Annotated in this window: 96 protein-coding genes, 1 pseudogene and 2 riboswitches (2 of these 99 cut by a window edge); of the genes and pseudogenes, 82 read left to right on the top strand and 15 right to left on the bottom strand. The window is 45.0% G+C overall.

Going from position 1 to position 115,343, the window contains the following annotated elements; all coding sequences use genetic code 11:
* Together BMW94_RS19775 and BMW94_RS19770 are read left to right on the top strand one after the other, a co-directional pair.
* Positions 1-96: the end of a glycosyltransferase family protein gene (locus BMW94_RS19775; protein ID WP_175480772.1), read on the top strand. It extends 1,014 nt beyond the left edge of the window; 96 of the gene's 1,110 nt are visible here — the last part of the coding sequence; the start codon falls outside the window, past its left edge; its stop codon occupies positions 94-96.
* Between the two features lie 28 nt (positions 97-124).
* Positions 125-1,195, top strand: a complete 1,071-nt coding sequence (locus BMW94_RS19770) for a glycosyltransferase WbsX family protein (protein ID WP_091000658.1) — start codon at positions 125-127, stop codon at positions 1,193-1,195.
* A gap of 69 nt (positions 1,196-1,264) precedes the next feature.
* Here BMW94_RS19770 and BMW94_RS19765 read toward each other — a convergent pair whose 3' ends face one another.
* Positions 1,265-2,095 carry an AraC family transcriptional regulator gene (locus BMW94_RS19765; protein ID WP_254790308.1) on the bottom strand — a complete coding sequence of 277 codons (831 nt, stop codon included), beginning with the start codon at positions 2,093-2,095 and terminating at the stop codon, positions 1,265-1,267.
* 130 nt (positions 2,096-2,225) lie between these two features.
* On the opposite strand from BMW94_RS19765, the gene BMW94_RS19760 reads away from it, so the two are divergent.
* A complete protein-coding gene (locus tag BMW94_RS19760; RefSeq protein WP_368086927.1) occupies positions 2,226-3,686 on the top strand; it encodes an alpha-L-fucosidase in 1,461 nt (486 codons plus the stop codon).
* A 78-nt stretch (positions 3,687-3,764) separates the two neighbouring features.
* Here the strand turns inward: BMW94_RS19760 and BMW94_RS19755 are convergent, their stop codons facing one another.
* On the bottom strand, positions 3,765-4,700 hold the full coding sequence (locus BMW94_RS19755; RefSeq protein WP_175480771.1) for a carbohydrate deacetylase: 936 nt from the start codon (positions 4,698-4,700) through the stop codon (positions 3,765-3,767).
* Positions 4,701-4,958: 258 nt separating this feature from the next.
* Between BMW94_RS19755 and BMW94_RS19750 the strand changes: the two genes are divergently transcribed.
* The 5 genes from BMW94_RS19750 (at position 4,959) to BMW94_RS19730 (ending at position 11,097) form a co-directional block, all read left to right on the top strand.
* Positions 4,959-6,197: an RICIN domain-containing protein gene (locus BMW94_RS19750; protein ID WP_091000656.1), complete on the top strand. Its 1,239-nt coding sequence runs from the start codon at positions 4,959-4,961 to the stop codon at positions 6,195-6,197.
* A gap of 211 nt (positions 6,198-6,408) precedes the next feature.
* Positions 6,409-8,250, top strand: coding sequence for an exosporium glycoprotein BclB-related protein (locus BMW94_RS19745; RefSeq protein ID WP_091000655.1), 1,842 nt, complete (start codon positions 6,409-6,411; stop codon positions 8,248-8,250).
* A 145-nt stretch (positions 8,251-8,395) separates the two neighbouring features.
* Positions 8,396-9,226, top strand: a complete 831-nt coding sequence (locus BMW94_RS19740; protein ID WP_091000654.1) for an AraC family transcriptional regulator — start codon at positions 8,396-8,398, stop codon at positions 9,224-9,226.
* A gap of 76 nt (positions 9,227-9,302) precedes the next feature.
* Complete coding sequence (locus BMW94_RS19735; RefSeq protein WP_091000653.1) at positions 9,303-10,532, top strand: multidrug efflux MFS transporter; 1,230 nt, start codon at positions 9,303-9,305, stop codon at positions 10,530-10,532.
* Entirely contained in the window at positions 10,504-11,097 is a 594-nt protein-coding gene (locus BMW94_RS19730) for a hydrolase (protein ID WP_091000652.1), read from the top strand. Before BMW94_RS19735 ends, BMW94_RS19730 begins: the two co-directional genes overlap by 29 nt.
* Before the next feature lie 121 nt (positions 11,098-11,218).
* Here BMW94_RS19730 and ytaF read toward each other — a convergent pair whose 3' ends face one another.
* Positions 11,219-11,842, bottom strand: a complete 624-nt coding sequence (gene ytaF / locus BMW94_RS19725; protein ID WP_091000651.1) for a sporulation membrane protein YtaF — start codon at positions 11,840-11,842, stop codon at positions 11,219-11,221.
* A 171-nt stretch (positions 11,843-12,013) separates the two neighbouring features.
* Between ytaF and BMW94_RS19720 the strand changes: the two genes are divergently transcribed.
* The 24 genes from BMW94_RS19720 to BMW94_RS19605 all read left to right on the top strand — a co-directional run bounded on the left by BMW94_RS19720 (position 12,014) and on the right by BMW94_RS19605 (position 42,541).
* The gene (locus tag BMW94_RS19720) at positions 12,014-12,667 is read left to right on the top strand and encodes a DUF1232 domain-containing protein (RefSeq protein ID WP_254790306.1); all 654 of its coding nucleotides are present in this window, start codon (positions 12,014-12,016) and stop codon (positions 12,665-12,667) included.
* 666 nt (positions 12,668-13,333) lie between these two features.
* Complete coding sequence (locus tag BMW94_RS19715; protein WP_254790311.1) at positions 13,334-18,523, top strand: S8 family serine peptidase; 5,190 nt, start codon at positions 13,334-13,336, stop codon at positions 18,521-18,523.
* 213 nt (positions 18,524-18,736) lie between these two features.
* The gene (locus tag BMW94_RS19710; RefSeq protein WP_091000648.1) at positions 18,737-19,510 is read left to right on the top strand and encodes a YheC/YheD family protein; all 774 of its coding nucleotides are present in this window, start codon (positions 18,737-18,739) and stop codon (positions 19,508-19,510) included.
* A 239-nt stretch (positions 19,511-19,749) separates the two neighbouring features.
* The gene (locus BMW94_RS19705) at positions 19,750-20,754 is read left to right on the top strand and encodes a Gfo/Idh/MocA family protein (protein ID WP_091000647.1); all 1,005 of its coding nucleotides are present in this window, start codon (positions 19,750-19,752) and stop codon (positions 20,752-20,754) included.
* Between the two features lie 19 nt (positions 20,755-20,773).
* Positions 20,774-21,697: an AraC family transcriptional regulator gene (locus BMW94_RS19700; RefSeq protein WP_254790304.1), complete on the top strand. Its 924-nt coding sequence runs from the start codon at positions 20,774-20,776 to the stop codon at positions 21,695-21,697.
* Positions 21,698-21,709: 12 nt separating this feature from the next.
* Positions 21,710-22,807: a Gfo/Idh/MocA family protein gene (locus BMW94_RS19695; protein WP_091000646.1), complete on the top strand. Its 1,098-nt coding sequence runs from the start codon at positions 21,710-21,712 to the stop codon at positions 22,805-22,807.
* Positions 22,808-23,095: 288 nt separating this feature from the next.
* Positions 23,096-23,845 carry a FadR/GntR family transcriptional regulator gene (locus BMW94_RS19690; RefSeq protein WP_091000645.1) on the top strand — a complete coding sequence of 250 codons (750 nt, stop codon included), beginning with the start codon at positions 23,096-23,098 and terminating at the stop codon, positions 23,843-23,845.
* Positions 23,845-25,038: a M20 metallopeptidase family protein gene (locus BMW94_RS19685; protein WP_091000644.1), complete on the top strand. Its 1,194-nt coding sequence runs from the start codon at positions 23,845-23,847 to the stop codon at positions 25,036-25,038. Before BMW94_RS19690 ends, BMW94_RS19685 begins: the two co-directional genes overlap by 1 nt.
* A gap of 14 nt (positions 25,039-25,052) precedes the next feature.
* Positions 25,053-26,618 carry an ABC transporter substrate-binding protein gene (locus tag BMW94_RS19680; RefSeq protein ID WP_091000643.1) on the top strand — a complete coding sequence of 522 codons (1,566 nt, stop codon included), beginning with the start codon at positions 25,053-25,055 and terminating at the stop codon, positions 26,616-26,618.
* A gap of 98 nt (positions 26,619-26,716) precedes the next feature.
* Complete coding sequence (locus BMW94_RS19675) at positions 26,717-27,634, top strand: ABC transporter permease (protein WP_091000642.1); 918 nt, start codon at positions 26,717-26,719, stop codon at positions 27,632-27,634.
* A 39-nt stretch (positions 27,635-27,673) separates the two neighbouring features.
* Positions 27,674-28,579 carry an ABC transporter permease gene (locus tag BMW94_RS19670; RefSeq protein WP_254790310.1) on the top strand — a complete coding sequence of 302 codons (906 nt, stop codon included), beginning with the start codon at positions 27,674-27,676 and terminating at the stop codon, positions 28,577-28,579.
* 26 nt (positions 28,580-28,605) lie between these two features.
* Positions 28,606-30,657: a S9 family peptidase gene (locus BMW94_RS19665; RefSeq protein WP_091000699.1), complete on the top strand. Its 2,052-nt coding sequence runs from the start codon at positions 28,606-28,608 to the stop codon at positions 30,655-30,657.
* Between the two features lie 82 nt (positions 30,658-30,739).
* Positions 30,740-31,003: a hypothetical protein gene (locus BMW94_RS19660; protein ID WP_139209373.1), complete on the top strand. Its 264-nt coding sequence runs from the start codon at positions 30,740-30,742 to the stop codon at positions 31,001-31,003.
* A 191-nt stretch (positions 31,004-31,194) separates the two neighbouring features.
* Complete coding sequence (locus tag BMW94_RS19655) at positions 31,195-31,800, top strand: pentapeptide repeat-containing protein (RefSeq protein WP_091000640.1); 606 nt, start codon at positions 31,195-31,197, stop codon at positions 31,798-31,800.
* Positions 31,801-31,994: 194 nt separating this feature from the next.
* Positions 31,995-32,378, top strand: a complete 384-nt coding sequence (locus tag BMW94_RS19650; protein WP_091000639.1) for a hypothetical protein — start codon at positions 31,995-31,997, stop codon at positions 32,376-32,378.
* A 157-nt stretch (positions 32,379-32,535) separates the two neighbouring features.
* The gene (locus tag BMW94_RS19645) at positions 32,536-32,931 is read left to right on the top strand and encodes a VOC family protein (RefSeq protein ID WP_063565201.1); all 396 of its coding nucleotides are present in this window, start codon (positions 32,536-32,538) and stop codon (positions 32,929-32,931) included.
* A 284-nt stretch (positions 32,932-33,215) separates the two neighbouring features.
* Positions 33,216-34,916 carry an NAD-dependent malic enzyme gene (locus BMW94_RS19640; protein ID WP_091000638.1) on the top strand — a complete coding sequence of 567 codons (1,701 nt, stop codon included), beginning with the start codon at positions 33,216-33,218 and terminating at the stop codon, positions 34,914-34,916.
* 248 nt (positions 34,917-35,164) lie between these two features.
* A complete protein-coding gene (locus tag BMW94_RS19635; RefSeq protein WP_091000637.1) occupies positions 35,165-35,731 on the top strand; it encodes a TetR/AcrR family transcriptional regulator in 567 nt (188 codons plus the stop codon).
* A 345-nt stretch (positions 35,732-36,076) separates the two neighbouring features.
* On the top strand, positions 36,077-37,231 hold the full coding sequence (locus tag BMW94_RS19630; RefSeq protein WP_091000636.1) for a glycosyltransferase family 2 protein: 1,155 nt from the start codon (positions 36,077-36,079) through the stop codon (positions 37,229-37,231).
* A gap of 33 nt (positions 37,232-37,264) precedes the next feature.
* Positions 37,265-38,545, top strand: a complete 1,281-nt coding sequence (locus tag BMW94_RS19625) for an aminotransferase class III-fold pyridoxal phosphate-dependent enzyme (protein WP_091000635.1) — start codon at positions 37,265-37,267, stop codon at positions 38,543-38,545.
* Positions 38,546-38,831: 286 nt separating this feature from the next.
* Positions 38,832-39,863 carry a zinc-dependent alcohol dehydrogenase gene (locus BMW94_RS19620; protein ID WP_091000634.1) on the top strand — a complete coding sequence of 344 codons (1,032 nt, stop codon included), beginning with the start codon at positions 38,832-38,834 and terminating at the stop codon, positions 39,861-39,863.
* 85 nt (positions 39,864-39,948) lie between these two features.
* Positions 39,949-41,193: an MFS transporter gene (locus tag BMW94_RS19615; RefSeq protein ID WP_091000633.1), complete on the top strand. Its 1,245-nt coding sequence runs from the start codon at positions 39,949-39,951 to the stop codon at positions 41,191-41,193.
* A gap of 65 nt (positions 41,194-41,258) precedes the next feature.
* The gene (locus BMW94_RS19610) at positions 41,259-41,852 is read left to right on the top strand and encodes a DUF1349 domain-containing protein (protein ID WP_091000632.1); all 594 of its coding nucleotides are present in this window, start codon (positions 41,259-41,261) and stop codon (positions 41,850-41,852) included.
* 47 nt (positions 41,853-41,899) lie between these two features.
* Positions 41,900-42,541 carry an HAD family hydrolase gene (locus tag BMW94_RS19605; protein WP_175480770.1) on the top strand — a complete coding sequence of 214 codons (642 nt, stop codon included), beginning with the start codon at positions 41,900-41,902 and terminating at the stop codon, positions 42,539-42,541.
* On the opposite strand, the gene BMW94_RS19600 is transcribed toward BMW94_RS19605, so the two are convergent.
* Complete coding sequence (locus BMW94_RS19600) at positions 42,538-43,353, bottom strand: AraC family transcriptional regulator (protein ID WP_175480769.1); 816 nt, start codon at positions 43,351-43,353, stop codon at positions 42,538-42,540. The two genes, BMW94_RS19605 and BMW94_RS19600, sit on opposite strands and share 4 nt — an antisense overlap.
* 242 nt (positions 43,354-43,595) lie before the next feature.
* Here BMW94_RS19600 and BMW94_RS19595 point away from each other — a divergent pair, with 242 nt between their 5' ends.
* From BMW94_RS19595 to BMW94_RS19575, 5 genes are all read left to right on the top strand, one after another.
* Positions 43,596-44,726 (top strand): NAD(P)/FAD-dependent oxidoreductase, encoded by a 1,131-nt coding sequence (locus BMW94_RS19595; RefSeq protein WP_091000629.1) that lies wholly within the window; start codon positions 43,596-43,598, stop codon positions 44,724-44,726.
* 8 nt (positions 44,727-44,734) lie between these two features.
* On the top strand, positions 44,735-45,025 hold the full coding sequence (locus tag BMW94_RS19590; RefSeq protein ID WP_091000628.1) for a hypothetical protein: 291 nt from the start codon (positions 44,735-44,737) through the stop codon (positions 45,023-45,025).
* A 46-nt stretch (positions 45,026-45,071) separates the two neighbouring features.
* Positions 45,072-45,170, top strand: a riboswitch (TPP riboswitch).
* Positions 45,171-45,291: 121 nt separating this feature from the next.
* Positions 45,292-45,963, top strand: a complete 672-nt coding sequence (gene tenA / locus BMW94_RS19585) for a thiaminase II (protein WP_091000627.1) — start codon at positions 45,292-45,294, stop codon at positions 45,961-45,963.
* A gap of 43 nt (positions 45,964-46,006) precedes the next feature.
* The gene (locus BMW94_RS19580) at positions 46,007-46,540 is read left to right on the top strand and encodes a GNAT family N-acetyltransferase (protein ID WP_091000626.1); all 534 of its coding nucleotides are present in this window, start codon (positions 46,007-46,009) and stop codon (positions 46,538-46,540) included.
* A 49-nt stretch (positions 46,541-46,589) separates the two neighbouring features.
* Positions 46,590-47,489 carry a TetR/AcrR family transcriptional regulator gene (locus BMW94_RS19575; RefSeq protein ID WP_091000625.1) on the top strand — a complete coding sequence of 300 codons (900 nt, stop codon included), beginning with the start codon at positions 46,590-46,592 and terminating at the stop codon, positions 47,487-47,489.
* 163 nt (positions 47,490-47,652) lie between these two features.
* On the opposite strand, the gene BMW94_RS19570 is transcribed toward BMW94_RS19575, so the two are convergent.
* Positions 47,653-49,092, bottom strand: a complete 1,440-nt coding sequence (locus BMW94_RS19570) for a DHA2 family efflux MFS transporter permease subunit (RefSeq protein ID WP_091000698.1) — start codon at positions 49,090-49,092, stop codon at positions 47,653-47,655.
* A 281-nt stretch (positions 49,093-49,373) separates the two neighbouring features.
* On the opposite strand from BMW94_RS19570, the gene BMW94_RS19565 reads away from it, so the two are divergent.
* Complete coding sequence (locus BMW94_RS19565) at positions 49,374-49,979, top strand: TetR/AcrR family transcriptional regulator (RefSeq protein ID WP_091000624.1); 606 nt, start codon at positions 49,374-49,376, stop codon at positions 49,977-49,979.
* 67 nt (positions 49,980-50,046) lie between these two features.
* Here the strand turns inward: BMW94_RS19565 and BMW94_RS19560 are convergent, their stop codons facing one another.
* Positions 50,047-50,706, bottom strand: a complete 660-nt coding sequence (locus tag BMW94_RS19560) for a hypothetical protein (protein ID WP_091000623.1) — start codon at positions 50,704-50,706, stop codon at positions 50,047-50,049.
* 570 nt (positions 50,707-51,276) lie between these two features.
* Between BMW94_RS19560 and BMW94_RS19555 the strand changes: the two genes are divergently transcribed.
* A complete protein-coding gene (locus BMW94_RS19555; protein ID WP_091000622.1) occupies positions 51,277-52,509 on the top strand; it encodes a cytochrome P450 in 1,233 nt (410 codons plus the stop codon).
* Positions 52,510-52,672: 163 nt separating this feature from the next.
* Here the strand turns inward: BMW94_RS19555 and BMW94_RS19550 are convergent, their stop codons facing one another.
* Positions 52,673-52,948 (bottom strand): hypothetical protein, encoded by a 276-nt coding sequence (locus BMW94_RS19550; RefSeq protein ID WP_091000621.1) that lies wholly within the window; start codon positions 52,946-52,948, stop codon positions 52,673-52,675.
* 189 nt (positions 52,949-53,137) lie between these two features.
* Here BMW94_RS19550 and BMW94_RS19545 point away from each other — a divergent pair, with 189 nt between their 5' ends.
* The 14 genes and pseudogenes from BMW94_RS19545 (at position 53,138) to BMW94_RS19485 (ending at position 68,923) form a co-directional block, all read left to right on the top strand.
* The gene (locus tag BMW94_RS19545; RefSeq protein WP_091000620.1) at positions 53,138-54,097 is read left to right on the top strand and encodes an ArsR/SmtB family transcription factor; all 960 of its coding nucleotides are present in this window, start codon (positions 53,138-53,140) and stop codon (positions 54,095-54,097) included.
* 76 nt (positions 54,098-54,173) lie between these two features.
* A pseudogene (locus BMW94_RS30240) lies at positions 54,174-54,311 on the top strand (alpha-N-arabinofuranosidase); the annotation flags it as partial.
* A 314-nt stretch (positions 54,312-54,625) separates the two neighbouring features.
* Entirely contained in the window at positions 54,626-55,648 is a 1,023-nt protein-coding gene (locus tag BMW94_RS19535; protein WP_091000697.1) for an ATP-binding cassette domain-containing protein, read from the top strand.
* Positions 55,645-56,460 (top strand): ABC transporter permease, encoded by an 816-nt coding sequence (locus BMW94_RS19530; RefSeq protein WP_091000618.1) that lies wholly within the window; start codon positions 55,645-55,647, stop codon positions 56,458-56,460. The genes BMW94_RS19535 and BMW94_RS19530 overlap by 4 nt, the downstream gene beginning before the upstream one ends.
* Positions 56,461-56,592: 132 nt before the next feature.
* A complete protein-coding gene (locus BMW94_RS19525; RefSeq protein WP_091000617.1) occupies positions 56,593-57,267 on the top strand; it encodes a response regulator transcription factor in 675 nt (224 codons plus the stop codon).
* Positions 57,264-58,334 carry a sensor histidine kinase gene (locus tag BMW94_RS19520; RefSeq protein WP_091000616.1) on the top strand — a complete coding sequence of 357 codons (1,071 nt, stop codon included), beginning with the start codon at positions 57,264-57,266 and terminating at the stop codon, positions 58,332-58,334. The genes BMW94_RS19525 and BMW94_RS19520 overlap by 4 nt, the downstream gene beginning before the upstream one ends.
* A 291-nt stretch (positions 58,335-58,625) precedes the next feature.
* Positions 58,626-59,300 carry a response regulator transcription factor gene (locus tag BMW94_RS19515; RefSeq protein ID WP_091000615.1) on the top strand — a complete coding sequence of 225 codons (675 nt, stop codon included), beginning with the start codon at positions 58,626-58,628 and terminating at the stop codon, positions 59,298-59,300.
* A complete protein-coding gene (locus tag BMW94_RS19510; RefSeq protein WP_091000614.1) occupies positions 59,297-60,664 on the top strand; it encodes a sensor histidine kinase in 1,368 nt (455 codons plus the stop codon). Before BMW94_RS19515 ends, BMW94_RS19510 begins: the two co-directional genes overlap by 4 nt.
* Positions 60,665-60,893: 229 nt before the next feature.
* Entirely contained in the window at positions 60,894-61,874 is a 981-nt protein-coding gene (locus BMW94_RS19505) for an alpha/beta fold hydrolase (RefSeq protein WP_091000613.1), read from the top strand.
* A 44-nt stretch (positions 61,875-61,918) separates the two neighbouring features.
* The gene (locus tag BMW94_RS19500; protein WP_254790303.1) at positions 61,919-63,460 is read left to right on the top strand and encodes an alpha/beta hydrolase family protein; all 1,542 of its coding nucleotides are present in this window, start codon (positions 61,919-61,921) and stop codon (positions 63,458-63,460) included.
* Between the two features lie 34 nt (positions 63,461-63,494).
* Positions 63,495-64,025 (top strand): serine hydrolase domain-containing protein, encoded by a 531-nt coding sequence (locus tag BMW94_RS31350; RefSeq protein ID WP_368086925.1) that lies wholly within the window; start codon positions 63,495-63,497, stop codon positions 64,023-64,025.
* Positions 64,026-64,030: 5 nt separating this feature from the next.
* On the top strand, positions 64,031-65,512 hold the full coding sequence (locus tag BMW94_RS19495; RefSeq protein ID WP_368086924.1) for a serine hydrolase domain-containing protein: 1,482 nt from the start codon (positions 64,031-64,033) through the stop codon (positions 65,510-65,512).
* A 292-nt stretch (positions 65,513-65,804) separates the two neighbouring features.
* The gene (locus BMW94_RS19490; protein ID WP_091000612.1) at positions 65,805-67,985 is read left to right on the top strand and encodes a serine hydrolase domain-containing protein; all 2,181 of its coding nucleotides are present in this window, start codon (positions 65,805-65,807) and stop codon (positions 67,983-67,985) included.
* Positions 67,982-68,923 (top strand): alpha/beta hydrolase, encoded by a 942-nt coding sequence (locus BMW94_RS19485; protein WP_091000611.1) that lies wholly within the window; start codon positions 67,982-67,984, stop codon positions 68,921-68,923. The genes BMW94_RS19490 and BMW94_RS19485 overlap by 4 nt, the downstream gene beginning before the upstream one ends.
* A 103-nt stretch (positions 68,924-69,026) precedes the next feature.
* Here BMW94_RS19485 and BMW94_RS19480 read toward each other — a convergent pair whose 3' ends face one another.
* Positions 69,027-71,126: a serine hydrolase domain-containing protein gene (locus tag BMW94_RS19480; RefSeq protein WP_175480768.1), complete on the bottom strand. Its 2,100-nt coding sequence runs from the start codon at positions 71,124-71,126 to the stop codon at positions 69,027-69,029.
* A gap of 196 nt (positions 71,127-71,322) precedes the next feature.
* Between BMW94_RS19480 and BMW94_RS19475 the strand changes: the two genes are divergently transcribed.
* The 12 genes from BMW94_RS19475 to BMW94_RS19420 all read left to right on the top strand — a co-directional run bounded on the left by BMW94_RS19475 (position 71,323) and on the right by BMW94_RS19420 (position 85,986).
* Positions 71,323-71,691, top strand: a complete 369-nt coding sequence (locus BMW94_RS19475) for a hypothetical protein (RefSeq protein ID WP_091000610.1) — start codon at positions 71,323-71,325, stop codon at positions 71,689-71,691.
* Between the two features lie 2 nt (positions 71,692-71,693).
* Positions 71,694-73,412 carry an ABC transporter ATP-binding protein gene (locus BMW94_RS19470; protein ID WP_091000609.1) on the top strand — a complete coding sequence of 573 codons (1,719 nt, stop codon included), beginning with the start codon at positions 71,694-71,696 and terminating at the stop codon, positions 73,410-73,412.
* A 192-nt stretch (positions 73,413-73,604) separates the two neighbouring features.
* Positions 73,605-74,039, top strand: a complete 435-nt coding sequence (locus BMW94_RS19465; protein WP_231952523.1) for a MarR family winged helix-turn-helix transcriptional regulator — start codon at positions 73,605-73,607, stop codon at positions 74,037-74,039.
* A complete protein-coding gene (locus BMW94_RS19460; protein ID WP_091000608.1) occupies positions 74,036-75,094 on the top strand; it encodes a threonine aldolase family protein in 1,059 nt (352 codons plus the stop codon). The genes BMW94_RS19465 and BMW94_RS19460 overlap by 4 nt, the downstream gene beginning before the upstream one ends.
* Before the next feature lie 149 nt (positions 75,095-75,243).
* Complete coding sequence (locus BMW94_RS19455; RefSeq protein ID WP_079697598.1) at positions 75,244-75,366, top strand: sporulation protein YjcZ; 123 nt, start codon at positions 75,244-75,246, stop codon at positions 75,364-75,366.
* Positions 75,367-75,523: 157 nt separating this feature from the next.
* Positions 75,524-77,236: a sensor histidine kinase gene (locus tag BMW94_RS19450; RefSeq protein WP_091000607.1), complete on the top strand. Its 1,713-nt coding sequence runs from the start codon at positions 75,524-75,526 to the stop codon at positions 77,234-77,236.
* The gene (locus BMW94_RS19445) at positions 77,233-78,639 is read left to right on the top strand and encodes a response regulator transcription factor (RefSeq protein ID WP_091000606.1); all 1,407 of its coding nucleotides are present in this window, start codon (positions 77,233-77,235) and stop codon (positions 78,637-78,639) included. The genes BMW94_RS19450 and BMW94_RS19445 overlap by 4 nt, the downstream gene beginning before the upstream one ends.
* A gap of 49 nt (positions 78,640-78,688) precedes the next feature.
* Positions 78,689-80,347 (top strand): extracellular solute-binding protein, encoded by a 1,659-nt coding sequence (locus tag BMW94_RS19440; protein ID WP_254790302.1) that lies wholly within the window; start codon positions 78,689-78,691, stop codon positions 80,345-80,347.
* 337 nt (positions 80,348-80,684) lie between these two features.
* Entirely contained in the window at positions 80,685-82,421 is a 1,737-nt protein-coding gene (locus BMW94_RS19435; protein ID WP_091000605.1) for an extracellular solute-binding protein, read from the top strand.
* A 61-nt stretch (positions 82,422-82,482) separates the two neighbouring features.
* The gene (locus BMW94_RS19430) at positions 82,483-83,397 is read left to right on the top strand and encodes an ABC transporter permease (RefSeq protein WP_063565144.1); all 915 of its coding nucleotides are present in this window, start codon (positions 82,483-82,485) and stop codon (positions 83,395-83,397) included.
* A gap of 13 nt (positions 83,398-83,410) precedes the next feature.
* Complete coding sequence (locus BMW94_RS19425; protein ID WP_082935096.1) at positions 83,411-84,304, top strand: carbohydrate ABC transporter permease; 894 nt, start codon at positions 83,411-83,413, stop codon at positions 84,302-84,304.
* Between the two features lie 59 nt (positions 84,305-84,363).
* Entirely contained in the window at positions 84,364-85,986 is a 1,623-nt protein-coding gene (locus BMW94_RS19420; RefSeq protein WP_091000604.1) for a glycoside hydrolase family 13 protein, read from the top strand.
* Between the two features lie 30 nt (positions 85,987-86,016).
* Here BMW94_RS19420 and BMW94_RS19415 read toward each other — a convergent pair whose 3' ends face one another.
* Positions 86,017-86,910, bottom strand: a complete 894-nt coding sequence (locus BMW94_RS19415; protein ID WP_091000603.1) for a LysR family transcriptional regulator — start codon at positions 86,908-86,910, stop codon at positions 86,017-86,019.
* A 182-nt stretch (positions 86,911-87,092) separates the two neighbouring features.
* On the opposite strand from BMW94_RS19415, the gene BMW94_RS19410 reads away from it, so the two are divergent.
* On the top strand, positions 87,093-88,148 hold the full coding sequence (locus BMW94_RS19410; RefSeq protein WP_091000602.1) for a YeiH family protein: 1,056 nt from the start codon (positions 87,093-87,095) through the stop codon (positions 88,146-88,148).
* A 558-nt stretch (positions 88,149-88,706) separates the two neighbouring features.
* Complete coding sequence (locus BMW94_RS19405; protein WP_091000601.1) at positions 88,707-92,087, top strand: galactose-binding domain-containing protein; 3,381 nt, start codon at positions 88,707-88,709, stop codon at positions 92,085-92,087.
* A 125-nt stretch (positions 92,088-92,212) separates the two neighbouring features.
* Here the strand turns inward: BMW94_RS19405 and shc are convergent, their stop codons facing one another.
* A complete protein-coding gene (shc, locus tag BMW94_RS19400; protein ID WP_091000600.1) occupies positions 92,213-94,108 on the bottom strand; it encodes a squalene--hopene cyclase in 1,896 nt (631 codons plus the stop codon).
* A gap of 354 nt (positions 94,109-94,462) precedes the next feature.
* On the opposite strand from shc, the gene BMW94_RS19395 reads away from it, so the two are divergent.
* Both BMW94_RS19395 and BMW94_RS19390 read left to right on the top strand, forming a co-directional pair.
* Positions 94,463-95,974 carry a glycoside hydrolase family 30 protein gene (locus BMW94_RS19395; protein WP_091000599.1) on the top strand — a complete coding sequence of 504 codons (1,512 nt, stop codon included), beginning with the start codon at positions 94,463-94,465 and terminating at the stop codon, positions 95,972-95,974.
* 229 nt (positions 95,975-96,203) lie between these two features.
* Positions 96,204-100,307, top strand: coding sequence for a DUF2252 family protein (locus BMW94_RS19390; protein ID WP_175480767.1), 4,104 nt, complete (start codon positions 96,204-96,206; stop codon positions 100,305-100,307).
* Between the two features lie 106 nt (positions 100,308-100,413).
* Here BMW94_RS19390 and BMW94_RS19385 read toward each other — a convergent pair whose 3' ends face one another.
* Positions 100,414-100,872 carry an OsmC family protein gene (locus BMW94_RS19385; RefSeq protein WP_091000597.1) on the bottom strand — a complete coding sequence of 153 codons (459 nt, stop codon included), beginning with the start codon at positions 100,870-100,872 and terminating at the stop codon, positions 100,414-100,416.
* 181 nt (positions 100,873-101,053) lie between these two features.
* The gene (locus tag BMW94_RS19380) at positions 101,054-101,971 is read right to left on the bottom strand and encodes an AraC family transcriptional regulator (protein ID WP_091000596.1); all 918 of its coding nucleotides are present in this window, start codon (positions 101,969-101,971) and stop codon (positions 101,054-101,056) included.
* Positions 101,972-102,379: 408 nt separating this feature from the next.
* On the opposite strand from BMW94_RS19380, the gene BMW94_RS19375 reads away from it, so the two are divergent.
* From BMW94_RS19375 to BMW94_RS19350, 6 genes are all read left to right on the top strand, one after another.
* Positions 102,380-103,357, top strand: a complete 978-nt coding sequence (locus BMW94_RS19375; RefSeq protein WP_091000595.1) for an aldo/keto reductase — start codon at positions 102,380-102,382, stop codon at positions 103,355-103,357.
* Positions 103,358-103,433: 76 nt separating this feature from the next.
* Positions 103,434-103,534, top strand: a riboswitch (guanidine-I (ykkC/yxkD leader).
* Positions 103,535-103,629: 95 nt separating this feature from the next.
* Complete coding sequence (locus BMW94_RS19370; protein ID WP_091000594.1) at positions 103,630-103,971, top strand: DMT family transporter; 342 nt, start codon at positions 103,630-103,632, stop codon at positions 103,969-103,971.
* Complete coding sequence (locus BMW94_RS19365; RefSeq protein ID WP_091000593.1) at positions 103,968-104,282, top strand: DMT family transporter; 315 nt, start codon at positions 103,968-103,970, stop codon at positions 104,280-104,282. Before BMW94_RS19370 ends, BMW94_RS19365 begins: the two co-directional genes overlap by 4 nt.
* Positions 104,283-104,411: 129 nt before the next feature.
* The gene (locus BMW94_RS19360; protein WP_091000592.1) at positions 104,412-105,791 is read left to right on the top strand and encodes a DEAD/DEAH box helicase; all 1,380 of its coding nucleotides are present in this window, start codon (positions 104,412-104,414) and stop codon (positions 105,789-105,791) included.
* A gap of 175 nt (positions 105,792-105,966) precedes the next feature.
* A complete protein-coding gene (locus BMW94_RS19355; protein ID WP_063565129.1) occupies positions 105,967-106,296 on the top strand; it encodes an antibiotic biosynthesis monooxygenase in 330 nt (109 codons plus the stop codon).
* 230 nt (positions 106,297-106,526) lie between these two features.
* The gene (locus BMW94_RS19350; RefSeq protein ID WP_091000591.1) at positions 106,527-106,877 is read left to right on the top strand and encodes an MmcQ/YjbR family DNA-binding protein; all 351 of its coding nucleotides are present in this window, start codon (positions 106,527-106,529) and stop codon (positions 106,875-106,877) included.
* 150 nt (positions 106,878-107,027) lie between these two features.
* Here BMW94_RS19350 and BMW94_RS19345 read toward each other — a convergent pair whose 3' ends face one another.
* Complete coding sequence (locus tag BMW94_RS19345; RefSeq protein WP_091000590.1) at positions 107,028-107,576, bottom strand: TetR/AcrR family transcriptional regulator; 549 nt, start codon at positions 107,574-107,576, stop codon at positions 107,028-107,030.
* Positions 107,577-107,775: 199 nt separating this feature from the next.
* Between BMW94_RS19345 and BMW94_RS19340 the strand changes: the two genes are divergently transcribed.
* Together BMW94_RS19340 and BMW94_RS19335 are read left to right on the top strand one after the other, a co-directional pair.
* Positions 107,776-108,429, top strand: a complete 654-nt coding sequence (locus BMW94_RS19340; RefSeq protein ID WP_254790301.1) for an MFS transporter — start codon at positions 107,776-107,778, stop codon at positions 108,427-108,429.
* Between the two features lie 103 nt (positions 108,430-108,532).
* A complete protein-coding gene (locus BMW94_RS19335; RefSeq protein WP_091000588.1) occupies positions 108,533-109,003 on the top strand; it encodes a GNAT family N-acetyltransferase in 471 nt (156 codons plus the stop codon).
* Between the two features lie 91 nt (positions 109,004-109,094).
* Here the strand turns inward: BMW94_RS19335 and BMW94_RS19330 are convergent, their stop codons facing one another.
* Positions 109,095-109,691, bottom strand: a complete 597-nt coding sequence (locus BMW94_RS19330) for a TetR/AcrR family transcriptional regulator (RefSeq protein WP_091000587.1) — start codon at positions 109,689-109,691, stop codon at positions 109,095-109,097.
* Positions 109,692-109,820: 129 nt separating this feature from the next.
* On the opposite strand from BMW94_RS19330, the gene BMW94_RS19325 reads away from it, so the two are divergent.
* Positions 109,821-110,402, top strand: a complete 582-nt coding sequence (locus BMW94_RS19325; protein WP_091000586.1) for a cysteine hydrolase family protein — start codon at positions 109,821-109,823, stop codon at positions 110,400-110,402.
* Between the two features lie 32 nt (positions 110,403-110,434).
* Complete coding sequence (locus BMW94_RS19320; RefSeq protein ID WP_254790300.1) at positions 110,435-111,700, top strand: cytochrome P450 family protein; 1,266 nt, start codon at positions 110,435-110,437, stop codon at positions 111,698-111,700.
* A gap of 138 nt (positions 111,701-111,838) precedes the next feature.
* Here BMW94_RS19320 and BMW94_RS19315 read toward each other — a convergent pair whose 3' ends face one another.
* Positions 111,839-112,858 carry a zinc-dependent alcohol dehydrogenase gene (locus tag BMW94_RS19315; protein WP_254790299.1) on the bottom strand — a complete coding sequence of 340 codons (1,020 nt, stop codon included), beginning with the start codon at positions 112,856-112,858 and terminating at the stop codon, positions 111,839-111,841.
* 233 nt (positions 112,859-113,091) lie between these two features.
* Between BMW94_RS19315 and BMW94_RS19310 the strand changes: the two genes are divergently transcribed.
* From BMW94_RS19310 to BMW94_RS19300, 3 genes are all read left to right on the top strand, one after another.
* Positions 113,092-113,763, top strand: coding sequence for a response regulator transcription factor (locus BMW94_RS19310; RefSeq protein ID WP_091000584.1), 672 nt, complete (start codon positions 113,092-113,094; stop codon positions 113,761-113,763).
* On the top strand, positions 113,760-114,827 hold the full coding sequence (locus tag BMW94_RS19305) for a HAMP domain-containing sensor histidine kinase (protein ID WP_079696152.1): 1,068 nt from the start codon (positions 113,760-113,762) through the stop codon (positions 114,825-114,827). The genes BMW94_RS19310 and BMW94_RS19305 overlap by 4 nt, the downstream gene beginning before the upstream one ends.
* A 164-nt stretch (positions 114,828-114,991) precedes the next feature.
* A protein-coding gene (locus tag BMW94_RS19300) for a hypothetical protein (RefSeq protein ID WP_091000583.1) crosses the window boundary here: on the top strand, positions 114,992-115,343 show its 5' portion. 182 nt of this gene lie beyond the right edge of the window; the window shows 352 of its 534 coding nt (coding positions 1-352); it begins with the start codon at positions 114,992-114,994; its stop codon lies beyond the right edge, outside the window.

Below are 115,343 nucleotides of genomic sequence, written 5' to 3'. Positions count from 1 at the left end.
CGAAGACTGGCTGCCTCCCGGGCACTTTCTTATATGAAGTACAATCAATCCTATCTTCATAAAAGTTTGCAACTTATGGATATTATTTTCCAATGAATATGTCTGTTAATTGGAGGAGTCCTGCTTGAAGCTTATTGCATTACACTTACCTCAATTTCATCGAATTGCGGAGAATGACAAGTGGTGGGGGGATGGCTTTACAGAATGGACCAATGTAAAAAAAACAATTCCCCTTTATCCAGGCCATCTGCAACCCAAAAAGCCATTGCATCAGAACTACTATGATTTAACGGACCCCAAGGTACGCAAATGGCAGGCTGACACGGCCAAAAATTACGGAATATACGGATTCTGTTATTATCACTACTGGTTTAAAGGAAAACGATTGCTTGAAAAGCCGTTTGATGAAATTTTGGATAGTGGGGAACCGGATTTCCCTTTTTGTTTATCATGGGCCAATGAAACGTGGACACGCAAATGGGATGGACGCGAATCGGATATTCTTATTTCGCAGGACTACGGAGAAGAGAGTGACTGGAAACAACATTTCGATTATCTGATCAGAGCGTTTAAGGACAAACGATACATTCGTGTAGAGGGAAAACCGCTATTTCTGATTTATCGTCCTGCAAGCATACCTCGATGTCAGGAAATGATTCATTATTGGCGTAGGCTTGCGATAGAACACGGGCTGGAGGGTATTCATTTTGTGCAGACGATCGGTGGATTTCCTACCTTTAATCGACCTGCCTTTGACGCAAGCATGGAATTTGAGCCCCACTATACGTTTGCACATGGTCATATGAATGGAATCTGGATTGAACTGGACATCAAGGGGAAGAAGCACATTGTGGTCGACTACGATAAAGTATGGTCATCCATTCTCGAAAGAACACCTCACCGAAACGGGGAAGTCGTATATCCTGGTGCATTTGTGAATTGGGACAATACACCGCGTCGGTCGGTTGAAGGACAGAGTACTGTAGGCGCAACACCTGAAAAATTCGGCTTGTATCTATCGCGACAGATGGAGAAAGCTCAGGAATTGAACGGCAGTGGCTTCCTGTTCGTTAACGCATGGAATGAGTGGGCGGAAGGAGCGTACCTTGAACCGGATGACGATTATGGGTACGCCTATTTGAGAGAGGTCAAAAGAGTGGTTGTGCAAGGCGCGGGAAACCGCAGCAAGATATGACAATGGAGTTCCCTTTGTGGGGCTCCATTTGCTTTTGGGCGAGTGAAATGATGTCATCTTTGTCGATGTTCAGACCATGATTTGTTTGCGGTACTCCGTTGGATTAAGACCTGTATGCTTTTTAAATTGCCTGGAGAAGTAATATAAGTCACTAAACCCAAGGTGCTCGGCAATTGCAGTGACTGTTTTTGGCGTACAGGTCAGAAGTTCTTTTGCCTTTTCCATTTTTTTGCTGGCAATGTAGTGCATGGGTGGAACACCGATGTGCTGTTTGAAGAAACGGATGAAATAATTGGGATGCATGTAGGCAATCTGAGCCAGATCGCGGACAGAAATACTTTCTTCAATATTGGAATCGATATAGGCCAGTATTGCAGATATTTTCTCCATAACAGGCACATTGTTATAACTAATCTGTTCCTGATCCAGATGCATAATGTAGTGGGACAACAACTCTATTAATTTGCTTTTTGCCATCATATGCGCATACACTTCACCGGATCGGGCGTAATTAAGAATGCTGTTGAATATTTCCTGGATCAGCTCGGGCCGATCCGATGAACAGAAGTGGGGGAAATTCAAAATTTGAAATAGGTTGATGCCTCCAACCTTCGCACTGAAATGACACCAGTATTTGAGAAAAGGACGATCACTGATGGCAGAGTAAGACTGCGTGACCCCCTCTGGCATCAAAAAAAGCTGTCCAGGTGCAGGATAATACTCTTGATCGCCGATCTTGAGCCAGCCCTCGCCCTCACAGATCAAATAAAATTTGCTGTAATCGGGTGTGTAATCGAGGTCCCGCCAATCCGTATCGCAGCGATTGAAGTTGACCATGAACAAATCAACCTGCAGATTGGACAGGTAGTTTGTGAGCAGTGTCTGATGATTCATGATCATGATCCTCATCTCCCTTACAAGGTTAGTATTGTCCAAGCAAAAGTTAATGTTCTGCATGTTTATCTGTTCAACCAGCTACTACAATACAAGTGCAGCCGATAACGGAAGGGATGAGAACCGAATGAGAACAATGCTGGACAAAAATGAATATTTGCAGCAGATCGACAAAACGATTGCCGAAGGTAAGTATAAGGACAACTGGAATTCACTTAGCGCATTCGAGGTTCCCGAGTGGTACAAGAACGCCAAGTTCGGTATTTTCATTCATTGGGGCCTTTACTCGATTCCTGCTTATGACAGTGAATGGTATTCACGAAATATGTATATCGAAGGCTCCAAAGCGTATGAACATCACCTTAGCGTTTATGGTCATCCCAAGGAGTTTGGCTATAAGGATTTCATTCCAATGTTCCGCGCCGAGAAGTTTGACGCAGACGAGTGGGCAACACTTTTCAAACAAGCCGGAGCCCGATATGTGATGCCTGTAGCCGAGCACCATGATGGCTTTCAAATGTACAAAAGCTCCATCTCTCACTATAACACAGTTGAAATGGGTCCAAAACGAGATCTGCTGGGGGAGATGAAGGTCGCGTACGAGAAGCAGGGACTTACCTTATGTGTCTCTTCACACCGTGCTGAACATTGGTTTTTTATGTCCCATGGGAAAAAATTTGATTCAGACGTTAAGGAGCCGCTCAGACGCGGTGATTTCTACTGGCCTGCCATGCCAGAACCAGATCATCAGGACTTATACGGCTCACCTCCAACGGATGAATATCTGGAAGATTGGCTGCTTCGTTGCTGTGAACTGGTGGATCAATACCAGCCGAGCGTTTTTTATTTTGACTGGTGGATCCAGACGGCAGCGTTCAAACCTTACTTGAAAAAGTTCAGCGCCTACTACTATAACAAAGGTGAAGAGTGGGGCATTCCGGTAGCGATTAACTACAAACATGATGCCTTTATGCTCGGCTGTGCCGTTCCCGATGTGGAGCGCGGACAATTCGCCGATCTGAAACCGTATTTCTGGCAAACGGATACGGCTGTCGCCAAAAATTCCTGGTGTTATACAGAAAACAACAACTATAAAACAGCGGATGAGATCATCAGGGACCTCGTGGATATTGTAAGCAAAAATGGCAGCCTGCTCCTGAATATTGGTCCAAAAGCAGATGGCAGCATCCCGGATGAAGACAGAGATATTTTGCTTGCCATAGGTCAATGGCTCGAAGTGAATGGCGAGGCAATTTATGACACGACCTTCTGGCGGACGTATGGGGAAGGGCCAACCGAGGTGAAGGAAGGACAGTTTACAGATGGCGAGACCAAGATTTTTACAAGTGAGGACATTCGTTTCACTGTCAAAGAAAGCTGCCTTTATGCCACGGTTATGGCCTACCCGGAGAACGGGATCGTTCATATTCGTTCGCTGAAGGAAAACTCTCATCATTTCCATGGACTGATCAGGGACATTCAGGTATTGGGCTTCGAGGAACAACCGGAATGGAGCAGGACGGAAGAGTCCTTGACGATAACGACAAGGAACGTGCAGAGTGGCTCACCCGTCGTATTTAAAATAGAGCTGGATTAAGAGACGAGATCAAAGGGCTATAACCAACAGCGATATGTACTGGTTATAGTCCTATTTTTTGTGCGATTCTGCAATGGATTACACTCGTTTGCGGGTTGAAGAAGATCGACGGAGCGTTCTTCGCTTTTTGGATAAACGATGTACCTTCGCCATACGCTGCCGCTTCAATAAGCGCTGTCGCAAATGACGAGGCCGTCTTTTTCCTACTGGTTTGAGAGGGGATGTCATTTGTATTGGTGGCAGTTCGCATGGTTCATTGGTAGTATCCATCACCGCTCTGTAGTTTATTGGCACAATGCCAAGCGCCTGGATCGTTCGGGCAACATCTTGATTAACAAACACGGCAAGCTCATGCTCGCGGATGTCCAGCCAGTTGGAAATTTCACGCAGGGCATCATCGACATATCCCGGATGACATACAATCTCGGTAATGCCATCGGGGAGTGTAGATACATGTTGAAGCAATCGCTGCAAACCCTCATGATCTCCATAAGTATCCAGCAGAATCGTATCTGTCATCCGGGGGGCTGGCATATCAGGGCTTGAATGCCGGACCTGAGATCTCCGAAGCGGGATGTTTTCCCGAACAGCTTTCTCGGCCATGATTTTGTATATGATGGAATCGTTTTGATGCAGCAGCTGATGGGAATCGAGATGTGTAGGGGAAATTGACGCTTGAGCCAAAACGTTCCATTGAGCATCGAGTTCTTTGGCAATATCAGCGAAGTCTCGTATGAATCCAGACTGGCCTTGATGAAAAGCACCGTCAGGATTCACCAAAGAAGGCACGATGGCCGGATCGGATACGGGTCTCCCGTAAGTCAGGTTAAAATGCAATCCGATTCCGAGGTCCGGCAGCGATCGGGCTAAACTCAGTGCATGATCAAAGCCCGGCATATTCACCATCATCGAAGTACTCGTAATTCCACCAGCCTGATATGCTTGAATAATCCCCTGATTAACGCCGGGCGACAGCCCGAAATCATCCGCATTAATGATTACTTGCTTGCTCATACCGCTTACTCCTTCCTCACGTTGAGAACAAACCATTTGCCATGTCCTTAATATATTAAAGGTCACAAGGTATGGACCGTTCATTCGCACAGGCCTGATAAAATACTTCAAATGCCGTCTTGTCCATGGAATATCCTGTTCGCTGTTAGAAATAATCCAGTTGCATACAGAATACATTTAATGTAAACGTTGTTACGGATTGAGAAAAATGGGGTATCCCCGTTCAGAATCAGTCCGTTAATATGGGGAGGGAAAAGATTGTTGAGAAAAAGAAAAATCGTAAGTACGCTGGTGCTGTTCAGTTTCCTAATCGCTTTACTGCCTGGCACGACGACAAACGCAGCGACCAATTGGAATCTGGTGTGGAGTGACGAATTCAATGGAAGTTCTCTGAATACGTCGAATTGGTCTGCAGAGATTGGTACCGGCAGCGGCGGATGGGGAAATAATGAATTGCAGTATTATACGAATCGCACCGAGAACCTGCAAGTTACAGGTGGCAATCTGGTCATCACTGCACGCAAAGAAAATTACAATGGCAGCAGCTATACCTCCGCACGAATCAAAACCCAAGGCTTGAAGGATTTTACTTACGGGAAAGTTGAAGCACGCATCAAGCTGCCGTCCGGTCAGGGGCTGTGGCCTGCTTTTTGGATGTTGGGAAGCAACATTAATTCCGTTGGCTGGCCTAAGAGCGGAGAGATCGACATTATGGAGCGGGTCAACAACAATGCTTTTGTAAACGGAACCGTGCACTGGGATGCTAACGGGCATGCCGATTATGGAAAGATATCGGAGAATCTTGATTTTTCCCAATTTCATGTATACAGCATCGAATGGGATTCCAAATATATAAGATGGTTTGTGGATGGCAAACAGTTCAATGAGTTTTACATCGAAAATGGAACAGGGAATACCGAGGAGTTCCAGCGTCCGTTTTTCCTCCTGTTGAATATGGCTGTGGGTGGGAATTGGCCTGGCAGCCCTAATAATGCGACACCTTTCCCGTCACAAATGCTGGTGGATTATGTGCGGGTATATCAAGCAGCGAGTACACCGAACATCGTCAGCGGGGGTCTTTATACGATCGGTTCCAAAGCCAGTGGTAAAGTGTTGGATATCGTGGATGTATCTACGGCAAGCGGAGCCAAAGTACAACAATGGACCAACTACACTGCGAGCAACCAAACGTTCAGGGTCGACAGCACAGGAGATGGTTTCTATAAACTCACGGCGGTTCACAGCGGAAAAGTTCTGGATGTGCCTAACTCAACAGCATCACCCGGCGTACAGCTCCAGCAATGGGACGATAACGGCTCTAACGCCCAAAGGTGGAGCATCCAGGATGCGGGTAACGGTTACTACAAAATCATTTCCAAGGTGAATGGATTGGCAGTAGATGTGTCGAGCTCTTCAACGGCAGATGGGGCTGCAATCCAACAATGGAATGATAACGGTACAGATGCACAGAGATGGTCGTTTAACAAATTGAACTGATCCATGTATTAGCTAATACATTTCAATATATAAGCGCTCTATTTACGAAAAAACATTCCGGTTGTGCAGTCTGGAATGTTTTTTATATGAATAATATCTATAAAAACAATCACGGAATCCGTTTTGGCTAATATATTGATCACATCAAACAAGTGACGTTCGCCCGATTGGTAATGAGTAAGACGGTTCACTAAGGAGGAGATCCCAAAGAATGAAACCAAAGAAACGTATAAGATTTGGTGGAAGCGGATTTAAAAAAGGTAGAGGAGAAGAACATCACAAGTGCTTTGAAAAAGAAGCCGAACTACTTCTCAAGTTGATTGGTGAGTTGAAAACAGCGATTATACAGGTCTTTGCCAATCCCACACCATCCAATATTTCATTTCTGATTGAGATACTGCGTAAATTGCTGGCACTGGTCCATCATTCGGATTTGAAACGGGGAACCAAGGCAGACCTTGAAGCAGCATTGGAGCTTACAATTGCTTCTGCAGAGGTCGTTCCATTTTCTCCGATCGCTGTAGGAACCAATTTGCAGCAATTGCTTGATTTGCTGCTGTCGGTCGTTTTACAGGGAAATATCACTTCCGCTGAGAAAGATCAGCTGGTCATTTTGATTCGGGCAACTGAAGTTGCCGTTACAACAGGTCTTCGAAATACAGACAGTCAGGGTCCAGCGGGACCCGCAGGTCCTCAGGGTGTACCTGGACCACAAGGGCCAGCGGGCGCTGCGGGTTCTCAGGGTGGAGTAGGTCCAGCAGGACCTATTGGTCCGGTCGGACCCGCCGGTACAGCGGGTACTCCAGGCGCTGCTGGCGCTCAGGGGCCAGCAGGTGCAGCCGGTCTGAACGGAGCGACGGGTGCAACCGGAGCCACGGGTGCAGCAGGTCCAGCAGGTGGGGCGACAGGAGCGACAGGATCTACAGGAGCGACAGGAACTGCTGGAGCGGCAGGTGTAACGGGAGCCACGGGTGATCCGGGCGTAACGGGAGCGACGGGCGATCCAGGCGTAACGGGAGCCACGGGTGATCCTGGTGTAACGGGAGCGACGGGCGATCCAGGTGTAACGGGAGCGACGGGCGATCCAGGCGTAACCGGAGCCACGGGAGATCCTGGTGTAACGGGAGCGACAGGCGATCCAGGCGTAACCGGAGCCACGGGAGATCCTGGTGTAACGGGAGCGACGGGTGATACAGGAGCAGCAGGTGCTATTGGCGTCACTGGTGTAACTGGAGCAACAGGAGTAGCCGGGGTCACTGGGGTGACAGGTGTAACTGGAGCAACAGGAGTAGCCGGGGTCACTGGGGTAACAGGTGTAACTGGAGCAACAGGAGTAGCCGGGGTCACTGGGGTAACAGGTGTAACTGGAGCAACAGGAGTAGCCGGGGTCACTGGGGTAACAGGTGTAACTGGAGCAACAGGAGTAGCCGGAGTTACTGGGGCGACCGGTGATACAGGAGCAACAGGAGCGACGGGATTGGCCGGAGTAACAGGCACCACTGGTGTTACTGGTGTAACGGGAGCAACAGGTTCGGGAGCCATCATTCCGTTTGCTTCTGGCGGACCAGCGATCCTGACAACGATTGCGGGTGGATTGGTAGGAACGGCAAGTCTCATTGGTTTTGGAAGTTCCGCCACCGGAATTGATGTCGTGGGTGGGCTCATTGATTTAACCGGAACGGCCCTGGGACCTCTTATCAACTTTGCATTCTCGGCTCCAAGGGATGGCGTTATCACTTCCCTCTCTGCATATTTCAGTACCACTGTTGCATTGAGCCTAATTGGTTCAACCGTAACCATTACGGCGCAATTATTCAGTTCACCGACGCCAAACAATTCTTTCTCGGCAGTTCCTGGAGCTGTTGTAACCTTAGCACCTCCATTGACAGGTATTATCGGACTGGGGACTATATCCAGCGGCATAACTACCGGTTTGGCCATTCCAGTTACTGCACAGACACAGTTGTTGCTCGTGTTCTCCGCAACTGCAGCCGGACTTACACTTATTAATACCGTAACTGGCTATGCAAGTGGTGGTTTGAATATTACTTGATTTACTTTGACGATCCAAAGAATAAATACAATCACGAAACAGGCTGCACTCCATAATGTATTGGAGTCAGCTTGTTTTTTTGTTCTTTTAGGTTTATCTTCGTCAGAAAGAGGATTGCAAGAACGATATGTGCGTGGAGGGAACTATGAATATAGAACAGCTTTTTTTCCATATTTTATACTGCAACTCAAGGAAACCGAATGAACTTCGAACATTTTCCAATAAAGGGGTGCGCACGCTTCAGCATCATGAACTCATTTTTATTACAGGCGGCAAAGCGGATTTTACCGTCGAGAGTAAAAGACATACCATTCAGGAAGGCGTTCTGATCTACCTTCAACCGGATGTGCCTCACTTGATAGAGATTGATCTTAACGATCCCATAAGTTTTTTTTCGGTTCACTTCAGTTATGTCCGGATCGAGCAGAATGACAATACATGGACTGTAAACAAGGACGTAGAGATGTTTCCCTTGCCCGCTGTCCAGCAATTACAGGATTATTATCAAGTGGATGAAGTATTTAAACATATGGTGGACACCTGGCATACAAAACTACCGGGTTATGAATTTAGCACCAAGTCTTTACTACAGCAATTAATTATCGCGATTGGCCAAAATATAAAAAAGCGACATCGTAATTATGCGACATCCTTGAAAGTGGAAAAGATCATCAACTATATGAATCAACATTTGCATCGTAAAGTCACCTTGACCCAACTATCTGAGCTGGTACAGTTATCAGCCCCGTATTTATCAAGAGCTTTCAAAGAGATTACCGGATACTCCATCATAGAATTTTTTAACAAACTGAAAATGGATAAGGCAAAAGAAATCATTTTGGAAGGAAACAACAAAGTTAAAGAGGTGGCGCAGGTACTCGGTTACACGGATGAGTTTTATTTCAGTAGGCTTTTTAAACAATTGGAAGGAATGAGTCCATCGGAATTTTACAGCAAAAATGTCCATGGAGTTTAACATAATGCATGGTGCATAGCCATTCTGATCGCTAAGATGAGGATATGATTCTGAAGCAGGAGGAAGGCTTGTTGATATGCCGCTGTGGAAAAGAAATTTGATTGTATGCTGGTTCGGAATGTTTGTGACCGGAGTTGGCATGAGTCAGATCGCACCGATTTTGCCGCTGTACATCAAGCAGCTTGGTGTGAATGATTCAGCAGCGATTGCCCAATTCTCTGGCATTGCCTTTGGCATCACCTTTGTGCTTTCCGCCATTTTCTCCCCCCTATGGGGAGCGGCTGCCGACCGATGGGGACGAAAACCGATGCTGCTTCGAGCCAGTTTGGGGATGGCTGTAGTGGTAGGTTGTATGGGGTTCTCAACAAATGTGTACATGCTCATTGGACTTCGGCTGCTACAGGGTGTCATCACAGGATATAGCACCGCCTGTACAACGCTGATAGCGACCCAAACCGAATCCAAACATGCGGGCTATGCTTTGGGAACACTTTCAACCGCCAACATCGCAGGTTCCTTGATCGGTCCGACAATTGGTGGATTCATAGAGGTAAATTGGGGGATCCAAAATTCGTTTTTTATAACGGGTGGGCTGATGATGATTGCCTTTATTACGACTGCTTTATTTGTGAAGGAATCGTTCACGCGAGAGGACAAGGTGGTGCTTGGTCTTAGGGAAGTATGGCGAAAAGTGCCCGAGAAAAGTTTGACGATTAACTTGTTTGTTACTTTTTTTGTACTCACTGTGGCCTTATATTCGGTGGAGCCTATCATTACCGTATATATTACGCAGCTTTCCGGTATCACTTCGCATGTTGCTCTATTGGCTGGAATCGTGTTCTCGGCATCAGGACTCGCCAATCTCATTGCTGCTCCAAGACTGGGTAAGCTTTCGGACCAAATAGGCGCACAGAAGGTCATATTGGTTGCTCTTTTAGCTGCCGGAATTCTCTTCATAGCACAGGCGTTTGTAACCAGTCCGTGGCAGTTAATGGGCTTGCGTTTCTTATTGGGATTGGCGGCAGCTGGGTTAATTCCTTCGGTGAATACTCTGATCAAAAAAATCACACCAGCTTCACTGACAGGTAGAATGTTTGGTTTTAACATGTCAGCAGGATATCTGGGTGTATTCGGCGGTGCTGTTTTAGGCGGACAAGTGGCTGCCTGGCTGGGAATACGATATGTGTTCTTGATTACCAGTGCATTGATATTGATCAATGCTGGCTGGGTGTATTTTAAGGTATACAAAAAACTTGAAACGAATGGGAGAGAAGATCATGGAAAACTTGAAAAAAGCAGAAGCTGAACAATTTTCAGCTGAAAAAACAGCGTTGGTTGTGATTGATTTGCAAAAGGGGATTGTGAATAGCCCGTTACAGGCTCCGCATACAGGCGAGCAGGTGGTGCAGAATGCGGCCAAGTTAGCACAGGCTTTCACGGAAAAGGGAGCCTTTGTCGTGCTTGTAAAAGTCTCGTCCGTTGATGGAAAAGACATGTTAAAACCAAAGACGGATATGGAACGGGCTACGATTCAGTTTAGCGCAGACTGGGATCAATTCGTGCCTGAAATGACTGCCCATACACCTTATCATACGGTTGCCAAGCGTCAATGGGGTGCTTTCTTCGGTACGGATCTGGACCTCCAGTTGCGGCGTCGGGGAATTGATACCATTGTATTATGTGGCGTATCCACGTCGATCGGCGTGGATACTACAGCCAGAGAAGCTTATCAGCATGGATATCAACAGATTTTTGTAGAAGATGCAATGACAGCTGCTACCAAAGAAGAACATGACTACGTTTGTAAAACCATTTTCCCCAGATTGGGTCGAATTCGCTCCAGTGAAGAAGTGGTTACGGCACTGAAGTAAGATAAGCCGGGTATATAACCCAGGATTCTGATAAGACAATAATCCATTAACAAAAGGTTTAACATGCTCAAAAAGGAGACATCTGATCAGATGTCTCCTTTTTGGAGTTTACCATAAATGATCAGAACAAATTGTTGGCTGCAATCAGCAATAAGAGAACCCCGCTGACAAGCGTTCCGAATTGTCCCAATGTGAATGAACCAATACGAACGTTAGCCGCTTTGGACCCCATCCACACACCAAACCATACGGTAACAAAACTGCCGATCGCTGCGGTAAGGGAAATATACAAGGGGGATAAGCCCATGAGCCCTGCGCTTAAGCCATTCGTCAGTGCGTTTGTCGAAAGGGCAACACCGAGAATCAATGCTTCCAGAACTCCAATATGATTCGATTTGTCCAAATCTATCCGTTCCGGATTTTGCAAAATAGACCCGATCCCGAGGGTTTGGGAATCGTTCTCATCGTGATCTTTCTTCTTGCGGGGAACAGATAACAAGATGATACGAAAACCGATAACGAGCAGGATAAATGTCCCCAGTAGGATAGGGAAAACGCCAGGAAGCACGACTGAAATCCATTTCCCGAACAAAATGCCTGAATAGCTGAATAATAAACAAACAACGGCAATCAAAAAATTCGAAAATAGGCTGATTCTGATTTTTCTGATCCCGTACGATAATCCGACACCCAGATTGTCAAGACTCGAAGAGACGGCCAAAGCAAGAATGAGCATCCACGCCATAAAATCACCTCATGATCTGTATTCTGCTCTTAATGTATGTCGTGTTGAGATTCATGTGCCCGTCCTTGAGAAAAATGCAACAAAACGCTGCTGATGAAGAAAGAATAAAGTAAACTTTCACCACATTGTCCCATATACTAGACTATCGATCATATCTCTGGAGGGATGCTGGTGAGAGCAAACGATCAAGCAAAGGATTGCCATATCGGAGATTTGATCAAGCCTCTGCTTGCCAGACGCTCTCTCTCGATGCGCAAATTCAGCACGCTTTGCGGAATGGACACGGCCACCATTTCTCGGATTCTGAACGGGAAGCAGCAACCGAAGCTCACCCATTTGCAGATTTTTTCCGAGCAGTTGGACGTTTCCCTGGATCATCTCATTGAAGCTGCCGGCTACAAAATCGATAACGCCAAAAGAGGGGCCGAGCGGGGTATTCTGGATTCGCTTGAATCGATCAAGACGGTCCTGCAACATACGAAATTATTTGACCTCGATGTGACAACAGAGCGGATAGAACAGGAAATGGTCAAGTACGAACAATATGCGCGTACGGATGAAGGGCATCGAATAATATGTAAGGAGTTTGATCTAAAAATTAATCAGATAAACGGTGCAGGACCGTTTATTGAACATTTGAAGGAAATGCATATTCAATACTGTGATGAGATTACACCCGATAACGATCGGTCGCTGATCGGCAGTGCATTGTTATATTTTATTTCGTCTGCGGATCTGATCCCGGACTATCTCTTTCCGATTGGTTATCTGGATGATGCCATCGTTGTGTATCTGGTGCTGGATCGTCTGAAACAACGCACATGACACGATTGGTTTGGAAGAACCCAAAAAGAACGGCGTGAAGTTTCTCGCGTCGTTCTTTTTGATGTCAGAATAATCAGACGTAGTTATAAAGAACTGTTTGAATCAATCAAAAATCCAGGGTGTTCGCATTTGCGAAAAACAGATGATTAACCGAGAGTCATTAGACTTAAGAAAGCATTATAAAGGCTTATTTTCTATATTTTTCTATAAAAGTGCTTGTATATCTCTTTTTATGACTCTATAATATACCATAAATATACAATTAGATTCTAAATTTTATATTATATGTAATTTTAAAAGTTGGTTTGTACATAGGTAAAGAAATCTCCTGATCTACCCAGATCCATAATACTCCCATGTAAAGTATGCGTTCTTGCTAACGCCGGTGATTACCCTCCTTAATGCATGCGAATAAACTTCCGCTCACAAGATGGATTGATCTGAAATCCAACTCTTCCATATACGCTGAAATTGGCTATCTATAATCTTTCACATGCGATGTAATTTCATAACCTATCCTGTAAAGGAGGTGAGGCTTGATGTAAATAAACGCAATAAGTCTGTCCAGTGGAGGCCGTTTCAATCATCGTTTCGTTTAAAGAAATGGATACAGTGAATCGCTGTATTACAAAAACCGGGTAAAAGGAGTGGAAAAGTTTGATAAAGATGAATCGTATACGCAAGCCGCTCTCCATGGGCCTGTCGCTTCTCCTTGCATTATCTATCATACAACCGGTTTCAGCTGAAAACGCCGCATCGCAGAAGATCGACATGAAATCCAGCTCGGGCAACATCACCACCTCCAAAGTCAACGCCAAGCTGAGCAAGGAATTTGAGAGCAATGATTATGTTACTTATCTGGTGAAAATGAAAGAACAGGTAGATACAGCCTCTGTCTCCAAACAAGCCTTGCAAAAGGCAACCATTGAAAAGCAAACGGCTTCGGCAACGAAACTGTCGGTACGAAGCACCGTTGTCAGCTCTCTGCGGGAAACGGCCTCGCGATCTCAGTATACACTTGAAAGTTTTCTTGAAAAGGAACTTGACCTTGGCAAGGTCAAAGAATATAAAAGCTATTTCATCGTTAATGCACTCGCAGTAACGAGCACCAAAGAAGTCATGGAACAGATTGCACTTCTGCCTGAGGTAGATAAAATATTGCCAAATGAGGAGCGTTTCCTGCAAAAGACCGAGGTCAGCAATGAAAAAGCAACCGCAGCCCCTGCGGCAGACACTGCAACGACCCCGGTCAAAGAGTCGCCAGGGAAAGAAAGTGCAGCGGCTAACGATAAGAGCCTGCAGACAGAGAACGTAGAATGGAATATCGATTCTATCAACGCGCCAGCAGTCTGGGATAAAGGAATCGACGGTACAGGAATCGTTGTTGCCAACCTGGACAGCGGGGTCGATTACACGCATCCAGCGCTTCGGAGCAAATGGAGAGGGCTTGATGCTTCGGGAAATATCGTTGATCCCGAACTAAGCTGGTACGATCCCCATAGCAATGCTTCGCTTCCTGCGGATGGAGACGGTCATGGTACACATACCATGGGTACGATGGTAGGCTCCGAAGCGAACGGCACCAACAAGATCGGGGTTGCTCCCGGAGCAAAATGGATTGCTGTCCGGATTTTCAATCCAAGTACCACCGATGCCATTATATTGGATGGCGGGCAATGGCTGATTGCGCCAGTGGATGCCGAAGGAAACTTGCACCCTGAGCTTGCCCCGGATGTGGTTAACAACTCCTGGGGTGGTGGTCCAGGATTGGACGAGTGGTTCCGTCCAATGGTTCAGGCCTGGCGTGATGCACAGATCTTTCCGGAATTTTCAGCCGGGAATGTGACACTGACGAATCCGGGAGGTCCAGGTTCGGTTGCGAACCCTGCCAACTATCCGGAGAGCTTTGCAACGGGAGCAACGGATATCAACGGGAATCTCGCTTCTTTCTCCCTTCTTGGTCCTTCCCCTTATGAAGAAATTAAACCTGAAGTTTCGGCTCCAGGTGTAAACATTCGTTCCTCTGTTCCGGGCGGAGTATATGAGGGTGGCTGGAACGGCACTTCCATGGCAGGCCCGCATACAACTGCACTGGCCGCACTCCTGCTTCAAGCCAATCATTCCCTTACGGTTGATCAGTTGGAGCAGATCATTATGGATACAGCAACACCGAGAACAGACAGCCGGTATCCAACCTCGCCAAATAACGGCTACGGTCACGGCATTATCAATGCACTGGATGCTGTCGGCTCCGTTCTTGAAGGTATAGGCACGGTATCGGGCAGGGTTGTCACAGCAGGTGACGATCTGGAAGCGCCGGTCCTCGAACATACGCCTGTAAATTCTGCTTTTACAGGGCTTGATATTCCACTGACTGCGCGTGTTACGGATAATGTCGGTGTAACCACGGTGGAGGCTTTTGCCAAAACAACGGGCACAAGTCAATACGTATATCTGCCAATGAATCGAGTAGCTGGGGATGCCAAGGATGGAACCTACACAGCGACAATTCCGGCATTTTTGATCGAGTCACAAGGTTTGGAGTACTATATCCGGGTTAATGATTATGGCAATAACGGATTCGAGAGTGAAGTTTACAAGGTTGCTGTATCCAATGGAGTCCAGCCTGGGTACCTGCAGGATTTTGAGGAAGATAATCTGGGCTTTACCTCGGGTGGAGTTGGCAACACCTGGGCATGGGGAGCACCAACAAGTGGACCGGGAAGTGCCTTCTCCGGTGACAAGCTGATTGCAACCAATCTGACGGGTACTTATGCGGCCAACAGCAATGCCTATTTGCTCGCACCGCCGATTGATCTTACCCAGAGCCCCGAGGGAGCCTTGTTATCCTTCAAGCACTGGTATGATTTGGAGAGCAACATCGATTTTGGCAAAGTGTACATTGCCACAGAGGATAGTGACTTCGCATTTGAAGAGGCGTTGAGCTTTACAGGTGCCGGTGGAGGTTGGAAAACGCAATATATTGACTTGCGTGAGTACGCCGGTCAACAGGTATTTATCAAATTTAATCTGACCAGTGATAATTCCATTCAAAAGGCTGGTTGGTATATCGATGACTTCTCAGTACAAGCTCCAGATGATATTGCTCCGGGAGCGCCAAGCGGATTGTCCGCTTCTGCAGACATACTGGGGAACGTAAACTTGTCCTGGACGGGATCGGACGATGAGGATCTGAAATCCTACAACGTGTATCGTTCAACGAATTCCGGCTCAGGTTATGAATTGCTCGGAAATACAACTGCAACGACATTTACGGATACGGCTACAGTAACAGATTCGACTTATTTTTATACGGTAGCCGCTCTTGATTATAGTGGCAATGAGAGTAACAAGTCGAATGAGGTATCCGTGACGGTGGAGGTCCCTGAAGATATCTTCATCGATCACTTTGATGGCAACAGTGACAACGGGTGGACTCATTCGGGTACCAAGGACGAGTGGGAACGCGGAGTACCTGTTGTTGGACCTGCCAGTGCGGTTTCTCCACCGAATGTTTGGGCAACCGATCTGGACAGTACCTATGAGAACGGTTCTAACTATTCTTTGGTATCGCCAGTCGTGGATCTAACTCAGGTGGATCATGCTACGCTGACGTTCAATCATTGGTATGAAATCGAAAGTGGATACGATTACGGTTATGTTGAAGCCACGAAAGACGGTGGCAACACATGGTCGGAGCTCGGCAAATTCTCTCATTCTTCAAATGGAAAACAATGGACTCCGGTATTCTACGATTTGGCTGCATTGAAAGGAAATGAAGTTCAATTCCGGTTCAGATTGACCTCGGACAGCAGTGTCGTCAAGCAAGGCTGGTACATTGATGACTTCCGCATTCTGGGTATCGCCACTGAGACGGTGACGAAAGATACCGCGGTTGTTCTGAACAGTGACAAGGCTAAGCCGGAATATGATACTCCTTGGTACAAAATTTCAAGCACGGACAAGGCTGAGTTCAATAAAACCAAGCAGGAGCAGCCTGAAGTGCAGAAACCTGGCACAGGTTCTGTGACACCGCAAAGCTTGCCTGCAAGTGCAACGGTTACCGTTCTGGAAACAGGACGTTCAGTGAAGACGGACCCGACAACAGGCAAATACAGTTTCACTCACGTGGCGGGAGATTACACGTTGAAGGCTGAGGCCTATGGGTATTATCCTCAGACGAAGACGGTAACGATCACGGACGGTAGTGGAGCGACAGCCAACTTCAATCTGGAAACCATTCCCCAAGGTAAGATTGAAGGTGTTGTGAGCGATGAACGGACAGGAAAACCTATAGCTGGAGCATCCGTTCTCGTGTTGGAAGATGCTCAAGTAGGCACTGTTCGCACAGGAGCAGACGGCAAATTCGTTCTGGATGTTCTGGAAGGAAGCTATACGCTGTCGATCATCGCGATGGACTACTATAGCAAAACGGTAAATGTAACGGTTCCTGGAAACGGTAAAGTGGAAGCGAAAGTTGCCTTAAAACCTTTTATCGGATTTCCTGGCGAAATCGCCTATGACGATGGAACGGCTGAAAATGCTAGAGCCTTTGTGGCCGCAGATAACGCATGGGCAGTACGTATGACGCCGGAATTGGAGACAGCACAGCTTACAGGTGCTTCACTTCGATTTTGGAACACACAATGGCCTGTACCAGGTGGAACGGCATTCAAATATGCTGTCTATGATGCCTCCGGATCGGGTGGAGCGCCAGGCCGATTGCTGGCAGGACCATTCGACGGCACGGCATTGCGTAATGATCAGTGGACAACTGTTGAATTTCCTGAGCCAGTCGTGGTACAAGGCGATTTCTATATCGTGTATGTGCAGACTGCTGTCGGAACGAGCTCACCTGGACTCGCAACCGATGAAAATGGTGTGAATGCAGGGCGGAGCTGGCAGCGTGTAGGCGGTGCATGGAGTGCTGCACCAGCTGAAGAGGGGAACTATATGATTCGTGCAGTGGTGAAATATCCGGTGAATGCACCTGTACTCACGCAACCGACGAGCACCTATACCAATCAGGCGACATTTGCTGTATCGGGTACTTCCCCAGCTTCTGGAGCCCAAATCAAGATCTATAACGGGAAAGAAGTTGCGGGAACAACAACCGTGGAGAATGGAAAGTTCAAGCTGAATGTCAAACTTCGTGCAGGGGTTAATGCGATTACTGCCGAGGCGGTAGTTAACGGAAAAACGACGGACCGTTCCCTTCCAGTTGTGATCATCTTGGATCAGACAGCACCTGTGTTAACGGTCGTCACACCTGAGGAAGGAAGCCGAACCAACACAGAAGTGGTCCATGTGACCGGCAATGCGGAGGACCAGTTCCTCGACAAAGTAACCATTAACGGACAAAAGGTGAAATTGGAGCAGGACAGAAGCTTTAATCATCGCGTACTTGTGAATGAGGGCAAGAACACGATCACAATCATAGCGACAGATATTGCAGGCAATAAAACAACCGTGACGCGGACGGTTTATGTGGAAACGGCTTTACCTGAACTGACCAATATTTCTCCGGCTGAGGATGTACGGATTGTGGCAGGAGAAACCGTAACAGTTTCGTTCGACAGTATCTCCAAATTGCAGGCTTCTTTCCGGATTGAACTGCCATCCAATCTGAGCACACAGGCTGGGGCAGAGATTCCATTGGTGGAAACGGAACCTGGTCACTATACAGGCACCTATACCACAGCTTCTTCGCTGGTGCTTGAGGGTGGAGTGATCGTGATCCGTGCTCAGGATGCAGCAGGAAATAAAGTCGAGCTGGAAGCCCCAGGACGGTTATTCGTATCTGCAGCAGAAGCTCCGGACACGAATGTACCTTCTGACGAAAGTCTGTTGCCTTAATCGAAGCATCACGAAAGATGCTTATAATCCAGCTTCAAATTAAAACAGAAACGATGATTTGAACATGTAAAGTGAAAAGCCGACAAGCCCAAAGAAGAGGGGCTTGTCGGCTTTTTGTATGTAAATTCAAGAAGTATTGCCTAAGATTCGTTCAATGATATTGCATATGATGCATGAACTTAATGAAACAGCGATATGTGTTCAATATGAAGAGTGGAGGAACGATCTGTGGGTATTGAGAAATCACAACCGTTAAGAAGCAAATGGCTAAAAACAAAGCAGCTTATCAATAATGATTCAATAAAACCATTCATACCTGATACACAAAAGTTTAACAAGGTGAATCTAAAATCTATGATAGCCAGATATGGGATGTTATATATCAAGCCTGAAATAGGAACCCATGGAATGGGCGTCATTAAGGCTGAGATGGAGAATCAACAAAATTTTGCGTATCAGATGAACCAAAAACGTCTGACGTTTAATAGCTTCGATTCGTTCCATAAAAGTCTTGCACACGTTGTGAAACAGCGAAGCTATCTCATTCAAAGAGGAATACATCTGCTAAAACACAACAACAGGCGCTTTGACATCCGGGTCATGGTACAGTTAAGCCCAGAACAGCAGTGGGAAGCAACGGGGGTTATCGGTCGACTTGGACATTCCCAAAAAATAGTAACCAACTATCATAACGGCGGTCAGCCAATGGATATTCATAAGCTTCTGGAATCTCATGTGTCCGCAAAGCGCAGAAATGAACTGATTCAGGAGATGAATAAGCTGGGTGTTGGGATAGCTCGTCATATGAGTAAGAAATACAAGCGATTGAAGGGAATTGGCGTGGATATTGGACTGGATCAAAGTCTGACACCCTGGGTCATTGAAGTGAATGCCAAGCCGGACCCCTATATTTTTAAACAATTAAAAGACAAGACGATGTATCGCAAGGTAATTCGGTATTTCCGCCATACAGATCATAAGCCATAAATAATCTTCAGCTTAACTTTGGACATCCTTGATTCCGAATTGTTACATGCAGATAAAGCTTCCTATTATCACGACTTGGTGAGCAGGAAGCTTTTTTGCTTGTTTTCTTAAGAGGGTCATTCTAATTCATGTCGTAATTTTATATAGTTATTGTCGTGAGTTCCTATTAAAATTAGATCAGGTCTGTGTTAATTTATAGTTGGGTGTCAGAATATCATATAGTATGGAGGTTAATCATAGTGACCATTCGAATAGGTAAAATAAGCTTATGGCACGTACATGCCTGGGATTATATTAAGCAGGCTCAGGAGCATGAAGATACGGTGATGGCTGCTATATGGGATGAAGATGCCGAGCGCGGACAGGAAGCTGCTGAACGTTTGAACGTGCCATTCTATGCTTCGCTTGAAGATATGCTGGCACAGGACAACATCGATGCTGTCATTGTGGATGCTCCGACACGTCTTCACGAAGATGTGATCACTGCTGCTGCGAAAGCAGGCAAACACATTTTTACAGAGAAAGTGATCGCTTCAACGATTAAAGAAGTAAATACGATCATTTCGGATGTACAGGATAACGGAGTGAAAATGACGGTTTCTTTACCTCGTTTGAACGATGGATATACATTAACGATTCAAGATATTCTGAAACAGGGACTACTTGGTAAGGTGACTTATGTTCGTGTGCGTTTATCGCATAACGGTGCGATTGGCAATTGGCTGCCTGAGCATTTTTATCATCTGGAAGATTGTCAGGGCGGGGCATTAATTGACCTCGGCTGTCATCCGATGTATCTGACGAATCTGTTCCTGGGTCAAGAAGTGACAGGAGTTAATGCTAATTTTGGATATGTTACTGGAAAAGAAGTGGAAGATAACGCGGTTGCTACCTTATTTACGGATTCCGGAGCGATCGGTGTGGTTGAGGCTGGGTTTGTGAACAGTCATTCGCCGTTTGCGATAGAGGTTCATGGCACGGAGGGCACACTGTTATACGGAACACCGGAGGATAAGTTGCTAATTCGCACGAATGTTGGTTCAGATCTACAGAAAGAATGGACGGAGATTCCTTTGCTGGACAGAAGAGAAAGCGCATTCAGCCAGTGGGTATCCCATATTCAGAATGATACGATGGCTACCGAGAATTTGCAGACAGCTATTCAATTGACTCGCCTGATGGAGGCAGCCAACCTTTCTGCGAAGGAAGGGCGCAAAATCTCCTTGAAGGAGTTACAGGGATAGGGTATTGGGAGGTGCCGCATTGAGCCGATATCCTTTTGAGAAGATGCTTGAACGACAGGATATCCTGGAAAGACTGGATGTCTCGATCCTGTGGGGACACTACGAGATTCGGGTTCTGCGATTTCATCTGACTTCTTTTCCAGCAGGCAGAATTGTTGATTTTCATAACCATGCGGAATTCGAGTTCCATTTCATCCCGAGAGGGAAAGGAAAAGTCATTCTGGGGGATGAGATGCATCCGCTCTCTGAAGGCATGCTGTATTTAACGGGTCCGGGTCTTGTACATTATCAGGAGGCGGATTCCCAGGAGGCCATGGATGAATTATGCCTGCACGTGGATATTATTGAACATCCCAGAGAGGGTGTAGATCCGTGGGAGGCAGCAGAATCAGAGGAAACGATCGAAAAGCTTAGAACGCTTCCTCTTGTTCCGGTACATGACTATCACCGCGCCATGAACTGTTTTCTGGAAGCCTATGAGGCTTGTGACCGTAAACTGATCGGGTATTACACGACCATTAAGCAGCAGGTGATCAGTATTTTGCTGAAGACCGTCCGAGCCTATGATACCGGGGGAAATCGGGCGGAGGCGCCTGTTCGAGACATGTCTGTCTACAGGTACGATTACGCCATTCAGTATATGGAAGCGAATCATCCTTCAGCAGTAACGCTGGAAAATGTAGCGGAGAAGCTGCATATTAGCAGCAGACAACTGCAACGAATCTTTTATCAGGTTCAGCCGGAAATGCCTTTCAGCCGTGTGCTGGAGGATATTCGTCTGCGCGCGGTGTGCCGCCATCTGGAAGAAAGTCATGTTTCCATCGAACAAATTGCCCTGGCTTCAGGGTTTACCAATGCGAATTATTTGCATGCTGTTTTTCGCAAGCGTCTGGGGATGACCCCATCAGCTTTCCGTAAAATGAAACAACCAAACCAAAAGTGAGGGTGATTAGATATGAGTAAAACGTATCGTGTAGGAATTATTGGCTGTGGCGGGATTGCAAACGGCAAACATCTGCCAAGTCTGAGCAAGCTTGACAAAGTAGAACTGGTTGCTTTCTGTGATATCGTTCAGGAACGTGCAGAAGAAGCCAAAGAAAAGTATGGTAGTTCCGAAGCACAGGTATACACGGATTATCAAGAATTACTTCAGGATGAAACGATTGATATTGTTCATGTTCTTACGCCAAATATCTCTCACGCAGAGATTTCTATTGCTGCACTTGAATCCGGAAAACACGTCATGTGTGAAAAACCAATGGCCAAGACATCTGCTGAAGCGCAAAAAATGCTTGAAGCAGCCGAACGTACGGGTAAAAAATTGACCATCGGATACAATAACCGTTTCAGAGAAGACAGTTTGTACCTGAAGCAGCTGTGTGAAGCTGGCGAACTGGGTTCAATTTACTTTGCCAAAGCACATGCGATCAGAAGAAGAGCGGTACCTACGTGGGGTGTTTTCCTTGATGAGGAGAAACAAGGCGGCGGACCGTTGATTGACATCGGTACACACGCACTCGATCTGACGCTGTGGATGATGGATAACTATCAACCGAAGGTTGTTCTGGGCACAACGTATCATGAGCTCTCACAACGAGAAAATGCAGCGAATGCATGGGGCCCGTGGGACCCGGAAAAATTCTCGGTTGAGGATTCCGCTTTTGGTATGATCGTAATGGAGAATGGCGCGACGATCATGCTGGAATCCAGCTGGGCACTCAATTCACTGGACGTGGATGAAGCGAAATGCAGCTTGAGCGGAAGCGAAGCGGGTGCGGATATGAAGAATGGCCTGCGTATTAATGGCGAGAAATTCAGTCGTCTGTACACCAATGAAATTGAACTGAGTGCAGGTGGGGTCGCTTTCTACGATGGAAAGAGTGAAAGTGCACCGGATGTAGAGATGAGAAAATGGATTGAAGCGATTGATAAAGATCTGGAGCCGGTTGTAACTCCTAAACAGGCTTTGGTGGTTTCACAGATCCTGGAGGCACTCTATGAGTCCGCTCGTACAGGTAAAGCCGTTTACATGAACGAATCCAATCAAGCCTAAAATGAATTTCAGAAACCTTTATCCTCATTAGGGGGATAAAGGTTTTTTGGTCTTTTATACGCTATCCATTTGTCCATACCGTGCCTTACTTCTGTACGTCTATAGATAGAGTAATCCAAATTAAAAAGATGTTACTGTCTAATGCAGATGCATCTTTTTTTTTATTTGGAAAACGGGTCGAGTTAAAAACTATTTTTAAATATATTCAAAAAAAGTATTGCATATATGTTTAGTCGGAATTATATTAATGGTATAAGGTCTAGACCATTTACAGATCGGAGTGTTTGCATGTCCAGTAGGTTTTCATTTCGTTTTGAAAAAGTATCAACTAAAAAGGTCAGTGAATTTATTAGAGAACAACTGGAAGAAGCCATCATACTCAAAGAATTAATGAGTGAAGAACAGCTTCCTTCGGAACGAGAACTGGCCGAGATTTTTAATGCGAGTCGTATTACGGTGCGCGAGGCACTATCCACGCTGGAAGACAAGGGTTTGATTGAGAAGCGCGTGGGGGCTAAGGGTGGAACGTTTGTCTTGCCTCTGACAGCCAATTCTCATAAACGCACAAGAGAAGAAATTAAACGGGATTGGGAACAGATGCTGAAAGTGTTTGAATTCCGGATCATTATTGAGCCCGAAGCGGCTTTTCTGGCTGCTGAGCGGATTACCGCAGGCGAGCTGGAGCTGTTGGAAGCTTATATGGAGCAAAGCATTGAACCTCATTGTACAAGGGAATGGTTCCGGGCTCTGGATGTGAAGTTCCATCTGACCATTGCCAAGTCATCCGGGAATCCATACTGCGAGGCGGCCGTGAGACAGATCAGAACAAAAATTAATCCGGCATTGGACCTCATGCCATATGATGACCGAATCCGCTCCGTCAATCATGGCATACATATGGAGATTCTTGAAGCACTGAAAGCACATGACAGCATCAAGTCCCGGGAGACCATGAAAAGACACATCGAATTCTCGGCTGATGCGATCTATGCCCGACTGGTATCAGAATCGGATGACAAAGAAGGGAATGAGAACTAATGGACCAATCACAACTATATCAACGCGCACAAGCATTGCAGCCCCAACTCATTGCCTGGCGGAGAGATTTTCATCGCCATCCGGAAATCGGCTATGAAGAATTCAGAACGTCAGAGATCGTAGCCCAACACTTGGAAAGTCTGGGTCTTGAAGTGACGCGCAATGTCGGAAAAACCGGAGTTGTAGGCTTGTTGAGAGGAGAGACAGAGGGCCCCACTTTTGCACTTCGGGCAGATATGGACGCATTGCCTATCCAAGATCAGAAGTCGGCTGAGTACAGTTCCCAAGTAGAAGGCAAGGCGCATCTGTGCGGGCATGATGCACATACAACCATTCTGATGGGTGCGGCGGAGCTGCTAACGAGCCTCGGCCGACCGAAAGCGGGCAACATCAAATTTGTGTTCCAGCCTGCGGAGGAAGGATTGGCAGGTGCGCGTGCGATGATTCAGGATGGAGTACTGGAAAATCCTAAGGTGGACGCGATCGCAGGACTGCATATGACTCCAGGACAAGATACGGGTACCGTTGGGGTAAGCAAAGGTGTGGCGTTTGCTTCGGCAGACCGTCTGGTGATCCGGATACTTGGCAAGGGTGGACATGCTGCGAGGCCGCATGAAGGTATCGATGCCATTGCCGTATCTGCTCAGGTCATCACTGCACTACAGAATCTGGCCAGTCGTATGATAGACCCGCTGGAGCCGGTTGTGGTAACGATCGGTAAAATCACCGGGGGTTACATGGGAACAGCAATTGCGCCGAAGGTTGAGATGATCGGCACGGTTCGAACACTCTCCCCTGCCATTCGTGAACGCATGCCAGCCTTGATTGAACAGGTCGTAAGTGGTGTGTGCAGTTCGTTCGGGGCGGGCCATGAAGTCATCTATGGTGATGGCTACCCCGTTGTGGTTAATGATCTGGGTATGGTTGACCTGCTTGCGGAGACCGTTGACGGCCTCGAATGGGCGAAGGGATGGAGCAGCATTCCGCCGTCCACCGGCGGCGAAGATTTCGCGTTCTACTGTGAACAGATTCCGGGTGTTTTCTTCCGATTGGGTTCAGGGAACGAGGAAGAGCGAACCCGTTACCCGCTTCACCATCCGATGTTCGATCTGGATGAGACGGTCATGCCTTATGGAGTAGGCATGCTGTCCGCCGTAGCGCTTGAATATTTGGCAAGACACACAACTTCTTAGGGGGAGCATGGAAAATGAAAAAAAGACAATGGACTAGCATGTGGATCACATTATTGGCTGTAGTACTAGTACTGAGCGCTTGCGGTGGCAAGAGCACGGGTACAGATAGCAATTCGGCATCCAGTGAAACTGGCAGTGGGACTGCTGCCAGCACTACACTTACCATCGCAACTGCTACGGATATTGAGAGCTTTGACCCGCACAACAACAATAATACATCCAGTGAAGCGGTGCTGGTCAACGTATTTGATTATCTGATCAAAAATGATAGTGAACAGAAGAAGGTTCCAGGTCTAGCGACTTCATGGGAGCAGGTGAATGACACCACATGGCGCATCAAGCTGCGTGAAGGCGTGACCTTCCATAACGGTGATCCATTCACCTCAGCGGATGTGAAGTATACACTGGAGCGCGTAGCTAAAGACAGCACACTGAAACAAAACAGCTACTTCAAAAACATTGTTGAAGTGAAAGCGGTCGACGAATATACGGTAGATATTATTACCGACGGACCAGACCCGTTGCTGCTTAATCGTCTGTCCAAAATGGGGGCAGGCATCTTGCCAGCAAAATATATTGAGGATAATGGGTTTGATCAATTCCTTAAACAACCGGTTGGCACAGGTCCATACCAATTCAGCAAATGGACAAAAGATGATCGCGTTGAACTGGTGAAAAATGAAAATTACTTCGATGGTGAACCGAAATGGAATGAGGTTGTATTCCGTGTCATCCCGGAAGCTTCCACACGTGTATCGGAACTGCTGGCTGGTGGTGTTGATATCGCAGCATCCATACCGTCGACAGATATTGCCCGCATTGAAGGCGAAGGGGACAAAAAGATCGTCAAAGCGCCGATTCAGCGTGTACTTCAGTTGATTTTCCGCCAAACAGAGGGCAGCGTCACAGCTGATCCGAAGGTTCGGGAGGCCATTGATCTGGCGATTGACAAGCAGGGCATTGTAGACAGCATTGCCGGAGGTGCAGGCATCGTGACTCGCACATCCGTAACACCTGGCAACTTTGGGGCAGATCCTTCGTTGTACAAAACATCACTTTATGATCAAGAGAAGGCGAAGCAACTGTTGCAGGAAGCAGGTTATGCAGAAGGTGAAGCGGAGATGACCATCTCGGTATCCTCTCAGTACAAAGAACCTGCCGAAGTCGTGGCAGCGATGCTGGAGCAAGTGGGCTTCAAAATTAACCTGGACGTGCTGGAGCCAAGTGCTTTCAGTGAACGTTACAGTTCCAAATCATTCAAGGAAATCTTCATGATTGGAATTGGGAACTCCCTCTTTGATGCTTCCAATAACTACAATCGGTACATGTTGGAAGAGGCCAAAGGAGAGTCGGACTATAACAATCCGGAAGTGGAGAAATTGCTTCAGTCTGCGCTGGTTAACATGGACCCGGCTTCCAGGGAGAAAGAGTATCAGCAGGTACAGCAAATTCTTGCTGAAGATCGCCCAGCTGTGTATTTGTACCAGATGGAAGGGGTTTATGGTACCGATAGCCGTGTGAACTTCAAGCCGCGTAGTGATGAAATGTTCTATGCTGACGAGATTACACCTGCACAGTAACATCAGACAGAACAACCTGTTATGAAAAGACAAGCCGAGAACGGCAGGGACTGTACCACGTTCCTGTCGTTCTTTTTTAAAAGGAGGTGGACAGAGAAATGGGCAAATATGTACTGAAGTCACTACTGCAGGTTATACCGGTTCTGTTCATTGTTTCATTAATCGTATTTATATTGGTCCGCGTCACGGGTGATCCGGTTGCTCTGATGCTGCCCGAAACAGCTACTGCGGAAGACCGCGCTGTATTAACGCAGGCTCTCGGACTGGACCAGCCGTTATACACGCAGTATATGAAGTTCCTTGGCAGCGCCTTGCAGGGAGACTTTGGTCAATCCTTCCGTTATGGAGAACCGGCTTTACAGCTTGTACTGGAACGATTGCCGGCCAGCTTTGAACTGGCTGTTGCAGCGATGTTTTTTGCCATTGTTATGGCTGTACCGCTTGGCGTTGCCTCAGCAGTCAAACGTAATACATTTACTGATCTGATCATCTCTGGGATATCAGTCATTGGTAAAGCTATGCCGAACTTTTGGATGGGCATCATGCTCATTTTGTTATTTTCCGTGATGTGGGGAGTTTTGCCTGTATCCGGCCGCGGCGGAGTATCACATCTGATATTGCCTGCCTTTACGCTAGGGGTCGGGCTCGCTGCGCAAATGACTCGTCTGATTCGCTCCAGCATGCTGGAAATTCTGAGTCAGGATTACATCCGTACAGCACGGAGCAAGGGGCTTGGCCGGATGGTCGTGATTGGCAAACATGCGTTTCGCAACGGATTGATTCCGGTCGTGACGATTATGAGTTTGCAGTTCACAAGCTTAATTGGTGGAACATTGATTACGGAGACGGTATTCTCCTGGCCAGGGCTAGGTCAGCTGCTGGTTGTTGCAGTCAACACCCATGACATGGCGATTGTACAGGCTGCTGTTTTTGTCATTGCGTTTATCGTCGTTGTAACCAATATTTTGACAGATGTGTCCTACCGGCTGCTTGATCCACGCATTAAATACGATTAAAAGGAGGTGCAATCGATGACAGGCAGCAATGAAATGCCAATGCGGGGTGCAGAACAGGAACAAGAGAATGTACGCCCACCAACAGGACTTCGCTATATCTGGAAACAACTGATCATCAGCAAGACAGGAATATTTGGCGCTGTGCTCGTTTTGTTGGTTGTGTTAATCGCCATATGTGCACCTCTGTTAACGAGTCATGATCCTGGTGCAGTGAATCCTCTCAATCGTCTTAAACCGCCAGCTTGGCTTGATGGGGGAACGGCTGAATACTGGCTGGGTACGGATAATCTGGGCAGGGACATGTGGAGCCGAATTGTATATGGTGCGCGTGTTTCATTAATTGTAGGTATGGGTGCAGTCATCGTGTCCGGAATCATTGGTGCCATTCTTGGTCTCTTGTCCGGATTTTATGGAAAATGGCTGGATGCAGTTATTATGCGCGTGGGTGATGCATTCATGGCTATCCCTACCATTCTGTTTATGCTCGTTGTGATGGCTATTGTGGGACCAGGGATCACAACGCTGATTTTGGTTATCGGTGTGACGAACTGGGTGCCTTTCACCCGTGTGGTCCGCAGTGAAGTGTTGAGTATCAAGGAACGGGACTTTGTTCACGCTGCCAGATCAATCGGTGCCAAGAATGGGAGATTGATTCTAAAACACATCCTGCCGAATATTTTATCTTCCTTTATCGTGATCTGCGGTATGAATGTTGGGACCACGATCATTATGGAAGCTTCGCTCAGTTTCCTGGGCCTGGGCATTAAGCCACCTGACATATCCTGGGGAGGTATGCTCAGTGATGGAAGGCAATATGTAGCAACAAGTTGGTGGGTGGCAACGTTCCCTGGACTGGCAATTACACTGACGGTTCTTGGTGTCATTTTCCTGGGAGATTGGCTGCGTGATGTACTTGATCCACGTACGGATACAAACAAGAAATAAGATGAACGGAGAAGGGAGCCATGCACATGAACAAAAGACCGATCTTGCCAGAGGACTTAGTTCAATACCGCTGGGTTAGCCAGCCTGTAATTAATCCAGATGGTCAAGTGGCGTACGTTGAACAGACGATTGATGAGCAGAAAAATGAATATAACACGCAAATTCGTGGCATTTCACTTGATGGTAGTGGGGACAGGCCACTTACAGACGGCGTAAAGGATTCATCTCCTTCCTGGTCACCAGATGGAACACAGCTCGCTTTTTTACGATTGGAAAGTGGGGGTAAAGGGTTATGGACCCTTGCGTCAGATGACACAAAGCCTATAAATCTCATCTCGCCTGAGCACAAGCTTATACAATTTGTATGGTCCCCGGATGGGCAATATATTGCGTTTACCAGCAAAGTTGCAGAAGCCAAAGAAGAAGCAATGGCTGATGAAACATCAAAGACAGAGAAATCATCAAAGACAAACGAATCACCTAAAGTAACTCCCCTGAGAGGCAAGGTCTTTGAGCGCACGACACCCAAGGCAGAAGGCTCCGGCTGGTGGGATGGTCTTTATAGCCATCTGTTTGTATATGAGATCGGAAATGGAACCATTACACAGGTAACAACCGGATCATGGAATGTTGCTGTTCCGGTATGGTCGCCAGATGGTCAGGCTATTTCCTTCATTTCCAAGCAGGTACAGGATGAGGGGGTGGATGCGGATCTAGTGTACTTTGCAGATGTACATACCGTGAATCTGGCAAGCGGTGAGCAGCGCAGAGTAACGGATTCCAGTCTTCAGGTGAGCCAGTTCGCATATTCACCTGACGGAGAGCAACTGATTCTGATCGCCAGCGACCGAGAGTACGGAAGTGGCAGTCACAACAGACTATATGAAGTGCCGAGTAGTGGAGGTATTCCAAAGCAGCTGGCACCTGATGTTGATATGCAGTTGGGAAACGCAGCACTTGGGGACATGAAATCGGCAAGCCCATCTCCGTCACCACTAATGGATGACCATCATGCGCAACGTAAGGCATATGTACTGGGTACCCAGGGTGGAAATGTGGACGTGTATCAAATCACCGAGGATGGGTATTGCCAAGCCGTGACGGGAAGCGGGGAGAAGGATGTATACCAATATACCCTGTCACCTGATGGTAAGACGCTGGTCATTGGCGCACTGACTGAGGATCACCCGGGAGAACTGTACCGTGTAGATATTAAAAGTGGTGATATGTTCAGACTTACTCAGCGAAACGATGAATTTTTGGCAGGCTTGCAAGTCAATATACCTGAGCGTGTCGAGTTTACATCGTCGGACGGATGGCTCATTCAAGGTTGGTTGATGAAGCCGGTTATGCGGAAATCGGACACGAAAGTGCCGATGATTTTACAGATTCATGGTGGACCGCACGCCATGTATACAGGCATCTTCAGCCACGAAATGCAGACACTTGCTGCACAGGGATATGCTGTTCTATGGGTAAATCCCCGGGGAAGTATGGGATACGGGCAGGAATTCGCCAGAGCTTGCCGAGGAGATTTTGCCGGGGGAGACTGTCGTGATCTGCTTGAGGCGGTGGACTATGCACTGGCAACATATGATTTTCTGGATGAAACACGTCTTGGTATTGGTGGAGGCAGTTACGGAGGCGTCATGACTAACTGGATCGTAGCTCATACCCATCGATTTAAGGCGGCAGTAACGCAGCGTTGTATATCCAATTGGTTGTCCCTGTATGGAACCAGTGATATTGGAATCTCCTATGTGGAGGGGGTAATCGGCGGCAATCCGAACGAACATGCAGACATGTTATGGGCCCGTTCTCCCCTTGCTCATTCGCACAAGATTGAAACACCACTTCTGATTATGCATGGAGAGCAGGATTATCGTACACCGATCGGACAGGCGGAAGAGTTATATACTACGTTAAAACGATATGGAAAAACGACTAAACTGATTCGATATCCAGGCTCCAATCACACGTTGCTCAAAAGCGGAAAACCCTCGCTGCGCGTCGATAGCTTTGAACAGGTCAATGCCTGGTTTAATCAATATCTCAAAGATGGAGAGGACGAAGCATGAGGCACGTTCAGTTATCCATTCCTGTAGCTCTGTTCGTGGAAAATGTTCTGACGAGCGGTGAACCGCGCGAATTAATCATTGATTGTTTACAGAGAAAAGACTTCTCTATTTCCGGTTTGATCTCAAGGCAAATCAGGATTATATCCAGGATGAACTGTCACTGAAAGATATTCATTTGACCTTGCAAGAGATCGAGTTGCTGCAATTGTTAATTGGCAGACAGTGGATTGTGCAAGAAGAAAAACAAGACAAAGACGAGCACCGAGACAAGGACAGAGAAAAGGACAAAAACAAGGACAAAGATGCATCGTCGCGTATCCGTGTTCACATCCGCTTGAAGTACTAGCAAAGCAGATATATTTGGCGCCAAAAGCCGCGATTTTCGCGGTTTTTTGAATTAAATTAGCTCCGTTTTTTAGAAAAAAGTGACTTGACTTTTGCAGACGTTTAAGCAGGTACTTGACAGCCGTATGGTATATTATAAAAAGCTCTTTTAATGGGGAACACATGATAATCATACAAGATGGGGTGTACGTGATGTATCAATACAAGGATCAGGAATATGATGGGGTACATTTTGAAGGACGTGACTTGCGTTATGGAGAACTAATCAGCTGTGTTTTCAAACAGTGTACCTTTATGAACGCTTCGATGGAAGAAATCGAGACAAGCAACTGCCGTTTTATCGAGTGTGACTTTAAAGGTGCTTCCATGAATGGCTCGATCCATAGAGAGTCGGCGTTTGAAAACTGCTTATTTGGTGGTGCTAATCTTTTCGCTTCCAAATTCACCTCCTGCAAGATGACGGGCTCAGACTTTTCCGGTGCACAAATGGATGGTATTACACTAAGTCAGGGTGATTGGTCTTATACGAATCTGAGACATACCCGATTGGGCAAACAGGATTTGCGAGGAATTCGTTTCTTTGAAGCCGACTTTACGGACACGGATTTTACCAAAGCGGATCTGAGAGACTGTGATCTCACACGAGCAGTTTTAAGCAGAGCCAAGCTGCAAGGGGCCGATCTTAGAGGCGCTAATCTGGAAGGAATCGATCTGAAATCATTGGATATTAAAAGCGTACGTTTGGATCGCGAACAAGCCGTTCTGTTTGTACGCTCTTATGGTGCGAAAGTAGATTAAGTTGAACATATACTGCTACAGTTTAGGCCAGTATTATAGAAACTTCAAAACTTTAAAAACGTCATAAACTGTATGAAGCCACCAAAAAGGTGGCTTTTTTGGCATGAATGATTTCCATTTAAAACAAATTTTGAAGGAATAAGAGATATAACCAAGGAATAGTAAACATAAGTTTCAAATAAAAGGAGGCTATCATGACCACTACATTAATTACTATTGTTGCTGTTATTGGTTTTGGGATTATAGCAGGCACGATCATTATGGTTATGATATTTAAACTGCTTCGTAACAACAATCAGAAACAGCATTTTCGAAAAAGCATTCTAACAGAGGGAATTCCCGCAGAGGCGGTTATTCATGATATTACACAAACTTCATCCAGTATGGATGGAAGGCCTGGAGTGCGACTGGATTTGACCGTAACCCAAGTTGACGGCCGTACCTTTCCCACGATTGTAGAGACATATATCCCGGTTACACATATTCCTCAATTCCAGAAAGGAAATGTCATTCACGTAAGATACATTGTAAACGGAAATGAACGAAAGGTTGAGGTAGAGGATGCCTATGTTCCGTGAATTTGACTGTTGAACGCAGCGATAGGGGGCATATTACCATTAAAATGGTGAGGTTCTACATTGACTAGAAGTATGAACTGGTTTAGAATTAATTTATCTCGATAATCTAGATACTTTATTTTCGAGATAAATTAATAGAAGAATTGAGGCAGCTCATATGAAAATTAATCACTTAAACTTAACGGTAACTGACGTTATTGAGGTTCAACATTTTCTCGAAACATATTTTGGATTAACCTGTTACGTCAATGCAGGTAAAGCATTTGCGGCTATGACCGACGACGATGGATTTTTATTAAACTTAATGTATGGCAAGGATATCAAATATCCAGAAACTTTCCATGTAGGGTTCCCGCAAGACAGTAAGGAAGAGGTGGATAACTTGAACCAACGTCTCAAGAACGATGGAATTCAGGTAGAAAGCCCGGCAATTGTTCATGGTTCTTATACCTTTTATCTTCAGGCGCCGGGTGGAATCACACTTGAAGCATACTGTCTCATCGAAGGGGAAGATCCAACCAAAGGACCTCGTCCATCATTTGGAAAACTATAAAAATGAATTCTACTGAAGCCACGAATTTCGTGGCTTTTTTGTATTTCACAAAAACCTGTTTATAAAATGAATTTGTTGAAAAATAACAAAGTGATAAATTTTATTTATCGAAATGAAATTGAATTTCATTCATGAAAGTTTCATGAGTTCGTTTACATGCCATAGAAAATATTTTATAATTGTCATCGGAAGATCTGTAACTAACTAAAAGTTACTAAGTATTAAAAATAAATTAAAAGGACGTTAAAACGTCAAGAGACATCATGAAAGAAGGCAATCAGTAAATGAATTCATTTTTTGTAGATTCTGATGGAAACTTAAAAACCGCTTTGAAAGGCAAGGATGTTCTGTCCAATCCCATGTTGAACAAGGGTACTGCCTTTAACGAAGAAGAGAGAAGAGAACTTAACCTGAATGGTATCTTGCCACCGATGGTTTTAAATATTGAAGAACAAGTGAGTCGAGTATATCAACAATTACAGAATGAATCGGATAATTTGCGGAAAAGCATCATGCTTAGTGATTTGTTCAACCGAAATATTGTCCTATTCTACCGTCTAATGAAGGATCACCTTAGTGAAATGCTGCCGATTGTGTATACACCTACGGTCGGACAAGCTATCCAGGAATATAGCCATCAGTATCACAGACCTGGCGGTTTATATTTATCCATTAATGATATGGATGGGCTGGAGGAAGCTTTCCGTAACAGTGGTTTACATGCTGGAGATGTGGATTTGATTGTGGTGACCGACTCGGAAAGTATTCTGGGCATCGGAGACTGGGGCGTTGGCGGCATTAAGATTGCCATTGGTAAACTCGCGGTATACACAGCAGCCGTAGGCGTTGATCCAAGCCGGGTATTGCCTGTCGTGCTGGACGTCGGAACAAATAATCCCAAATTGCTGAATGATCCATTGTATGTGGGTAACCGTCATGAACGGATTCGCGGGGAAAAATATGATCAATTTATCGAAGCCTTTGTGAAAGAAACAACAAAGTGGTTCCCGGATATCCTGCTTCACTGGGAAGACTTGGGCAGCGTGAATGCCAGAAATATTATTCAGAAATATGGGGAAGAACTGCTTACGTTTAATGATGATATTCAGGGAACGGGGGCAGTTACACTTGCGGCGATTATGTCCGGAGTTCAAGTGACGGGTGTGCCTCTTCGTGAGCATCGTGTCCTTGTTTTTGGTCCAGGGGCCGCTGGTATTGGTAACGCAGATCAGATTCGTGACGCCATGATGGAAGAAGGACTTGAGAGGGAGGAAGCTGAGAACCGGTTCTGGGCTTTCGATTACCGCGGAATCCTTACCGATGAGACGGAAGGTCTATTTGAATTCCAGAAACCATATGTGCGTAAAGCTGCGGAAGTGAAAAATTGGGCATTGAATGAGCAGGGACAAGTTAGTTTGCTGGAAGCTGTGAAACAAATCAAACCAACGATTCTGATCGGGACGTCCGGTGTGACAGGTGCCTTTAATGAACAAGTTATCAAAGAAATGGCGAAGCATGTGGAACGCCCAATCATTATGCCGATGTCCAATCCGACCTCGCTTGCCGAGGCAGCACCAAGAAGTTTGATTGAATGGACGGATGGCAAAGCACTAATTGCAACAGGCAGTCCATTTGAACCTGTCATGTTTAATGACACTTTATATGAAATTGGTCAATCCAATAATGCTTTTGTGTTCCCTGGTTTGGGTCTGGGAGCGATTGTGGCGAAAGCATCGAAATTCACCAAAAACATGTTCACCGCAGCTGCAGTGGCCGTAGCTCATTCGGTAGACTCCTCTGCACCAGGTGCTCCACTTCTGCCCAGAGTGAAAGAGCTGCATGCTGTCTCGTACAAAGTTGCAGTGGCAGTCGCTAAGGCGGCAGTGGAAGATGGCGTTGCGCGTGTAGAATTGAAAGACGTTGAAGAGGCTGTAAAAGCTGCTATGTGGCATCCGGTGTACAAACCGCTGTATGCAGCCGTTTAATACAATTTATCCCTATTGCTCATCTTGACCAATAGATATAATATCAATGCTAAAAGCCGCCGAAGCGCGGCTTTTTTAGCTGTCCATATACAACACCCAATATAATGAACACGAGTTTTATTACTCATGTGGAGTCCAGATATCCGTTTTAATGAGGAACTATGCTATAATTTTAAAGTCACATTCCAATCAAATGATGGATAGATGAATCAATTTATAGATTAAACTCCCCAAGAGGTGTAAACCCGTTGAAAAAAGAAATGACATCGATGAAGCAAACGAGACTTAATTCCATCCTGGACGAAGCAACCAAACTGCTGATTGAAAAGCCCAATGCATCCATGAATGATATCGCAGACTCTGCAAAAATCGGCATTGCGACCCTTCATCGTTACGTGGAGAGTCGAGAACAATTAATGGTTTATCTGGGTTTGCGTGCAATCGAGGTGGTCAGTGAGGCCATGCAAAACATTCATCTGGATGAGGAAAACTGTGAAACGTATATTCCGGAACTGATCGAAGTGCTCATTCCGTTAGGGGATAAAATATTTTTCCTTACCCATGATGCAGCTATACACTATAACCCTGAGATTGAGGGAGCAGATTTGAAGCTGAGAGAACCTATACTGCATGCGGTCAGTTTGTTACAGCAAAAGGGTTATTTTCGTCAGGATGTCAATAAAAACTGGATTGTAGATGTGCTGTATTCTATCCTGTTTCTGACGTGGCAGCAGGTTGTGAGTGGTGATATTGCTCGTAAATCAGCAGCTTCTCTGGTTGTGGATACGTTCTATCATGGCTTTAGGTCTAGATAATAGCCGCTACCTTACAGCAACATACAATAATGATAAACACCCCATTGTGGAGTCAGTCGTGTCATTGGATACGAGACTCACTTTGGAGGTGTTTTTTTGCGTGGAGAGCTATCTGCGATACTTGAAAGGCGCATATTTTCTTTTCGGTACATATTCATATTTTAACAGAGTTCAGAATTTAAGATTTCAAACTTACAAAAAATGATATAAATTTCTAGTAGATTCAAATCATTACCAAATTAAGACAGTGAATTTACGACAAGGAGGTCGATAATCTGCGCTGAACTCGATAACGTTTCAACTCGCTTTTGCACGCATTCCATCATATCCAACAGGAGGGATTCCATGCTTTACACCATTATTGTGCCAGTTAACCAGGACTATAACATTTTGAACCTGTTCACGGACTCATTGCTACGGACCGTAAGCCCGTCCACTCAAATCATTTTTATCAACGATGGTTCCGGTTCTGCTGTCTTACAGCATTTGGAGAAACTGAAACAAGAGGTTAGAGAAGGTGTAACGATTGAAATTCTTCAGCATGATTTTCCACTCGGTTGTGCTGTATCAATTAATAGCGCACTTCGGCGAGCAGAGGGAGATTATATTTTCTTCCTGGATTCCGATACGATTCTTCAACCGAACTGGCAATCAATGATGAAAGAGACGATGGACAGCGACATTACGATTGGTATGATTGGCGGTGTTCTGCTCTATCCGCAAACGGGAGGTGTGCAGCATTGTGGTATTGCATTTGCCGATACAATTGGGCGCCACTTATTTCTGAACGCTTCGCCTGAAGACATTCCGAAGGAAACATTTTCAGTTCAGCTTGTTGTATTCGCCATGTTCGGCATGAAGAGGGAAGTGTATGAAATGGTAGGCGAGCTGGATGAGAAGTTCTTTAACGGATATGAGGATTTTGATTATCAGATGCGAGCACGGGCAGCCGGATATGATACGGTCATTAATCCGAATATTCTCGCCTATCACTGGGAACGGAGCAGTGGCATTCATCGCAACTTTAACCGGAAAAACAATCTTGCACGCTTCTGGAAAAAGTGGGGTGGGGAAATTGAGGCCGATGTTTGGCCATTCGTATTCGGTCATCTGAAAGAACAGCTGGATAGCCAGAGTGAATATCAACATCTGCCGATCGTTGGCATTGATCTTGCAGAAGTTCGCAGTGACGCGGATACGTTCTGGACCAAGCTGGAGGAAGCTGACATTGCACCTGTTGCTGAGGTACGTGACTATTCCAACCGCTTTAACTCTAATGGAGCGATCTGGCTGCCGCAGGTTCTGGGCAAGGAGCTGATTCATAGCGAGAACCGATTATTGTTTCTCGTGGACAATTTCGCCCGGTTGCTGGAAAACCGTTACTGGATCGAGATGAGACATGCTCATCGGGCTAAAGATCTGATCATTGATCTGTATGGCAATGTCATCACCATGGATCGTATATATGATGGCTGCTGGCCAGGCTCCAAAGTTCGCTAACTCACAAACCAAGTAAACAGGGAGGAACCAAAGGTGAAATCAAAAGAGAGCACGCTGGATCGTGCCGTAAGGTTTACACGGAATCTGGAGTGGTTGGAACATGTCGAAAAGGTCATTCCGAGCGGATGCAGTACGTTAGCCAAAGCACCAGAGCGATTATTTCCGGGATATACACCCGTATGCTGCGCAGAAGCACGCAATTCCCGTTTTATAGATATCGACGGAAATGAATGGCTGGATTGTGAGATGGCCATGGGTACGGCGCCATGGGGGCATGCACGACACGAAGTTCAACTAACCGTTATCCATCAGCTGAAAAAAGGGACAAGTTATTCTATTCCTGCTGACATTGAACTTGAATGCGCTGAACTGATTTTGGAGCGGTTTGAAGGCCGCTACCCTTCATTGCGATTCACCAAAAGCGGCGCCGATGCCGTCAGTGGAGCCGTACGTCTGGCTCGTGCGGGAAGTGGCAAAAGCAGGGTCATCGCAACGGCCTATCATGGGTGGCATGACTGGTCTGCCTATGGATACTATGGCCGTGAAACGAAAGAGCGAGGCATCCCCGTGGATATCGAGCGCACAACAATCTGGATAGATAAGCCCTCACCAGAGCGTATCGAGGCCCAAATCCAATCCTCTCCCGAGGATATCGCCTGCATTGTCCTTTGTCCAAATGAATGGAAACGTGAGCCGTTGACGCAAGTTGTATCCCTATGTCGGTCATTGGATATCATTGTCATATTTGATGAAGTCACCTCCGGCATTCGAATGGGCAAGCAAGCTACAGCTGGGGAGTATGACATCTGGCCGGATCTGCTTTGTATTTCCAAAGGCATGGCGAATGGACTGCCACTCGCAGCCGTAATGGGACCGGAACATCTGATGTCATTATCAGGACAGGTCAGATTCAGCAATGCGCATTCCAGCGAGACCACTGCGCTTGCGGCAGCGATTGCATGTGAACGATTGATGAAAAGCGCTAAAGTATGGCCTAGCTGGCGCGAGGCTACCATTCGAATGATGGATCTGATTGAAGCCGAATTCGTACTTCTTGGATTAACCGATCAATTGGTGTTGAAGGGTACCTATGCGAGCTTCTCCATTAGCTCTATTTCGGAGGAAAACTTTCATACCGATCCGTTCCGTGAGTTTATCGTCAAAAGAATGGCCCACTTCGGAATTTTTACCAAAGGGTACTTTATTTTCTCAGATGCTCATAACCGGGATGAATTGTTGTGGGTGGAGGAAGCTCTCTTGCAGACACTTTCCGACTGGAAAGAAATGCTGAAACAGCAACACCTTTCGAATTGAGATTTACGAAAACGTTTAAAATTTCATCCAAATTATATTAGTTGAACTATTCATTTACACGTGAACGGAGAGGACAGAATAAACCTGAAAAAGCGGAACTAAGAGCTTTCTGAAAGAAAGCTACATCGGAAGCATACACCTCGCCTTTATCCCCGGATTTTCCCCTTTAAAAAAAGGAATTAAAAAATCTGGGGATAACAGCGATTGGAAGGTTGTTCTGATCGGAGTGGATTGTGTAAAAACTTTATTTCAACTTATATAAAACATTGACTAGGAGGAATATTCAATGAAAGCACTCGTATATCAGGATCTTAAACAGGTGACTTACCAGGATATTGAGGAGCCAACCATACAAAAGCCAAACCAGGTAAAAATTAAAATCTATGGTTCAGGCATCTGCGGTACAGACCTGAATATTGTCAAAGGCAAAGTGCCGGCGAATAAAGGAACGATTATTGGTCATGAAGGTGTAGGTACAGTGGTTGAGGTGGGCGACGAGGTTCGTGGCTTCAAGATAGGTGATCGGGTATTGGTTGATCCCACGCAATCTTGCGGTACCTGCTCCTATTGCCGTGAAGGTCTTTTCATCTATTGCGAGAATTTTGATGACTATCAAGTAGGGATGACGACGCACGGTACATTTGCAGAATATTACGTAGGGGATGAGAAGTATATCTATGCCATCCCGGATTCCATGAGCTGGGAAACCGCTATGATGATCGAACCGCTTGGTTGTGTACTTCAGACGTTCATGAAAGCAGGAGTCAAACCAAGTGATTCCGTCCTTGTGCTGGGTTCCGGTGCCATTGGTTCGTTATGTCAGCTTGTAAGTAAACGACTAGCCAGGCTAACTGTAGGAACAGAAGTAGATCCATACCGCAAAGAATTTGCTGTAGGCATAGCTGATCATGTTTTCTATCCTCAGGAACTCACGCTCGATAAAGTATACGAGATTAATAACAATAAGAAATTTGATATCGTGGTGGATGCTGTCGGAAACCAGCTTCATGTGGGATTTGAGCTGATTGCCAAAGGGGGCAGAATCATTCCTATGGGTTATGACGACAGCTATGAAGTGACGTTTAAATCCACACACGTAATTAATGATGGTATTAGTATCATTGGTGCGGTAGCTAATCACTCCATGATCAGTACAGCATTGAAATTTGCACAAAGTATTCCCGAACTGGAGCAAATGGTGACATCGACGGAGCTGCTGAGTGATTATGAACAGGCATTTAATGGGACAATCGGGTATCATCTGCGTAGCGGAGAGAAATTGCCCATGAATTCGGTTAAAACAGCTTTGATCTTGTAAGCATGTAGACATTTGCGGGTTTGCCGCTGCGAAAAGCAGGAGTTCGCAGCGGTGAAAACCACCGCATAAAAGGGGGAGATAGCGATTGAAGCTGCTTCAGGATTTGCCGAGAAATCCGCGGTACTCCATCTTACTTGAACCGGTATGGGCCATTCCGGGCACGATTGTTCTTTTTTATGCTCCTTTATATATGAAGGAAGCCGGACTTTCGGATATTGAAATTGGTTTGATTAATTCGGTCAATCTTTATTTTGCCTTTATATTTCAGTTATTTGCCGGTTCAATCACGAATAAGCTTGGCCGCAAGCGAACAACACTGATTTTTGATCTGATTGCCTGGAGTGTTCCCATGTTCATCTGGGCGTTCTCCCAGAATTTTTGGTTGTTTCTGATCGCTTACCTGCTGAATGCAACCTCCAAATTTGTGACGGTTTCCTTCAACTGTCTCATTATTGAGGATGTTGAGGAACACAAGCGATCCAAGGTATTCGCCATTCTCAACATGATCATTACGGGTGCTGGAGTACTGACACCGATCGCCGGGGTAGTGATTGCTGATTTTGGCATTGTGCCAACACTAGCCAGTATTTATTTTGTCGGTGGCATCCTCATGACCGTCATGTTCTTCATTCGCAACCGATATACGGATGAGACCGCAGTAGGGAAGGAACTTATGGGAATGCATAGCCAGACCCGGGTGATTCAGAGTTTGGCTTCCAGTATGCGACTTTTCGGCAAATCATTCTACAAACGGAGACTTTTACCGATTATTCTCATCACGGTGCTTTCCAATCTGATCCTGCAGCTGAACTTTTTTCAGGTGATTTTTTTCAAGGAACAATTAAAATTCAATGATCAGATGATTTCATTTATCCCGGTCGTCACCGCTGTAACCGTCATGCTCTTGTATTTGGTCATTATCCCGCGTCTGAAACGGCGTTCAGAAGAGAAGTATGTCAGTTTCTCGATCATTTTGAGTACAGTGGGGGCAATACTTTTTCTGTTGATCCCTGCGGGAAATATAGCCATGTTATTTCTGACTCTAATTGTACTGGCGGCAGGCAATTTCATCTTACAAACGTACCGGGACTCACTGCTTATGAACCGATTGGGTACACATGAAAAAGCGGATATGTTCTCGGCAGTGCAGACCGTCATGACGTTAACCGCGATTCCATCAGGTTACCTGACAGGGCTACTGTATCACTATAATCCTGTGCTGTTATTCAGTGTCATTCTTATATTTTACATCGTACTCATGGTCATTATGTTATTCCTCCCTGATCCCCAGAAACACTCCCAAGTGATCAGTTCTTACAAAAATATGTAGGAGAAGGGGTTTTCTGTATAACGAACGAATATATAATACAGAAAATGAACCTGGGAGGCATAGAAATGACAAACGTATTTGCAACAGAAACAAGAAACCAAATGAACTGGATTAATGAGCCGAAGACCTGGTCTTATACCGATCAAGGCGTTCTAATTGTAGAAGCTCAGGCTGATACAGACTTTTTCCAGGACCCAGCGGGTAAACACATCCGTGCAACCGCGCCATTTCTGTCGATGCCGGTGCCTAACGATTTTGAAATGACGACCCAGCTAACCGTGGACATGCAACATCAGTATGATTCCGGATGTTTGATGGTGATGGCGGATGAACGAAACTGGTGCAAACTTTGTTTTGAGTATGATGGAAAAGCGGCTACCATTGTGTCGGTAGTAACGAAGGAAGGTTCATCCGACGATTGCAATTCGGTTGAAGTTCCCGTAACCAACCCTTATCTGCGCATACGCAAAGTGGAGGACTGCATTTCATTTTTTTATTCACCCGATGGGGTGGAGTGGAAATTAATTCGATATTTCGGCATGCCGATAGAAGGGGAGATTCGGGCTGGAGTTGTTGGACAGTCACCAGCCGGAACGGGATGCACCTGTCACTTTTTATCGATGAATGTTACCCGCCCGGACGTGACTGCACGCTTCTAAGCCCATCTCCCTGCCAATCGGCTGATCATTGGAGGGAGAAAAGCGTCATGGTAAAAGCCTTTATTTTGGATTTTGATGGACTGATTGTGGACACGGAGACTCCCTGGTTCTATGCTTTTCGCGATATTTATAAAGAGCATGGACTTGAACTTGGCCTGGAGCTTTGGTCGAAAAATGTAGGGACATCGTTTGAAGAATTTCATCCTTTTCTATACCTGGAGCAAGCGCTGCAAAAACCGATCGATCACGAGCATATCAAGTTGCTCTCTGAACAGAAATACGAAGCATACCTGGGGCAGGCAGCAATTCTTCCAGGCGTGCATGAGTTGCTCCAGTCTGCCCGTAAAAAGGGAATTCAACTTGCTGTTGCTTCCAGCTCTACCCGGGATTGGGTTCATGGATATTTGCGCACACTCGGCATTTTCGAACTATTCGATGTCATTCATACAGCCGAGGACGTCAAGCGGGTTAAACCGGACCCGGAATTGTATCTGCTCGCCCTGGAGAGTCTCGGGATCGGGGCTTCCGAAGCGGTTGTGTTCGAAGACTCGCCGAATGGACTGAAGGCAGCCAAAGCCGCGGGGATTCGCTGTGTCATTGTGCCTAACGAGGTAACGCGTAATCTGGAATTCTCGAAGTATGATCTGCGGTTAACCTCGCTGGCAGAGATCACGATGGAAATCCTTTAACTCTGGTATTGCTTGCGTAACTCGATAGGGGAGATTCCTTCATATTTTTTGAATACGGAGCCAAAATAACTGGCGCTGTTGAAACCAACAGCCCGGGCGATCTCGTGGGCCGTTATTCCGGCGTCATGAACGAGCATTTCTTTGGCTTTCAATAACCGATACCGTGTCAGATAATCAAGCGGAGTCATTTGGAACTCCTTTTTGAATATCCGATTCAAATGCTGTTCGGTGACGTTCATTTGCTGAGCCAGCATGGAGAGCGAGATATCCTGATCATAATTTTGCTTGATAAAAGTAACCAGTCCGGTGAGCTTTAATCGGGCATCCGAGCGTTCAAAAGCACCATAACGATCGCCATCAATGGTTAACCTGACCAGTACCATGTACAGCAATGCGGATACGTGCCAGATCTGATCCTTGTGCCGGGACTGCAGCGCCAACGTTATTTCATGCAACAGGATATGAAGCATCCCATCCGGCTTGAAGGCGCGCAGCTCCCCGATCTGCAAGGTATGCAGAAACCGAGGCAATAAATAGCCATTAAAGGACAAACAATCGAACAACAATGAATCACTCAGATTGTCGTAACGGTATGTGACCTCCGGGAACATAATAAGAGCTGTTCCTTTCCGAATCGAAAACTCATGATTTTGGGCTGCAATTTTCCCTGTTCCCCCGATACACTGCACAATACTGTAATCCCGTGAATGGCCGTTCCAATTCATTAATTCATCTACGGTCAGCTGGTTTTGACCTGTAATCATAAGCGGCATATCGGTATCCAGTGAATTCCCCGTACTAGGTTTCGGCATCGTTGTGTTATTCCTCATTTCGTTAAAGGTCGTGTGCGTAAATGGCGCGGATACAGCGTTAAAAGAAACCTGATTTGAATTATATTACATAAATAACATTAATTTAAACGAACTATTTACTTCGATGAACGACTTATCGAAAACCTTTTAGGAATATGTATCATCATGTCGATGCCTTGCCATTATCAGACCAAACAGTATACGCTATAATGGATACAGTGATTTAGGAAAGGGATGCAGTCATGAAGAAAGTCATCGTCGTAGGATCAGGAATTCTTGGGGCTTCCACAGCATATCAATTGGCAAAACGGGGTGCGGAAGTTTTTATTATAGACCGGAAAGATCGAGGGCAGGCTACGGATGCTGCTGCCGGGATCATCTGTCCCTGGTTATCTCAGCGCCGCAATCAGGATTGGTATCAGCTTGCCAAGGCGGGTGCACGTTTTTATCCCGGTTTGATTGAAGAACTCAAGAGTGAAGGGGAAACGGAAACGGGTTACGCTCAAGTGGGTGCTCTTAGTATTCATACGGATGTAGAGAAAATCAACAAGATGCAGGAGCGAGCACACCTTCGTAAAGAAGATGCACCGGAGATTGCCGATATTACCCGTCTGGATGCAAAAGAAACCCATGAGCGTTTTCCTCTCCTGGAGGAGAACTTTCAGTCCGTCTACATCAGTGGTGCTGCGCGTATCGATGGACGTGCACTGCGTGATGCCTTAATCCGATCGGCACAGCGAAATGGAGCGGTCCTGATTAATGGGGATGCGACACTTCAATATGAATCGGACCGAGTAACTGGAGTGGTTGTTGACGGTAAAGTCATATCGGCTGACGAGGTTATTGTGTGTGCCGGCGCTTGGGCTAGTGAACTGTTGAGGCCCTTGGGCATTGATTTTAAGGTTCATTATCAGAAGGCGCAAATTATGCATTTGCAGGTTCATGATCGAGAAGACACGGGGAACTGGCCTGTGGTCATGCCTCCTTCGGATCAATATCTGTTAGCCTTTGATCAACAGAAGATTGTGATCGGGGCGACTCACGAAAATGATATTGAAGGCTATGATATAAGAGTAACCGCAGGCGGAATGCAGGAAATTTTGAATAAAGGATTGGAACTGGCTCCCGGTTTAGCGGATAGCACGTTTCAGGAAGTAAGAGTAGGTTTTCGTCCGTTTACACCAGGTTTTCTTCCGGTGATGGGTGCTGTTCCTGGTTGGAATGGCTTGATCGCAGCCAACGGGCTTGGAGCGTCTGGGCTAACGATGGGGCCTTTTATTGGAAGTCAACTTGCCAAATTAGCTCTGGGTATGGATTTGGATATTGATATTCAGCCATATGACCTTGGAAAAGCAATGGATGATCAGAAATGAGGTGAACGATGACGTATTCACAGCGCTTAACTCACGGCAACTCATCAGACATTATTTATCTGGAGCACCAGATTGGCATCGCCGAGGAGGAATTAGCAAAAGCCGAGGAAGAGCGGAGGGGTTACGAATCGGAATTAGACAAGTTAAGGACGTCTCCAGCGTATCATGCAACTTCAGCGACGAACGTCTCTAATGAGCAAAAATGGGTGGAGGAGTTAAACAAGGTACAAAGTATGATTGAGGATATCCGCACCCGACTTAAGAACTTGCAAGAAGAGTTAGGGGAACTTGAAGATTAAAAGGAATAGTTTGACATTTGGAAAAACACATGTTGTAATAAGCCTGAGCTATTTGCAGGGGGACTGTTCGCAGTTGAGAAGGTTAAAACCTGACCCTTTGAACCTGTTAGTTAATACTGACGTAGGGAGCAAATGACATGTACTCATGTTATTTTGCCCTTGCCGAAAATAGGTCAAGGGCTTTTTGGTTTGCATTTTGGGTGACAGAACGCGATAGCTGGATGTGAAGCTGGGACATTATAATTTTAATACAAGGAGAAATGATCATGTCATTTTCAAGAAGGTTAAAAGATAAGTCCATAACCGTATGGGAAGATGGGTACAATCATCCCTTTTTACACGAAATGGGGAAAGGCACACTGGATCAGGAAGCGTTTAAGTTTTATCTTCTTCAGGACTATACATATCTGATTGAATATGCGAAGATTTTTGCCATGGGTGCGGTGAAGGCGACAGATGAAAAACTGATGACGAACTTTACCGTGATTCAACACGCTATTTTATACAAAGAAATGGATTTGCATCGAAATTATATGAAGGAATTCGGAATTACGCTGGATGAAAATCATGCTGTCAAACCCTCTCTTTACAACAAGGCGTATACGTCGAATATGATGAGTGTTGCACAAACAGGTGGGGTTGCCGAAATCATCGCCGTCATTTTCCCTTGTGCGTGGACGTATTACGACTATGCCACAAGATTAAAAGAACAATATCGAGATTCATTAGAGGGCAATTTCTATCAGACTTGGATCGAAAATTATGCAAGTGATGAATTCCGCGACTCATTCGAATGGTTCTATGATACACTGGATGCATTATGTGAACATAAAACCGAGCAGGAGCTGGAGGTCATTGAAGACATATTCAGAAGAAGTGTTGAATTTGAATATCTGTTCTGGGATATGGCTTATAAACGGCAACTCTCGTACTTCTGATGAATGCAATCTACTACAACCAGAGATAAGGATGAACATACAGATGAACAATCGTGGAGAACGCATCTATTTACGATTTTTGAACGTGGAGGACGCGCCGACACTGCTGGATTTGCAGTTCCGTAACCGGGCTGTTTTCGAAGAGATATCGGCAAGTGAACGATCAGAGACATTCTATACACTGGAGGGTCAGATCGCCCTTCTTGAAGGCTGGAACAAGGCAAGGGAAGAAGGGAAACGGTACTCTTTCGGGATCTTTCTGAACCATACGCATGAGCTTATTGGGGAGATCTCTCTGTTCGAGCTTGAACTGGATTCCACCGCCAAATGGATTGTTGGTTATGTGCTTGATCAGGTGCAGAATGGCAAGGGATATATGAGTGAAGCCCTTCAGCTAGCACTGGATTTTGCCGTGAATGAAGCGGGCATAAAACGAGTGGAGGCAGGTGCGCTGCCCGACAATGCCGGATCGATTCGAGTGCTTCGCAAGGCGGGCTTTCAGGAGACGGATCGGCAGAATATTAAAATCAAGGGAATATGGAAGGAACATGTGATGTTTGCAGTGGATTTGCAGTAGATTGTTGAATACTGTAACGTGAACCACCTAACTCATCCAGGGGGAACTTATGAATAAACGGAAACAAATGTTATTGGACTCAGCACTTGTGCTCTTTGAGAAATATGGAGTAACCAACACCTCCATACAGATGATCCTAGACGAGTCAGGTGTGTCCAAAGGAACATTTTACAAATTCTTTGGTTCAAAGGATGATTGTATTCTTGCCATTCTGGAGCAGCGTGTACAGGAAGACATGATGATTCGCAAAGATTTGGAGAGCCAAAGCTATGCTTCCGATTTTGATCTACTGGTGGATCAGATTATGGTGCCGATGATTTTGCCGGAAAAAAAGCTTGTTGTGGAGCTATTCTGGACAGGCTTCTACTCTGGCGAGTGCGATCTGGAACATTTGACTCGCATGCAGATCAATTGGTTATCTGAACGACTGGTACAGGTATTTGGTGAAGAATTAAAACCTTTCGCTTATGAAGGGGCCATTTTTGGTTTTGGCATGATTCATCAAATCTCGAATATGTGGAGAAACTTCCATCTTGACCAGCCGGATTGGAAGCATCTTGTGCCCAAAATCCTGAACTACATTGAAATTTTGCTTCGTGCCATGCTGGAAAGACAGGAGCATATTATTGACTTTCCAAGTCTTTCGATGATCGCTCCTGATTCCAAAGAACTTATGCTGGATAAAAACAATCTGATTGCAGGTCTTCAGAAATTCAGTCATTCTATTCTCCAATTGCAAGTACCTATTAAAGCGAAAGAACTGACCAAAGGGCTGCTTGTTTTAGTTGAGCAGAAAGAGATCAATATCTCCATGTTGGAAGTAACGCTACAGGCGTTTCAAACGGAATTTGAATCGTCTTCTCTTCAGTGTGAGGCAAACAGGATTGTCAAAGACTGCAGATCGTATCTCGAACAATTCAGGCAGATCCTCATGGAGAGAACGAGTTAACGCAGCTGTTCTTACTTACGTGTGCAGGCAAATTGTTCATTTATATTATGTAATACACCACAAAAAAGCGGCAGATTGGACGTAAAGCTTAGTGTCCTGATCTGCCGCTTTTTATATAAGATACAATAGGCTCTACATGATGTAATTCATGTAAATATTGCTCTTAATTTGTATTCATCGAGACTTTTTGTCTTACAGGCTGTTTGGAGTCTTCCTCCGTCGCTTGTTTGGTACGTTTGATGAAGAAGGAAAGGAGCAATCCAAGAACGGCAATGCCGATAATGACAACGTAAGCATCATTAATTCCCTGGATCATGGATTCCATTCCCAATTGCTGCTGGGTTAAACCTTTGGCTGCGCCCGTTGCCACCATATCCTGTACATGTGCCGTTGTGCGACTGGTCATTACACTTACGAGCAATGAAGTACCCACAGCGCCAGCTACTTGTCTGACGGTATTGGATATCGCTGTACCGTGTGGTCCTAGTCGTGGTGGCAGTTGATTCAAACCTGCCGTTTGGATTGGCATCATGAGCAGGGCCATACCAATCCGACGACCTGTTGACATCAATACAAGGTAGGTATAGCTGGTAGAATCGGTTAGATCGATGAACCCGATCGTGGTTACGATCGTGATAACCATCCCGATAATCGCCAGCCATTTTGCGCCAAACCGGTCAAACAATCTGCCCGTTATTGGCATCAGGAAGCCCATGACAAGCGCTCCTGGAAGCAATAATAACCCGGACTCCAATGCCGTGTAACCCCGTGCATTTTGGAGGTATAAAGGAAGCAACATCATATCAGCATACATGATCATCGTGATCGCGATATTAATGATCGTGGTCAGAGAGAACATATTATACTTGAAAGCCCGCAGATCGAGCAGCGGATTTGCAGACGCGAGCTGTCTCCATGTGAACAGTCCAAGAGCAATAACTCCTGCTGCAAGGCATATGATGACTTCTGCGCTTGACCATCCCAGACTTCCTGCCCGGCTGAAGCCATACAGCAATGCGCCGAATCCAATCGTGGACAGCATTACGCTGAGTGTGTCGAACTTGAGATTGACTCGTTCCGATACATTTTTGAGATATACAAACGCAAAACCAATAACAATAACGGTTAGTGGGATCATCCCGTAAAACATCGTTTGCCATGTGTAGTTCTCAAGAATATAACCAGCAAGGGTTGGCCCAATCGCTGGAGCGAAAATGATGGCAAAGCCGACCATGCCCATCGCGGCGCCCCTTTTCTCAGGAGTGAACAAGGTAAGAATGACATGCATTAACAATGGCATGATAATACCGGCACCGGCTGCTTGAACCATACGTCCAGTCAACAGTGTACCGAAGTTACTCGCAAGGGCAGATATAATCGTACCGATGAGGAAAATAAACATCGAAGCTTGAAATAATTGCCTTGTCGAAAAGCGTTGCATGAAATAGGCCGTGATGGGAATGAGTACACCATTCACCAGCATGTAGCCTGTCGTAAACCATTGGGCTGTTGCTGCTGAGATATTAAAATCACCCATCAGCTCCGGAGTTGCCACACTCATAACGGTTTGGTTCAATGTGGCAAGAAATGCACCCAAAATCATAACAAACAGTATGGGGCCCTTTTTTACGTCATCTCTTTCTTTTAATCTAGCCTGACTCAATCCATTCCATCCTTTCAATCTACACGTGACTAAATTTACAACGTGTTGTATAGTTTACATTGTATTTATTGAATTATATACATATTCCCGCAGATTACAATTTACGATTTTGGGTATTTTCGTTGCTTATTTTACGGATTAATAAAATATGTCGCCTAATACGGAAATAAACGACTGATCATTTAAAATTGTAATTTTTAAAATTTGAGGAGTGATTTTGCATGAAAAACGATAAGAAATCTGCCACTGATCCTCGTATACTTCGCACAAGACAGTTGATTCGTGATGCTTTTGTAGATCTTTTGCAGGAAATGGACATCGAGAAATTATCCGTCAATCGAATTGCAGAACGAGCGACGATCAACCGCGTGACCTTCTATTTGCATTATCGGGACATCACAGACATGATGGAGAAAATGGCGGATGAGATGATTGAGCACATTGAACGGATTGTGGACGAACATGCTCCTCAATTTGAGGATGCCGCCAAAGATGATGGTTGGCCAGTACTAGTGAAATTGCTTGAACACTTTGCTGACCATTCCAAATTCTATCGCGTCGTTCTCGCGTCCAGACGAACACCTATTTTTACGGAGAGACTATTGAAATTGCTAACAAAACTCGTTTCAGCCAAGATCGAAAGCTTGGAGCTGGGGAGCTCTCTTTCACAAGCGGGTATTCATAAGGAGATTGCCATCTGGTACAGTTCCTCAGCCCTGATTGGCACCATTGTATCGTGGCTTCGCAATGACATGCCTTATGCACCGCATTTTCTTGCCAAACAGTTCTCTTTAATTCGAGCGTATTCGTACAATGACTTGATTTAACAAAAAAACATCCGGTATAGTCAGGCTCAACTATACGCAGATGTCTTTTCAACAGATTATAACGTGGCTAATCTCCTGTTGGAGTTCGTAATATCATATACAGCCCGATGAGTGCTGCCAGAGCACCAAAAATGATGCCTGACAGTCCATTGTAAAAGGTAGGATCTCCTTTGTAGGAAAATGACATGATCGCAGTTTGTGTTAATGAAAGTGAGATCAATGATGAGGAGAAGTTCGTCAGTTTGATGGCTTCGATGACCGGCTCATTATTTCGTCTCGCCATAATGGCGCCCCCAAGAGAAACCGCGATTTCGGTAAAAGTAACGGCAGCTATGATGAAGGCGACATATTGAGGATAATGCGTCCTGCTGCCTGTAACGAATAATAACTTGCTGCAATAGATGATGTAGACCACACTTGAAGCGAGTACTATATTGCCTATAAATCGATATGCAGCGTATTGTTTTTTCAAGATTTCCTCCGGGCTGGAATCATCAAGATTCGAGTCCTCATGTGCTTTTGCTGCGTAATACTTGGCAACAGCGATGCCGATATTATAAAAGGCGTTAATGCATAAAAAGAAGGAGAGCGAGAAGATTCCCAAAAGTATTTTTCCAACTGCGATAAGGGCATTAAGTGGAATAGATAATTTTGCAAAGTAGATAATGCGATTATTTTTAACTTTAAAAACAGATTCTCCTCTATTCACTGGACGTATCCAATTCACTGTATCCCTCCCGAACGTGTAACCCCGATGTGCAAACAATGAGTCTAGTGTTCAAGCATACCATAGTAAACCATATGGTCCACATATGAGGTTTAGACATGTTGCTCCCTGCCTGGTTGTAATCCTGTATAAATGATGTTTACATTTCTTGAGTTTGTTTATTTTGCCCCAATGTACATAACCCTTGCTTCCCGATCGGCGAAAAATGGATCTACTGCAGATTCCTTCTTTATTCTCGTTATTAAATATACTAACAGTATAAAAAAACACCTTGAATTATCCAAATTATGAATTTGGTTCGAAAGATTCATTCCAAATAATATACGGTTAGTATAAAATTGGTTGTGCGCTGAACTGTCAATTCATGTGCCAACCAAAGGAGGAATGAAGGTGACCGATAATCCGCAGCTAAAGTCAATCCGCACCAAGGTAAATTTTCTTAACTCCGAATTCATTTGTAATCCGTCTGTTTCCTGTCTATGAAGAGTTAAGCCAGGGCGTGATGATCAGAGGCATGGACGAAATCCCTCTTTCCAATGGAACAAAATAGTTCGAGAGGCGGTGTACTGGATGTACAAAGAAGTGATACGTGTTCACGATATAACCAATTTCCAGTCCAGATCGGAAGAGTTTTTTCCTCTTCACTGGTTTCGGAAAATGTTGTCGGAGAAACCAATCTACTATCATGAGGATACGGATACCTGGAATGTGTTCAGATATGACGATGTCAAGCAGGTACTAAGCAATCATGAATATTTTTCATCCGAAGGCTCAAGAACAACCATTTCAGTTGGAGCTAAAAACAAGGAAGGCACACCGCCGGACAAAATGAATATTTCGAGTATAGATCCTCCGCGTCATCAAAAAAGCCGTTCGTTGCTCTCTGCTGCTTTTACACCCCGCAGCTTGAAAAATTGGGAGCCTCGGATTCGGAACATTGCGAAGCAGCTGGTGGAGGATATCGAGCTCAATACAACGATCGACATCGTACAGGCACTCGCAGCACCATTACCTTCCATGGTTATGTCTGATTTGTTGGGCATTCCGCTCACGGACAGCCATCGCTTCAAAAGCTGGGTAGATATTCTGTTTCAACCCGCCAATAGAGAAGATGCAGAGGCAATGGAAAAGAAAAAGCAGGCCGCAGCGCAGGAGTATTACCAATTCCTGTACCCTATTGTCGTTCAGAAACGTACTCAGCCTGGCGATGATATCATTACGGATCTGTTGAAAGTCGATGTGGACGGCGAGAAGTTTTCCGATGATGAGGTTGTTCGAACCACAATGCTTTTGCTCGGGGCGGGTATCGAAACAACCAGTCACATGGTATCCAGTACATTTTATTCATTTCTATATGATGACCCCAACTTGTATGTGCAATTACGAGAGAACCCTGAGCTGATCCCACTTGCCGTGGAAGAGATGCTTCGTTATCGCTTCCATAACGCCAAGCGGCACCGGACCGTGAAGAAGGATAATAATCTGTTGGGTGTAGAATTGAAAAAAGGGGATGTCGTCATTTCCTGGATGAGTGCGGCGAATATGGATGATACCGTATTTGAAAATCCGTTCGACTTAAACATTCACCGTCCCAATAACAAAAAGCACCTTACCTTTGGGAATGGTCCACATTTCTGTCTGGGTGCTCCTCTGGCGAGAATGGAATTGAGTGTTGCTTTGACCGCATTTGTAGAAAGGGTGCCTTTCATCGAATCGGTTGAATCATTTGATTTGGAAAACAACCTTACCGTCTCGGCTCCAGGCCAATCTCTGACGCACTTGCCTGTGAAGATTGTGCATTAAGAGAAAGAGACTCGTATCATAAAGTGAATACAAAAAAGCCGTAATTGGATGTTTAACTACATCCGATCTACGGCTTTTATAACGTTCAAGTTATATTGAGCTGTTTATGTAACAGAGTAGAGAGAGATTTACCGCAGTAACCATACCATATTATAAGAGAAGATCACATTAGAGGAGGTTGCGATGAAGACTCGAAGTGGTCTTCTTTTTGCGTCATATCTCTGTTTCCATGAGGAACGGAAAACTGCTGGGCGAGAAGCTGCTGTTCCTTGATGAGCAGATCGACTTTATCGTGCAGATGGTCCAATTGTTTGTTGTAATGCTTGTAGGTATAGAATCCAATTACAGCCTTAATCGCGAAGAAAATAACAGCTGCCGCAATAATCAATATATAGTTAGAAGCAATATGCCTGATCCAGCTATTGAGTTCACTTATCACGTATAACTCTTCCTTTCACAAGAAATGCAGATTACTTTTATTCATTGCCTTTACTATAAGAAAGATTACGTGGAAAATGTTCTCAAATGAATTCCTCCGAAAGCAGGGTGAAGCTTGGCAACATTGTGTTTATTGCGGTTATTCAGTAGAATTATTTTAATTAATCTTTTTCAAAGGAGAGCAAAATACGTGCTGGAACTCAGCTTTAACGACCCAGAAAAACTGGTAACTGTAACCCACGCCCTGTCGACTCGTTCACGGATTGACATTCTCCAGCTTTTAAATGCCAATAAATTAAACATTATCGAAATTGCCGAAGCACTTAACCTGCCCGTATCAACGGTAGCCAACCATATTAAGGTGCTGGAGGCAGCCCATTTAATACATACGGAAATGCTTCCGGCCTCTCGCGGGGCCATGAAGGTTTGCAGCCGCAATTATAATGATATTCATATTGCCCTGGATCGAGTGAGTTTTTTTCCTACACGGGATACGAATGTCTATGAAGTTCAGATGCCGATAGGGCATTACAGCGACTGTGAAGTTGCGCCAACATGCGGCATGGCGAGCACGGAGGACATGATTCTGAAGGAAGACGACCCGGCAAGCTTCTATCATCCCAAGCATATTGATGCCCAGATCATCTGGCTGGCCAAAGGTTATCTGGAATATTTGCTTCCAATGGATATTCCGCAAGGTGCAACGATTGAAGCTTTGGACTTGTCCATGGAAATCTGTTCTGAAGTAGCGACGTATAACAATGATTGGCCCTCGGATATTTCCGTTTGGGTGAATGGCACTGAGATCGGAATGTGGACTAGTCCCGGAGATTTGGGCGACCGCCGTGGTAAACTGAATCCGGCATGGTGGTCTGATGGCTCCACACAATATGGAATTCTCAAAAAATGGCGTGTAGACAGCAACAAGACCATGCTGGACAAGGAGAAAATTTCGGATGTGTCCCTGTCAGATCTTCATCTGGAGGATAAACCCAAGTTAAGATTGCGCATTGGAATTCATCCGGATGCCAGGCATCAGGGAGGCATGAACCTGTTTGGCAATGAGTTCGGAGATCATGAACAGAACATTATGATGCAGGTAAGGTATACGATGAATGCGGGTGATACAGATGCGAGATATACCAAATAACGGTACTTTATTTTTCGTGATTATCGAGCGTTTTAAACCGAACTTGTTTCATCTGGAGCAGGGTGAAGGTATATTCAAGTCCCCGCAGCCTTTTTTTCGGAAGAGTACGGAAAATGGAGTATATGCGACAGGGCACAATAGCTTCACAACGTCACCAGATGGTATGGAGAATTGGATCGTATATCATGCGCTTCAAATTCCATCGGGAGAGTAAGACATAAGGCTCGAGAATAGTGGAGAGGTATGCCTATAGTTACAAATATTTTGTAATTAAAAGCGAAGCAAGCAAATGTTTTAGTGACTATAGATGAAAATAATGAATTACAGGAACAAATGGTTGCTGGCCTTATGTGCATTTCATATTTTCCCAATGATAAATCCGATCCGAACCCTGCTGATGTCCATTTGGACCTTGGTGGGGTTTTGTGATTTGAAATGGAAAACGTTCCGATTCCATTCATATTCAGTTCATAAAAGTACGTTATTCTTCCCCTATAAACGATATGGGAGGAACCACAATTGACAAACATACAGCAAAGAGCAACAGGTAATGAACTTGGAGATTGGGCCATTGAAGCAGAGGGGCTTGTAAAAATCTTTGGAGATAAGCGTGCAGTGGATGGTGTAAATCTGAACGTAAAGGCGGGCACGATCTACGGCGTATTGGGTCCGAATGGAGCAGGCAAAACAACAACCATTCGTATGCTGGGCACGCTGCTTCGGCCTGATGGAGGATCAGCCAAAATATTTGGACATGATGTGGTGAAGGAGTCACATATCGTACGTCAATTAATTGGACTTACAGGACAATACGCATCGGTTGACGAGTCACTTAGTGCCAACGAAAATTTGATGATATTTTCACGGCTTCTCGGTCTTGGCCGCGCAGAAGCGAAACGCAAGACTGCTGAGCTGCTCGAAGAGTTCGGCTTGACAGAGGCGGCGAAACGTCCAATCAAAGGGTTCTCGGGAGGCATGCGGCGCCGTCTGGATCTGGCAGCAAGCCTTATTGCTCAGCCGCCGCTGATCTTTTTGGACGAACCGACAACTGGACTAGACCCACGGACACGTGCACAGATGTGGAATACCATTCGCCAGTTGGTCAAGACGGGTTCAACGGTGCTTCTGACCACACAATATCTCGATGAAGCGGATCAGTTGGCCGATCGTGTTGCGGTAATTGATCAGGGCCATGTCGTGGCCGAAGGTACGGTGGATGATTTGAAAGCCTCCGTTGGCACTGCATCACTTCAACTGCGCATCCAGGAACCGACACGGATTGAACACGCCCGTCAGATTGTAGAGCAGATCCTTCGAACAGAATCCAGCGTATCAGCGGAAGCGGGGAAGATTACTGCACCGATGGCAAATGCGAATATTGCAGCAGATCTGCTGATTGCCTTTCGTTCCGCAGGCATTGATCTGGCAGAGATGAGTGTCCAGAAACCTACACTTGATGAAGTGTTTCTCACCATTACGGGCCAAGATGCGAGTGGCAATGCGTCTCATACGTCTCAAGAATCAAAAGCAGTGGAGGAGTTGCAAGTATGAACAGTACAATAGCGAAACAAAATCCAAGCCGTAAGCTGAGAAAATACACAAGCTTTGGGCAAACTGTCCGGAATTCCTTAACGATGGCTTATCGCGGGATATTGAAGGTTAGACGAACACCAGAGCAATTATTCGATGTTACCCTACAGCCGATCATTTTCACATTGATGTTTACGTACATTTTTGGTGGTGCGATCTCGGGAAATATTCAAGCTTATTTGTTGGTCATTATTCCGGGTATACTTGTGCAGACGGTAATTACAAGCTCCGTCGTTACGGGTGTGCAATTGCGTGAGGATATGGATAAAGGGGTATTCGACCGATTCAAATCATTGCCTATAGCACGTATTGCGCCACTGGCCGGAGCATTGCTGGCAGACACGATCCGTTATACCATTGCAACGTTCCTTACCTTTACGATTGGATATTTATTGGGATATAGCCCTGCAGGTGGATTGGATCATGTTGCCTTGGCAGGATTGCTGGTTATTATTTGCGCTTGGGCCATCAGTTGGATTTTTGCTTTTCTCGGTGTTATTGCACGTACAGCGTCCAGTGTACAAGGGATTTCCATGCTTGTGCTGTTTCCGCTTACCTTTGCTTCGAACGCTTTCGTTCCGGTAGATACGATGCCGAATTGGCTTCAGTGGGTAGTTAATGTCAATCCGATATCCCATTTGGTTTCAGCTGTACGGGAATTGGCGAATCAAGGGACAATGGGCACAGACCTGGTGACCAGCCTTGCCGGAGCAGCGGTTATTGTAGCCATTTTTGCACCATTGACAGTGCGGGCATATATGCGCAGAACGTAATTGGAAATCATCAAATTTTGCTAAACAAGTGTAGCGTGTCAGGAAAGAGATGTTATGCCTTCATGGTATAAGGTCTTCTTCTTGACAGAATGTGGAGTATAAGGCAAGGTTGAAAAAATGGAGGTGGTCACATTGACAAGCATATTGGTCGTTGATGACGACCCGCATATCCGAGAGCTGGTAGGACATTTTTTACAGCAGGAGGGTTTGCACGTAATCGAGGCTGTTGATGGTTTGGATGCATTGCGATTACTCGCTGACCATAAGGTAGATCTGGTTGTTCTCGATATTATGATGCCAGGCATGGACGGATGGGAACTATGCCGCCAGTTGCGGCAGCAGACGGATCTGCCGCTCCTGATGTTAACGGCCAAAGGGGAAACCTCGCAGATCATCAAAGGTTTTACCCTGGGGACGGATGATTATCTGGTGAAGCCTTTTGATCCGCTGGTGCTGGTTGCCCGGGTGAAGGCATTATTGAAACGCTATCGGATTATGACTTCACAAGTGATCCTGCTTGGTGAACTGGTCCTGCGGGGGGATACGTTTGAGTGCAAGAAAGGCGATCAGGATATTGTGTTGCCACGCAAGGAATTTGAACTGCTGTTTACCCTTGCGAGTTATCCTGGCAAGACCTTTACACGTGATCAGTTAATCGAAAAGATCTGGGGTTATGATTACGAAGGGGACGAGAGGACAATTGATGTGCATATCAAGCGACTTCGTGAACGGTTTCCGGAGGAACAGCATGCTTTCGTCATTCGTACTATGCGAGGTTTGGGCTATCGCCTGGAGGTAAGGCAATGAAGCAGGAGGCTGGATTTCTTCGTGTTGCCACCGTCATTCTGGTATCTCTGGCCCTGTTTGCCTCCTGGACAGCAGCTTTCTACCTTACGAGATATGTGTATTCCTTTATCCCATGGGAGCCGCATGAATTGCTTGCTTTTCTGATTAATGCCATGCTTGGGTTCATTTTCTTTGGATTATGCATTACAATGATCGGTCCGCTGGTTAAAGGCAGGCAATATGAATTTTTTAATGAGATGATTTTGGCTTTGAAAAGCATTTCCCGAGGGGATTTTCGTGTGAATCTGGACCCTGAATTTGCTAACAGAAACGGGAGACAGAGAAATCCCCACCCGTATGTGCAGCTGGTTGAAAGCATCAATGACATGGCGGCAAATCTCAAAGTGATGGAAGATCTGCGTCAGGAATTCATCTCGAATGTATCACATGAGATCGGATCGCCGCTCACGTCAATCAGTGGCTTCGCAAGAGCGCTGAAAAATAAAGATATGGACCAGGAGAAACGGGAAAAGTATCTGACGATCATTGAGACGGAATGTGTTCGTTTGTCCAGACTCAGTGATAATTTAATGAAGCTCGCCGTTCTGGATTCATCCGAGCATGCATCTCACAAAACATCTTACCGCTTGGATCGGCAGCTGGTGACTCTGGTTCTGGCCTGCGAACCCCAATGGGATGACAAAAAAATTGATATGAACGTAGAGCTGGAAGAAGTTGAAATTGTTGCTGATGAGGACTTGATGATTCAGTTGTGGATCAACCTGATTCATAATGCAATCAAGTTCACGCCAGAAGGCGGAAAAATTGATGTTTTCCTTACGCAAAGTGATGGCAAGGTCAGTGTGCGTATTACTGACAGTGGACCCGGTATCACCAAGCAGGATCAGCTGCGCATATTCGAACGGTTCTACAAAGCGGATCAATCTCGTACACGTGCCTTGGGAGGCAGTGGGCTTGGACTTTCCATCGTGCATAAAATTGTAGAGATGCATGAGGGTACTATCTCCGTGTTCAGTGAACCGGGAGAAGGTGCAACATTTACTGTACAGCTACCTATCCATTCATAATCATAAAAAGGGTAATCGATGGACGTTGTCCGTCAATTGTCCTTTTTTTTCAATTAATTCGGCTATTTTTGTACAAAATAAGGTATAGAAGCGATAATCTGCAGGGTAGTCAAAACATAAGGCCATACGGAGTGAGCAATCTGCTGATTAATGATCTAATAAGGCGGGGATGCAGAAAATTTTAAAAGAATGGCGTGATTAAATTTCTTACTTGCTTTTTGCTTTTTACAAAATCAATAATAGTATAATGGTTACGACTACATGACATGGAAACAAGAAAAGAGGAAACAAATGCCTACAATACTGGTTGCTGACGATGATCCGAATATTCGTGAACTCGTTTGTTTATTTTTGAGAAATGACGGATTTGAAACGGCTGAAGCCGCGGATGGCAAGGAGGCACTGACCGTTTACGGCTCAACACATGTTGATCTTGTTGTGCTTGATATCATGATGCCTGTTATGGATGGATGGACATTATGCAAAGAACTGCGAAGAGCCAATCCTGATCTTCCATTGCTCATGCTGACTGCGAGAGGCGAGACCTGGGAGAAGGTAAAGGGATTCGAACTGGGAACCGATGATTATCTGACAAAACCGTTCGATCCGTTAGAGCTCACAGCTCGTGTACGAGCATTACTGAAACGATACAAAATCGGGTCCACGCAGACGATCCATTTCGGTAACGTCATTCTGGATCGGCAAACCTATAAGGTGACGAGAGGAACAGAGTCGCTTACGTTGCCGCTGAAGGAGTTCGAATTGCTCTATAAACTCGCTGGAACACCCGGACAAGTCTACACACGTGAGCAATTGATTGATCAGATCTGGGGCATTGATTACGCCGGTGATGATCGAACGATAGATGTACATATTAAACGCCTGCGTGAGCGCTTCGCGACAACACCCGATTTTCGGATCGAAACGGTGCGAGGTCTGGGGTACCGGCTTGAGGTTTACGAATGATTAGATCGTTATATATCCGTGTGGTCCTGACATTTCTGGTATCCGTCATCGCCGGCACGATCATTTCTTTCTTTATGTCTACTTGGATATTTGAGGACAAACTGAACGAGAACGCTCAAATCAACTTACGTAACTTTGGACAAGATGTTGTGCAGATTTACCAAACCCTTCCCTTACGCGAAGCAGAGTTATTCGTTAGTAAGATGAAGCAACTGGATTCCTACTATATTCGAATGTACGATGCAACGGGTCAGTTCCAGTCGTATGGAAAGCTTAACGGACATAAATTGGCTCCGGTGACGGAGGAGCGGCTTAAGAAAGTGTTAGACGGAGGCGTTGTCCAGGACAATCCGAACGGTATTGCGACAGTTCTTCTGGGTTTGCCGGTGAAAACGGAGATGGGAACGAAAGCAATGTTCCTGGAGACACTCACTCCCCCTTCTTCCTCCTTTGTCGTCAAATGGGCTTCGATCTTTGCAACCTGTTCATTGCTTGCAGGAAGTATTATCATTCTGGTAGCATCCATATTTTTGGTTAGTCCAATCAAAAAACTGACAAGAGCGACGAAGCGGATCGCTGCTGGAGATTTCAATGTTAAGCTGAATATCAAGCAAACCGGAGAACTGGGGACGCTGGCACGCAGCTTCGAAGAAATGATGCATGATTTGCAGCGGTTGGAGCAGATGCGCAGGGAGTTTGTAACGAATGTGTCACACGAGGTTCAATCTCCCCTTACTTCGATATCCGGTTATGCTCAAGCACTGAAACAAGTTAACCTCGCAGAGCACGAACGAAACCGATATCTTGAGATTATCATCTCCGAAGCGAAGCGGATGTCCAAAATGAGTGATAATCTGCTCAAGCTGAGTATGCTTGAATCACAGTCACAGCAACCGCAGCTTAGCACACTCAGCCTGGATGAACAGATCAGGCGGGTCATTGTAACTCTCCAGCCACAATGGTCTGCTCGCAACATTCATTTTGAGCTGGATCTCCAAGCCGTTAAAGTCTTGGCTGATCACGACCAGTTGAATCAGGTATGGACGAATATTCTCAGCAACGGCATCAAATTTTCCAAGGATGGCGGCGTGATTCACGTCAGCACCAAGCAGGATATCAAGAACGTGACCATTCGAATCTCCGACACAGGTATTGGTATCCCTCTTGAAGACCAGAAGCGCATATTCGAACGGTTTTTCAAGTCGGATCGTTCCCACAGCCGCAAGTATGACGGCAGTGGTATGGGACTTGCTATTGTTAAACAGATTGTATCGCTTCATCAAGGGGACATCCGAGTGGAAAGTGAACCTGGTCAAGGTACGACCTTTATTGTCACGTTGCCGATTACTCCACCAACAGAATAGTTAGGCTTACAGGATAAGGTGCGTATATTAGAATTTTCAGCGGATTATCTAAACCAAATTTTCAGGCCACGTTTCACATGCAAGCTTTCTTGTGTGTGAAACGTTTTTTTTTTGCTTGTTCATATTCAGTTCATATTGACGTCACGGGGAGTACATTTTCATTGGTTAAGATTACATTAGCAGCAAAGAAGAAAGCCGAACAAACAGTTCAAGACAGGAGAAGATGAGAGTGACACAACCAGAGGAAAAGAAAGCGAAGAATGGATCAAAGGCCAAGAAAGTACGAAACATTATACTTAAAATACTAGGAGCAATCGTAATCGCCATTATTTTGTTTCTAGGTATTGTTTATATCACAAATGTGATCAGTACCAATTCAGAGGCGAAAAAGATAGAGACTTACGGCCAGCACGTATCTGTAGACGGAAAAAATATGAATGTGTTAATTCAAGGCGAAGGCAAGGAAACGATCGTGCTTCTGCCAGGCTATGGAACAGCTGCGCCAGCGCTTGATTTTAAGCTGCTCATCGATGAGCTATCTCCATATTACAAAGTTGTGGCGGTTGAACCTTTCGGTTATGGATTAAGCGATGGAACTGAAAAAGAACGAACTGCAGAAAATATCATAACTGAAGTTCATGAAGCATTACAACAGCTTAACATTAACGAGTATATCCTTATGGGCCATTCCATTGCAGGCATTTACGGTATTGAATATGTGAACAAATATCCAAACGAGGTGACGGCATTTGTCGGAATCGATAGCAGTGTTTCAACACAACCGGGTATGGATGGCAAATTACCAACAAAAATGTTCGGATTTCTTAAAAAATCAGGTCTCCAAAGATTAGTGGTTAAATTGAGTGGTGACCCTTATGCTGGACTCGCATTTGATGAGCACACCGTAGAGCAGATGAAAATGCTGTCGAATAAAAACTCAAATAGTTCCACGATGTTAAATGAGATGGACCATATTGCTTCCAATTTCAAAGAAGCTCAAGGGTTAACCTTCCCTAAAGACCTACCACTGCTTCTCTTTATTCAAGCGAACAATGAAGGTGTAAAAGGGTGGATACCTTTGCATGAAGGACAGATCAAAGATTCGGTACATGGTAAAGTAATCACAATGGATGGCGAGCATTATTTGCACCATACGTTATCTAAAGAAATTGCTGAAGACTTTAGAGCATTCATGAGCGAAGCGAAGTAAATGATCCTTTAAAAGTCTACTCGTGATTTCACAGGTGTTCATTAATGAATATGAAAACCGTCCTCTGGGGCGGTTTTTCCATAAGTATATCCAATTTGGCCAATGTTCGTGATGAAAAGAGGGGGATACAAATGAGATTATTTGAAGTACTTTTAGTTCTATCCTGTTTCGCTTTGCTCGTCGATCTATTGTTTATTAAAAGAAGCGCAAAGAAAATAGGATTGGGACTGGGTATAGGAAGTAGCGTTATATTATTCGTTCAATTGTTTGTTGAGGGATACAGATGGCAGTTGCTTGTGGTATATATCATGACGGCCCTATTCATACTTATTGTTTTACTCAGACATTTCGAAAAGATGAACAATCTAAAAATAGGAAAGCTGTTGAAATATAGCTTATCTTCCCTAATCGTCATTCTACTTGTGATATCTACTGCCTTGTCTGTATACTTACCTGTCTTTAATTTGCCGAAGCCTGATGGTCCAGAGAAAGTGGGTACTCAAACCTTTCATTTTACGGACCAGAACAGAGACGAAGTCTTAACTGAAGATCAGAGCGACAAGAGGGAGTTAATGGTTCAAGTCTGGTACCCTACTGAAAACAGCAATAACCACAAGCGTGACACGCTGTTTCCAAATAACAAAGAAATGTTCAAAACGTATATTCAGAGCTTCTCTGCTTCTTTAAAACTGCCCGAATTTGTGCTCCAATACTGGAAGTATAGTAAAACCAACTCTTATGAAAATGTAGAAATATTACCTTCTGCAAGTCCTTATCCCGTGGTACTGCTATCTCATGGTATGGGAACCAGTAGAGTTCTACAAGCATCACAGGCGGAAAATCTGGCCAGTAATGGGTTTATCGTAGTGACAATCGATCATACGTACAGCACCTTTGCTACCCTTTTTCCAGATGGCCGTGTAACGGGCTATACAACAAAGATGACAACCATAGATGACCGCAGAGAAATTGGGGATATATGGACAAAAGACGTGGAGTTTGTAATCGATCAAATTGAAAAGCTGAATTCAGGTGCAATTGAAAGTCAATTCAAAGGAAAAATGGATTTAAATAACATCGGTGCGATGGGGCATTCTTTTGGGGGGGCTACGGCGTTTAATGCAACGTATTTGGATCCTCGAATCAAGGCCGGGGTTAATATGGACGGGTCACTGAATGAAGTAGAAAATAGAGATGATATAAACAAGCCGTTTATGTTCATCAGATCGGGAAGTTTTAAAGACTGGTTAGTTAATTTTGAAAATGATAGAAATTCGGATGACGAAGTAAATAAATTTCTTTCAGATGAGCTGCACATTATGAAAAATGTTATCAATCATGGGGGAAATGTGATTTATGTAGAAGGAACCCAGCACTTTAATTTCACGGATCTTCAGTTCTATTCGGAGCTGATTAAACTGTCCGGGATCACAGGAGACATCAATGGTAAGAGAGGATCAAGCATCGTAAATCAATATGTACTCGATTTCTTTGATAAGCAATTGAAAGGAACGGGTGGAAATCTGATTAAGGGACCGAGCGACTTGTATCCAGAGGTGAAATTTATAGATCCAAAAGAACTCTAATCAACCAAAACATTTAAATCAGGAGATGATGTGAATGGGACGACAAGAGGGAAAACGAATGTCAATCACCGCCTTAACTCTGGTGATAACGATGTTAGCTCCAATGTCAGTCATGGCCGCATCAGCTACAAGTAACAGCAACGATCTAACGTATGAACCAACCAAGAAAATAGTGGCGGAGAAAGCCAAGTTGCTCACGGAGAAGTACGGTACGACCAGTGTGCAATATGCATTAATCGATAGTGGGGAGATTGTGGTGTCCGGTCAGACAGGCAAGAACGATCTAAAGGACAAGGTGCCGCTTACTTCAAACACGATCTACGGCATCGGTTCAACCAGTAAAATGGTGCTTACCACTGCTGTAATGAAGTTGGTTGACGAAGGCAAGATTGATTTGGATCTGCCTGTTGTAAACTACATCCGTGACTTTAAAATGAAAGATAACCGCTACAAACAAATTACACCACGCATGCTGTTGAATCATTCTTCCGGTCTGCTGGGCAGCACGGGCAGCAATGCTACATTGTACGGAGATAATGATACGTATTCACATGATACGTTCTAGATCAATTGGCGATACAGACTCTAAAAGCTGATCCAGGAGAATACTCCGTATATTGTAACGATGGTTTTACATTAGCGGAGATTCTAGTGGAAAGAGTTAGTGGCATGGGCTTTACTCCATTTATTCACAAATATATTACAGAGCCTCTGGACATGAAACATACCAAAACACCACAGGATGTGGTTGACCCGGCAGACATGGCGGGCATCTATTCTCCTTTGGTTGAAGGTCAGCTTCCACAAGAGAAATATAATATCATTGCTACTGGTGGCATTTACTCTACCGCTGAAGATCTTGTGAAATTTTCACAGATCTTCACGGGCGAGGTCGAAGGCATTCTTTCCAGTAAGTCGGTAGAGGCCATGGCGCAAGAAGAATACAAAAGAGGCCTGTGGCCGGAAGATAGCGATAGTTCTATTTCGTACGGGTTAGGGTGGGATAGTGTGAACTTGTTCCCATTCAGTGAATACGGCATCAAGGCCGTTACGAAAGGTGGAGATACGATATCGTATCACTCCTCATTAATCGTACTGCCGGAATACAATCTGGCTGCAGCCGTTACCTCATCAGGTGGGACAAGTGCCAAAGATCAGTTCATTGCGAGTGAATTATTGCTCAGCGCACTGGAGGAAAAGGGCATCATTACAGAACGGAAGCCAGAAAAATCATTTGGGGTGCCAGTAAAGGCAGATATACCTAAAGAAATAGCCACGTATGCAGGTATGTATGGCGCCAATAATTCGGTTAAGAAGATCGAAATGAATCATGCTGGACAAATGATTGTATCCACTCTAACAGCTCCGAGTGATTCGGCTCAAACATACACATATACAGCGGATGGTACGTTTGTTAATGATGAAGGCACAGAAAAGTTGAAATTTGTTTCGGAGAAGAACGGAAGTACGTATCTGTGGTCTCGATCTTATATATCCTTGCCAGGACTTGGGCAGTTGGCTTTCTCAGAATATACAGCGGAGAAGCTGGAAGCCAATGAATTATCCCAGGGTGTTACCGCCTCGTGGAAAAAGCGTGAAGGTAAAAAATATTACGTGGTGAATGAGAAATATACATCAACGGTATATCTGCATTCGTCACCAATTCTCCCCATTCATACTGATAAAGAGACTCCAGGGTATGTGTCCAATATTAAGATTATTGGAGCAAACGAAGCAGTCAATGAGCTGCAGATCCCTGGCATGGCTGGACGAGATACGATGGACATTCATTTCTCCCAAAAGAACGGAGGAGAGTATCTTACATTTTCAGGTTATGTATACGCCAGTGAGGAACTGGTGAAACCCATCTATTCGGGTAAACAATCCGCAACATCCATTCAAGCAGATGGATATGCCAAATGGTTTTCGGTACCCGCTACTGCGAAAGGAAAAGTCATGACAGTGAAGTTTCCTGCCAATGGAGCCTTTGCTGTCTATGACCAGACCGGAATTTGTATTATCACACAGTGGTCAGCGGTAAGAATAAAGTAGTCTTACCAGAAAACGGTCGCATTGTATTTGCAGGAGAGGTCGGTTCCAAGTTTGAAATTTCATTGAAATAGACGAAGTCTTTATCCCCTTTAAGTGTCTACTAAAAGGGGATATTTTTATGGGGAAAAAAGGAAGGATCAAGGATCGTAAATCATCATGTATTCGAATTATTTTGCCTATTAATACTCAGTTCATATAGACGTCACGAAGAGTACATTTCTATTGGTTAAGCTTATTTTAGTACCAAAGCTAGGATACTTTAATAAAGAGATACTGACAGGAGAAGATGCAAATGATACAACAAGAGAAAATGAAAGTGCTCAAGAGAACAGTCAAAAAACGAACTTCAATTGCAGCTTTAACGCTAGCGTTAACCATGTTAGCCCCATTATCTGCAATGGCCGCACCGGCTGCCATGAACAACAGCAACCCTACGTATGAGACAACAAAGAAAACCGTAATCGAAAAAGCTAAATTGCTGACGGAGACGTACGGTACGACGAGTCTGCAATATGCGCTCATTGATGGTGGAGAGATTACGGTGTCCGGTCAAACGGGGAAGAACGATCTAAACGACAAGGTACCTCTTACTACGAACACGATCTATGGCATTGGTTCAACCAGTAAAATGATGCTTACAGCCGCTGTAATGAAGCTGGTTGATGAAGGCAAAATCGATTTGGATGTGCCTGTTGTGAACTATATGCCTGATTTTACAATGAAAGATAAACGATACAAACAGATTACACCCCGTATGTTGCTGAATCATTCCTCTGGTCTTCTGGGCACCTCAACCAGCAATGCCACATTGTACGGAGATAATGACACGTATTCACATGATACGTTTCTCGAGCAATTGGCGAATCAAAACCTGAAGGCAAATCCTGGCGCATACTCAGTCTACAGCAACGATGGCTTTACGTTAGCTGAAATTCTGGTTGAAAGAGTGAGCGGCATAGGTTATACCGCATTTATACACCAGTATTTTACGGAGCCTTTGGACATGAAACATACCAAAACACCACAGGATGTGGTTGATCCGGCTAATATGGCAGGAATCTACTCTCCTTTTTATGAGGGACAGCTCCCAAAAGAGAATTATAATGTTCTCGGTACTGGAGGTCTGTATTCCACCGCTGAAGATCTGGTCAAATTTTCACAAATCTTCACGGGAGAGGTCAATGGTATTCTTTCCAGTAAGTCGGTAAAAGCCATGGCGCAAGAAGAATATAAAAGAGGCATGTGGCCTAAGGATAGCGATACGTTGATGTCTTACGGGTTGGGGTGGGATAGTGTGAACTTGTTCCCTTTCAACGAATACGGCATTAAGGCCGTGATGAAAGGTGGAGATACGTTATCTTATCATTCTTCATTCGTGGTACTTCCGGAATACAACATGGCTGCAGCCGTGATCTCTTCAGGCGGAGCAAGCATAACCAATCAATTCATTGCGAGTGAGTTATTACTTAGCGCACTTGAAGAAAAGGGCATTGTTAAAGAACGGAAGCCGGAAAAATCATTTGGTGTACCTGTGAAGGCTGAAATGCCTAAAGAAATATCCAAGTTTGCAGGTATTTATGGTGGCAATAATTCTGTTACGAAGATCAAAATAAATAAGGCTGGACAAATGATGGTCTCCTCTCTCACGGCTCCAAGTAATCCGGTTCAAGAATACACTTACACAGCGGATGGTACTTTTGTTAACAGCGAAGGTACAGAAAAGTTGAAATTCGTTGTGGAGAAAAATGGGAATACCTACCTGTGGTCTCGATCGTATATATCCGTTCCAGGACTCGGGCAGGTGGCTCTCTCAGAGTATAATGCGGAGAAGCTTAAAGCCAATACGTTACCCAAGGAGACTAAAGCTGCATGGGCAAAGCGTGATGGTAAAAAATACTATCTGGTGAATGAGAAATACACATCCATGCTGTATCTTAATGCTACATCGATCTTGCCTATCCAGTTGAATAAAGAGAATCCAGGGTATATGTCTAATAATAAGATTATTGGAGCAGGCGAAGCAGCCAATCGATTGCAGATTCCGGGTTCTGCCGGACGGGATACAATGGACATTCATTTCTCCAAAAAGAACGGAGTAGAGTATCTTACATTCTCAGGTTATGTATACGCCAGTGAGGAAATGGTGAAACCAATTTATTCGGGTCAACAATCCGCAACAACCATTCAAGCAGATAGATATGCCAAATGGTTTTCGGTACCCGCTACTGCGAAAGGAAAAGTCATGACAGTGAAGTTGCCTGCAAATGGAGCCTTTGCTGTCTATGATCAGAACGGAATCTGTATTAATCACAGCGTGGTCAGCGGTAAGAATGTTGTTGTTTTACCCGAAAACGGTCGTATTGTATTTTCAGGTGAGGCTGGCGCCAAATTTGATATTTCACTAAAAAGTAAGATGAATGGAGTTTCAAACATTTCTACAACAATCAAACTGAGCAGGAGACAATCATCATGATGAAAAAAATATTAAGCATTTTGCTCAAAATATTCGGAGCCATAGTTATCTTAATCACATTATTTATCGCCACTGTCTTTATTGTTAATGTATTTAGCAACAAATCGGAGGAAGGGAAAATTAAACCCTATGGTCAGTCCGTAGCGGTTGACGGGAAAAACATGAATGTGTTGATCCAAGGAAAAGGTGAAGAAACCGTGGTATTGCTTCCCGGATATGGAACACCTGCCCCGGCCCTTGATTTTAAACCGCTCATCGATGAGCTATCCCCATTTTACAAAGTTGTCGTCATTGAGCCTTTCGGTTATGGATTAAGTGACGTAACTGAAAAAGAGCGTACCACGGAAAATATGGTTAGTGAGATTCATGAAGCGTTACAGCAGCTTAATATTGATCGTTACACGCTTATGGGTCACTCCATTTCCGGAATTTACGGACTGGACTATGTGAACAAATATGCAAACGAAGTAAATGCTTTTGTTGGGATTGAGAGCAGCGTTCCAACGCAGGGCGGCAACGATGCTCCATTTCCAACTGAAACATACAAATTGCTTAAAAAATCAGGATTCTACCGATTGTTAATGAAACTGGCCCCTGATCAACTGATTGCACCCGACGTTGATGATGAAACCAGAGAACAAATTAGAATGCTTTCACTCAAAAATACGTTTAATCCGAACAACCTGAGTGAAGGTGAAAACTTTGCTCCTAATTTCAAAGTAACTGAGAACTTGACCTTCCCCAAAGATTTGCCTGTCATTTTCTTTTTACAAGCGAATGATACCGAAACGGAAGCATGGATACCATTGCATGAAGAGCAAGTCAAAAATTCTGTACATGGTAAAGTGATGACATTCGAAGGCGGACATTATTTACACCATACCCGATCCAAAGAAATAGTTGAAAACTTCAGGAAGTTTATGAATGAAGTGGAATAAACTTAGAATAAACCTAGTATCTTTCAGAATGGATTTCAGAAAGAACGAAACGTCCGTTCCCCTGTAGAACACTAGGGAACGGGCGTATTTTTCATACTCATTATTATTTATTGGTTAATGAAATTTCGAACCTTGAACCAGCATCACCAGCAAATACAATCGTACCATTTTCAGGTAATGTAACTTCATTTATACCACTAACCACGGTATGATTTGTACTGATACCCGTCTGGTCATATACAGTGAAAGCACCTTTCGAAGGCATCTTCACCGTCATCAATTTACCTGCAGCTGCTGCCGGTATCGAATACCATGTCGCATAACCATTCGTTTGAATCGTTGTCTTCGATTGTTTCCCTGAATAGAGTGGTCTCACTAGATCTTGACTGACGTAGACCTTTCCTCCTGCTGAAACGTATTCCACGCCGTTCTTCTCGAAGAACTTATATTCCATCGTATCCCGGCCCGCCAAGCCTGGAATCTGCAGTTGGTTCACGGCTGAATTTGCATCCATAATTTTATTGGTATACACATAACCTGGTGCCTCATCGAACATATGAATAGGGATGATCGGCGTTGCACTGTCATATACCGTTGAGGTGTATTTTTCATTCACCAGGTAATAAATGTTGCCTTCGCGCTTCTGCCAAGCGGCTTTTACATCTTCGGGTAATGTATTGGTTTGAAGTTTTTCTGCCTTGTATTCCGAGGAGGCGATCTGTCCAAGCCCTGGCACCGACTGATACGAGCGGGACCACAGGTAGGTGTTCCCGTTATCCTCTTGGGCAAATTCTAACTTTTCTGTACCTTGCTCGTTCACGAAAGAGCCATCTGAGGTATATGTATACTTTTGTTCCGTACTGTTCGGCGACAATAGCAGGGACGTTGTTAATTGCCCTTCATCAGTCACTTCCACCTTTAATAACGAGCTGCCGACAGCCCCATAAATGCCTGCATCCTGCGTTAGTTCCTTCGGCATGGTTGCTTTTACAGGTACGCCAAACGATTTTTCCGGCTTCCGTTCTTTAATGATATCTTTTTCCTCTAGTGCGCTAAGCAACAGCTCGCTCGCGATCAATTGGTCGGTTGTGCTTGACCCACCTGAGGAGGTAACGGCTGCAGCCATATTGTATTCCGGAAGCACAATGAATGACGAATGATACGCAATCGTATTCCCGCCTTTGGTAACGGCCTGAATGCCGTATTCGCTAAATGGAAACAAGTTCACACTATCCCAGCCTAACCCGTACGAAATCGATGAATCGCTGTCCTTTGGCCACACGCCTTTTTTGTACTCTTCTTGCGTCATCGCTTTTGCCGACTCACTGGAAAGAATACCTTTGACCTCTCCCGTAAAGATTTGCGAAAATTTGACCAAATCTTCAGCAGTAGAGTAAATGCCTCCAGAGCCAATCATGTTCGTGTTCTCTATTGGAAGTTGTTCCTTATGCAGCTGCGAATAAGTTACTGCCATTTGGTCAGGGTCGACCAGATCCTGCGGCGTTTTGGTGTGGTTCATGCCCAAGGGTTCGGTGAAATTCTGTTGGATGAAATGGCTAAAGCTCATGCCGCTGACCTTCTCGACCAGAATTTCAGCTAGTGTAAAGCTATCGTTACTATACACGGAGTAGGCTCCCGGATCTGCCTTCAAATTTTGCTCGGCCAATTGATCCAGAAACGTATCATGTGCATAGGTATCATTGTCCCCATACAGTATGGCACTACCGCTTGAGGTCCCGAGAATCCCGGATGAATGATTCAGCAGCATACGAGGTGTAATTTGTGTGTAACGCTTGTCCTTCATCTTGAAATCCGGGATATAGTTTACAACCGGCACATCCAGATCAATCTTGCCTTCATCAACCAGCTTCATCACAGCGGCGGTAAGCACCATTTTACTGGTTGAACCGATGCCATACATTGTATTGGAAGAAAGGGGGATACGGCCCTCCGGGTCGTTTTTGCCTACTTGTCCGGAGATCACGATCTCTCCTTCATCCATGAGTGCGTACTGCACACTTGTTGTACCATATGTTTCGGTAAGCAGCTTGGCCTTCTCCATCACCGCTTTTTGGGTCATATCATACGTAAGGTTATTGCTGTTGCTGCTTGCTGGTGCGGCGAGAGCCGACATTGGGGCTAACATCGTTAACACCAGGGTTACGGCGGCGAATGAAGTTCGTTTTTTCAGTGTCAATCTCATCTTCTCCTGTCTTATCTGTGGATTGGGGATCTCTGTGGTGGTACGTAAGCTAGTGTACTCTAGGACGGTGAACTGAATATGAATTGGCCCAGAATAAAATGGAAAAATACGGTTGACAGAAAAATCCCTTACGTATACAATCGTATACATAAATAATTTGTATACAAATGTATACGAAAATGGAGGTGCTTCACAAATGAGAGAAAGACATATAAATGAGAACGAACAACCTGATCGCCATGGCGAGCGATCCATACGTGGTCGCGGGGAAGCTGAGCAACAAGGTGAACGTTCCAGACGTGGGAGAGGACATGGAGAGCATCACGGAAAACGGGGTAATGGGGCACAAACGTTTCGTCGTGGAAGAATTCTGGTCTTTTTGGAACAAATGCAGAATCGGAGAGCTACGTTGGCCAGACAGCTTGGCCAGGAGGAGTTTCGGAATATTCATCAGATGATAAGTGGTGAACTGAAAGCCATTGATCAGGTGATTGATGAATACATCCAACTTTTTGAATTGCAAAATGAAGAAGAAAGCCCTAATCAGGATCTGGAGAGTGAATAAGAATGGTTCGTCGTTTTTTCTCGTATTATCGTCCTTACAAAAAACTGTTTTTAATTGATTTTGGTTGTGCTGTACTAGCTGGTCTGCTAGAGCTGGCATTTCCACTTGCTGTAAGCAAATTCATTAATGAGTTGCTGCCAGGTCAAGATTGGCCGCTCATTATTCTCGCTTGTGTCGTACTGTTATCGATCTATGCGCTGAATACCGTCTTGAATTATGTTGTGACCTACTGGGGACATATGCTAGGCATTAACATTGAGACCAACATGCGTTCGAAGATGTTTGCTCATTTGCAAAAGCTATCCTTCCGGTTTTTCGATAATCGTAAAACAGGTCATCTGATCGGTCATCTTACGAATGATCTTAACGATATTGGCGAGGTGGCTCACCATGGACCGGAGGATGTATTCATCGCGATTATGACATTAATCGGATCTTTCTGGCTTATGGCGAACATTAATTTAGAGCTTGCACTAATTACCTTTGTCATTATTCCGATCATGGCCTGGGTTATTATCGTGTTTGGTGGGCGCATGACAAAGACCTATCGTCGCCTCTTCGGCGATGTAGGGAACTTCAATTCCCGTATTGAAGACAACGTAGGCGGAATTCGTGTCGTTCAATCGTTCGCTAACGAAGAGCATGAGAAAAAACTATTTTCCGTAGACAACGAGAACTTCCGTAAAACAAAGCTGCTTGCTTACAAAACGATGGCGAAGAGTATATCGGTCAGCTACATGATGATGCGTCTGGTTACTGTGTTCGTTATGATTAGCGGTGCCTGGTTCTTTATCGATGGCAGAATTGATATGGGTGATTTCATGGCATTCCTGCTGTTATCCAACATCTTCTTCCGTCCGATTGAAAAAATTAACGCTGTAATTGAAAGTTATCCGAAGGGGATCGCCGGATTCAAGCGTTACCTGGAAATCATTGATACCGAACCGGAAATCGCTGATGCGAAAAATGCCGTTGAGCTAAAAATCGTGCGTGGAGATATTCGCTTTGAAAATGTCTCGTTTGGTTATGAGCAGAATCGACGTATTCTGAATAATATCAGTCTGTCCATTAACCCAGGGGAAACCGTTGCATTTGTGGGTCCTTCCGGTGCAGGTAAAACGACCATTTGCAGTCTGCTTCCACGATTCTATGAAGTAGAGGAAGGTCGGATTACTGTTGACGGGATGGATATTCGTGAGGTTCAGCTGGAATCATTACGCAGACATATCGGTATCGTTCAACAGGATGTATTTCTCTTCTCAGGCACAATTAAGGAAAATATCGCTTATGGCGATTTAACGGCAACAGACGAGCAAATCTGGGATGCAGCCCGTCGTGCATCCTTGGAAGAATTGCTTCTTACTTTGCCAGAAGGGATCAATACGGTCATTGGTGAACGCGGTGTCAAACTTTCCGGAGGTCAGAAACAGCGCTTGTCCATTGCTCGCATGTTCCTGAAAAATCCACCGATTCTCATCCTGGACGAAGCAACGTCCGCTCTGGACACCGAAACCGAAGCATTAATCCAGAAGTCCCTGGCGGAACTGTCAGTGGGTAGAACAACCCTTGTTATTGCACACCGACTGACAACGATCAAGAATGCAGATCGCATCCTTGTAGTCAATGCGGATGGCATCGCAGAGCAGGGGAACCATGAGGAACTGGTCGCTGCCGGAGGCATATACAGCAGACTTCACCAGGTGCAATACAGCCATTCTTAATAGCCAAAAAACAAACCGTGCATTTGCGCGGTTTGTTTTTTTGTTTTTCAATAAAGTGACATTCATTTGAACTATAAAGTTCATCAATATTATATATTGTTGACAACGTCCACTAAACTGATTATTATAATGTTGACAATGTCCACTAAAAAGGGAGGATTTCACATCGACTCTCAGCAAATAAATGCAGATATGTTGACTGAAATGCGGCGTTTTAACCGTTTTTATACCAATATACTCGGTGTACTCGATAAGCATATCCTGGGAACGGGATACTCCTTCGCTGAAGCAAGGGTCATTATTGAAATTGGCATTCAAGGGGAGAGCATTGCGAACAATCTGGTGGATACACTGACCATTGATCGCAGCTACATGAGCCGAATAGTAAGTAAACTGACCAGAGAAGGGCTGCTGATGAAAGTGGATTCAGCTGCTGACAGCCGGGTTAGTTTGATTCGCCTGACTGAGAAGGGTCAGGAGCTTTACGGCGAGTTGAATGAACGTTCAGATCAGCAAATTGTGAAGTTAATGCAAGGTTTGGATGAGGAAGAGATCAGAGAAGTTTACGCTTCCATGATGAATATTCAGGATAAGTTGAACAAAAGAGCAGGAGAGACAAGACGATGATACGATTCGAATGTGATTATAACGAAGGCGCGCATGAGCGCATTTTGCAAAGACTGATTTCAACAAACATGGAACAAACGAGCGGTTACGGTAAAGATGCCCATTGTGATCGGGCGAGAAGTCTCATTCGACAAGCTTGTAAAAATGAACGGGCGGATGTGCATTTTTTGGTTGGCGGTACACAGACAAATACAACGGTTATTGCCTCCATTTTGCGTCCATACCAAGGCGTGATTGCAGCGACTTCGGGCCACATCGCGGTCCATGAGACGGGAGCGATCGAAGCCACAGGTCACAAAGTGATCACGGTACCAAGCGAAGATGGAAAGATCACGGCAGATCAGGTCAAAGCGGTCTATGATGCCCATTGGAATGATGCATCACCTGAACATTGTGTCCAGCCCGGAATGGTTTACATATCCCAGCCTACCGAGAATGGCACGATGTACAGCAAGGCAGAGCTGCGAGCATTATTTAATGTAAGCCAACAGTGTGGTCTCCCGTTCTTTATTGATGGGGCGCGTCTTGGGTATGCTCTTGCTTCCCGAAATTGTGATATGACTCTCGCGGATCTCGCCCGCCTATGTGATGTATTCTATATTGGCGGAACCAAGATTGGAGCATTGATGGGAGAAGCGGTAGTCATCCTGAACGACAAGCTCAAGCCAGATTTTCGTTATATGATCAAACAAAAAGGTGGCCTGCTTGCCAAAGGCAGATTGCTGGGGATTCAGTTTGAAACGCTATTTGAAGATGGTCTGTATCTTGAAATATCCCAGCATGCGGTGGACATGGCTATGTTGATTCATGATTCGCTCGTGGAGCAAGGTATTCGTTTCCTATATGATTCACCAACCAATCAGCAATTTCCGATTCTGCCAGATGATCTGCTTCAGGATTTACGCACCCGTTACTCGTTCACATTCTGGGAAAAGGTGTCCGATACACACAGCGTCGTTCGTTTTTGTACCAGTTGGGCAACCCAGCGTGCTAATGTCGATTCACTGATTCGTGATATTTCCCAGGCTCTGAACAAATTAAAAGTTTGTGTGTAACTCCTATGTTTGATGAAGCAACATACTTACCAGTACGGAATGAAGAACTATGGATGATAGTGCCCTTTTTTGATGATTATGTCAAAAGCCTTGTCAATAAAGCAATAATTGAATACCTTATGACATAACACAAAAGAGGAGGAGATTACATGAGTGAAGTAGGATATGGAAATGTTGGAGGTCTTGGTGGATACGGTGGTTTCACATCCATCGGTGCAATCCTTGTTCTGTTCATCTTGTTGGTCATCATCTCTAAAGCTTTCCTGGTTTAATTCCTGTACCTTAATACAACTCTGCTGGCATTTCGCTGGCAGGGTCTTTTTGTCATGATCACAATTTGAAAGCGTTTGACATATAGAATTATCAATCTATAATTATGTAGTTATGCATTCAACATAGAATGGATGAAGTTAAGGAGAATAGGTTGGAATGACACTTAAAAAAAGGATCTTTTTGCTGTTTTTTCTCAGTGCGTTTATTCCCTTCATTAGTATATTTGCAATTTCCTACTACACCATTGATTCCATTTTTGCGAACAAGATCGATGATGGCATTCGGAGCAATTTACAGCAGGTGACTTCATCACTGGAGAATTCGATCACCAACCTGAATCATGTTACTCAGCAATTGTCTTACAGTGGTACATTAGGTAAAAAGTTGGATGAGGTGTTGAAACCATCCTCCAATATATTTGAATTGATTGAAACGCGGGATGAATTAAAGAGCGAATTAAATGTCGTAACGTTTACCAACCCGAATATAGGTTTGACATTGTATTATTTTCAGAAGGATAGCTCCACACAGTTTGGAAACTTTCCCATAAAGGATCGTTTTGCACCCGAATCTTTGCCTGTACTCTCCAAAGCATATGGGATCACCTACTTTGGTCCTCATGTCAGTATGAACCGGTTTGATGATCAACTCGTCTTATCCGCCATGCGGAAGGTAAAATTACCCCAGAGGGACGATGTTTATATTTACGTCGAATCCGGTTTTCACCTTGCGCAGGATATATTGGGTTACAATCAGTACAAAGGAGATTTATCCCACTTGATCCTCGATGGAGAGGGAAACATTGTGTACAGTGAGATTCCAGAAGCGATGAAAGTCGGGGAGAATTTCTCCAGCTTATCGAATGGTACAGCATCGGACGGAATAGCTCGCGGTCATCATTGGTTCAGACAGGACTCCACTCAGAACTGGAGCGTTGTGTCGGTGATCTCGCAGGCCAAGTATCAACAGGAGAAAAACCAATGGCTGCTTCAAATATTACTGGTCGCTTTATTTTTCCTTGGATTTACGGTATTTCTGGCTTGGTTGCTGTGGAAGATGGTTTATAAACCCCTCGGTCTGTTCCATTCGCAAATCAACGGCATGTCTCAAAATCCACAAACGGCAGGCAGTCAGACACGCACGCAAATTCCCGAATTTGATTTTCTGTTAGGCGAATTCTCGAATATGCAGCATCAAATCGGTGACCTCTTTAAAGAGGTCCAGCAGAAAGAGAAAATTCGTGCAGACCTTGAAGTAGAGAAGCTGTTGTATCAGATTAATCCTCATTTTTTGATGAATACGCTGGATACGGTGCACTGGCTGGCGGTAATGAATGGACAAGGGGAGATTGACAAGCTGGTGCAGTCCCTGAATAAGTTGTTGTACTACAATTTGGGTAAATTAGGACAGGTTTCCACGATGGAAGAGGAAATTGACGCGCTTAGACAGTACTTGATCCTGCAGCAAATCCGATATGATTTTGAATTTGATGTGCGTATTTCCGCTGATGAGCAAGTGCTTCAAATACCTGTACCTCGTTTTATACTACAGCCGTTGGTTGAAAATTCACTTTATCACGGACTGAGCGACGAAGGTTTTATTCAAATTGAAGTTACACGCAAAGAAACGCTAAACATTATGATTCAGGATAACGGAGCAGGCATGACGGAGGAAGCGATTGAGAGACTTCTAAACAATCGTGTAGCTGAACATCAAAAAGTAGGGATGGGCATTGGGCTCAATTACGTTCACCGCATGTTAAAAGCACAATACGGTGATCAAGCTCAACTGGTGATTGAGAGTGAATTGGGCACAGGGACAAGCATATTGCTTATACTTCCGATCAAAGGAGAAGATATCTCGGCATGATTAAGGTATTGATTGTGGATGACGATAAATTGGTACGAAAAGGAATAAGCTCCGCGATGCCGTGGAACGAGTTCGGCATGGAGGTAGTTGGAGAAGCAAGTAACGGGGCTAAGGCATTGGATTTTCTGGAATCCAACTCGGTAGATCTGATGTTAACGGATCTGGCGATGCCGGTAATGTCTGGCATTGAACTGATGCGCGCTGCAAGGCAGCTCTACCCCGAGCTTCATATTGTCGTGCTTACCCTTCATCAGGATTTCGATTATATCCAAGAGGCGCTTAGGCTGGGAGCGATCGATTATATAGCCAAAGTTCAGCTCGAGAAGGAGCAGTTCGAACATGTGCTGAATCGAATACATACCCGGATTGGTGAGCTCGCGAATACAAGACGAAAGCTGCCGCAGCTTGGTGAAACTAATATCCATTACCGTAAAGTGTATGCTCTAGTTTCACTGGACCGAAAGTCCGGCCAGAATTGGCCCATTGGACTCGAATCCAATGTAGACGAGGTCCTATTTGAAGTGGAACGGAACAGCTGGATGTGGGCGGCATCCCTGGATGGAGAGGATCAGCTATTCGATAGATTGAAGGGATACTTGGATCAAATTCCCCAAGGAGCCCTACTGGTGTTGTCTGATGTTCAAGAACGGACATGGACGCAAATTCAAAACTGGATTATAAACTATACAGAAACGTCCTTATTTTATGCGTATGAACCCCAAGATCCGGTTATTGCCGTTTCCTTGAATGAACAAGACACTTATCCAACAGAACCTCAGGATGAGGACATGGATCGAATTAAGCGAAGTTGGTTTCTATCTCCGTGGACGCATAACGACAATTTTTATAACCAGCTTGTTGAAGAGTTTAAATCCCTAAGGCTGCAAAAAGGGCAATTGATGGGATTACTGTATTCCCTGGTCATGGAGTGGAACCATCTTTTTGCCCAGACTACGCTGGGCAGAATCTCAATGATCCATTCTTTTCAATCCTGGTACGAAGTGGAACAGTGGATCAAGCAGACCTCTGAGAGTATTCGAAAGGCGGATGAACAGAGTTCGTATTCTCAGGAAATGATAGATGGTGTGAAAAAAGCCGTGATGATTATGCAAAATGATTTGGATCAGGCTTTTACAGCTTCAGGGCTGTCCCAGCAACTCAACATTAGTCGAAGTTATTTCAGCCAATGCTTCAAGGACATCATGGGAAAAACCTTTAATGATTATTCCCGACATATCCGAATGGAGAAGTCGAAAGAGTATTTATTGAACACAAACAACACGATTTTCTGGATTGCAGAGCGGGTGGGTTATACGGATGAGAAATATTTCAGCCGAATCTTTCGCGAACTGACAGGCGTGCTGCCTAGTGAATATCGACAATTAGGCAGAGCGGACAAATAGTGTACGCTCCACATAACCGACTGACAATCCGGTGAAAGAAGGGAAAGCAATGATCAAGAAGATGGCTGCGTGTGTTGTTGTCGTCAGCTTGATTGCAGGTATCGTATTTTTCAGTATTTCTTACTTTCGGGAATCGCCAATTGGACCAGCAAGAACCATACCTGACACAGCTGCCACCGATCCATTTGGCAAATATGAACATCCCGTTTCCATTCGGTTGGGATATGTGGTCGACCCAACGGGTACGGATCTCTCTGAAGGAGAGACATTAGAAAAGAACATGTGGAAAACGGCGATTAAACAAAACCTTAACATTGATGTTGAAGTCATGTGGCAGGTATCCAAAGAGAATTTCGGTCAGAAAATTGATTTGGCTATCGCCAGCAATGATTTGCCAGATGCGATGATCGTTAATCAGGTTCAGTTGAATGAGATGGTCAAAGCGGGAGAAATTGAAGATCTAACCAAGGCATACGCAAGCAGCGCTTCACCCGAGATGAAGAAAATTATCGACAGCACCAATGGTTTGGCACGGGAACAAGTGACCTTTGAAGGGAAAATGATGGCTGTTCCGTCTGTGACGGCGGAAGACTTCAGCATGCTCTGGATCAGGCAGGACTGGTTGGATCGTCTTGGGTTGAAACCACCGAAAACGGTGGACGAATTGGAAGCGATCGCGAAGGCCTTTGTGGAGCAGGACCCGGATGGGAACGGAAAACGGGATACGATCGGGCTTGCCTCAAGCACAAGTCTGTTTAACGATTTCAACAACAGTGCTTTTGCTTTTGATCTAACACCGATCTTCTCGGCTTATGGAGCTTTCCCCGGATATTGGCTCGAAAAAGATGAAAAACCTGTATACGGTTCGATTCTACCAGAGACAAAGAACGCTTTGGTCAGGCTTCGTAATATGTATGCCAAAGGTCTCCTTGATCCAGATCTGGGCATTCGCAAAGAGCCAGAGGAAACCGTCATTAGCGGACAGGCGGGGATGTTCTTTCAAGGTTTCTTTGCGGGCTACTGGCCGCTTCCAAGCGCTTGGCTGAATGATCCCAAGGCGAACTGGCAGGCTTACGCGCTCCCACTGGATGCAAATGGAGCATTTCGTGTGAAGGTGGATAATCCCTCAAGTTCTTTCCTGGTGGTTCGCAAAGGGTATGCTCATCCGGAAGCGATCATTAAAATAAACAATCTGTACCTCCGGGATGAGTTCAAGTATGGTACGAGTTTTATGCTCAGCCGCAATTTCTTTGCTCCAGCAGATGAAGCCCGATTTGAATCCAAAGCCGTGCAGGAGATTCTGGCCGGAACCAAATCCCCAGCTGATTTCAAGGACAAGTCTGAATATAAGCTGCTGGAAAATACAGTTTCGACGATAAAACAAACCAAGCTAAAGCCTTATGATCAACTTGGCATTTCGTATTGGGATCACCACAACGAGAACTTTATGCGTGGTTATTCACTGCTCGTGGGTGGAAGAAACTTCTTTGATCCGAATATCCATAAAGTTCGAAGCCTTACCTACAAACGAACGCCAGCGGTGGAGAGATTGTGGAGCAAACTGTCCAAGCTGGAACATGATACATTTCTGAAAATTATTTTAGGCGCTGCGCCGATCGATTCATTCGATCAATTTGTACAGGAGTGGAAGGAACAGGGCGGCGATCAAGTAACTGCTGAAGTGATTGCATCCCAGAAACAACGCTGAAGAGCTAACCTATACAAGGCTGAATTCCACACGTTTTTGTACTCAATTCAATCATTCATAGCCGGTAGACTCCTGTTTGAGGAGTTTGCCGGTTTTTCTTTGTGCCACACTCGCTGTGCTACCTTCCCTTATTAACGAGGATAGACAAATGTAAGTCAGTAGGTAAGATAAATGTTCACAACCTCCATGTTGCTCGTTGATCCGAGTGAAAACTGTATACATTTCTCTATCCAAACTAGCGTTTAATCCCTATCTCGATTAAGCTTCTCCAAGTTTTATAATGAAAGCGCAAACAACATGATAGAGAAATAATCAGAACGAAGGGGAGTTGAATTTGATGAGAAATAATTGGTCAATAAAAAGCAAACTGTTGACGAAACGACTGGCTGTGCTGTCCATGTCCGCATTGATGGTTTCCGTCCTTGCAGCCTGTGGGGGATCCTCCAATCCACCGACTGCTGAGGATGCAGGCCAATATGAGGTAACACCTGGAGATCCGTTCAGTGCCTATAAAGACGAAGTGACGGTAACGATGGGGCGTGTTACGACGGCGAACCCGAAATTACCGGCTGGAGATACATATGAGAACAATGCGTATACCCGTCTGGTTAAAGAATCGTTTAACGCACAAATTAAGGACCAATTTGAGGCTAACGGTGAAGATTACAGTCGTCAAGTTTCTCTTGCAATCGCTTCCGGGGAACTGCCCGATATGATGCGTGTCGATTCCAAGGATGAACTTAAAGAACTGGTTGATAATGATCTGATTGAAGATCTGACGGAAGTATACAAACAATATGCCACCGATAATATCAAGCAGATTTACGACTCCTACGATGGCCGTGCACTGGACAATGCCACGATTGATGGCCGACTGATGGGCCTTCCAGCAACTTCTCTGGACTCCGCACCAACTATGGTTTGGGTTCGTCAGGATTGGCTGGATGTGCTGGGAATCAAACTTGATGCTGACGGAGACGGTGCCATCAAGCTCGAAGATGTAGAGAAAACAGCAGAAGAGTTCCTGAAAAAAGATCCTGGGCAAACCGGGAAACCGGTGGGCATTCCTTTTGTGAACACCCTGAATACGACGGACTATAATGGTTCTGCCTATACTATGCTGGGTGTTGCTTCAACCGAAGGGGCGTATCCTCAATACTGGATGAAGGGTGAAGACGGCAGCATCGTTTATGGTTCAACTACAGAGGAAACAAAGCAGATGCTGGGTGTTATGGCCGACTGGTTCAAGAGAGGTATCATTGACCCGCAATTTGGAACTCGTACTTTTGATGATATCAATGCACTATACACAAACGGTCAGAGCGGAATTGCTTTTGGACCGTGGCACATTCCAGACTGGGGACTGAGCAGTGTTAAACAGATGGATAAACATGCGAAATTCACGGCTTACACGCTGGAAGATGCAGACGGCAAGGTAAACGTGGCACACGCCAATCCATCCGGTCAGTTTATCGTAGTGAGAAAAGGATATGAACACCCGGAACTCGCGATTAAAATTATAAATCTGTTCTACGATAAACTGGCAAATGACAAAGATGTCGCAACTACCATGCCAGAGGCAGCCAAGTATTTGGAAAGCGGCGTAGACGGTTCAACCAGACCTTTTAATATCGAAGTCAACTCGGCAACCTCACTGCTGGATGATTACTCCGACGTCGTTCGTGGAATTAAAGGCGAGATCGGTTTGGATCAAGTTCGTACAACAGAATCGAAGAACAATATTGGCAGTATCCAAACGTACTTGAAAGACCAGGATACGGATGATGTAACAGCTTGGTCGAAATATCACTCACGTATGAACGGAGTGGGGCTAATTGATAAGTTGACCCGAGAAGGCAAATTTAACTGGATGACGCCAGCGTTCTCTGGAACTACACCAAGCATGAAACAGACGTGGGCTAACCTGACCAAAATGGAACAGGAATCTTTCATCAAAATCATAACGGGTGCAGAACCGCTGGATTACTTCGAAACATTCGTCACCAATTGGAAGAAACAAGGCGGCGATCAAGTGATCCAGGAGATCGAAGCCGAGACCACATCCCAAAAATAATTAAGCTAACACTGCTGACAGGCTGCGCTAAGCAGCCTTTCTTCAGGAAAGGGGTTCATCCATGAAGCAGGAAAAATATAAAGCAAGAAACCGCTTGGGCACGGGTGCCATGTATCATATGATGATGCTGCCAGGCATTTTATTTTTGCTGGTATTCAGCTACATTCCAATGGTTGGCGTCATTACGGCGTTTCAGGATTATGTACCAGCCAAAGGTATGTTTGGCTCCGAGTTTGTTGGACTCAAGCATTTTATTTATATGTTCAAACTGCCGGACATTGGCCAAGTGATCAGCAATACGTTGGTGATTGCCATCGCCAAGATTCTACTCGGGACACTGATGGCCATCATTTTTTCCATTTTATTAAATGAAATCCGTTTTAAATTCGTTAAAAAATCCGTGCAGACCATTGTATATCTGCCTCACTTTTTGTCTTGGGTTGTTCTGGCCTCCGTGGTCGTTAACATGTTCAGCCTGGATGGAAGTGTAAATCAGATTTTAGCTTTTTTCGGCTTGGAAAATATTAATTTTCTCGGAAGCAATACCTGGTTCCAGCCGCTAATTATCGGGACGGACGTATGGAAGGAATTCGGTTATAGTTCCATCGTTTATTTGGCTGCAATTACCTCGATTGATCCCGGCCTATATGAAGCGTCAGGCATAGATGGAGCGAGCTGGTGGAGAAAAGTATGGCATATTACATTGCCGGGTATGCTGCCTATTATCCTGCTCATGGGGGTCATGAGTCTGACCAATATTTTGAGCGCAGGCTTCGATCAAATCTACAATCTGTATAACCCGGTTGTCTATGAGTCGGGCGATATTCTGGATACCTATGTATACCGGATTGGTCTCGTTGGCAGACAGTATAGTTTTGGTACGGCTGTTGGGTTGTTCAAGTCAGTGATCGGTATTGTTCTATTATTGTCCGCCAACGAATTGGCCAAAAAATACACCGACAGAAAAATATTCTAAGGAGGCGAAACTTGTGTCTTATTCCGCAAGCCTGAAAGACCGAATGGGCCGGTTTGTCATCTACGCCATCGTTATATTGCTGGCTTTGATCTGCCTCCTTCCATTATGGAATATTGTTGCGATTTCATTCAGCAGCAGTGAGGCCGTCTCGGCCAATGCCGTAGGTCTGTTACCCGTCAAGTTTACAACAGCCGCTTATTCGAAAATTATTGAGGATGCGCAGTTCTGGCGATCCTTTGGCATTTCCGTTCTACGTGTGGCTCTATCCCTTGTACTCAACATGATTCTTATTGTTTTGATGGCTTACCCGCTCTCCAAATCGAAAAGGGAGTTTAAGGGCAGAAATATATATATGAATGTCATGATTTTTGCCATGCTGTTCAGTGGGGGCATGATCCCTAGTTATCTGTTGATCAAAAACCTGGATATGCTCAATACAATTTGGTCGCTTGTACTGCCAGGTGCTGTCCCGATATTCAGTGTCATCCTTGTGATGAACTTCTTCGCCGCAGTACCTAAAGCGCTTGAAGAAGCGGCTTTTATCGATGGAGCGAACGCATTGCAGGTTCTGTTCAAAGTGTATGTGCCCGTGTCTATTCCGGCGCTGGCGACTGTATCCCTGTTCAGTATCGTGGGCACATGGAATGATTTCTTTAGTGGATTGATCTATATGACCAAAGTCAGCAATTATCCGTTAATGACCTACATACAGTCTCTTAACGTAAATATTGCTGAACTTCTGCAATCCGGTACAAACTCAGCTCAGCTCAGCAATCTGACTGAGATTTCGAACAAAAATCTAAATGCAGCCAAAATCGTAGTGGCTGTCATTCCGCTGCTGCTGATTTATCCGCTGCTGCAAAAATACTTTGTAACCGGAATTGTTGTGGGGTCGGTAAAAGAATAATAGTGAATGAAACGGATATTGGATAAGCAGAATCTGGTTCAAGAGAAAGGTGGTGCGTTATGGGAAATAAAAATTGGTGGAAAGAAATTGTCGTATATCAAATTTATCCCCGCAGCTTTCAAGATAGCAATGGTGACGGAATCGGGGATCTGAAAGGTGTATTATCCCGACTCGATTATCTGAAGGATCTTGGCATCGGTGCGATCTGGCTGTCACCAGTGTGCAAGTCTCCGCAAGATGACAACGGGTATGACATTTCCGATTATCAGGATATCGATCCGATGTTTGGTTCACTTGAAGATATGGAATTGCTAATTCAGGAGGCGGGCAAGCTGGACATCCGAATTATCATGGATCTGGTGCTTAACCACTCATCAGACGAGCACCCCTGGTTCAAGGAAGCCCGGAAAAGCAAGGATAATCCGTACCACGATTATTATGTGTGGAGAGATGGTGTGGAAGGAACACCTCCCAACGATTTAGGTTCAACGTTTGGTGGATCGGCCTGGGAATGGGTCCCCGAGTTGGGACAGTATTATCTGCATCTTTTCTCTGTTAAACAACCGGATCTTAACTGGGAGAACCCCAAGGTACGGCAGGAGATATACGATATGATTCAATGGTGGATGGATAAAGGCGTAGGTGGTTTCCGTCTTGATGTTATCGATCTGATTGGCAAGCAGCCTGACCTCAAAATTACAGGAAATGGGCCAAATCTGCACCAATATATGCGTGAACTCAGTAAAGAGACATTCCAGAAGGGTGATCTGCTAACCGTCGGAGAAACCTGGGGAGCAACGCCCGAGAGTGCCAAGCTTTATAGCAACCCGGACGGCAGTGAACTATCCATGGTCTTCCAATTTGAACATATTAGCCTGGATGAGCAGGAGGGGAAAGGCAAGTGGGATCTCCAGCCGCTGGATCTGCTTCAATTAAAGAAAGTGTTATCCAAATGGCAGACCGAACTGAAAGGAGAAGCCTGGAACAGCTTGTTCTGGAACAACCATGACCTTCCGCGGATCGTGTCCCGTTGGGGAAATGACGGGGAATATCGTGTGCAGTCTGCCAAAATGCTGGCTACTCTTCTTCATGGCATGCAAGGTACGCCATATGTGTACCAGGGTGAAGAGTTAGGCATGACGAACGTACGTTACCCAATTGAAGAATACCGTGATATTGAGTTGCTGAATCTGTATAAGGAACGGGTCGAGAATGGGTATCCAGAGGAAGAAGTGATGGAATCCATTTATGCAAAAGGCCGTGATAACGCACGTACGCCGATGCAGTGGGATGCTTCCGAAAATGCGGGTTTTTCGGAAGGCAAACCATGGATTTTGGTAAATCCGAATTACACGGAGATTAATGCGGAAGAATCTATACATGATTCAGATTCCATTTACCATTACTATAAAACACTGATTCAGCTGCGAAAAGAGCATGAAGTGATCATCTATGGGGATTATGAACTGTTGTATCCGGAAGACACCAACCTTTTTGCTTACACACGAACACTTGGTGATACCAAATTGCTAGTCCTGAGCAACTTCTATGGCAAAGTTGTTCCATTCCAGCTTCCAAGCGAATTTGCAGGGGATAAAAGATTATTAATTAGTAACTATTCGGACGTTGTTTCAGAAAACGCACTTCGTCCTTATGAAGCAAGGATGTATCTGCTTGTGTAATTTCAAAAGAGGGTTGATGGCGAATAGCCTTCAACCCTCTTTTTTGACAAAAAGAAGCTTTTGCAAGAAAACATCAAGCGCCATGGAATGTGAATGTTCCTTGTGACGAATGATGGAGAAGCTGCGTTCCAGATGCAGCTGTCTAATTCGCAGTTCTTCGACTTCCCCGGTTGCCAGCTCCTTATGAACAATCCACTTGGATACCATAGCAATTCCGAGTCCCGCAGCAACAGCTTCCTTCACACCCTGACTGCTGGTGAAAACATAGGACCGCTTGGGACGGATTGCAGTCAGTTCCATAAAATGATCGCTAAACGCGCGTGTTCCCGAACCCAACTCACGAAGAACCCAGACCTGATCCTGAAGCATATTCTGCTCTACCACAACGGAACCGGTGAGGGGATGACCGGAAGGAGCTACAACGATCATCTCATCTTTCATGTAAGGGATAACGTCAAGGTCAATCGAGGCTTGCGCTTCACCCTCCACAAATCCGATATCCAGCTGATTTCCCCTAACCGCAGACAGAATCTCCTGGGTATTGCCAATCGTAACCTGAATGTTGACCTGCGGATACTGTGATGCGAATTCTGCCAGCTTCTTAGGCAAAATATATTCACCGATGGTGAAGCTTGCCCCGATCTGAATGCTTCCAGTCGCTTCATCCCGCAGCATCTGAATCTCCTGCCGCGCTTCATCGTAGCGGGCCTGAATGACTTTGGCATGTCTGTAGAGGATTGCCCCCGCTTCAGTCAGGGACACTTGTTTTGGAGAACGATGCAGCAGCTTGGCTCCCAGCTCATTCTCCAGATTTTTGATATGAAGGCTTACCCCAGGTTGGGACAGATTCAGCAGTTCTGCGGCCTTGGAGAAATGGCTTTGTTCCGCAACGGTAACGAAGACTTTTAACGCATCAGTTATCATTAGAATTCCTCATTTGAACAGTGTATTTTCTTGGTTATAAGCCTATTGAGCTCATTTTAGCATAAGATACCTAATCAATCATAAGTTTTTGTAATGATTAGGATCGCAGATTCATATTTCACTTCCTTCCTTTCTGGTTCTATAGTGAGGATATACTTTATCTAATAAGGAAGTGTGGAGCTATGATTTTACAGACACAATTGAGATTTGTTAAAAACATAAAAGGTGTTAGGGACAGGGGATTTCTACTGGGAATCGGACTGACTTTACTGCTCTCGTTTATTGCCAAGCTGCTGGGTTATCTACCGCTTTTAAATATTATGGGTCAACTGGTTATTGCAATTCTGCTTGGTATCCTGTACCGGGCAGTGCGTGGCGTTCCGCTGACCGCTCAATCAGGGATCTCCTTTTCGGCAAAACGATTACTGCGGTTTGGCATCATCCTGCTTGGTTTGAAGCTGAACCTTCTGGATATTGTCCATGCAGGCTACAAAGTCGTTGCGCTAGCGGCAATCAATGTTGTTGTTACGATTTTTGTTGTCTACGGACTGAGCAAATGGTTAAAGATCGACAAACGAATAGGGCTGCTGACTGCTTGTGGAACAGCAATCTGCGGTGCAGCGGCAGTAGTCGCGATTGCGCCACAGATCAAGGCCAAAGATGAAGAAACGGCAGTAGGTGCGGCCACGGTAGCTATATTGGGAACAATCTTCACCCTTGCATATACATTGTTATACCCGGTATTGGGTTTAAGTGCGAATGGATATGGCGTATTTACAGGCGCTACTCTGCATGAAGTGGCACATGTCATCGCTGGGGCTGCACCTGGAGGGCAAGCGGCACTGGATATGGCAGTCATCGTCAAGCTAACCCGGGTCGCTATGCTGGTGCCGATTGCACTGATCATCGGTTTGTGGAGTGCACGACAGGCGCGTGGTGGAGAGCAAAAATCATCTAAAGGTATCCGCTGGCGAGAATTGCCAGTGCCCTGGTTCATTTTCGGTTTTCTGGCTATGAGTGGATTAAACACGCTGGGCATTATTCCACAAGAGATGATCTCGGGACTTCTGGTTCTGTCCTATATGCTGCTCGCGATGGCGATGGCTGGATTGGGGCTGGGTGTGGATATTGCAACCTTCCGTCGTCTGGGCAAGAAACCTTTTTTGGCAGGATTGCTCGGCTCTATTGTGTTGTCCATTCTCGGTTTCATGCTCGTTTGTGGCTTTGGCCTGAACTAGGGATTGTATTCAAACTTAGGTATTCCCCTAAATGACGTTAATATAAAGCACGCATTGGTCCTTGGTGGATCAAAGCGTGCTTTTGGTTGTTTGAAAGATGCTGATCATCAAATCCAGAACGAACACGACAAGAATAGTATAAATACATTTCTTGAAAAAATATAAATATTTCCCTCTTTTGGTTCAAAAGTCCGAAATGCACACAGGAAAGTCTGGATAACGATGTATTTTCTGCTCGCAAGCCTTAAGGCTGCTCGTTAACATCCAAAATGGAACATCAGAAGTCCGAATACCGTCTCTAGGGGTCCGATAAGGAGAATTGGAAGCGGTTTATACTTAATCTATTCCATAGATGACAAATCCAAGCAGAAAAGCAAATCAGTTTATCCAAGAAACTCCTCAAGGCAAGTGTGGCGAATGGACAGGTGTTTGTCTATTGGTTTATACAGAAGTATTTTGATAAGGGGGTGATGATCGGCGCAGCGAAAAAATAAGGCAGATCAACCGTCCATTTTCATTGAAAAACCATTTTGCTAATAACCTGAGGAGGAATTGAATTTGCGCAACAAGTACATGATGTGGTCACTCGTATTAACGATGCTGATCTCGAACGTATTCCTGACTGTCGGATTTCCATCTCCTGTATCAGCAGCCGAAAGACCGGACCTGGCACAGGGCAAACAGGTTACCGCGAGCGGGTACAACCAAACATACAGCCCGACCAATGTGATTGACAGTAACCAAGCAACCTATTGGGAAAGTACGAATAGCGCGTTCCCCCAATGGATTCAAGTGGATCTTGGCACCAACACCAACATTGACCAAATCGTATTGAAGATTCCGACAGTGTGGGAAAAGAGAACCCAAACGATAACCGTGCAAGGCAGCACCAACGGTTCATCGTTCACGGATATCGTAGCTTCTGCGGATTATGTATTTAATCCATCGGTTGGGGAGAACTCGGTTACTATCGATTTTCCTGCTGTCGAGACAAGGTACGTTCGATTAAGCGTAACGGGCAATTCCGAATGGCCGGCAGCTCAACTGTCGACATTTGAAATTTACGGCCCAGCCAGTGAGGGACCAACGCAACCTGGCCCCGATCCTGTCGAGCCCCCAATCCCTACAGAGGGAAGCAACATCGCCATCGGTAAATCGATTACTGCATCGTCCAGCACTTTATCCTTCGTAGCTGCGAATGCAAACGATAACAATATCAATTCGTACTGGGAAGGGGGCAGCAATCCAAGCTCACTGACGTTGGATCTCGGCTCCAATCATAAGATTACATCCATTGTACTTAAACTGAACCCGGATCCGGTCTGGAGCACCCGAACACAGACCATTCAAGTGCTTGGACATAACCAGGATACAACCACCTTCAGCAATTTGGTTTCCGCCCAATCATATTCATTCAACCCGGCTTCCGGTAACACGGTGACCATTCCCGTTACAGCCACGGTTAAACGTCTGCAACTGAACATTACGACGAACTCGGGCGCTCCTGCCGGGCAAATTGCTGAATTTCAGGTATTCGGCACACCTGCACCTAATCCTGATCTGACGATTACAGGCATGTCCTGGTCTCCATCTTCTCCAGTGGAGAACAATGCTATCACCCTTAATGCCATCGTCAAAAACATTGGTTCCGCTGCTTCTCCAGCTTCTAACGTCAACTTCTATCTGAACAACGAGCTAGCAGGTTCCTCATCAGTAGCTGCTTTGCAAGCAGGGGCTTCGACTACGGTCTCGCTTAATGCTGGCAATAAAGCAGCTGCATCATATACGCTCAGTGCCAAGGTGGATGAGAATAACCAGATCATTGAAGAGAATGAGGGAAACAATAATTACACACACGCTTCTTCTTTGGTGGTTGCACCGATTACAAGTTCTGATCTGGTAGGCACGGTCTCTTGGAGTCCAGGAACCCCTACAGCAAACAGCACAGTAACATTTACAGTTAATCTGAAAAATCAAGGCAACATGGCCTCCGCAGGTGGTGCACACGGAGTTACAGTGGTTCTCAAGAACGCTGCCGGAGCAACACTTCAGACGTATAGTGGTTCCTATACCGGTACATTGGCACCTGGAGCCTCGGTCAATGTCAATGTAGGTACCTGGACTGCTGTAACTGGTAACTACAATGTGACAACTACCGTAGCAGTGGACAACAATGAAGCTCCGGTCAAACAAACGAATAACGTCGTTACAACAGGTTTGAACGTATATTCAGCTCGTGGTGCAAGCATGCCTTATACCCGGTATGATACGGATGATGCTACGCGTGGTGGCAGTGCCACACTGAAATCCGCACCAACCTTTGATCAGGCTCTTACGGCTTCGGAAGCCTCTGGCCAGCGCTATATCGCACTTCCTTCCAACGGTTCCTATGCTCAATGGACGGTTAGACAAGGGGAGGGAGGCGCAGGTGTAACCATGCGATTCACGATGCCGGATTCCACAGATGGCATGGGTCTTAACGGCGCACTTGACGTTTATGTTAACGGGACCAAGGCCAAAACGGTTCCTTTGACCTCCTACTACAATTGGCAGTACTTCTCCAGTGATCATCCGGGGGATACGCCAAGTGCAGGACGTCCGTTGTTCCGTTTTGATGAAGTGCACTGGAAACTGGATACACCTCTAAAAGCTGGAGATACCATTCGTATTCAGAAAAACAATGGAGATAACCTGGAATACGGTGTGGATTTCCTCGAAATCGAACCCGTTCAAGCGGTGATCCCGCGCCCGGCTAACTCTGTCTCTGTTACCGATTTTGGTGCGATTGCAAATGATGGAAAAGATGACCTTGCCGCATTCGAAGCGGCGGTCCAATCCGCGGTATCTACAGGCAAGACTCTATATATCCCTGAGGGCACGTTCCATCTGGGCAATATGTGGAAAATTGGTACGCCGACGAATATGATTAACAACCTCACCATTGTAGGTGCAGGCATCTGGCATACGAACATTCAATTTACCAACCCTAATGCAGCCTCAGGCGGAATTTCTTTCCGTGTGCAGGGTAAGCTGGATTTCAGCAATATTTATATGAATTCCATGCTGCGTTCGCGCTATAACGAGAATGCAGTTTACAAAGGTTTTATGGACAATTTCGGTAAAAATTCAAAGGTTAGCAACGTATGGGTTGAGCACTTTGAATGTGGTTTCTGGGTAGGGGATTACGCCCACACACCTGCAATCATTGCCGATGGCCTAGTGATCGAGAACAGTCGTATTCGGAATAACCTTGCTGACGGTGTCAACTTTGCCCAAGGCACGAGCAATTCGACTGTACGCAATAGCAGTGTCCGTAACAATGGTGATGATGGTCTGGCCGTATGGACCAGCAACGTGAATGGTGCTCCTGCTGGTGTGAACAATACATTCTCGTTCAACACGATTGAGAATAACTGGCGCGCAGCAGGCATTGCATTTTTTGGTGGCAGTGGACATAAGGCAACCAACAACCTGATTGTTGACACGGTTGGCGGATCGGCGATCCGGATGAACACTGTTTTCCCTGGATACCATTTCCAAGATAACACAGGTATTCTGTTCTCCGATACAACGATTATTAACAGCGGCACGAGTAAAGATCTGTACAATGGTGAACGCGGAGCTATTGATCTTGAAGCTTCCAACGATTCCATCAAGAACGTTACGTTTACCAATATTGACATCCTCAATACGCAGCGCAGTGCTGTTCAATTCGGGTACGGCGGCGGTTTCCAGAACATTGTGTTTAATAACATCAACATTAATGGTACTGGTCTGGACGGAATTGAGACATCTAGGTTCACAACCCCACATAAAGGTGCAGCAATATACACCTATACCGGTAATGGTTCTGCCACATTCAATAATCTGACAACAAGCAACATTGCCAACCCTAATATGAATCAGATTCAAAATGGCTTTAATTTGATCATTCAATAAAATTTATATTAAACAAAAGCAGGGAGCTCAACGAGCTTCCTGCTTTTTTGTGTTAAGTAGGAGTAGGTATGGGTGAACATTGATCCGGATTTGAAATATTGAAAAAATAGCCGCGCAAAGTAAATTTAAGATACCCCATATTTGCTTCTGTAGTGACTTAACGTGAGAAGAGGCCAAATATATGTATAGCTGTGATAATGGGAATAAAAGTTCCCGGGAAGACCTGCGCCTGTGGGATATGAGGTTCTCCAATCGTTCTCGTGCATTGATGCAATAAGCCGTAGAACGCCTTGATTCATCTCAGGTGTAGGCTTGGGTTGGACTGCAATGAGCGCGTCAAGTGCCCAAGCGGTCTGGGAAGGAGTACTTTCCCCTAATGGCACATAGTGCAAGAGTCGGTCACTTTGACAGGATTCTCCCCAGCCACCGTCGGAGTTCTGGATGCTTAAGAGCCACTGCGCTCCTTTTTGCAATGTAACATGGCTTGCTGGTAGTCCAACTGCAGTAAGTCCGGTTAATGCAGCCCAGGTACCGTAGATATAACATACGCCCCATCTTCCGTACCATGAGCCATCCTTCTCCTGGTTTCGAATGAGCCATTTTGTTCCACGTTTGATCCATTCAAGCCTGGTATCAAGCCCGGCAAAGTTTCCGAGGTACTCCAAGGTACGTCCCGTTAGGTCAGCCTCTGAAGGGTCTGTAGCCGCAGATTTGGCACCATCGATGGCGAGCCAGGTGAGCATCTCCTTGTTCGTATTTTTTTCGAATGCCGGCCAGCCGCCGTCTTTATTTTGCATGGACAGGACCCAATTCAGCCCACGATTCCAGGATTCCTGAAACGTTGGAAGAGTAGTGGACAAGCTTCGAATAGCCCGTAAAGCTGCTGTTGTATCATCCACGTCTGGATTGATTGTATTCGACTCCGAAAATCCCCATCCTCCAGGGACGGTATTCGGATTATGGATGCTCCAGTCGGCTCTTTTATCTTGCTGACGGGAGAGCAAATAGGAGGCCGCGAGTTGAATAGCCTTATGGTCATCGGTAAGAGAAGCCTCCTGCAATGCGTAGGTGATTAAGGCCGTATCCCATACGGTAGAGGGGGAGTTTTGAATCGTTGTTTGACCTCCAGAAGAACGGCACTGCATTGCCGTGAGTCCGGTTATGGCTTTCGTAATCAGGGGATGCTGCTTATCGTATTTTAGGGCCAATAGGGCAAAGATCATGAGAATTGTACTGCTGGCGTAGCTGTATAATGTGCCATCAGACTCAATCCGCTCTATTATGAACTGTTCTGCCTTTTTTCGTGCAGTGTCGTGGATGTGGCGAGGGTTACCGATCAGTCGGCTGCTTCCGCTTAGAATGTCGTCCTGCATTTCCTGATATCCCGGAGTCGTTAGCTCATCTCCAACATTTCGTGAGTCGGTCAGATCAGATAGATCGGGCGCATGGGGTGGTGTAAGGGCGAAGCGCAAGTCGGCCATAATGAGCATGGGAGTGAGGTGAACTCTGGAATAACCGGAAAATTCAAAATAGTTGATGGGAAAATAGGTAGGGAACATCAGTATTTCCAGGGGGATCATAGAGATGGATAAAGGCCATTTCATTTGTCCGGTAGCGGCAAGAATGGCTTTGGTCAAAATGCTGCTAACTTTTCCAATACCTCCTTTGGACTGAATATACTGTTTGGCCCGCTGGATTGGCTCGTCCGTACTCTGGCTGTACCCGGAATATAGCAGGGCGTAGTACGCTTCAACCGATGCGGATAAATTTCCATCCTCTTCATCGGCGTACAATTTCCAGCATCCATCCTGTTGCTGTTCGTTAAGGATACGATCATGCAACTCCCGGATCAGCGCTTCATTCGGGACTTCCAATACCCGAAAGAGAATGATGACATAAGCATCAATTACCGTACCGTTCTCAAAACAGAAATGCCAGGAACCATCTTGTTGCTGCTGTTGAAGCAAGGAAGTCATGATCCGATTTATTTCCTCATCAATTGCGCTCAGTACATGGCTCATTCCAGGGATACCTCCAGAGGACGTCATTTTTGTATTATATGATGGCAATCAGGGGGAAATGAGGAGCAGAATGAGCGTGGAATCCAGTCCATTTCAGGATTTTCTATAATTTTATATAAAAAAGTAAAATTTACTGTTGAAATTATTTCCAATAAAGTGTATAAATATCTTTGTTAACGCTTACAAGATTTTAATTTATATCTTTCTCCGATACCCTTCAAAAAGGAGGTGGTAGTATACCTACATGCAATAACTGAAGAACGGACTTTATACTTTCGAAAATGAAATCGATTTCATTTTGTTGTATGTGATATTTGGCAGCTCAAATTATAACAAATTAAAGGAGTTATGTTGATGAAGATATGGAAAAAAAGTGCGTTAGTGTTGCTGTCCACTTTTCTGGTAACGGCGGGTTCATATAGTTCATATATGCCCAAGACTGCGCATGCAGCGGGTGAACAGGTGGAGGTATGGATTTCAACTTCAGACCCTAATTCTGAACCGGCAGTGGGGCTTAGAACAGATGCGAGACTCACCAAGATTGCATCCAAAAACTTCAGCAGCAACTCAGGCAATGCGGATGTTACCATTACGGTCAACGAAAACCAAACGTATCAGCAGATGGATGGTTTTGGGGTGTCATTAACGGATGCTTCCGCATGGCTCATGAACTACAAGCTGGATAACAATAAGCGCGCGGAAGTGATGGAGAGGCTGTTTGGCAACACAGGCATTGGACTTAGCTTATTGAGACAGCCGATCGGAAGCTCCGATTTTGCTTGGGCCGCCTATACCTATGCCGATACGGCAAATGATACTTCACTCAGCCAATTCACGATCGACCGGGACAAGGCTTACATACTGCCCATGGTCAAAGCGGCAATCGCCAAGAATCCCAATATCAAAGTCATGGGTTCCCCATGGAGTGCGCCTGCCTGGATGAAATATTCCAACAATCTGAACGGCGGCAAACTGAAAGCAGAACACTACGGAACATATGCGAATTATTTCAAAAAGTACATTGAAGCCTACCAGGCTGAAGGTGTACCCATCTATGCTGTTACGTTGCAAAACGAGCCAATGTACGAGCCATCCCACTATCCTTCGATGGGGATGAATGTACAGGATCAGACGGGCTTTATCGGCGATTATCTTGGACCAACACTCCGCAATGCCGGAATTAACACCAAGATTATTGCATTCGACCATAACTTTTTGGACTGGAACTTCCCGAACCAGGTCATTACGAATCTGAAGAACGCAGGTAAGGGCAGCTACGTTTCCGGCAGCGCATTCCACCATTATGACAGTGGGGACGGATCGACCATGACCTCCATGCATAACAGTCACCCGGACAAGGAAGTTTGGTTCACGGAGGGTGGTTTCGGCAACTGGAATGATCCGCAGAATGGTACCTCATCTGGTTTCGATAATATGATGAATGAGTTTATTAATATTACGAGAAACTGGTCCAAATCGATCATTCTCTGGAATGCTGCCCTGGATCAAAAAGACGGTCCAGCATTGCTTTCACCGAACAACACGAACAAAGGCATGATTACCATCCGCAACTCGGACAACCGTAATGACGCACCTGAGAATAATGTCACATATCACAAACAATATTATTTGCTGGGTCACTTTAGTAAATTTGTAGTACCCAATGCATACCGCATTGACAGCAACACCGGAGCTGAAGTCAAAAATGTGGCTTTCCGCAATCCGGACGGTTCCAAAGTGGTAGTTGCCTACAACTCTTCCAGCTCGTCGAAAAATGTGAAGATCCAATGGGGCAGCCAAAGCTTCGTTGTCACTATTCCAGGCAAGTCCGCTATGACGTATAAATGGTATGGAAATGTTTCTTAAGGGATAGCAGGAATTCAGATTCCCGCATCCAACAAGCTAGGGGCCGCGAGCAGTCGCGGCTCTTTTCATTTGCTTTTATTTAAAGATCATCCATCGTATACATTTGTTGTGATTTTTACATATTCAAGGATTTTACAATTTTAATATTATGAATTTTTAGTTTAACTGTCCTCTTACATTGGGTTGATATACTAGCCTGAGCTTTTATATGGGAGAGGGGTTAGACAACTTGAAAGACATCAATCAACGCTGGGTAGCGACGATCCTTGTGGCAGTAATGGTTATCCAATCATTCTGGACATTTGCAGGAATCGGACATGCTGCAGCATCAGAAAACCTTAACACCAGCAATTTAGCGAAAAACGTGGTGATCAGCCATTTTTATGGAGGCAAAAAAGACGACGTACTCGACGTGTACGGCAACGACTTTGTAGAACTATATAATCCGACAGCAGAGCCTGTTTCGCTGAACGACTGGTCTATACAATTTGCTGATAACCAAAAGAATAACTGGAAAGTAGCTCGGCTAGGGACAATGACTGCCCAGATTCCGGCATTTGGTTATTATCTGATTGCGCTTGGCAGCAATGGTAATGTCGGGGAGCAGCTTCCACAGCCGGATGCGACTGAAGCTTCATTTAAACTAGATAACAACAATGGAAAGCTGGTTTTGTTGAATACGACACAACTGTTGACGGCCAATGATCCGATGGCTGACGCTTTACGGCAACATGTGGTTGATTTTGTTGGATATAATGCAGATGCTTATTGGGGAAGTCCGGCTCCACAAGCTGGCAAACAAAACACCATGCAACGATTGGTGTTCGATCCGCTAAATCCGGAGAAATCCACTAAAGAAGCTGCGTTTCCGAATCGCGGAAACAACTGGGACACTCGGAATAACGGAAATGACTTTGAGAAGGTCAAAGGGGCGAAGGCTCGCAATTCAAGCACAACTTCCGCCTATGTCATTCTGGAAAGTAATCAAAGGTTAGAAATGCAATCGGCTTCGAGCGTAGATCCTGTACATAATAAGATTGTGTTGAATGCATTTGGAGGCTTGGTTAAGCAGGGACCATGGTCATCCGACGACTTCAGTGTGCTCGGCCTCCCGGCAGGATTCACTGCTGAAGCCAATGCGAACGGAGATCAGATCGAAGTGACCATAACTGGAGACGATACCGGGAATGTGGTTTCAGACAGCCTTCTGACATTTGAGATTCATCCTGGTGCGTGGGATCAAGTACACAGACCAACCTCATCCTTAACGGTGTATCAAGGAAGCAACACCGTAACTTTGGCTCAATTCACACCATCCAATAAGATTGTAGCAACATTGGACTCCTCATCGTCCAACATTCGTATGAACAGCGCGAAGGATTTGAATACTACAATCCAACTCAATCTTAGCGCCGGTGTTCCCGTGGATGGGGTAATAGACTCGAATGCTTACAGTGTGACGGGGCTTCCTGAGGGAGACTGGAGTATCCAGGCTGAGGGCCGAAGCAGTGATCGTACAATTATGCTATCCATTTCGGGTACATCCACTTCTGCTGTCATGAACTCCGTCATGTTGAATGTGATGTTAATGGCTGAGGCTGTGCAGGATCCGGACTGCCTGGCTTCGGAAGTGATCAGCGTCCCCCTGCTTCGGTACAGTCAACCACTTCTTGCTGATGAGAATCGCAAACATGTCGTTGAAAACAGCATCATAGCGGACAATACAGGTTTTAATGACCCTGCCACCAAAGAATATAAATATGGAAGTGACGCCATGGGAGCGAATGAATATACCTTCCTGCGTGGTACACATTCCTTATTCAAGGCTGATCTGGCAGCGGGTTTTATTCCTTCTCCGAGTTTGGTCATTCCAGGCTGGAATGAGAAGGACATCCTTACGTACACGCAAGGCGATGCCCATATTCAGAATGTGGGGACTTTTAACGATAGTACTAATCAAATGGTGTTCAGCTTGAACGATGTGGATTCTTCCGGCATCGGCAGCTTTTATGATGATCTGATTCGCTTTGTTACAAGTATTTATGTGGTCAAATACGAAAAAGACAGCTCTGCGATTACCAATCTGCAGGACGCCGATTTCCGGGACGTATCTCGTACCTTTCTAGATACCTATAAGGATACTCTGATAAAGATTAATAGCGAGATAAGCCCCAAAAACACTAAGTTGACCAAAAGCAATGTAACGGCATATACGAAAGAGGTCATGGACAAAGTCTCCAAAGTGTCTTATGAGGAAGCATTGCAAAAGTTGCTCGGCAAGCGGGCACTTGATGGAAAATTAAACATTGCCGGCAACTCCGATAAGTTTGAAGCCGCTACAGATGCGGAGAAATCTTCCCTGCAAGACGCTTGGGAAGCATACAAATTGCAAGTCAGAAGCAATTTCCTCAATCTGAGCGATGATGAATTCGATGCCTATTTTAAGATAAAGGATATTGTACGCCGTATTCATCAGGGAATTGGCAGCATTGGGGTTGAACGCTACAATGTGTTAATCGAAGGAGCAAGTGCGGCCAATACGGATAATATTCTGCTCGACGTGAAAGAGCAGACCCGGGACGCCAATTTATCGAAAGATGCTTATCTTAAAACTTCAGTTGATCCCGATTCTTATCTGGGTGTACTCGAAGCAATGAATCGCTTGTATCTGATTAAGGAAGTATCACCTTTTAAAGGGGATTACACGGATAAGCCGTTTAAGAACAAGCAAGAGCTGGAGCAGTATTTGGTTGATGCGGCCAAGGCTTACGCTTATGCAAGCTCGCGCTTGGACAAGGTATCCGATGAGTTGTACTACCGTTTTGAGGAACGTTTTGTAACAAATATCGTACCCATCTGGGATGATTTGCAGAACTTTATTCTTAATGCAGCGGAGGATTACTCCCACCAGGTCGCAGCGGATTTTGCGCTTGTGAAGGAAGATATGCGAACCGGGAAGCTGATTGACGTTTCCACATTGGATGATTTATCTGTTGATCAAGGCGCTTTGACTCCAGCATTCAATCCTGCAATCACGGCGTATACTCTGAATGTTGAACAAGCAACAGACTCCATCAGTATTACGGCGAAGGCTACGGATAGCCAAGCTACTTTGTCTGCTAAAGGTGAACCCTATGCAAACGGAATAAATCAATCTTTCGGGTTGTCTGTTGGAAAAAATGTAATTCCAATTACGGTGCAAGCACGTAATGGATCAAGCAAGACTTACAGTATAACTGTCGTCAGAGCCGGAGATTCCACCTCGGTTCCACCAACGTCTTCGACTCCTTCAACTCCTTCAACTCCAACTGGAGGAACGAATGGTGATCAAACGGGTACCAATGCCAACAGTGGAACGATTAGTGTGAATGGTGGATCGTTGAGCTTGGGCGGGGTCAAAATCAATGTGCCAGCCGGAGCGATGGAAAGCAGCATCGTCATTTCCGTAAATAAAGTAAGCCAAACGTTGAATCTGTTTACCGATTCCACATTGAAACTGCTCGGAGATGTCTATGAGATTACTGCAAGCAAGAGCGGGAATTTCAGCAAACCGGTAACTGTCACCTTGCCATTCGACAAGAACAAGGTGGACTTTGACAAATCAATAGTGGGATTGTATTGGTTCAACGAGCAGGCCCAAAAGTGGGTTTCACTCGATAATATGAAAGTGGATCAAATGAATGGAACGGTATCAGGAACCATTAATCATTTTACCAAGTTTGCTGTTCTGGTATCCGATAAGACCGTAACGCAAGCTCCGGAAGGAACCAAGAATTTCACGGATCTCGTAGGACATTGGGCTTCCGGCAGTATTATGGATTTGGTTGAACTCGGTGTGATCCAGGGTTATCCGGATAACAGTTTCAGACCGGATAAAAAAATTACCAGAGCCGAATTTGTTACTCTTATCATTAAGGCTTTACATCTGCAAGGCTTTGCTGACAAAGGATTTGCTGATACTACGACGCATTGGGCGCAAGACGCAATTTCCACTGCGGCAGGTCTGGGCATTGTGAATGGATATAGTGATGACACCTTTGGTCCAGATGAATTGGTGACCCGTGAGCAAATGGCGACAATGGTCGTTCGTGCAGCGCAGATCGCTGATTCAGACAGTAATATCAGCTTCTCCGACGTCGCTGAAATATCCGGTTGGGCACGCGCAGCTCTTGCTACGGCCATTACCAATGGGCTCGTTAACGGTTATCCGGACGGAAAATTTGAAACCAAAAGGGAATACAACTCGCGCAGAAGCCGCTGCACTCATCGAAAGAACTATTCAATTGACAAATCATTTAACAAAATAATTAACAAAATAAATCCGAGATTTTAGAAAGGCTGCTTCCCTGCAAGTTTAACTTGCTGGGAAGCAGCCTTTCTGTATTGTTTGTATGTTTTTGTATTGCTTATATCTTTTTGTACCTGGTTCATTCGTTTTGTTACAATGATATCCCATTTTCGATAATGACGCGATTGAGCTTGGTATTCACCGGATTGGAAATCGTATCACCCACAGGACATTTACGTTCTAGAAATTGTACAAATGATTCAACTTTTTCTTCAGATGAGCTAGTTTTGATATAAAACGTGTATCGGATATCGGAATAACCGGGGCGTACATCAGATCGGTTAAAAAATCCGTCAAGATCCAGTTCACCTTCAACTTCAACTCTGAAATCATCAAGGACAACATCGAATTTGGAGGCATAGACCCGAGCCACAATGGATTGACATGCGCCAAGGGAGGCAAGTAAAGCTTCTACAGGATTCATTCCTGTATCCGTACCACCGAGGTTTGTTGGCTCATCGATGATCAGTTCGAATTGTCTTGCTTTGGTGATTACTTTAACCCCATCTTGTAGGTGTGCAGTAGCTTTGAAAGTCTGAACATTAGCCATCCGATACCTCTCCTTTATAAAACATTGTATGTAACTTGGTTTAGTATGGATTATAGTTCCATGAATCACAAGTTGTCAATATAAGGATGGGAATAGAATTAGATATTCACTCTTTAAATTAAAAAATGGATAGCCTAATGCTATCCATTTCTCTAACATTTCAACTTCTCAGCCGGTGTACTTATTCACTCATAACATGATCATATTTTTCCTTCAAACGTTTGATATCTGCTCTCGGCGGCGCGCCGAACATGCGGGAGTACTCCCGGCTGAATTGCGACGCACTCTCGTAACCAACCCGGAATGCTACATCCGCAGCATCAGCTGACTCAGCCATGAGAAGTCGACGTGCTTCCTGAAGCCTCAGCTGCTTCTGAAACTGAAGTGGGCTCATGGCGGTAATTTCTTTGAAATGTCGATGGAACGAGGACACACTCATATTAGCTGTCTCCGCAAGATCTTCAATCCGAAAAGGTTGCTCCCAATGCCGAACAATATGCTCAATGGCTTCTCGAATCCGATAGCTGCTGCTGCCTTCCACCGCAATCTGGGCCAGTTCAGCTCCATAAGGTCCCTGCAAAAGCCGGTACAGGATCTCCCGCGTATAGAGTGGGGCAAGGAACGGGATTTCTCCTGGTGTATCCAGCAGCCGAACCAATCGAAGTACAGCATCTTGAATGGAGTGCTCCATCTGTCCAACAAATAGGGCGCGTCTGGCGTTTTCTTTAGACGTGACCTTAATATTACATTCATTCAGTACTTCAAGAATCTGGTTCTGTGTAAACTCAAGCTTCAGAGCCAGGTAAGGCCTATCCGTGGATGCTTTTATAATCTGACCAATCACTGGCAGGTTCATAGAAGCAATCAGATAATTGGATGGTCCGTATTCGAATCTTTCCTGTGCCAGCAAGATTTCTTTCAATCCTTGAACGATCACACAAAAGGAAGGCTTGTAAACCCGGTAAGCAGGCTCACTTATGCTGGAATGCTGATAGACATACAGGGAAGGGATTACCGTTTCCTTAGAACTGTTATGAATGGAGTGACGTTTGATTAGTTCGGTGAGTTCCTGTTTCTGCTGCACTGCGTTATCGGACATACATATCCTCCTTGCAAGTTGTTCTTGCTTCATTATAAGACTTAACGACCTTAGACAAAAGTGGGCATGAGAGGATCAGGCAATCAATTAAGACAAATGATATACCGCTTCGTTCCCTCAGTTCCGCATAATAATAGTAAGTTGGCAGGCTGAATAATCCAGTTTGATCTCAAAAGGAAAAATTGGGTTCTAGATCTACGGAAGAATTGGAGAGAAGAACGGGTCTTTGATCCATTTTAGTATGCCAGAAAGATGGGTGGAAAGGTTGAGTAAACGCTTATCGAACCAAGTGAAACAAATTGTAATCGAGAGATTGGAGTCCCAGATCAAATGGGAAGAAAATCCGATTTTCAAAGAATTGTATCTCAGTTATTGGATAAAATTAACTTCATAAAGGAGTGTTTTAACATGGAATATGTAAAATTGGGTCGTACCGGACTGGACGTTTCGAGATTATGTCTTGGTTGCATGAGCTATGGAGTCCCTGAACGCGGAATCGCTCCATGGTCGTTGAATGAGGAAGAGAGTCGTCCTTTTATACAAAAAGCGCTGGACTTGGGTATTAACTTCTTTGATACAGCCAACGTCTATTCGGATGGTACAAGCGAAGAAATCTTGGGTCGTGCGTTGAAGGATTTTGCTCGTCGTGATGAGGTTGTTATTGCAACAAAGGTTTACTTCCGCATGAAGCCGGGGCCAAATGGTGCAGGTTTGTCGAGAAAAGCCATTATGAATGAGATTGATAACAGCTTGAAGCGCCTAGGCACCGATTATGTGGATCTGTATCAGATCCATCGATGGGACAGCAGTACTCCAATAGAAGAAACGATGGAGGCCCTTCATGATGTTGTTAAGGCGGGGAAAGTCCGTTATATAGGAGCTTCTTCAATGTACGCCTGGCAGTTTATGAAGGCTCAGCATACGGCGGAACGCAACGGCTGGACCCCATTTGTCTCCATGCAGAATCTGTTGAATCTGATGTATCGGGAAGAAGAGCGGGAAATGCTGCCTCTCTGTCGTGAAGAGGAGGTTGGTATCATTCCGTGGAGTCCTCTTGCCAAAGGGCGTCTTACTCGGGATTGGGATGAGAAAACAGCCCGTTCATCGAACGACGAAGCAGGAGACCGACTTGCTGCGGGAATGGTTGATGCCGATCGTAAAATAGTGGAGACTGTCGCTGATATTGCGAACAAACGAGGTGTTTCCAGAGCAACCGTTGCACTGGCATGGGTATTGCAAAAAGAAGGTGTCACCGCACCAATTGTTGGTGCAACAAAAGAACATCATCTGGAGGATGCCGTAACAGCCTTGTCCGTCAAGCTAGATGCGCAGGAGATTGCAAGCTTGGAGGAATACTACGTACCACACAAAATATACGGCATGTAAGTTCCCTCTAGCCTAGTAGCGAAAAAGGGTTGCCAATCAAAAAGAATTGTGTATAATTGGAGTCACATCAAAATATTCAAATGTTTTCTAGGGTTCCGCGACAGTTATGTCGGTCTGGTCCGAGAGAAAACTCACAACCTATTGGTTGTGTCACGGAGGGACAAAAGCCTGGGAGATGAACTGCTTAATGCAGTTTGTTTCCCGGGCTTTTTTATTTTGGCTTCATGTAACTAATAATACACGTAGCAAAATTTGATAAGGAGTGGATAGAAATGAACAAAACATGGTTGTCCGTCGTTATTGCAGCTTTATTTGAGGTCGGTTGGGTCATTGGATTGAAACATGCCAGTGGTTTTCTGGAGTGGGGGGCTACACTGATCGCTATTATTGTCAGTTTCACCTTGATGATTGCGGCTTCCCGCTCACTTGATGTAGGGACTGTATATGCGGTATTCGTTGGACTGGGTACAGCAGGGACAGTACTGGCAGAGATTATATGGTTTGATGCGGCGATTCAATCTGGGAAAATGCTGCTCATTGGGGTTCTTTTATTGGGCGTAATCGGTCTTAAAATGCTCAGCAAAGGAAAAACAAAGGAGGTACATGAATCATGAACTGGGTATATCTTATTTTGGCAGGTGTCTTTGAAATGATTGGGGTTCTGATGATTAATAAATTGCACAAAGATCGTAACCTGACGTCAATCATACTGCTGGTTGCGGGATTTGGACTAAGCTTTCTGTTCCTATCGCTGGCGATGAAGACTCTTCCGATGGGAACAGCATACGCCGTATGGACAGGAATCGGAGCTTCCGGGGGAGCTATTCTCGGCATGATATTTTATGGAGAACCCCGAAATGCGTTAAGAATTCTGTTTATTGCCATGGTGCTTGGATCAGCAGTAGGGTTGAAACTGGTGAGTTAATAGATTGGTTCAGGACTTGATTTTCAAAATATGATATACAGAAGTGCTTTTTAATGTTATCCTTATGTGTTGCGTTTGAAATGAGATATACGTCAAATGAATATTTGTTGCGTAAATTAAGGAGACCTAATGACATTTAAAGACTTGAATATTATACCCGCAATTTTGGAAGGCTTAAGCAAAGCAAACTATACTGCCCCTACACCTATACAGGAACAGGCCATTCCGGCCGTATTGGCAGGCAGAGATTTGCTTGGCTGTGCGCAAACAGGTACAGGCAAGACGGCAGCATTTTCTGTGCCTATCATTCAGTTATTAAGCGAAAAGTCGAACGGCCCCAAAGCCGCACGCCATATTCGCTCATTGATTTTAACTCCAACAAGAGAACTTGCGATTCAAATTTCAGATAATATTAAGGCATATAGCCGTTTTACCGATATTCGTTGTGCCGCAATCGTGGGAGGCGTTTCACAAAAAGTTCAGGAGCGTGCGCTCAATCAAGGTGCAGATATTATTATTGCAACACCTGGTAGACTGATTGACTTGGTCAATCAAAAGCGTATTGATCTGAAACATGTGCAAATACTGGTTCTTGATGAAGCAGACCGCATGTTGGATATGGGCTTCATTCATGATGTGAAACGAATCATTGCGAAGATGCCGAGCAAGAAACAGACCTTATTCTTCTCAGCTACAATGCCTCCTGAAATTACAAAAATGGTAAAAACACTGCTCGTTGATCCGGTAAAAGTAGAAATTACACCCGTCTCCTCCACAGTGGATCGAATTGAACAGTCTGTGTATTTATTGGAAAATGGCAAGAAACAGAGTCTGTTGAATCATATCTTGCAGGATAAATCTATTGTTTCGGCATTGGTATTCACTCGTACAAAGCGTGGAGCTGACCGTGTAACTCGCGATTTGTCCAAAGTGAATATTACGGCTCAGGCCATTCATGGCAACAAATCTCAAAATGAGCGTCAAAGAGCCTTGAATAATTTCAAAAGTGGAGTTACACGAGTACTGGTGGCGACGGATATAGCGGCAAGGGGCATTGATGTTGAAGAGCTGTCACATGTAATCAACTTCAACCTTCCTAATATTCCGGAAACGTATGTCCACCGAATTGGCCGTACAGGTAGAGCAGGGCATAGCGGAATGGCGATTTCCTTTTGTGAAAAGGAAGAGCTTCCGTTCCTGAAGGATATTGAGAAAGTAATTAAGAAGACCATCCCTGAAGTAAAAAATCATCCTTATCCGATGACAAGTGTGCCTGCTTTTGTAAAATCGAATCAAACATCGAAGTCTGCACCTCATAAATCTGCAGCCGATAAACCCGCGAAGTCAAAAGCGAATCCCGCTCGCAAACCTAAATCCGAGTGGTTTAAGAAGAGCGGTAAAGCTAATCACAGTAAGCCAAACGGTAGTAAGCCAAATAGCGGTAAAACAAACCACAATAGTACAAGTCACAGTAAACCAAAGAGCAGCAAAGTGAATAAAGCTCTCTAAAATAACGAGCAAATGCCTTCTCCATTTCGTGGAGGAGGTTTTTTTTATGAACACAAAATCGACACGATATTGATAATCATTTTCAATAAGAATAGAATAATAGAGAGGAACTTAAAAAATGTCCCAAGGCCATTGTATCCAAGCAGTGACTTGAGGCAATCAGGAGGCGTAATTCATGTTCATTCAAACTCGCGTTATGGTAGTCGAAAAGGGCCATAGTCATAAACTGGTGGAACGTTTCAGTGCCCCTAGCCCTGTAGAGGAAATGCCGGGACTGATTGATTTTAGTGTAATGGTTAACAAAAAGAGTAAAGAACACGAAGAAGTAATGGTGCTGATTCGTTGGGAGTCGGAGGAAGACTGGAAGAATTGGGAGAAGAGCGACGTGCATATTAAAGGTCATAAGGAGAAAAGAGGACAGGAGAAACCCGAGTATCTGATTAGCACTACGGTAAATATGTACGAAGTACAGAAAGTGAAGACAGCTAGAGTATCGAATGCATAATTCGAATGATGAAAAACCGATTTCATGAATTATTTCATGGAGTCGGTTTTTTTGTTGTATGTCCATATAAGTTGCGTAGCGATCAAGGAAGCTGTCTGAGAAGATGATGCCTGTGTTACAGGAAGAATAGTTGAAATGAAATGCTTGATATTTACATGCAAACGTACATTCGGTATCATTAGATTGGGTAGGGAAAGTTGTTGTCTTCTGCGCAAAGGAGAGATACTGAATTGAAGAATAAGATTATAGAGTACTGTTTGAAGAAAAAAGGTGCAACGAAGGATTATCCATTCGGGTCCGATCCGGTTGCTATCAAAATTGCAGGGAAAATGTTTGCGCTTATGTTTGAGGACAAGGCGGATAACGTTCGCTTGAACTTAAAATGTGATCCGATCATTGCGGAAAACCTCAGAGAGCAGCATGAAGCCGTTCAACCGGGGTATCATATGAACAAAAAACATTGGAATACCATTATTCTAGATGGCTCCTTGTCGGAGCAGGATATCTTTGTTATGATTGACCATTCGTACGATTTGGTTGTCAAAACTCTGTCCAAGAGTCTTTTGGAATCCATATCTTAATTAGACCACATGCAATAACAATTTAGACAGCAGGTGGTCGGCGCCAATTGCAGAAAAATCAGCTTTTTTCGAAAAGTAATAGCGGTAGTCCTAGGATGTTAACTACGTATCCTGAGACTACCGCTATTTTGACTGCGTGCACATTGCACGTTATCCCAAATTCGTTTTGATTAATTCTCCTAATTGCTTTGACATGACCTCAGGTGGATGGGGCATTTCGTTCTTGATCCACCACTCAACGACCCCTACATAAGACATGACCACATATTGGAGAATGATATCCTCACTTAATCCGGATTTTCTGGCCTGAGATAAGTATACTTCCTCCTTGAAATCTTCATTAAGAAACTCAATCAGGCGGTTGCGAAATTGTACCGCTCCCTTACTGGCCATCATCGTTGAGAAGAACAAGTAATTTTGTTCCAAGTAGATAAACCAGGGAATGATGGATTCTTTCCAATCCAAGTCTGCAACCGAATGACAAATTTTACTTAATTCTTCGATATGCCCGTCAATGAGCTTGTCCAACAGATCATACTTATCGACGTAGTGAAGATAAATGGTACCTCTGCTAACGTCAGCTCTATCAGAGATATCTTGTAGGGTAATATCATCGAAATTTTTTTCTGACATTAACTCAATTACTGCTGCTTTGATGGCCTCTTGTGATTTTCGAATTCTTCGATCCACTTTGGTCATGTGATTCTCACCAAACTTTCTAAAGATAATAAACAAATTTATGTTTAATGTTCACTAATTAACGAAACGAGTTCAATTAACAATGATAAGCTTTCTTATTCTGTCTATAATTATTAACAGATGTTCATTAATATATCAATATTTGTTTTCATACAAAAACAGGTCAAAACATAGATTTCATAACTAGAGTGGGGGATGAATGATGCAACGCTTATGGACGAAGTCATTTATTCTGATGACGCTGGGTTTGCTGTTTTTATTTACTGCATTTTATATGCTGTATCCCACACTGCCGCTTTTTATTAAAGAGATGGGTGGCAATGAAAGACAGGTGGGCTTGGCTATGGGAGCTTTAATGTTATCTTCCGTCATCCTTCGTCCTTTTGTCGGTGGACTACTGGATCGATTCGGCAGACGTCCGTTTATGATCGGGGGTTTGCTTCTGTTTATATTGGCGATGTATATGTACAACTGGGTTGGTGGAATCATCATGCTGATCGGACTTCGTATCGTGCATGGAATGAGCTGGGCTGTATCCACAACGTCCATGATGACAGCTGTGACTAACATGATTCCATCGGCTCGGCGCGGGGAAGGTATGGGGTGGTTTAGCACCTCCATGACGCTGGCCATGGCGGTTGGCCCCATGATTGGTCTGGGGATTATGCAAGGCACATCATATCAGACGATGTTTATCTTTGCTGTTGGTTTGTCCGTCTTGGCCCTGCTTTTGACGCTGGGAGCCAAAATGCCATTTCAACCACATACGGACAGAAATTTCTTTTCTGCTTTTCATGATCTACGTAAGACGGTTGCTGAGAATCACGCAGACGTTCCCTGCCAAAACGAGTGATTCCGTTTCATTATAGTTGAATGGTAGTGTGTTAAATCAGAGTTGTAGTATAATTTGTGCAGTGAAGAGCAGCAATTATTTCATGACGCGGAGGCTTACCTGCATGTTTATTAGAGAGATAGAAGAAAAAGATAATCAAGAAGTAGAGTCTCTGATTCGAAGTTGTTTGATCGAATTCGGGGCCAATAAGTCAGGAACGGCGTGGGCTGATCCGAATCTGGGCGATTTTTATCATCTTTATCAACGCGAGGGCTCCAGGTATTGGGTGGTTGAGCATAATTCAACCGTTGTAGCTGGCTGCGGTATCGGACCCGTGGAGGGATTTTCACATATTTGTGAGTTGCAGAAGATGTATGCCTTAAAAGAAGCACGAGGTACCGGAATCTCCTATGAATTGCTTCGGATTTCCCTTGATTTTGCCAAAGAACACTATGAACAATGTTATCTTGAGACGCTTAACAATATGGTTGCGGCCAACAAGTTCTATATCAAGAACGGTTTTATTCCTTTAGAAGAACCGTTAAATGCAACGGAGCATTTTGCTTGTAATGCATGGTATATCAAAACATTATAAATTCCACAACTCATGCTCAAAGAGCCTAGTTCAAGCGGCAGATTGCCTACGATGAATTAGGCTTTTTGAGCATTTTATATACCCATTTACGTTAAAGAAACGTCAAACAGAGCTGCTCTACAATGCGGTCAGGAGAGTTGCCGCGTACGTTTTTTTGAAACAGATACGAATCATTACTCATGGCAGTCAGAAGCATGTCCGTTTTGAACAAGCTGATGGCCTGCGATTCGTCGCTCTCTGTTGCCATCTCTTCGAATAATCCAAATAGCTGTTGATGCAATTGGTCATAAAGAGGACTTGAGGTTCTGGATTCTGATCCTTGATATACCGCATTCTCGATGCCCGAGAGCAGCTCCGCATTTTTCTCTCTAAACTGGATAAACAACGTCAGCAGACCCCGCAATCGCTCAGTTGGTGGATACTGTGCGTTTTCCTGCAAATATATCTCCACATCATCGAAGAACAGCGCTGCGTTATCTTTGATCAAGTCCATGCATAACTCACTTTTATTGCGGTATCGGCGGTATAAGGTACCCGCTCCAATCTGCGCTGCGGAAGCGATCTGATTCATGCTGACCCGCTCCACGCCGTGCAGCTCGAATAATGTGCTAGCCACATCCAAGATACGTTGGCGATTCTCGGCAGCATCCCGTCGCTCCGAACGAGAGGTTGTATTGGTTCTATCCACTGTCTGTCACTTCCTATCCTTCAACGTTCAAAATTTGACAAGGGGAGAACCCTCCGTTTAATATCAAGAAGAGGTTAAGCGGAGAGTTCTCCCCTTAATCTTAATCAAAATGAGAGGGATGTGCAACCCATGGAGAGTCATCATAACCACGCTGCACTTCTGGTCATGGATATGCAGAACATCATCGTGTCGCAATATGCGAAGCACGAGGATGCACTGTTCCCGTTTCAGAAAGCGGTAGAAACAGCTCGTAGACATAACGTACTCGTAATTTTTGTGAAGGTTGGTCATCGCGAGGATTCCCCTCCAATCAGTGAGCGCAACAAGTTGTTTGGAAAAAAGTCGAGCCGTGGTGGAGAGAACGCAGCCAATCCGGCGATGAAAGTGGCAATGGACATTCACGAATCGGTACAGCCGCTCCCAGGAGAGCTCATTGTGGACAAGTTCCGCGTCAGTGGATTCTCGGGAAGCAACCTGGAGACCCTTCTTCAATCCCATGGCATTAATACACTTATTCTTAGCGGTATCGCAACAAGTGGAGTAGTGCTGTCTACCTTGTGTGAGTCGGCGGATAAGGATTACGCGCTGACTGTACTTTCTGATGCTTGTCTGGATAGGGACCCTGAAGTTCATCGAGTTCTCGTAGAGAGCGTATTCCCCAAACAAGCTGATGTGATGACTGTAGATGATTGGATAAATTCATTAATGTAAACCAATAAAATGGTCGAAGCGAAGGGATGGTTATGATGAGTGAGTTAGATCTTAATGTTTCACAAAAAGCAGCACTGAGCCTGTTTAGTGGGGATAGTGGTGAAAATCCATTTTCACTGATCAAGCAATTGCGTGAAACAGGTCCTGTTATTCCAGTATCCTTACCAATGGGTGGTACAGATCGCGGGCAGTGGTTGGTCACACGAATGGAAGAAGCGTCACAGGTACTCAAAGATCATGCCCACTTCACAGTAGACCCACTCTCTATCGACGGCAATGAGAATATCCTGAAAGCCTATGTGGAAAACGTAGATTCAGATGCTCCTCCAACGTTCTTTACCGGAAAATCAATGCTCTCTGTAGATGATCCTGATCATCGGAGATTACGCCGACTGGTCTCCAAAGCCTTTACCCCCAAATATATGGAAAGTCTTCGTCCACGTGTGCAGCAGATCGCTGATGAATTACTGGATCAGGTTCAAGCCCAGGGCGAGATGGATTTGGTCAAGGACTACGCCTTTCCCTTACCGATTCATGTGATATCGGATATGCTGGGAGTACCTAAAGCAGATCGCCCGCAGATCCAGACCTGGTCCTCCGCGATTGCACACGGTCTGGGCCTCGGAGTGCGTGAACCGGGAGTGGAGGAACACCTCAAAGCCTTCGGTGACTATACCGCACAACTGGTAGCTGAGAAACGCAAACATCCTGCGGATGATTTGATCAGTCAGTTGATTGCTATAGAAGAAGAGGGCGATCGACTCAGTGAACCAGAACTGCTATCCATGATCACGTTATTGATCTTTGCTGGCCATGAGACGACATCTAATCTGATTGCTACGGGTGCAATGATGTTATTGGATCATCCTGAACAATTGGAGAAGCTTAAGGCTGATCTTAGTCTGGCACCTTCTGCTGTTGAAGAATTGCTGCGTTTTAACGGGCCTGCAACCATTGCTGGACCTCGTTTTGCGACTCAGGATATAGAGCTGGCAGGGCAACAGATCAAAAAGGGAGATATGGTCATCCCTGTGCTGAAATCAGCCAATCGGGATGAACTTCAATTTGAACAGCCAGAGGATCTGGATGTGACACGTCATATTAATCGTCATCTGGCTTTTGGTCATGGCATTCATTCCTGCTTGGGAGCTCCACTTGCTCGTGTGGAGGGAGATATCGCCTTTACAACATTGTTAAGACGCATGCCTAATCTGCGACTTAACATTCCTCGGGAAAACATTGAGTGGCATTTGGCGCTAAGTTCGCAGAGCCTGGCTGCCTTACCTGTCGCATTTTAGCAGCAAGAGTGAGGCTAAGCCTCTATCGGCAAGAAAAAAATATATACCCAAAAAATCCGCCATGTTTGGCGGATTTCTTGTGTTAGGCTATAAGTTTTATGACGATAGGCAACACTCCAGGAATAAAGCTGTTTGATATTATGCTAGATCGATTACCACTTTAACGGTTTCTTTGGCTTCAATGGCCGTAGTAAAGGCTTCCTGAATATCATCCAGCTTATATACATGAGTGACCAGTGTGGACAGTTCTTCTTGGAAGCTGGTCAGATACTCCACCACCTTGCTAAAATCCTCGTGGGTGTAGCCACTGGAGCCTTTGATCTGAACTTCTTTGGACATGACCTGATGTAAACTGATCGGTACTTCGGATTTATACACGGCAATAATCGATATTTTGGCTTTGGGTTTGACGATCTTCATCATGTTCTCAAACAAAGCCGGAGCGCCTGCCGCATCAATAAATACATCGACATCCGGGACGTCAACACCGTATACGTTCACAGAACCGTAATGTCCAATCAATCCTTCTTCAAGTGCAGTTTCACCTGTATTCACGGTTAGAGCCCCAAGTCCGGAAGCTTTAGCCAAGCGCCATTCATCCATATCGACCACGCAGACATGTTTCATGCCTTCAGCAATCAAACTGGCAGCGGCCAGCAAGCCGATCGGACCTGCACCCATCACGACAATGTGGTCTTCGGGCTCAGGGCTGGTACTGAAAGCGCCGTGTCGCCCAACGCTCATCGGTTCAATCAGTGAAGCGACTTCTGCGGGTACCGTTTTACCCATTTTGTACAGGTTATAATCAAGCTCGGCGTCTTCTATTAATACATACTGAGAAAACCCGGAGCATTCCAGGGATTTGCGTCTTCCTGCTTTTTTAGCAGTGATGGGATTGATCCCGACTCTCATTCCGATTTCTATCATTGGAGAAACTTCTGAGCCAATTTCAACAATATCACCGACCATTTCATGTCCAAATTCTGAACCAAGGCTGATGCCCATGTCACCTTTGCCAGCCTTCACAATATTAATATCAGTGCCGCAGATGCCCGCTCTTACATTTCTGACCAGAACATCTCGGGGACCTACGACCGGGATTGGTCTTTCTTCAACACGAATATCATTTTCACCATAATAGATGGCTGCTTTCATCATGACTTTCACTCCTTATGACTGATTATCGTCCATTTGCTGATGCTGCCTATGAACGATTCGATAGGACAATCATGAAGTACGGATGTTTCCAAGTTGTTAGCAAGATGTTTGAGAGATATGAATTAGAATGATGAATTGAAAATAATAGAGCGGTGTACGCCGCCATAAACAATTTGTTAACAACTTTTTATTATAATGACCCCATTCAGTCAGCCGGAAAGGATGTTTTTTATATGATCCATATACTTGTTGTGGAAGACGATACCAAACTCAACCGAATTATTTGCACCTATCTATCCAACAATGGGTACGAGGCCAAAGGCTGCTTTAATCCACGTGAGGCATATGATTTGATGTATAACCAGATGTACGATCTTCTCATTTCCGATGTGATGATGCCAGAGATTGATGGTTTTGAATTTGCCGAGACCGTAAGAGGCATCAATAAGACCATTCCCATTCTTTTTATTACCGCCCGTGATGATATTTCCTCCAAACAAAGAGGTTTCCTTGCAGGCATCGACGATTACATGGTCAAACCGGTGGACCTGGACGAATTAGTCCTGCGTGTGGGTGCTCTCCTGCGGCGGGCCAATATCGCCCATGAGAAGAAATTGATTGTAGGCAGTCTGCTCATGGACGCCAACGATATGACGACTACGGTGGATGGCAAAGAAATTCCTGTGACAGTCCGGGAATTCAACATTCTTTATAAATTGTTATCTTATCCGAAACATACCTTCTCACGAGCTCAGCTTATGGATGAGTTCTGGGGTATCGAAAGTCAGACCAGCCTGCGTGCCGTGGACGTATATATTGTCAAACTTCGCGACAAGTTCTCCTGTTGTGAAGATTTCAAGATCATGACGGTACATGGTCTTGGTTATAAGGCCGTACTGCAATGAACAAGAAGCAGAAACCTGATGCACGAATCAAGTCCCACCTTTTTTCATGGAAAGAGTTCTTGCTTACCTACCTTTTGCTGTCGATCCTGACGGCGGGTCAAGCGCTAATCTATGATGCGTATTTACCGGTGGAAGTTGTGCCGTGGCAGTACATTTTCGGAATCTCGGGATATTGGAGCATTGTGAGTCTCATTTTTTGCCTGGTTACCGCACGACAAAGGTACAAAACGTTTGATAAGCCTATGCGAAAACTCAGTGAGGCTGCAAAGCAGGTGGCAGAAGGCGACTTCTCGGTATATCTCGAACCGATTCATAGAGCGGACAAGCTGAACTATGTGGATGTCATGTTTGAGGATTTTAACAAAATGGTGGAGGAGTTGAACAGCATTGAGACGTTGAAAAACGACTTTATATCGAATGTATCCCATGAAATCAAGACACCGCTGTCTGTCATTCATGGCTACGCCACGGCCCTGCAGCAGGATGATTTGGAACCCGATCTTCGAAAAGAATATACGGATACTATTATTACCTCTACCAATAAGCTGGCGACCCTCGTCGTCAACATCCTCAAGCTGAACAAGCTGGAGAACCAGGAGATTCTGCCTGCTTCCAAGCCGTATGATGTATGTAGGCAGCTAGTGGATTGCGCGATATATTTTGAAAATGCATGGGAAGAAAAAAATATTGAATTTGTGGTCGACATTGAGGATCGCGCGATGATTCATGCTGAAGAGAGTATGCTGGAGATCGTATGGCACAACCTGATTTCCAATGCGCTTAAATTCACACCCTCCGGTGGAACAATTACCTTGAAGCAGAGTTCGGATGAAGATACGATCACGGTTATGGTATCCGATACAGGCTGCGGGATGGATGAGGAAACGATGAGGCATATCTTCGATAAATTCTATCAGGGCGATGCTTCCCATCATGCGGAGGGGAACGGATTGGGGCTTGCTCTTTCGCTCCGCGTTATTGAGTTGGTAGGTGGCGTTATATCCGTCAAAAGTGAACCTCACAAGGGCACGACATTTACAGTCCAATTACAAGTTAAACGTTGATATGCAATGCATAAGGGCAGCCTGAATTCGATACAATCCGAATTCAGGCTGCCCTTATTAATATTTCGTTAACATTTTATAAGCAACTTATAAACAACTTACCGCTACGATAGGAACATCCAATACAGGAAGAAGAAAAAAACTTGAAGGAGTGTTGAAAAACCATGAATGAACTAACCAAAAATGAACATAATTTCGTAGGCTATGAATACAAGGACATTACGGTAAAACAGGATTCCGAGTCCGTTTATGCCGATGGCTATACCCATTTTGGCTGGACGCTGGAAGGCACCTCGACGCCCTTTCAGAATGTGGGTTCCGTAACAATGAAATTCAAGCGTGATCGCAAAATCCGCTATAAAGCGGAGCTGACTCGTCTTCAGCGGCAGTTTGAAGCCTGTGTGACCGACATTGAATCGTTGGAACGTTCAAAGTTCACGAGTGCTTCTATCGTTGCCTATGGGATCGGTCTCGTAGGAACGGCATGTATGGCTGGCTCCGTATTTGCCTATCTGG

The organism is Paenibacillus sp. OK003, assembly GCF_900109515.1.
GTDB classification, from domain to species: Bacteria; Bacillota; Bacilli; order Paenibacillales; family Paenibacillaceae; genus Paenibacillus; species Paenibacillus marchantiae.
This window is presented reverse-complemented; position numbering and strand designations above follow the sequence as displayed.

What these genes read in the sequence shown, in the direction of transcription:
- BMW94_RS19765 (WP_254790308.1), bottom strand. Translation starts at nt 2,095, where the DNA reads ATGATCATGAATCATCAGACACTGCTCACAAACTACCTGTCCAATCTG.
- BMW94_RS19760 (WP_368086927.1), top strand. Translation starts at nt 2,226, where the DNA reads ATGCTGGACAAAAATGAATATTTGCAGCAGATCGACAAAACGATTGCC.
- BMW94_RS19755 (WP_175480771.1), bottom strand. Translation starts at nt 4,700, where the DNA reads ATGAGCAAGCAAGTAATCATTAATGCGGATGATTTCGGGCTGTCGCCC.
- BMW94_RS19745 (WP_091000655.1), top strand. Translation starts at nt 6,409, where the DNA reads ATGAAACCAAAGAAACGTATAAGATTTGGTGGAAGCGGATTTAAAAAA.
- BMW94_RS19740 (WP_091000654.1), top strand. Translation starts at nt 8,396, where the DNA reads ATGAATATAGAACAGCTTTTTTTCCATATTTTATACTGCAACTCAAGG.
- BMW94_RS19735 (WP_091000653.1), top strand. Translation starts at nt 9,303, where the DNA reads ATGCCGCTGTGGAAAAGAAATTTGATTGTATGCTGGTTCGGAATGTTT.
- BMW94_RS19730 (WP_091000652.1), top strand. Translation starts at nt 10,504, where the DNA reads ATGGAAAACTTGAAAAAAGCAGAAGCTGAACAATTTTCAGCTGAAAAA.
- ytaF (WP_091000651.1), bottom strand. Translation starts at nt 11,842, where the DNA reads ATGGCGTGGATGCTCATTCTTGCTTTGGCCGTCTCTTCGAGTCTTGAC.
- BMW94_RS19715 (WP_254790311.1), top strand. Translation starts at nt 13,334, where the DNA reads ATGAATCGTATACGCAAGCCGCTCTCCATGGGCCTGTCGCTTCTCCTT.
- BMW94_RS19695 (WP_091000646.1), top strand. Translation starts at nt 21,710, where the DNA reads ATGAGTAAAACGTATCGTGTAGGAATTATTGGCTGTGGCGGGATTGCA.
- BMW94_RS19690 (WP_091000645.1), top strand. Translation starts at nt 23,096, where the DNA reads ATGTCCAGTAGGTTTTCATTTCGTTTTGAAAAAGTATCAACTAAAAAG.
- BMW94_RS19685 (WP_091000644.1), top strand. Translation starts at nt 23,845, where the DNA reads ATGGACCAATCACAACTATATCAACGCGCACAAGCATTGCAGCCCCAA.
- BMW94_RS19680 (WP_091000643.1), top strand. Translation starts at nt 25,053, where the DNA reads ATGAAAAAAAGACAATGGACTAGCATGTGGATCACATTATTGGCTGTA.
- BMW94_RS19675 (WP_091000642.1), top strand. Translation starts at nt 26,717, where the DNA reads ATGGGCAAATATGTACTGAAGTCACTACTGCAGGTTATACCGGTTCTG.
- BMW94_RS19670 (WP_254790310.1), top strand. Translation starts at nt 27,674, where the DNA reads ATGCGGGGTGCAGAACAGGAACAAGAGAATGTACGCCCACCAACAGGA.
- BMW94_RS19665 (WP_091000699.1), top strand. Translation starts at nt 28,606, where the DNA reads ATGAACAAAAGACCGATCTTGCCAGAGGACTTAGTTCAATACCGCTGG.
- BMW94_RS19655 (WP_091000640.1), top strand. Translation starts at nt 31,195, where the DNA reads ATGTATCAATACAAGGATCAGGAATATGATGGGGTACATTTTGAAGGA.
- BMW94_RS19650 (WP_091000639.1), top strand. Translation starts at nt 31,995, where the DNA reads ATGACCACTACATTAATTACTATTGTTGCTGTTATTGGTTTTGGGATT.
- BMW94_RS19645 (WP_063565201.1), top strand. Translation starts at nt 32,536, where the DNA reads ATGAAAATTAATCACTTAAACTTAACGGTAACTGACGTTATTGAGGTT.
- BMW94_RS19640 (WP_091000638.1), top strand. Translation starts at nt 33,216, where the DNA reads ATGAATTCATTTTTTGTAGATTCTGATGGAAACTTAAAAACCGCTTTG.
- BMW94_RS19630 (WP_091000636.1), top strand. Translation starts at nt 36,077, where the DNA reads ATGCTTTACACCATTATTGTGCCAGTTAACCAGGACTATAACATTTTG.
- BMW94_RS19620 (WP_091000634.1), top strand. Translation starts at nt 38,832, where the DNA reads ATGAAAGCACTCGTATATCAGGATCTTAAACAGGTGACTTACCAGGAT.
- BMW94_RS19610 (WP_091000632.1), top strand. Translation starts at nt 41,259, where the DNA reads ATGACAAACGTATTTGCAACAGAAACAAGAAACCAAATGAACTGGATT.
- BMW94_RS19605 (WP_175480770.1), top strand. Translation starts at nt 41,900, where the DNA reads ATGGTAAAAGCCTTTATTTTGGATTTTGATGGACTGATTGTGGACACG.
- BMW94_RS19600 (WP_175480769.1), bottom strand. Translation starts at nt 43,353, where the DNA reads ATGCCGAAACCTAGTACGGGGAATTCACTGGATACCGATATGCCGCTT.
- BMW94_RS19595 (WP_091000629.1), top strand. Translation starts at nt 43,596, where the DNA reads ATGAAGAAAGTCATCGTCGTAGGATCAGGAATTCTTGGGGCTTCCACA.
- BMW94_RS19590 (WP_091000628.1), top strand. Translation starts at nt 44,735, where the DNA reads ATGACGTATTCACAGCGCTTAACTCACGGCAACTCATCAGACATTATT.
- tenA (WP_091000627.1), top strand. Translation starts at nt 45,292, where the DNA reads ATGTCATTTTCAAGAAGGTTAAAAGATAAGTCCATAACCGTATGGGAA.
- BMW94_RS19580 (WP_091000626.1), top strand. Translation starts at nt 46,007, where the DNA reads ATGAACAATCGTGGAGAACGCATCTATTTACGATTTTTGAACGTGGAG.
- BMW94_RS19575 (WP_091000625.1), top strand. Translation starts at nt 46,590, where the DNA reads ATGAATAAACGGAAACAAATGTTATTGGACTCAGCACTTGTGCTCTTT.
- BMW94_RS19570 (WP_091000698.1), bottom strand. Translation starts at nt 49,092, where the DNA reads ATGATTTTGGGTGCATTTCTTGCCACATTGAACCAAACCGTTATGAGT.
- BMW94_RS19565 (WP_091000624.1), top strand. Translation starts at nt 49,374, where the DNA reads ATGAAAAACGATAAGAAATCTGCCACTGATCCTCGTATACTTCGCACA.
- BMW94_RS19555 (WP_091000622.1), top strand. Translation starts at nt 51,277, where the DNA reads ATGTACAAAGAAGTGATACGTGTTCACGATATAACCAATTTCCAGTCC.
- BMW94_RS19530 (WP_091000618.1), top strand. Translation starts at nt 55,645, where the DNA reads ATGAACAGTACAATAGCGAAACAAAATCCAAGCCGTAAGCTGAGAAAA.
- BMW94_RS19520 (WP_091000616.1), top strand. Translation starts at nt 57,264, where the DNA reads ATGAAGCAGGAGGCTGGATTTCTTCGTGTTGCCACCGTCATTCTGGTA.
- BMW94_RS19515 (WP_091000615.1), top strand. Translation starts at nt 58,626, where the DNA reads ATGCCTACAATACTGGTTGCTGACGATGATCCGAATATTCGTGAACTC.
- BMW94_RS19510 (WP_091000614.1), top strand. Translation starts at nt 59,297, where the DNA reads ATGATTAGATCGTTATATATCCGTGTGGTCCTGACATTTCTGGTATCC.
- BMW94_RS19500 (WP_254790303.1), top strand. Translation starts at nt 61,919, where the DNA reads ATGAATATGAAAACCGTCCTCTGGGGCGGTTTTTCCATAAGTATATCC.
- BMW94_RS31350 (WP_368086925.1), top strand. Translation starts at nt 63,495, where the DNA reads ATGGGACGACAAGAGGGAAAACGAATGTCAATCACCGCCTTAACTCTG.
- BMW94_RS19490 (WP_091000612.1), top strand. Translation starts at nt 65,805, where the DNA reads ATGATACAACAAGAGAAAATGAAAGTGCTCAAGAGAACAGTCAAAAAA.
- BMW94_RS19485 (WP_091000611.1), top strand. Translation starts at nt 67,982, where the DNA reads ATGATGAAAAAAATATTAAGCATTTTGCTCAAAATATTCGGAGCCATA.
- BMW94_RS19480 (WP_175480768.1), bottom strand. Translation starts at nt 71,126, where the DNA reads ATGAGATTGACACTGAAAAAACGAACTTCATTCGCCGCCGTAACCCTG.
- BMW94_RS19475 (WP_091000610.1), top strand. Translation starts at nt 71,323, where the DNA reads ATGAGAGAAAGACATATAAATGAGAACGAACAACCTGATCGCCATGGC.
- BMW94_RS19470 (WP_091000609.1), top strand. Translation starts at nt 71,694, where the DNA reads ATGGTTCGTCGTTTTTTCTCGTATTATCGTCCTTACAAAAAACTGTTT.
- BMW94_RS19465 (WP_231952523.1), top strand. Translation starts at nt 73,605, where the DNA reads ATGTTGACTGAAATGCGGCGTTTTAACCGTTTTTATACCAATATACTC.
- BMW94_RS19460 (WP_091000608.1), top strand. Translation starts at nt 74,036, where the DNA reads ATGATACGATTCGAATGTGATTATAACGAAGGCGCGCATGAGCGCATT.
- BMW94_RS19455 (WP_079697598.1), top strand. Translation starts at nt 75,244, where the DNA reads ATGAGTGAAGTAGGATATGGAAATGTTGGAGGTCTTGGTGGATACGGT.
- BMW94_RS19450 (WP_091000607.1), top strand. Translation starts at nt 75,524, where the DNA reads ATGACACTTAAAAAAAGGATCTTTTTGCTGTTTTTTCTCAGTGCGTTT.
- BMW94_RS19445 (WP_091000606.1), top strand. Translation starts at nt 77,233, where the DNA reads ATGATTAAGGTATTGATTGTGGATGACGATAAATTGGTACGAAAAGGA.
- BMW94_RS19440 (WP_254790302.1), top strand. Translation starts at nt 78,689, where the DNA reads ATGATCAAGAAGATGGCTGCGTGTGTTGTTGTCGTCAGCTTGATTGCA.
- BMW94_RS19435 (WP_091000605.1), top strand. Translation starts at nt 80,685, where the DNA reads ATGAGAAATAATTGGTCAATAAAAAGCAAACTGTTGACGAAACGACTG.
- BMW94_RS19430 (WP_063565144.1), top strand. Translation starts at nt 82,483, where the DNA reads ATGAAGCAGGAAAAATATAAAGCAAGAAACCGCTTGGGCACGGGTGCC.
- BMW94_RS19420 (WP_091000604.1), top strand. Translation starts at nt 84,364, where the DNA reads ATGGGAAATAAAAATTGGTGGAAAGAAATTGTCGTATATCAAATTTAT.
- BMW94_RS19415 (WP_091000603.1), bottom strand. Translation starts at nt 86,910, where the DNA reads ATGATAACTGATGCGTTAAAAGTCTTCGTTACCGTTGCGGAACAAAGC.
- BMW94_RS19410 (WP_091000602.1), top strand. Translation starts at nt 87,093, where the DNA reads ATGATTTTACAGACACAATTGAGATTTGTTAAAAACATAAAAGGTGTT.
- shc (WP_091000600.1), bottom strand. Translation starts at nt 94,108, where the DNA reads ATGAGCCATGTACTGAGCGCAATTGATGAGGAAATAAATCGGATCATG.
- BMW94_RS19395 (WP_091000599.1), top strand. Translation starts at nt 94,463, where the DNA reads ATGAAGATATGGAAAAAAAGTGCGTTAGTGTTGCTGTCCACTTTTCTG.
- BMW94_RS19385 (WP_091000597.1), bottom strand. Translation starts at nt 100,872, where the DNA reads ATGGCTAATGTTCAGACTTTCAAAGCTACTGCACACCTACAAGATGGG.
- BMW94_RS19380 (WP_091000596.1), bottom strand. Translation starts at nt 101,971, where the DNA reads ATGTCCGATAACGCAGTGCAGCAGAAACAGGAACTCACCGAACTAATC.
- BMW94_RS19375 (WP_091000595.1), top strand. Translation starts at nt 102,380, where the DNA reads ATGGAATATGTAAAATTGGGTCGTACCGGACTGGACGTTTCGAGATTA.
- BMW94_RS19370 (WP_091000594.1), top strand. Translation starts at nt 103,630, where the DNA reads ATGAACAAAACATGGTTGTCCGTCGTTATTGCAGCTTTATTTGAGGTC.
- BMW94_RS19365 (WP_091000593.1), top strand. Translation starts at nt 103,968, where the DNA reads ATGAACTGGGTATATCTTATTTTGGCAGGTGTCTTTGAAATGATTGGG.
- BMW94_RS19360 (WP_091000592.1), top strand. Translation starts at nt 104,412, where the DNA reads ATGACATTTAAAGACTTGAATATTATACCCGCAATTTTGGAAGGCTTA.
- BMW94_RS19355 (WP_063565129.1), top strand. Translation starts at nt 105,967, where the DNA reads ATGTTCATTCAAACTCGCGTTATGGTAGTCGAAAAGGGCCATAGTCAT.
- BMW94_RS19345 (WP_091000590.1), bottom strand. Translation starts at nt 107,576, where the DNA reads ATGACCAAAGTGGATCGAAGAATTCGAAAATCACAAGAGGCCATCAAA.
- BMW94_RS19340 (WP_254790301.1), top strand. Translation starts at nt 107,776, where the DNA reads ATGATGCAACGCTTATGGACGAAGTCATTTATTCTGATGACGCTGGGT.
- BMW94_RS19335 (WP_091000588.1), top strand. Translation starts at nt 108,533, where the DNA reads ATGTTTATTAGAGAGATAGAAGAAAAAGATAATCAAGAAGTAGAGTCT.
- BMW94_RS19325 (WP_091000586.1), top strand. Translation starts at nt 109,821, where the DNA reads ATGGAGAGTCATCATAACCACGCTGCACTTCTGGTCATGGATATGCAG.
- BMW94_RS19320 (WP_254790300.1), top strand. Translation starts at nt 110,435, where the DNA reads ATGATGAGTGAGTTAGATCTTAATGTTTCACAAAAAGCAGCACTGAGC.
- BMW94_RS19315 (WP_254790299.1), bottom strand. Translation starts at nt 112,858, where the DNA reads ATGATGAAAGCAGCCATCTATTATGGTGAAAATGATATTCGTGTTGAA.
- BMW94_RS19310 (WP_091000584.1), top strand. Translation starts at nt 113,092, where the DNA reads ATGATCCATATACTTGTTGTGGAAGACGATACCAAACTCAACCGAATT.
- BMW94_RS19305 (WP_079696152.1), top strand. Translation starts at nt 113,760, where the DNA reads ATGAACAAGAAGCAGAAACCTGATGCACGAATCAAGTCCCACCTTTTT.